The organism is Sphingomonas sp. GW821-FHT10C01 (genome assembly GCF_059415525.1).
Genome location: NZ_JBWKNK010000001.1, coordinates 56,484 through 165,592, shown reverse-complemented (window position 1 = coordinate 165,592; position 109,109 = coordinate 56,484). Strand labels below are relative to the sequence as shown.

Annotated in this window: 121 protein-coding genes, 1 tRNA gene, 1 other RNA gene and 2 pseudogenes (2 of these 125 cut by a window edge); 75 read left to right on the top strand and 50 right to left on the bottom strand. The window is 66.7% G+C overall.

Annotated elements, in window-relative coordinates; translation table 11 throughout:
- From AC07M1_RS00880 to AC07M1_RS00830, 11 genes are all read left to right on the top strand, one after another.
- Positions 1-488, top strand: partial view of a pyruvate, water dikinase regulatory protein gene (locus tag AC07M1_RS00880; protein WP_495162786.1) — the 3' portion only. Its footprint begins 343 nt before the window's first position; the window shows 488 of its 831 coding nt (coding positions 344-831); its start codon lies off the left edge, out of view; it ends in the stop codon at positions 486-488.
- Positions 485-1,072, top strand: coding sequence for a Maf family protein (locus AC07M1_RS00875; RefSeq protein ID WP_495160683.1), 588 nt, complete (start codon positions 485-487; stop codon positions 1,070-1,072). The genes AC07M1_RS00880 and AC07M1_RS00875 overlap by 4 nt, the downstream gene beginning before the upstream one ends.
- Positions 1,069-1,884: a shikimate dehydrogenase family protein gene (locus AC07M1_RS00870; protein ID WP_495160682.1), complete on the top strand. Its 816-nt coding sequence runs from the start codon at positions 1,069-1,071 to the stop codon at positions 1,882-1,884. Before AC07M1_RS00875 ends, AC07M1_RS00870 begins: the two co-directional genes overlap by 4 nt.
- Entirely contained in the window at positions 1,884-2,477 is a 594-nt protein-coding gene (gene coaE, locus AC07M1_RS00865) for a dephospho-CoA kinase (RefSeq protein ID WP_495160681.1), read from the top strand. Before AC07M1_RS00870 ends, coaE begins: the two co-directional genes overlap by 1 nt.
- Before the next feature lie 7 nt (positions 2,478-2,484).
- Positions 2,485-3,177, top strand: a complete 693-nt coding sequence (dnaQ, locus tag AC07M1_RS00860) for a DNA polymerase III subunit epsilon (RefSeq protein WP_495160680.1) — start codon at positions 2,485-2,487, stop codon at positions 3,175-3,177.
- Between the two features lie 49 nt (positions 3,178-3,226).
- The gene (gene hpf, locus AC07M1_RS00855; protein ID WP_495160679.1) at positions 3,227-3,805 is read left to right on the top strand and encodes a ribosome hibernation-promoting factor, HPF/YfiA family; all 579 of its coding nucleotides are present in this window, start codon (positions 3,227-3,229) and stop codon (positions 3,803-3,805) included.
- A gap of 10 nt (positions 3,806-3,815) precedes the next feature.
- Positions 3,816-4,286: a PTS sugar transporter subunit IIA gene (locus tag AC07M1_RS00850; RefSeq protein ID WP_495160678.1), complete on the top strand. Its 471-nt coding sequence runs from the start codon at positions 3,816-3,818 to the stop codon at positions 4,284-4,286.
- On the top strand, positions 4,270-4,743 hold the full coding sequence (locus AC07M1_RS00845) for a PaaI family thioesterase (protein ID WP_495160677.1): 474 nt from the start codon (positions 4,270-4,272) through the stop codon (positions 4,741-4,743). The genes AC07M1_RS00850 and AC07M1_RS00845 overlap by 17 nt, the downstream gene beginning before the upstream one ends.
- Positions 4,743-5,081, top strand: coding sequence for a DUF1491 family protein (locus AC07M1_RS00840; RefSeq protein WP_495160676.1), 339 nt, complete (start codon positions 4,743-4,745; stop codon positions 5,079-5,081). Before AC07M1_RS00845 ends, AC07M1_RS00840 begins: the two co-directional genes overlap by 1 nt.
- A gap of 165 nt (positions 5,082-5,246) precedes the next feature.
- Positions 5,247-5,903, top strand: coding sequence for a cell wall hydrolase (locus AC07M1_RS00835; protein ID WP_495160675.1), 657 nt, complete (start codon positions 5,247-5,249; stop codon positions 5,901-5,903).
- 38 nt (positions 5,904-5,941) lie between these two features.
- Positions 5,942-6,457 carry an MmcB family DNA repair protein gene (locus AC07M1_RS00830; protein ID WP_495160674.1) on the top strand — a complete coding sequence of 172 codons (516 nt, stop codon included), beginning with the start codon at positions 5,942-5,944 and terminating at the stop codon, positions 6,455-6,457.
- A gap of 6 nt (positions 6,458-6,463) precedes the next feature.
- On the opposite strand, the gene AC07M1_RS00825 is transcribed toward AC07M1_RS00830, so the two are convergent.
- A complete protein-coding gene (locus AC07M1_RS00825) occupies positions 6,464-7,063 on the bottom strand; it encodes an ankyrin repeat domain-containing protein (protein ID WP_495160673.1) in 600 nt (199 codons plus the stop codon).
- Positions 7,064-7,134: 71 nt separating this feature from the next.
- Between AC07M1_RS00825 and AC07M1_RS00820 the strand changes: the two genes are divergently transcribed.
- The 3 genes from AC07M1_RS00820 to AC07M1_RS00810 are packed head-to-tail and all read left to right on the top strand — an operon-like array spanning position 7,135 to position 8,824.
- Entirely contained in the window at positions 7,135-7,728 is a 594-nt protein-coding gene (locus tag AC07M1_RS00820; RefSeq protein WP_495160672.1) for an SCO family protein, read from the top strand.
- Positions 7,716-8,153: a YcgN family cysteine cluster protein gene (locus AC07M1_RS00815; protein ID WP_495162785.1), complete on the top strand. Its 438-nt coding sequence runs from the start codon at positions 7,716-7,718 to the stop codon at positions 8,151-8,153. The genes AC07M1_RS00820 and AC07M1_RS00815 overlap by 13 nt, the downstream gene beginning before the upstream one ends.
- The gene (locus AC07M1_RS00810) at positions 8,150-8,824 is read left to right on the top strand and encodes a M48 family metallopeptidase (protein ID WP_495160671.1); all 675 of its coding nucleotides are present in this window, start codon (positions 8,150-8,152) and stop codon (positions 8,822-8,824) included. Before AC07M1_RS00815 ends, AC07M1_RS00810 begins: the two co-directional genes overlap by 4 nt.
- Here the strand turns inward: AC07M1_RS00810 and AC07M1_RS00805 are convergent.
- From AC07M1_RS00805 to AC07M1_RS00795, 3 genes are all read right to left on the bottom strand, one after another.
- On the bottom strand, positions 8,800-10,908 hold the full coding sequence (locus AC07M1_RS00805) for a transglycosylase domain-containing protein (protein ID WP_495160670.1): 2,109 nt from the start codon (positions 10,906-10,908) through the stop codon (positions 8,800-8,802). The two genes, AC07M1_RS00810 and AC07M1_RS00805, sit on opposite strands and share 25 nt — an antisense overlap.
- Positions 10,909-10,970: 62 nt before the next feature.
- Positions 10,971-11,381 (bottom strand): peptide-methionine (R)-S-oxide reductase MsrB, encoded by a 411-nt coding sequence (gene msrB, locus AC07M1_RS00800; RefSeq protein ID WP_495160669.1) that lies wholly within the window; start codon positions 11,379-11,381, stop codon positions 10,971-10,973.
- A gap of 31 nt (positions 11,382-11,412) precedes the next feature.
- Positions 11,413-12,036: a class I SAM-dependent methyltransferase gene (locus tag AC07M1_RS00795; RefSeq protein WP_495160668.1), complete on the bottom strand. Its 624-nt coding sequence runs from the start codon at positions 12,034-12,036 to the stop codon at positions 11,413-11,415.
- A gap of 199 nt (positions 12,037-12,235) precedes the next feature.
- Between AC07M1_RS00795 and AC07M1_RS00790 the strand changes: the two genes are divergently transcribed.
- Complete coding sequence (locus AC07M1_RS00790) at positions 12,236-13,576, top strand: MFS transporter (RefSeq protein WP_495160667.1); 1,341 nt, start codon at positions 12,236-12,238, stop codon at positions 13,574-13,576.
- On the opposite strand, the gene AC07M1_RS00785 is transcribed toward AC07M1_RS00790, so the two are convergent.
- Entirely contained in the window at positions 13,530-15,821 is a 2,292-nt protein-coding gene (locus AC07M1_RS00785; protein WP_495160666.1) for a CDC48 family AAA ATPase, read from the bottom strand. The genes AC07M1_RS00790 and AC07M1_RS00785 overlap by 47 nt on opposite strands.
- 331 nt (positions 15,822-16,152) lie before the next feature.
- On the opposite strand from AC07M1_RS00785, the gene AC07M1_RS00780 reads away from it, so the two are divergent.
- Positions 16,153-17,040, top strand: coding sequence for a LysR substrate-binding domain-containing protein (locus AC07M1_RS00780; protein ID WP_495160665.1), 888 nt, complete (start codon positions 16,153-16,155; stop codon positions 17,038-17,040).
- A 165-nt stretch (positions 17,041-17,205) separates the two neighbouring features.
- Here the strand turns inward: AC07M1_RS00780 and AC07M1_RS00775 are convergent, their stop codons facing one another.
- Positions 17,206-19,515: a DNA translocase FtsK gene (locus AC07M1_RS00775; protein WP_495160664.1), complete on the bottom strand. Its 2,310-nt coding sequence runs from the start codon at positions 19,513-19,515 to the stop codon at positions 17,206-17,208.
- Positions 19,516-19,610: 95 nt separating this feature from the next.
- On the opposite strand from AC07M1_RS00775, the gene AC07M1_RS00770 reads away from it, so the two are divergent.
- Positions 19,611-20,828 carry an FAD-dependent monooxygenase gene (locus AC07M1_RS00770; RefSeq protein WP_495160663.1) on the top strand — a complete coding sequence of 406 codons (1,218 nt, stop codon included), beginning with the start codon at positions 19,611-19,613 and terminating at the stop codon, positions 20,826-20,828.
- 3 nt (positions 20,829-20,831) lie between these two features.
- Here the strand turns inward: AC07M1_RS00770 and AC07M1_RS00765 are convergent, their stop codons facing one another.
- Both AC07M1_RS00765 and AC07M1_RS00760 read right to left on the bottom strand, forming a co-directional pair.
- On the bottom strand, positions 20,832-21,455 hold the full coding sequence (locus AC07M1_RS00765; protein WP_495160662.1) for an LON peptidase substrate-binding domain-containing protein: 624 nt from the start codon (positions 21,453-21,455) through the stop codon (positions 20,832-20,834).
- On the bottom strand, positions 21,452-22,363 hold the full coding sequence (locus AC07M1_RS00760) for a tetratricopeptide repeat protein (protein ID WP_495160661.1): 912 nt from the start codon (positions 22,361-22,363) through the stop codon (positions 21,452-21,454). The genes AC07M1_RS00765 and AC07M1_RS00760 overlap by 4 nt, the downstream gene beginning before the upstream one ends.
- 170 nt (positions 22,364-22,533) lie before the next feature.
- Here AC07M1_RS00760 and AC07M1_RS00755 point away from each other — a divergent pair.
- Positions 22,534-22,608: transfer RNA gene (locus AC07M1_RS00755), tRNA-Gly, on the top strand.
- 115 nt (positions 22,609-22,723) lie between these two features.
- Here AC07M1_RS00755 and AC07M1_RS00750 read toward each other — a convergent pair.
- On the bottom strand, positions 22,724-23,272 hold the full coding sequence (locus tag AC07M1_RS00750; RefSeq protein WP_495160660.1) for a Crp/Fnr family transcriptional regulator: 549 nt from the start codon (positions 23,270-23,272) through the stop codon (positions 22,724-22,726).
- 84 nt (positions 23,273-23,356) lie between these two features.
- On the opposite strand from AC07M1_RS00750, the gene AC07M1_RS00745 reads away from it, so the two are divergent.
- From AC07M1_RS00745 to AC07M1_RS00730, 4 genes are all read left to right on the top strand, one after another.
- Positions 23,357-24,088 (top strand): SDR family NAD(P)-dependent oxidoreductase, encoded by a 732-nt coding sequence (locus AC07M1_RS00745; RefSeq protein ID WP_495160659.1) that lies wholly within the window; start codon positions 23,357-23,359, stop codon positions 24,086-24,088.
- Positions 24,085-24,738, top strand: coding sequence for a TVP38/TMEM64 family protein (locus tag AC07M1_RS00740; RefSeq protein WP_495160658.1), 654 nt, complete (start codon positions 24,085-24,087; stop codon positions 24,736-24,738). The genes AC07M1_RS00745 and AC07M1_RS00740 overlap by 4 nt, the downstream gene beginning before the upstream one ends.
- Positions 24,739-24,875: 137 nt before the next feature.
- Positions 24,876-25,319, top strand: a complete 444-nt coding sequence (locus tag AC07M1_RS00735; RefSeq protein ID WP_495160657.1) for a DUF2147 domain-containing protein — start codon at positions 24,876-24,878, stop codon at positions 25,317-25,319.
- A gap of 35 nt (positions 25,320-25,354) precedes the next feature.
- Positions 25,355-26,152 carry a DUF72 domain-containing protein gene (locus tag AC07M1_RS00730; protein ID WP_495160656.1) on the top strand — a complete coding sequence of 266 codons (798 nt, stop codon included), beginning with the start codon at positions 25,355-25,357 and terminating at the stop codon, positions 26,150-26,152.
- A 104-nt stretch (positions 26,153-26,256) separates the two neighbouring features.
- Here AC07M1_RS00730 and AC07M1_RS00725 read toward each other — a convergent pair whose 3' ends face one another.
- The 12 genes from AC07M1_RS00725 to AC07M1_RS00670 all read right to left on the bottom strand — a co-directional run bounded on the left by AC07M1_RS00725 (position 26,257) and on the right by AC07M1_RS00670 (position 36,335).
- Positions 26,257-27,363 carry a CaiB/BaiF CoA transferase family protein gene (locus AC07M1_RS00725; RefSeq protein ID WP_495160655.1) on the bottom strand — a complete coding sequence of 369 codons (1,107 nt, stop codon included), beginning with the start codon at positions 27,361-27,363 and terminating at the stop codon, positions 26,257-26,259.
- A complete protein-coding gene (locus AC07M1_RS00720) occupies positions 27,360-27,884 on the bottom strand; it encodes a GNAT family N-acetyltransferase (RefSeq protein ID WP_495160654.1) in 525 nt (174 codons plus the stop codon). Before AC07M1_RS00720 ends, AC07M1_RS00725 begins: the two co-directional genes overlap by 4 nt.
- Positions 27,884-29,068 (bottom strand): acyl-CoA dehydrogenase, encoded by a 1,185-nt coding sequence (locus AC07M1_RS00715; RefSeq protein WP_495160653.1) that lies wholly within the window; start codon positions 29,066-29,068, stop codon positions 27,884-27,886. Before AC07M1_RS00715 ends, AC07M1_RS00720 begins: the two co-directional genes overlap by 1 nt.
- Before the next feature lie 21 nt (positions 29,069-29,089).
- Positions 29,090-29,947, bottom strand: coding sequence for a hypothetical protein (locus tag AC07M1_RS00710; protein ID WP_495160652.1), 858 nt, complete (start codon positions 29,945-29,947; stop codon positions 29,090-29,092).
- Between the two features lie 25 nt (positions 29,948-29,972).
- A complete protein-coding gene (locus tag AC07M1_RS00705) occupies positions 29,973-30,647 on the bottom strand; it encodes a uroporphyrinogen-III synthase (RefSeq protein ID WP_495160651.1) in 675 nt (224 codons plus the stop codon).
- Between the two features lie 10 nt (positions 30,648-30,657).
- The gene (gene hemC / locus AC07M1_RS00700; RefSeq protein ID WP_495160650.1) at positions 30,658-31,566 is read right to left on the bottom strand and encodes a hydroxymethylbilane synthase; all 909 of its coding nucleotides are present in this window, start codon (positions 31,564-31,566) and stop codon (positions 30,658-30,660) included.
- Positions 31,567-31,614: 48 nt separating this feature from the next.
- Positions 31,615-32,811: an acetyl-CoA C-acyltransferase gene (locus AC07M1_RS00695; RefSeq protein WP_495160649.1), complete on the bottom strand. Its 1,197-nt coding sequence runs from the start codon at positions 32,809-32,811 to the stop codon at positions 31,615-31,617.
- A 67-nt stretch (positions 32,812-32,878) separates the two neighbouring features.
- The gene (locus tag AC07M1_RS00690) at positions 32,879-33,664 is read right to left on the bottom strand and encodes a crotonase/enoyl-CoA hydratase family protein (protein WP_495160648.1); all 786 of its coding nucleotides are present in this window, start codon (positions 33,662-33,664) and stop codon (positions 32,879-32,881) included.
- 29 nt (positions 33,665-33,693) lie between these two features.
- Positions 33,694-34,299, bottom strand: coding sequence for a winged helix-turn-helix domain-containing protein (locus AC07M1_RS00685; protein WP_495160647.1), 606 nt, complete (start codon positions 34,297-34,299; stop codon positions 33,694-33,696).
- 25 nt (positions 34,300-34,324) lie between these two features.
- Positions 34,325-35,248, bottom strand: coding sequence for a transposase (locus AC07M1_RS00680; protein WP_495160646.1), 924 nt, complete (start codon positions 35,246-35,248; stop codon positions 34,325-34,327).
- Complete coding sequence (locus tag AC07M1_RS00675) at positions 35,236-36,186, bottom strand: hypothetical protein (protein WP_495160645.1); 951 nt, start codon at positions 36,184-36,186, stop codon at positions 35,236-35,238. The genes AC07M1_RS00680 and AC07M1_RS00675 overlap by 13 nt, the downstream gene beginning before the upstream one ends.
- Positions 36,186-36,335, bottom strand: coding sequence for a hypothetical protein (locus tag AC07M1_RS00670; protein WP_495160644.1), 150 nt, complete (start codon positions 36,333-36,335; stop codon positions 36,186-36,188). Before AC07M1_RS00670 ends, AC07M1_RS00675 begins: the two co-directional genes overlap by 1 nt.
- Positions 36,336-36,467: 132 nt before the next feature.
- Between AC07M1_RS00670 and AC07M1_RS00665 the strand changes: the two genes are divergently transcribed.
- Positions 36,468-36,905, top strand: a complete 438-nt coding sequence (locus tag AC07M1_RS00665; RefSeq protein WP_495160643.1) for a PaaI family thioesterase — start codon at positions 36,468-36,470, stop codon at positions 36,903-36,905.
- Positions 36,902-37,288 (top strand): PaaI family thioesterase, encoded by a 387-nt coding sequence (locus AC07M1_RS00660; protein ID WP_495160642.1) that lies wholly within the window; start codon positions 36,902-36,904, stop codon positions 37,286-37,288. The genes AC07M1_RS00665 and AC07M1_RS00660 overlap by 4 nt, the downstream gene beginning before the upstream one ends.
- A gap of 66 nt (positions 37,289-37,354) precedes the next feature.
- Here the strand turns inward: AC07M1_RS00660 and AC07M1_RS00655 are convergent, their stop codons facing one another.
- The gene (locus AC07M1_RS00655; protein WP_495160641.1) at positions 37,355-38,506 is read right to left on the bottom strand and encodes a PQQ-dependent sugar dehydrogenase; all 1,152 of its coding nucleotides are present in this window, start codon (positions 38,504-38,506) and stop codon (positions 37,355-37,357) included.
- A gap of 116 nt (positions 38,507-38,622) precedes the next feature.
- Here AC07M1_RS00655 and AC07M1_RS00650 point away from each other — a divergent pair, with 116 nt between their 5' ends.
- From AC07M1_RS00650 to pnp, 12 genes are all read left to right on the top strand, one after another.
- On the top strand, positions 38,623-40,326 hold the full coding sequence (locus tag AC07M1_RS00650; protein ID WP_495160640.1) for a sulfatase-like hydrolase/transferase: 1,704 nt from the start codon (positions 38,623-38,625) through the stop codon (positions 40,324-40,326).
- A 131-nt stretch (positions 40,327-40,457) separates the two neighbouring features.
- Complete coding sequence (gene rimP / locus AC07M1_RS00645) at positions 40,458-41,003, top strand: ribosome maturation protein RimP (protein ID WP_495160639.1); 546 nt, start codon at positions 40,458-40,460, stop codon at positions 41,001-41,003.
- A complete protein-coding gene (nusA, locus tag AC07M1_RS00640; RefSeq protein ID WP_495160638.1) occupies positions 41,003-42,643 on the top strand; it encodes a transcription termination factor NusA in 1,641 nt (546 codons plus the stop codon). Before rimP ends, nusA begins: the two co-directional genes overlap by 1 nt.
- Before the next feature lie 13 nt (positions 42,644-42,656).
- The gene (locus tag AC07M1_RS00635; protein WP_495162784.1) at positions 42,657-43,367 is read left to right on the top strand and encodes a DUF448 domain-containing protein; all 711 of its coding nucleotides are present in this window, start codon (positions 42,657-42,659) and stop codon (positions 43,365-43,367) included.
- A 1-nt stretch (position 43,368) separates the two neighbouring features.
- Entirely contained in the window at positions 43,369-46,029 is a 2,661-nt protein-coding gene (gene infB / locus AC07M1_RS00630) for a translation initiation factor IF-2 (RefSeq protein WP_495160637.1), read from the top strand.
- Positions 46,030-46,044: 15 nt separating this feature from the next.
- Positions 46,045-46,425, top strand: a complete 381-nt coding sequence (locus AC07M1_RS00625) for a glyoxalase superfamily protein (RefSeq protein WP_495160636.1) — start codon at positions 46,045-46,047, stop codon at positions 46,423-46,425.
- Positions 46,412-46,813 carry a 30S ribosome-binding factor RbfA gene (gene rbfA / locus AC07M1_RS00620; protein ID WP_495160635.1) on the top strand — a complete coding sequence of 134 codons (402 nt, stop codon included), beginning with the start codon at positions 46,412-46,414 and terminating at the stop codon, positions 46,811-46,813. Before AC07M1_RS00625 ends, rbfA begins: the two co-directional genes overlap by 14 nt.
- A gap of 85 nt (positions 46,814-46,898) precedes the next feature.
- Positions 46,899-47,483: a thymidine kinase gene (locus tag AC07M1_RS00615; RefSeq protein WP_495160634.1), complete on the top strand. Its 585-nt coding sequence runs from the start codon at positions 46,899-46,901 to the stop codon at positions 47,481-47,483.
- 42 nt (positions 47,484-47,525) lie between these two features.
- Complete coding sequence (locus AC07M1_RS00610; RefSeq protein WP_495160633.1) at positions 47,526-48,218, top strand: site-2 protease family protein; 693 nt, start codon at positions 47,526-47,528, stop codon at positions 48,216-48,218.
- On the top strand, positions 48,218-49,114 hold the full coding sequence (gene truB / locus AC07M1_RS00605; RefSeq protein WP_495160632.1) for a tRNA pseudouridine(55) synthase TruB: 897 nt from the start codon (positions 48,218-48,220) through the stop codon (positions 49,112-49,114). Before AC07M1_RS00610 ends, truB begins: the two co-directional genes overlap by 1 nt.
- A gap of 21 nt (positions 49,115-49,135) precedes the next feature.
- A complete protein-coding gene (rpsO, locus tag AC07M1_RS00600) occupies positions 49,136-49,405 on the top strand; it encodes a 30S ribosomal protein S15 (RefSeq protein WP_447727662.1) in 270 nt (89 codons plus the stop codon).
- 180 nt (positions 49,406-49,585) lie between these two features.
- Complete coding sequence (gene pnp, locus AC07M1_RS00595) at positions 49,586-51,961, top strand: polyribonucleotide nucleotidyltransferase (protein ID WP_495160631.1); 2,376 nt, start codon at positions 49,586-49,588, stop codon at positions 51,959-51,961.
- A gap of 79 nt (positions 51,962-52,040) precedes the next feature.
- Here pnp and AC07M1_RS00590 read toward each other — a convergent pair whose 3' ends face one another.
- A complete protein-coding gene (locus tag AC07M1_RS00590) occupies positions 52,041-53,834 on the bottom strand; it encodes an ABC transporter ATP-binding protein (protein ID WP_495160630.1) in 1,794 nt (597 codons plus the stop codon).
- Between the two features lie 271 nt (positions 53,835-54,105).
- Between AC07M1_RS00590 and AC07M1_RS00585 the strand changes: the two genes are divergently transcribed.
- Positions 54,106-55,269 carry a serine hydrolase domain-containing protein gene (locus AC07M1_RS00585; protein WP_495160629.1) on the top strand — a complete coding sequence of 388 codons (1,164 nt, stop codon included), beginning with the start codon at positions 54,106-54,108 and terminating at the stop codon, positions 55,267-55,269.
- Between the two features lie 39 nt (positions 55,270-55,308).
- Here the strand turns inward: AC07M1_RS00585 and ssrA are convergent.
- Positions 55,309-55,655, bottom strand: a transfer-messenger RNA (tmRNA) gene (gene ssrA, locus AC07M1_RS00580).
- Positions 55,656-55,703: 48 nt separating this feature from the next.
- On the opposite strand from ssrA, the gene AC07M1_RS00575 reads away from it, so the two are divergent.
- Positions 55,704-56,135: an RrF2 family transcriptional regulator gene (locus AC07M1_RS00575; RefSeq protein ID WP_495160628.1), complete on the top strand. Its 432-nt coding sequence runs from the start codon at positions 55,704-55,706 to the stop codon at positions 56,133-56,135.
- A 185-nt stretch (positions 56,136-56,320) separates the two neighbouring features.
- Here the strand turns inward: AC07M1_RS00575 and mscL are convergent, their stop codons facing one another.
- A complete protein-coding gene (gene mscL / locus AC07M1_RS00570) occupies positions 56,321-56,749 on the bottom strand; it encodes a large conductance mechanosensitive channel protein MscL (RefSeq protein ID WP_495160627.1) in 429 nt (142 codons plus the stop codon).
- A gap of 156 nt (positions 56,750-56,905) precedes the next feature.
- Here mscL and AC07M1_RS00565 point away from each other — a divergent pair, with 156 nt between their 5' ends.
- The 4 genes from AC07M1_RS00565 to AC07M1_RS00550 are packed head-to-tail and all read left to right on the top strand — an operon-like array spanning position 56,906 to position 59,584.
- On the top strand, positions 56,906-57,490 hold the full coding sequence (locus AC07M1_RS00565; RefSeq protein WP_495160626.1) for a LemA family protein: 585 nt from the start codon (positions 56,906-56,908) through the stop codon (positions 57,488-57,490).
- Positions 57,491-57,522: 32 nt separating this feature from the next.
- Positions 57,523-58,377, top strand: a complete 855-nt coding sequence (locus tag AC07M1_RS00560) for a TPM domain-containing protein (RefSeq protein WP_495160625.1) — start codon at positions 57,523-57,525, stop codon at positions 58,375-58,377.
- On the top strand, positions 58,377-59,054 hold the full coding sequence (locus AC07M1_RS00555) for a TPM domain-containing protein (protein ID WP_495160624.1): 678 nt from the start codon (positions 58,377-58,379) through the stop codon (positions 59,052-59,054). The genes AC07M1_RS00560 and AC07M1_RS00555 overlap by 1 nt, the downstream gene beginning before the upstream one ends.
- Positions 59,051-59,584 (top strand): NUDIX hydrolase, encoded by a 534-nt coding sequence (locus AC07M1_RS00550; RefSeq protein WP_495160623.1) that lies wholly within the window; start codon positions 59,051-59,053, stop codon positions 59,582-59,584. The genes AC07M1_RS00555 and AC07M1_RS00550 overlap by 4 nt, the downstream gene beginning before the upstream one ends.
- Positions 59,585-59,590: 6 nt before the next feature.
- On the opposite strand, the gene AC07M1_RS00545 is transcribed toward AC07M1_RS00550, so the two are convergent.
- A complete protein-coding gene (locus AC07M1_RS00545) occupies positions 59,591-59,872 on the bottom strand; it encodes an ETC complex I subunit (protein ID WP_495160622.1) in 282 nt (93 codons plus the stop codon).
- An 11-nt stretch (positions 59,873-59,883) separates the two neighbouring features.
- Positions 59,884-62,340 (bottom strand): ATP-dependent helicase HrpB, encoded by a 2,457-nt coding sequence (gene hrpB, locus AC07M1_RS00540; RefSeq protein WP_495160621.1) that lies wholly within the window; start codon positions 62,338-62,340, stop codon positions 59,884-59,886.
- A gap of 90 nt (positions 62,341-62,430) precedes the next feature.
- On the opposite strand from hrpB, the gene AC07M1_RS00535 reads away from it, so the two are divergent.
- On the top strand, positions 62,431-62,643 hold the full coding sequence (locus AC07M1_RS00535; protein ID WP_495160620.1) for a hypothetical protein: 213 nt from the start codon (positions 62,431-62,433) through the stop codon (positions 62,641-62,643).
- A gap of 16 nt (positions 62,644-62,659) precedes the next feature.
- Here AC07M1_RS00535 and AC07M1_RS00530 read toward each other — a convergent pair whose 3' ends face one another.
- Positions 62,660-63,685: a polyprenyl synthetase family protein gene (locus AC07M1_RS00530; protein ID WP_495160619.1), complete on the bottom strand. Its 1,026-nt coding sequence runs from the start codon at positions 63,683-63,685 to the stop codon at positions 62,660-62,662.
- A gap of 111 nt (positions 63,686-63,796) precedes the next feature.
- Between AC07M1_RS00530 and AC07M1_RS00525 the strand changes: the two genes are divergently transcribed.
- Together AC07M1_RS00525 and AC07M1_RS00520 are read left to right on the top strand one after the other, a co-directional pair.
- Entirely contained in the window at positions 63,797-64,090 is a 294-nt protein-coding gene (locus tag AC07M1_RS00525) for a chorismate mutase (RefSeq protein ID WP_495160618.1), read from the top strand.
- A gap of 97 nt (positions 64,091-64,187) precedes the next feature.
- Complete coding sequence (locus AC07M1_RS00520) at positions 64,188-66,677, top strand: TonB-dependent receptor (protein ID WP_495160617.1); 2,490 nt, start codon at positions 64,188-64,190, stop codon at positions 66,675-66,677.
- Between the two features lie 46 nt (positions 66,678-66,723).
- Here the strand turns inward: AC07M1_RS00520 and AC07M1_RS00515 are convergent, their stop codons facing one another.
- From AC07M1_RS00515 to AC07M1_RS00450, 14 genes are all read right to left on the bottom strand, one after another.
- Positions 66,724-67,629, bottom strand: a complete 906-nt coding sequence (locus AC07M1_RS00515; protein WP_495160616.1) for a flagellar motor protein MotB — start codon at positions 67,627-67,629, stop codon at positions 66,724-66,726.
- 124 nt (positions 67,630-67,753) lie between these two features.
- Positions 67,754-68,617, bottom strand: coding sequence for a flagellar motor stator protein MotA (gene motA, locus AC07M1_RS00510; protein ID WP_495160615.1), 864 nt, complete (start codon positions 68,615-68,617; stop codon positions 67,754-67,756).
- Positions 68,618-68,851: 234 nt separating this feature from the next.
- Positions 68,852-69,763 carry a flagellar hook-associated protein FlgL gene (gene flgL / locus AC07M1_RS00505; protein WP_495162783.1) on the bottom strand — a complete coding sequence of 304 codons (912 nt, stop codon included), beginning with the start codon at positions 69,761-69,763 and terminating at the stop codon, positions 68,852-68,854.
- 5 nt (positions 69,764-69,768) lie between these two features.
- Entirely contained in the window at positions 69,769-71,103 is a 1,335-nt protein-coding gene (flgK, locus tag AC07M1_RS00500; RefSeq protein ID WP_495160614.1) for a flagellar hook-associated protein FlgK, read from the bottom strand.
- Positions 71,100-71,444 carry a rod-binding protein gene (locus AC07M1_RS00495; RefSeq protein ID WP_495160613.1) on the bottom strand — a complete coding sequence of 115 codons (345 nt, stop codon included), beginning with the start codon at positions 71,442-71,444 and terminating at the stop codon, positions 71,100-71,102. Before AC07M1_RS00495 ends, flgK begins: the two co-directional genes overlap by 4 nt.
- A complete protein-coding gene (locus AC07M1_RS00490) occupies positions 71,441-72,535 on the bottom strand; it encodes a flagellar basal body P-ring protein FlgI (RefSeq protein ID WP_495160612.1) in 1,095 nt (364 codons plus the stop codon). The genes AC07M1_RS00495 and AC07M1_RS00490 overlap by 4 nt, the downstream gene beginning before the upstream one ends.
- A gap of 11 nt (positions 72,536-72,546) precedes the next feature.
- Complete coding sequence (locus tag AC07M1_RS00485) at positions 72,547-73,233, bottom strand: flagellar basal body L-ring protein FlgH (RefSeq protein ID WP_495160611.1); 687 nt, start codon at positions 73,231-73,233, stop codon at positions 72,547-72,549.
- 10 nt (positions 73,234-73,243) lie between these two features.
- Positions 73,244-74,032, bottom strand: coding sequence for a flagellar basal-body rod protein FlgG (gene flgG, locus AC07M1_RS00480; protein ID WP_495160610.1), 789 nt, complete (start codon positions 74,030-74,032; stop codon positions 73,244-73,246).
- A gap of 24 nt (positions 74,033-74,056) precedes the next feature.
- Positions 74,057-74,800, bottom strand: coding sequence for a flagellar basal-body rod protein FlgF (flgF, locus tag AC07M1_RS00475; RefSeq protein WP_495160609.1), 744 nt, complete (start codon positions 74,798-74,800; stop codon positions 74,057-74,059).
- Between the two features lie 23 nt (positions 74,801-74,823).
- Positions 74,824-76,113, bottom strand: coding sequence for a flagellar hook protein FlgE (gene flgE, locus AC07M1_RS00470; RefSeq protein WP_495160608.1), 1,290 nt, complete (start codon positions 76,111-76,113; stop codon positions 74,824-74,826).
- Between the two features lie 27 nt (positions 76,114-76,140).
- Positions 76,141-76,827 (bottom strand): flagellar hook assembly protein FlgD, encoded by a 687-nt coding sequence (locus tag AC07M1_RS00465; RefSeq protein ID WP_495160607.1) that lies wholly within the window; start codon positions 76,825-76,827, stop codon positions 76,141-76,143.
- A complete protein-coding gene (flgC, locus tag AC07M1_RS00460; protein WP_447727610.1) occupies positions 76,827-77,240 on the bottom strand; it encodes a flagellar basal body rod protein FlgC in 414 nt (137 codons plus the stop codon). Before flgC ends, AC07M1_RS00465 begins: the two co-directional genes overlap by 1 nt.
- A gap of 2 nt (positions 77,241-77,242) precedes the next feature.
- Positions 77,243-77,596 (bottom strand): flagellar basal body rod protein FlgB, encoded by a 354-nt coding sequence (gene flgB / locus AC07M1_RS00455; protein WP_495160606.1) that lies wholly within the window; start codon positions 77,594-77,596, stop codon positions 77,243-77,245.
- A 35-nt stretch (positions 77,597-77,631) separates the two neighbouring features.
- The gene (locus tag AC07M1_RS00450; protein WP_495160605.1) at positions 77,632-77,838 is read right to left on the bottom strand and encodes a hypothetical protein; all 207 of its coding nucleotides are present in this window, start codon (positions 77,836-77,838) and stop codon (positions 77,632-77,634) included.
- On the opposite strand from AC07M1_RS00450, the gene AC07M1_RS00445 reads away from it, so the two are divergent.
- From AC07M1_RS00445 to AC07M1_RS00400, 10 genes are all read left to right on the top strand, one after another.
- Positions 77,831-78,520, top strand: a complete 690-nt coding sequence (locus AC07M1_RS00445; RefSeq protein ID WP_495160604.1) for a motility protein A — start codon at positions 77,831-77,833, stop codon at positions 78,518-78,520. The genes AC07M1_RS00450 and AC07M1_RS00445 overlap by 8 nt on opposite strands.
- Positions 78,517-79,035 carry a flagellar motor protein MotB gene (locus tag AC07M1_RS00440; protein WP_495160603.1) on the top strand — a complete coding sequence of 173 codons (519 nt, stop codon included), beginning with the start codon at positions 78,517-78,519 and terminating at the stop codon, positions 79,033-79,035. Before AC07M1_RS00445 ends, AC07M1_RS00440 begins: the two co-directional genes overlap by 4 nt.
- 13 nt (positions 79,036-79,048) lie before the next feature.
- On the top strand, positions 79,049-79,570 hold the full coding sequence (locus AC07M1_RS00435) for a flagella basal body P-ring formation protein FlgA (RefSeq protein WP_495160602.1): 522 nt from the start codon (positions 79,049-79,051) through the stop codon (positions 79,568-79,570).
- Positions 79,571-79,638: 68 nt separating this feature from the next.
- Positions 79,639-79,926 (top strand): flagellar biosynthesis anti-sigma factor FlgM, encoded by a 288-nt coding sequence (gene flgM, locus AC07M1_RS00430; RefSeq protein ID WP_495160601.1) that lies wholly within the window; start codon positions 79,639-79,641, stop codon positions 79,924-79,926.
- Positions 79,913-80,233: a flagellar protein FlgN gene (locus AC07M1_RS00425; RefSeq protein WP_495160600.1), complete on the top strand. Its 321-nt coding sequence runs from the start codon at positions 79,913-79,915 to the stop codon at positions 80,231-80,233. Before flgM ends, AC07M1_RS00425 begins: the two co-directional genes overlap by 14 nt.
- Positions 80,234-80,324: 91 nt before the next feature.
- Positions 80,325-81,209 (top strand): lytic transglycosylase domain-containing protein, encoded by an 885-nt coding sequence (locus AC07M1_RS00420; RefSeq protein ID WP_495160599.1) that lies wholly within the window; start codon positions 80,325-80,327, stop codon positions 81,207-81,209.
- Between the two features lie 5 nt (positions 81,210-81,214).
- A complete protein-coding gene (gene flhA / locus AC07M1_RS00415; protein ID WP_495160598.1) occupies positions 81,215-83,311 on the top strand; it encodes a flagellar biosynthesis protein FlhA in 2,097 nt (698 codons plus the stop codon).
- Positions 83,308-84,051 carry a sigma-70 family RNA polymerase sigma factor gene (locus AC07M1_RS00410; protein ID WP_495160597.1) on the top strand — a complete coding sequence of 248 codons (744 nt, stop codon included), beginning with the start codon at positions 83,308-83,310 and terminating at the stop codon, positions 84,049-84,051. The genes flhA and AC07M1_RS00410 overlap by 4 nt, the downstream gene beginning before the upstream one ends.
- 127 nt (positions 84,052-84,178) lie before the next feature.
- Positions 84,179-84,532: a YbaN family protein gene (locus tag AC07M1_RS00405; protein ID WP_495160596.1), complete on the top strand. Its 354-nt coding sequence runs from the start codon at positions 84,179-84,181 to the stop codon at positions 84,530-84,532.
- Between the two features lie 100 nt (positions 84,533-84,632).
- A complete protein-coding gene (locus tag AC07M1_RS00400) occupies positions 84,633-86,057 on the top strand; it encodes an alpha/beta hydrolase (RefSeq protein ID WP_495160595.1) in 1,425 nt (474 codons plus the stop codon).
- A gap of 158 nt (positions 86,058-86,215) precedes the next feature.
- On the opposite strand, the pseudogene AC07M1_RS00395 reads toward AC07M1_RS00400, so the two are convergent.
- Together AC07M1_RS00395 and AC07M1_RS00390 are read right to left on the bottom strand one after the other, a co-directional pair.
- Positions 86,216-86,542 (bottom strand): annotated as a pseudogene (locus AC07M1_RS00395) (flagellin); the annotation flags it as partial.
- A 627-nt stretch (positions 86,543-87,169) separates the two neighbouring features.
- Positions 87,170-87,577 (bottom strand): annotated as a pseudogene (locus AC07M1_RS00390) (flagellin N-terminal helical domain-containing protein); the annotation flags it as partial.
- Between the two features lie 249 nt (positions 87,578-87,826).
- Between AC07M1_RS00390 and AC07M1_RS00385 the strand changes: the two are divergent.
- The 18 genes from AC07M1_RS00385 (at position 87,827) to fliS (ending at position 103,098) form a co-directional block, all read left to right on the top strand.
- Complete coding sequence (locus AC07M1_RS00385; protein WP_495160594.1) at positions 87,827-89,074, top strand: sigma-54 interaction domain-containing protein; 1,248 nt, start codon at positions 87,827-87,829, stop codon at positions 89,072-89,074.
- Positions 89,071-89,439 carry a flagellar hook-basal body complex protein FliE gene (gene fliE / locus AC07M1_RS00380; protein WP_495160593.1) on the top strand — a complete coding sequence of 123 codons (369 nt, stop codon included), beginning with the start codon at positions 89,071-89,073 and terminating at the stop codon, positions 89,437-89,439. The genes AC07M1_RS00385 and fliE overlap by 4 nt, the downstream gene beginning before the upstream one ends.
- A 1-nt stretch (position 89,440) precedes the next feature.
- Entirely contained in the window at positions 89,441-91,126 is a 1,686-nt protein-coding gene (gene fliF / locus AC07M1_RS00375) for a flagellar basal-body MS-ring/collar protein FliF (RefSeq protein WP_495160592.1), read from the top strand.
- Position 91,127: 1 nt separating this feature from the next.
- On the top strand, positions 91,128-92,138 hold the full coding sequence (gene fliG, locus AC07M1_RS00370; protein ID WP_495160591.1) for a flagellar motor switch protein FliG: 1,011 nt from the start codon (positions 91,128-91,130) through the stop codon (positions 92,136-92,138).
- Positions 92,131-92,850 (top strand): FliH/SctL family protein, encoded by a 720-nt coding sequence (locus tag AC07M1_RS00365; protein WP_495160590.1) that lies wholly within the window; start codon positions 92,131-92,133, stop codon positions 92,848-92,850. Before fliG ends, AC07M1_RS00365 begins: the two co-directional genes overlap by 8 nt.
- Positions 92,851-92,858: 8 nt before the next feature.
- Positions 92,859-94,187 carry a FliI/YscN family ATPase gene (locus AC07M1_RS00360; RefSeq protein ID WP_495160589.1) on the top strand — a complete coding sequence of 443 codons (1,329 nt, stop codon included), beginning with the start codon at positions 92,859-92,861 and terminating at the stop codon, positions 94,185-94,187.
- A gap of 101 nt (positions 94,188-94,288) precedes the next feature.
- Positions 94,289-94,720, top strand: coding sequence for a hypothetical protein (locus tag AC07M1_RS00355; RefSeq protein ID WP_495160588.1), 432 nt, complete (start codon positions 94,289-94,291; stop codon positions 94,718-94,720).
- Between the two features lie 50 nt (positions 94,721-94,770).
- Positions 94,771-95,964 carry a flagellar hook-length control protein FliK gene (locus AC07M1_RS00350; RefSeq protein ID WP_495160587.1) on the top strand — a complete coding sequence of 398 codons (1,194 nt, stop codon included), beginning with the start codon at positions 94,771-94,773 and terminating at the stop codon, positions 95,962-95,964.
- Positions 95,965-95,990: 26 nt separating this feature from the next.
- Positions 95,991-96,596: a flagellar basal body-associated FliL family protein gene (locus AC07M1_RS00345; protein WP_495160586.1), complete on the top strand. Its 606-nt coding sequence runs from the start codon at positions 95,991-95,993 to the stop codon at positions 96,594-96,596.
- Positions 96,597-96,692: 96 nt separating this feature from the next.
- On the top strand, positions 96,693-97,565 hold the full coding sequence (locus tag AC07M1_RS00340; protein ID WP_495160585.1) for a FliM/FliN family flagellar motor switch protein: 873 nt from the start codon (positions 96,693-96,695) through the stop codon (positions 97,563-97,565).
- Positions 97,562-97,852, top strand: coding sequence for a flagellar motor switch protein FliN (fliN, locus tag AC07M1_RS00335; RefSeq protein WP_447727574.1), 291 nt, complete (start codon positions 97,562-97,564; stop codon positions 97,850-97,852). Before AC07M1_RS00340 ends, fliN begins: the two co-directional genes overlap by 4 nt.
- 6 nt (positions 97,853-97,858) lie before the next feature.
- Positions 97,859-98,113 carry a flagellar biosynthetic protein FliO gene (locus AC07M1_RS00330; protein ID WP_495160584.1) on the top strand — a complete coding sequence of 85 codons (255 nt, stop codon included), beginning with the start codon at positions 97,859-97,861 and terminating at the stop codon, positions 98,111-98,113.
- Positions 98,110-98,922 (top strand): flagellar type III secretion system pore protein FliP, encoded by an 813-nt coding sequence (gene fliP / locus AC07M1_RS00325; RefSeq protein ID WP_495160583.1) that lies wholly within the window; start codon positions 98,110-98,112, stop codon positions 98,920-98,922. Before AC07M1_RS00330 ends, fliP begins: the two co-directional genes overlap by 4 nt.
- 8 nt (positions 98,923-98,930) lie before the next feature.
- Positions 98,931-99,200, top strand: a complete 270-nt coding sequence (fliQ, locus tag AC07M1_RS00320) for a flagellar biosynthesis protein FliQ (protein ID WP_495160582.1) — start codon at positions 98,931-98,933, stop codon at positions 99,198-99,200.
- Between the two features lies 1 nt (position 99,201).
- The gene (gene fliR / locus AC07M1_RS00315; RefSeq protein ID WP_495160581.1) at positions 99,202-99,975 is read left to right on the top strand and encodes a flagellar biosynthetic protein FliR; all 774 of its coding nucleotides are present in this window, start codon (positions 99,202-99,204) and stop codon (positions 99,973-99,975) included.
- Positions 99,975-101,105 carry a flagellar type III secretion system protein FlhB gene (flhB, locus tag AC07M1_RS00310; RefSeq protein ID WP_495160580.1) on the top strand — a complete coding sequence of 377 codons (1,131 nt, stop codon included), beginning with the start codon at positions 99,975-99,977 and terminating at the stop codon, positions 101,103-101,105. The genes fliR and flhB overlap by 1 nt, the downstream gene beginning before the upstream one ends.
- Positions 101,106-101,267: 162 nt before the next feature.
- Positions 101,268-102,695 carry a flagellar filament capping protein FliD gene (gene fliD / locus AC07M1_RS00305; protein WP_495160579.1) on the top strand — a complete coding sequence of 476 codons (1,428 nt, stop codon included), beginning with the start codon at positions 101,268-101,270 and terminating at the stop codon, positions 102,693-102,695.
- 4 nt (positions 102,696-102,699) lie between these two features.
- Positions 102,700-103,098, top strand: a complete 399-nt coding sequence (fliS, locus tag AC07M1_RS00300; RefSeq protein ID WP_495160578.1) for a flagellar export chaperone FliS — start codon at positions 102,700-102,702, stop codon at positions 103,096-103,098.
- Here the strand turns inward: fliS and AC07M1_RS00295 are convergent.
- Positions 103,095-104,159, bottom strand: a complete 1,065-nt coding sequence (locus AC07M1_RS00295; protein WP_495160577.1) for a CaiB/BaiF CoA transferase family protein — start codon at positions 104,157-104,159, stop codon at positions 103,095-103,097. The two genes, fliS and AC07M1_RS00295, sit on opposite strands and share 4 nt — an antisense overlap.
- 67 nt (positions 104,160-104,226) lie before the next feature.
- Here AC07M1_RS00295 and AC07M1_RS00290 point away from each other — a divergent pair, with 67 nt between their 5' ends.
- Both AC07M1_RS00290 and AC07M1_RS00285 read left to right on the top strand, forming a co-directional pair.
- Positions 104,227-104,766 carry an NADPH-dependent FMN reductase gene (locus tag AC07M1_RS00290; protein ID WP_495160576.1) on the top strand — a complete coding sequence of 180 codons (540 nt, stop codon included), beginning with the start codon at positions 104,227-104,229 and terminating at the stop codon, positions 104,764-104,766.
- Positions 104,767-104,829: 63 nt separating this feature from the next.
- Entirely contained in the window at positions 104,830-105,420 is a 591-nt protein-coding gene (locus AC07M1_RS00285; RefSeq protein ID WP_495160575.1) for a response regulator, read from the top strand.
- On the opposite strand, the gene AC07M1_RS00280 is transcribed toward AC07M1_RS00285, so the two are convergent.
- The 5 genes in view from AC07M1_RS00280 to argH are tightly spaced (at most 19 nt apart) and all read right to left on the bottom strand, a layout consistent with a single transcriptional unit that may run on beyond the window.
- Positions 105,398-106,348 (bottom strand): zinc transporter ZntB, encoded by a 951-nt coding sequence (locus AC07M1_RS00280; protein WP_495160574.1) that lies wholly within the window; start codon positions 106,346-106,348, stop codon positions 105,398-105,400. The two genes, AC07M1_RS00285 and AC07M1_RS00280, sit on opposite strands and share 23 nt — an antisense overlap.
- Positions 106,345-107,100 (bottom strand): precorrin-2 dehydrogenase/sirohydrochlorin ferrochelatase family protein, encoded by a 756-nt coding sequence (locus tag AC07M1_RS00275; protein WP_495160573.1) that lies wholly within the window; start codon positions 107,098-107,100, stop codon positions 106,345-106,347. The genes AC07M1_RS00280 and AC07M1_RS00275 overlap by 4 nt, the downstream gene beginning before the upstream one ends.
- Positions 107,097-108,356, bottom strand: a complete 1,260-nt coding sequence (gene lysA / locus AC07M1_RS00270) for a diaminopimelate decarboxylase (RefSeq protein WP_495160572.1) — start codon at positions 108,354-108,356, stop codon at positions 107,097-107,099. The genes AC07M1_RS00275 and lysA overlap by 4 nt, the downstream gene beginning before the upstream one ends.
- Positions 108,357-108,375: 19 nt before the next feature.
- The gene (locus AC07M1_RS00265; RefSeq protein WP_495160571.1) at positions 108,376-108,609 is read right to left on the bottom strand and encodes a hypothetical protein; all 234 of its coding nucleotides are present in this window, start codon (positions 108,607-108,609) and stop codon (positions 108,376-108,378) included.
- 4 nt (positions 108,610-108,613) lie between these two features.
- Positions 108,614-109,109 carry the end of an argininosuccinate lyase gene (gene argH, locus AC07M1_RS00260; protein WP_495160570.1) on the bottom strand. Its footprint extends 902 nt past the window's final position, so 496 of the gene's 1,398 nt are visible here — the last part of the coding sequence; the start codon falls outside the window, past its right edge; it ends in the stop codon at positions 108,614-108,616.

Below are 109,109 nucleotides of genomic sequence, written 5' to 3'. Positions count from 1 at the left end.
ACGCCGCCTATTTCGCGCGCGTCGACGCGATCCAGTTCACCATCGCCCATGACGATGGCGTCAATTGGGAGAATTGGGAGGAGGCCGATATCGTCCTCGCCGGCGTGTCGCGCACATCGAAGACGCCGACGTCGATCTATCTCGCCAATCGCGGGTTCAAGGTGGCGAACATTCCGATCGTTCCCGAATCCCCGCCGCCGCCGACCCTGTTCGCGCTGCGTCACCCGATGGTCGTCGGTCTTACCACCAGTCCCGAACGGCTGATCCAGGTCCGCCGCAACCGGCTGCTCTCGCTCAACCAGCAGAACGAGACCTCCTATGTCGAGCATGAGGCGGTGCAGCGCGAGGTTGCCTATGCCCGGCGCATGTTCGCCGACAATGGCTGGCCGGTGATCGACGTCACCCGTCGCTCGATCGAGGAAACCGCCGCGGCGATCATCACCTTGTGCAATGAACGCGAAGCCGGGTCCGGGGTTCGCGCCGAATGATCGTGCTCGCTTCCACCAGCGCGTCGCGCCGCGCGATGCTCACCGCCGCCGGTGTCCCGCATGAAGCGCTCGCCGCGCATGTCGATGAGGACGCGGCCAAGGCGGCGATGCGCGAAGTTGCGCCGCGCGACTTGGCCGATGCGCTCGCCGAGCTGAAGGCGCTCAAGGTCAGCCAGCGTGTTCCCGGGACCCTGGTGCTCGGCTGCGATTCCGTGGTGGCGATCGAGGATGGCACCCTGCTCGACAAGCCGGTCGACCGTGCCGATGCCGAACGGCATCTCAAATTGCTTTCGGGCAAGCGCCACGATCTCTACAGCGCCGCGGTGATCGCCGAAAATGGCCGCCCGGTCTGGCGCCATGTCGATCGCGCGCGGCTGCTGGTGCGGCCGCTCTCCGACGCGTTCATCGCCGAATATCTCGATGCCGAATGGCCCGCGATCTCGGGCTGCGTCGGCTGCTACCGGGTCGAGGGCGCGGGGGTTCAGCTCTTCTCCCGGATGGAGGGGAGCCACTACACGATCCTGGGCATGCCCTTGCTCAATATCCTCGATTATCTACGCACGAGAGGCGTGTTGACGTCATGACCACCACTCCCTTCGCCGAAGTGATCGGCGACCCGATCGCCCAGTCCAAATCGCCGCTGATCCATGGCTTCTGGCTCGACAAGCTCGGCCTCGCCGCCGCCTACGGCAAGACGCATGTCACCGCCGAGGGGCTGGCGGACTTCTTCGCCTCGCGCCGCGACGATCCGAACTGGCGCGGCTGCAACATCACCGCCCCGCACAAGATCGCCGCGCTCGATCACGTCCCCGATCCCGGCGGCGTGCGCGACACGATCGGCGCGATCAACACCGTCTTCCGCAGCGCCGACGGATCGCTCATCGGTACCAATACCGATGCCGCCGGCTTCTACGCCCCGCTCGCCGAGTTCGACTTGGAGGGCGCGCCGGTCGCCGTGGTCGGCGCCGGCGGCGCGGCGCGAGCGATCCTGTTCGCGCTGGCACGCGCTGGGGTCGGGCATGTGACGATCCTCAACCGCTCGCCCCTCAAGGCGATGGGATTGCTTGCGACCTTCGGGCTGAAGGGCGATGTGGTCGCGCTGAACGCGCCGATCCCGCCGGTGGCGCTGCTGGTCAATGCCAGCTCGCTGGGAATGACCGGCCAGCCCCCGCTCGATCTCGATCTCGACAATCTCCCCGACGACGCGGTGGTCTATGATGCGGTCTACGCCCCGCTCGAGACCGGGCTGCTCGCCGCCGCGCGTGCGCGCGATCTGGAGACGGTCGACGGGCTGGAAATGCTGATCGGTCAGGCCGCGCTCGCCTTCGAACTGTTCTTCGGCAAGGCACCCCCGCGTGAGCATGACGCGCAATTGCGGGCATTGTTGACCGCCTGATGCTGATCCTCGGCCTCACCGGATCGATCGGCATGGGCAAGTCCACCGTCGCGGCGATGTTCGCGGACGCGGGCGTGCCGGTGTTCGATGCCGATGCGCAGGTCCATCGACTACAGGGGCCGGGCGGGCGACTGGTCGCCGCGATCGAGGCGGCCTTTCCAGGCACGACCGGGGAAAGCGGAGTCGATCGCCCGCTGCTGGGCAAGGCCGTGTTCGGCGATCCCGATGCGCTCAAGCGGCTCGAGGCGATCGTCCACCCCGCTATCGCCCATGAACGGGCGCAGTTTCTCGAATCGAATCGCGATCGGCGGCTGGTGGTGCTCGACATCCCGCTGCTATTCGAGGCGGGCGGTTGGCAGCAGGTGGACCGGATCGCCGTGGTCTCGGCGCCCGCCGAGGTGCAGCGCGCGCGCGTCCTCGCCCGGCCGGGCATGACGATCGAGCGCTTCGAGTCGATCCTCGCCAAGCAGATGCCCGATGCGCAAAAGCGCGAACGCGCCGATTTCGTGATTCCGACCGGCGGTTCGCTGGAGGAGACGCGCGGCGCGGTTCGTGCGGTGATCGCTTGCTTAGCGGGCGCGGAAGGCCGATAATCGACTCATGCGGGAAATCGTGTTCGATACCGAAACCACCGGCCTCAGCTTCAACGCAGGGCACCGGTTGGTGGAGATCGGCTGTGTCGAGCTGGTCAACCGCGTCCCGACCGGCCGTAGCTTCCACCGTTACCTCAACCCCGATCGCGACATGCCGGTCGAGGCGTTCGCGGTGCATGGCCTGTCCGAAGCGTTCCTGGCCGACAAGCCGCGCTTCCCCGAGATTTGCGACGAGCTGATCGAGTTTCTGGGCGATTGTCCGCTTATCGCGCACAACGCGATGTTCGATTTCGGCTTCATCAATGGCGAGCTGAAGGGCTGCGGTCGCCCGCTGCTACCGGTCGAGCGCATCGTCGATACGCTCACCATGGCGCGTGCCAAGCATCCCGGCGCCAAGCACACGCTGGATGCGCTGTGCGTCCGCTACGGCATCGACCTTTCGGCGCGCGAACTGCACGGCGCGCTGCTCGACGCGCAGCTGCTGGCACAGGTGTTCATCGAGCTGACCGGCGGACGGCAGATCGCGCTGGGCCTCGCGGTCGAGGCCGCGGCGGCGAGCGAGCGGGTGGAGGCCGCCGCGGTCAAGAGTAATGCACGCCCGGCGCGCGTTTTTGCGCCGAGCGACGAAGAACTGGCCCGCCATTCGGCGTTCATGGCCGGGTTCGAGGAGCCGCTATGGGGCAAGCCTGCGTCCGGTTGACGGGCGTCGGGTGCGTTCCTAGTTGCACCTCATATTGACGGAGGAAGATATGGATATCCGGGTTTCGGGTCATCGGGTCGATACGGGCAAGGCCATCCGGCAGCACGTGGAAGACCGGCTCCAGGGTATCGCCGACAAATATTTCTCCCGCGCAATTTCAGCTCAGGTGACGTTCGGCAAGGGGCCGCATGATTACGGCTTCACCTGTGACATCGTGGCGCATGTGATGCAGGGGCTGGTGCTCAAGGGATCGCACGCCGCGCCGGAGGCGCATCTCGCGTTCGACGGCGCCGCCGACAAGATCGAGAAGCAGCTGCGCCGCTACACGCGTCGGCTCAAGGATCGCAATAACGGCCACGCTCAGGCGGCGCTCGATGCGGCCTTCGACGCGGGCTACACCGTCTTCCAGATCGACCAGGAAGAGGACGATGTCGTCGACGCGCCTCCGGTCATCGCCGAGACTCGGGTGGATGTGCCCGATGCCAGCGTCTCGGACGCGGTGATGATGCTCGATCTGCGCAACACCAACGCGCTGCTGTTCAAGAACAGCGGCACCGGCAATTACAACATGGTCTATCGCCGCGCGGACGGAACGATCGGCTGGGTCGAACCCAACCGGGCTGCCTGATCACCGCACGATGAACGATCTTGGCGATCTTTTGAAACCCGAAGCCGTGCGCTCGGGAACCCCGGCGGGCAGCAAGAAGAAACTCTTCGCGCTGCTCGGCGAGGCTGCGGCAACGGCTTATGGTCTCGAAGCGGCGGAGGCGAGCGAGCGGCTCGCTGCGCGCGAAAAGCTCGGTTCGACCGGCTTTGGCGGCGGCATCGCGATTCCGCATGGCAAGATCGCCGGGCTGACGCATGTGCGCGGCCTGTTCGTTCGGCTCGACAAGCCGCTCGACTTCGCCTCGGTCGATGATCTGCCGGTGGATCTGGTGTTTGCGCTGCTTTCGCCCCCCGATGCCGGGGCCGAGCATCTCAAGGCGTTGGCGCGCGTCTCGCGTCGCCTGCGCGACCGTGTCTTCACCGCGAAATTACGCGGCGCGGGTTCGGCCGACGCGCTCTATGCGCTACTCGCGGGGACGGAGTCGCGTGACGCCGCCGCCTGAACCGGCCCAATCGGCGGTTGGTGCGGAAGCGCATTATCGCGCGCTCGAATCGCTCTACGCCGCCGCCCCGATCAACCGATTCTTCGACTCGCGGCTCGAAATTCCCGCGAGCGGCCAAGCGCGGATCCACTTCACGATCGATGAGCGTCATTTCCATGCGGGCGGCGCGGCGCATGGCACCAGCTATTTCAAGATGCTGGACGATGCGGCCTTCTATGCGTGCAACAGCCTGGTCACCGACCGCTTCCTGCTCACCACCGCGTTCAACCTGCTCTTCACCCGTCCGTTGGGGCCGGGGCCGGTGATCGCGGAGGGGCGTTGGGTCAGCGGACAACGCCGCGTGTTCGTGGCCGAAGCGCGGCTGATCGATGCCGAAGGGGAGGAGGCGGCGCGCGGCACCGGCACCTTCATGAAATCGCGGATCCCGCTCGCGGGTCTGCCCGGCTACCGTCCCTGATGGCGCGGCTCGCCGCCGGACTCCTCGTCAATGCGCTGGTCCGGCGGGTCAATGCCGCTGGCGGAAGCGCGATGGTGCTGGCCCGGGGCGATGCGGAAGCGGGGGCGATCCTGGTGCTGACGCTGGAGCGTGGCGGCCAGCCGGGCTTCTACGAACGCGGAATCGGCCCGGACGGCGAGCCCGCGCTGGTCCATTCCGGACCCGCCGAATTCAGCGATGATGGCGCCGTTACGGACTATTGGCAGCGCCGTCGCAGCCGCGATTCCGATCTATGGGTGGTTGAACTGGATATCGCGGGGGCGGAACGGTTCGCCGCTGAAACGCTCACATTTAGTTGACACCCCGTAACCATCCGGTCAAAGGCCGCGCACGTTTAAGTAGCGTTGTGCCGTCGGGGTGTGAGACCGCCGGTTACGCAGTCGGGGGGAAAGCCCGACCGGTCCTTTGTTGAAGAACAAAGATACGGACCGGATCGCGCGCCAACCGCATAGTATCGAAGTTGAATGTCCTTTTCCGCTCGCGCCGCGATTATCGCGGCTGTGACAATTGCCTTTGCCGCAGGCATTGGCGCGACCGCTCCGGGTGTGGCCCGGCAAGCCGAAACCGCGTCGCCCGCCAGCAATAACACCCCGGAACCGCAACAGGTTCCGACGATGGCCGAAGCGCTCGCCGATCTCGAGGCGCCGGCCGTTTCCACCCAGGCGGTGGTTCAGACTCCCGTGAGTTCCGATGACGGTGACGACAGCGATTATGCGTCGCTCGCCGCCGCGGTTGCCGCGCAGCCGCTCGCCGTCGATGACGAAGAGCTCAACTGCCTCGCCATCGGCGTCTATTATGAATCGAAGGGCGAACCGCTCGAAGGTCAGCTCGCAGTCGCCGAAGTGATCCTCAACCGCAGTGAATCGGGCCGCTTCCCGCGCACCGTGTGCGGCGTGCTCAAGCAGCGCGGTCAGTTCTCCTTCGTCCGCGGCGGTCAGCTGCCGCAGCCGTCGGAAGGCTCGCGCGCCTGGAAGACCGCGCTTGCGGTCGCCAAGGTCGCACGGGACGATATGTGGGACAGCCGCGTGTCCGACGCGCTCTATTTCCATGCCCGCTACGTTTCGCCCGGCTGGCGCCGCGCGCGCGTGGGCAGCGTCGGCAACCACGTCTTCTACCGTTGAACCTTTTGTTTGTTCGGTAAATGTTCTACGGGGCGGGGATGGCTTCCACCATCCCCGCTTCCGAATCCAATCCCGAATCAACGACCCCGGCCGCTGCCCAGCTCACCGCTGAGGTAACCCGCGGCGTATGCCGGATGTTGCTGCGCCACGATTGCGTGGCGATGGCCGAGGTGCCGCTGGGCGACGGGCGTCGCGCCGATCTGATGGCGCTCACCGCGCGGGGCGAAGTGGTGATCGTCGAGGTGAAGGTGTCGCGTGCCGATCTGGTCGGGGACGGCAAGTGGAGCGACTATCTCGCCCATTGCGACCGCTTCTTCTGGGCGGTGCCCGCCGGGTTCGACCTCACGCCGCTCGAAACGCCCGGATTCCTGCCCGAACGCTGCGGGGTGATCGTCGCAGATCGCTATGATGCGGCGATCGTGCGGGAGGCAAGGACGGTGCCGCTCGCCAGCGCGACGCGGCGCAAATGCACGCTCGCCTTTGCCCGCCGCGCCGCGCGCCGGGTGATCGCCCTGACCGATCCCGATGCCGAGGGAATCGGCCGGAACGGCTGAAGGGGATTAGAAGCTTGGCCCCGAAACCGCGCGCTTCTGGATGCTGGGTGCATCCTTGAGCAGCTGCGCGATCACCGGTGAACGCGTATCGCGCGCTGCATAATCGCGCGCATTCAGACCCGCCAGCCGATCGCGCTGGTCGGGATCGGCCTTGGCGTTCAGCAGGGTGCGGACCATCTCGATATCGCGGCGCTGCACCGCGCGGATCAGCGGGGTCTCGCCGCCATTATTGCCCATATTGACGGCGGCACGCTTCGACAGCAGCAGCGCGACGCCCTCGGGCCAGGCCACGTCCACCGCCATCATCAGCGGGGTATTGCCGGCGCCGTCCTGCAGATTGGCATTGCCGCCGCGCGCCAGGATGAAGTTCAAATAGACCTGGTCGCGCCGTTTGGTGACGATATGGATCGCCGCTTCGCCCTTGGCATCGCGGGTGTTGACGATGGTCTGGCCCGGCTGGTTCAGCATGTCCGTCACCTTGTTGCCGTCCTGGTCGCGGACGGCCTTCAGGAAATTATAGCTGTCGGAGAACTGCTGGGCGGCCACGGGAAGCGCCAGCGCGAGCAGCGCCGCGGCGAAAACCGGCCTGGACAGGCGGAAAGTCATGATCGAACGACGCCCCTGATGACTGGGAAACCTTGCAACTCGCCCCGTATCAGATCATTGCGGGCGGCGCCATGAACAGGTTGCTCATCCCCGCCTTCGCATTCGCTCTTGTCCTTGCCGGTTGCGGCGCGGGCACACCGGGCAGCAAGTCCCTCGCCGATGCGCCGCTGGCCGGCGCCTCGATCGGGGGGCCGTTCACGCTGGTGAATGGCGATGGCAAGACGGTGAAGGACACCGACTTCGCCGGCAAATACCGGATCATGTATTTCGGCTACACCTTCTGCCCCGATGTCTGCCCGGTCGATGTGCAGAATATCGGCGGCGCGATGAAGCTGCTCGACAAGAGCAATCCCAAGCTTTCGGAACGGATCGTGCCGATTTTCGTCACGATCGACCCGGCGCGCGACACGCCCAAGGTGGTCAAGGAGTTCACCGCCGCCTTCTACCCGCGCATGGTCGGTTTGACGGGCACGCCGGCGCAGGTCGATGCGGCGGCGAAGGTCTATCGCGTCCCCTATGCCAAGCGCGAGACGCCGAGCGGCTATCTGATGGATCATGGCCGCCAGGCCTATCTGATCGGCCCCAAGGGCGAACCGATCGCGCTGTTGCCGCAGGACCAGAATCCACAGGCGATCGTCGCGGAGATCGAGCGCTGGATCGGGTAACGCCCTTCTGGGAGCAGCCGCTCTCGACCCTCGACCGCGCGCAGTGGGAAGCATTGTGCGACGGCTGCGGCAAATGCTGCCTGCACAAGATCGAGGATGAGGATACCGGCGATCTCTACGCGACCAATGTTGCCTGTCGCCTACTCGATCGCCAAACCGGCTTCTGCAGCGATTACAAGCATCGCCGCGTCTATGTCGCCGAATGCGTGCGGCTCACCGCGAACAATGTCGAGGATATCGCCTGGCTCCCGCGCACCTGCGCCTATCGCCTGCGCGCGAATGACGAACCGCTGCCCGACTGGCATTATCTGGTGAGCGGGGATCGCGAGGCGGTGCACGCCGCCGGTGAATCGGTACGCGGCTGGACGATCTCCGAGGATGTCGCCGGCGATCTCGAGCATCATATGGTCGACAGGCTGTTGTGAACCATCCGATCGAGGTCGTCCGCCATCCGCGTGCGCGGCGGATGAAGCTCTCGGTCGATAATGCCACCGGCCAAATCCGCCTCACGCTCCCGCCGCGCGCGCCCTTGGGCGAAGCGATGCGATGGGCGCAGCAGCAGCATGAATGGATTGCGCGCGCGCTGGAACGCCGCACGGCGCCGGCGCCGTTCGAACCGGGCGCGACGATCCTCTTCCTGGGCGAGGAGATCGGTCTTGGTTGGGACAGCGGCTTTCCGCGTACCCCGGTGCTCGACGACGGCCAACTGATCGTCGGCGGTCCGCGCGAAGGCTATGAGCGCCGCATCGAACGCTGGCTTCGCAAGACCGCGCTCGACACGCTGAGCGCCGAAACCGCCGAATATGCTGCGCTCGCCGACGTCACCGTCGCTCGAGTCGGGATCGGCGATCCTGCGGGACGATGGGGCAGTTGCGCCTCATCCGGCGTGATTCGCTACAGCTGGCGACTGATCCTCGCTCCACCCGCTGTCCGCCGCGCTACCGTCGCGCATGAGGTCGCGCATCGCGTTCATATGAACCACAGCGCGGCTTTCCACGCGGTCGTCCGGCAACTTTACGGCAAGGACCCCGTCCGCGAGCGCGCCTGGCTGCGCGCAAACGCGATGCGGCTTCACTCGTTCGGTCGCGATTCCTGAAGCGGACGCGGACTGTCGCGTCCTGAATCGCGCGGCGGTGGGCGATCCGCGGGTTCGCGGCGCGGCGGTGGGGCATCGCGCTGGCCGCGTCCCGTCATCCGGTCGAGCCAGTCCTGATCGATCGCGCCGTCTTCCGAAGGCTGCTGAGCACCACCCTGTGCCGCGTCGGGATTGGCCTCGTCGCGCGGGATCGGGTTGCCATCCTGGTCGACATAGATGCCGTTGTCGGGAGAGCCATAGACTTCCTCGTCCGGCTCGATCTGCCATTCGGGCAAGGTCACCTCGGTTTCGAACGCTTCGACCGGGCGGCCTGCGACGGCCGGGCGCATGAATGCGGCAAAGGCGCGCGCGGGCGCTGCGCCGCCCTGAAGTCCGCCAACGCGCTTGGCGTCGTCGCGGCCCATCCACACGCCGGTGGTGAGGCCTGATGAGAAGCCGAGGAACCAGCCATCCTTGTTCGACGTCGTCGTCCCGGTCTTGCCCGCGACCGGACGATCGATCTGCGCGGCGCGCCCGCTGCCGGTGGCGACCGCGGTCTGCATCAGATCGGTCATCTGCGCCGCGACATAGGGGGCGACCAGCACGCGCGAGGTATCGACCTCATGCTGGTAGATCACCGCCCCGTTCGCGGTGACGCGGGTAATCGCATAGGGGGTGACGCCGACGCCCTTGTTCGCGACCGATGCGAAGGCACGGGTCATGTCGATCAGCCGCACATCGCTGCTGCCCAGCACCATCGCGGGCTGGGTATTGATCGGGGTGGTGATGCCGAAGCGGCGTGCCATGTCGGCGACCGTGCCGAAGCCGACTTCCTGGCCCAGTTTCGCGGCGACGGTGTTGATCGAATAGGCGAAGGCCGACCGCAGCGACATCTCGCCCGAAAAGCGGCCGGAGTTGTTACGCGGGCTCCAGCCGCCGATCGTGACGGCTTCGTCGACCACCTGGTCGTCGGGTTTGTGCCCGGCTTCCAGCGCGGCAAGATAGACGAACAGCTTGAACGCCGATCCCGGCTGGCGTGTCGCCTGCGTCGCGCGGTTATAGTTTGACGTCACATAGTCGCGCCCACCCACCATCGCGCGCACCGCGCCATCGCGGTCGAGGCTGACAAGCGCGCCTTGTGCCCCGGCCGGCGTGTTCGCCTGGATCGATTGGGTCGCGGCATTCTGCATGCGAAGGTCGATCGTGGTCCACACGTCGAGCGGCGCTTCGGTCTCGTCGATCAGCACTTCGAGCTGGGGTAGCGCCCAGTCGGTGAAATAGCGGACGCTGTTCTGCTTCGGCGCGGCGGCGAGCTTGACCTCGGTCGGTCGCGCGGCGTCGGCCTGGGCGCGGGTGAGCGCGCCGGTCTCGACCATCACGTCGAGAACCACGCTCGCGCGGCCGATCGCGGCTTCGGCGTCGGCAGTCGGCGAATAACGCGACGGCGCCTTGACCAGCCCCGCGACCACCGCAGCTTCGGACAAGGTCAGATTGGTCGCCGGATGGCCGAAGAAGGTGCGCGACGCGGCATCGATGCCGTATGCGCCACCGCCGAAATAGACCTTGTTGAGGTACAGCTCGAGGATCTGGTCCTTGGTGAACTTCCGCTCCAGCGCCAGCGCCAGCACCATTTCGCGCAGCTTGCGGCTGACGTCATATTTGTTCGACAGAAAGATGGTGCGCGCGACCTGCTGGGTGATGGTCGACGCACCCTGGAGGCGGCGATCGGTGCCGCGATGGTCGAACGCGAACTTGGTGATGCGTGCCAGCGCGACGGGATCGACGCCCCAGTGCGAGTGGAAGCGGCGATCCTCGATCGAGACCATCGCGTCGCGCATCGGCGCGGGAATCTTCGAATATTCGATCCACTCGCCATAGCTAGGCCCCAGTGAGACGATCACGGTGCCGTCGGCGGCATGGACACGGATCATCTGTCCGTTGGGAGAGGATTTCAGCTCCTCGAAGCTCGGCAAATTGGCGCGTGCGGTATAGACCGCGATCGTCAGCGCGATGAGGCCGGCGATCGCGAGCGCGATACCGCCGATCAGCACCCATTTCAGGATGCGGCGAAACTTGCCGGGGCGGGCGGTGGATTTCTTGGGCATCGGAAGTGGCGCGAACCTACCGGCGAACCGTGCGGCTCACAAGCCGATCAATCGCATGCGATTCAGGCGTCGTCGCCGTCGCCGCGCGGACGAAATTCCAGCGCGACCGAGTTGATGCAGTAGCGCAGTCCCGTCGGCGGTGGCCCATCCGGGAAGACATGGCCCTGATGTCCGTCGCAACGCGCACAGCGCACCTCGGTGCGGACCATGCCGTGGCTCGAATCGCCATGCTCGTTGACATGATCGGGCGCCACAGACCGGGTGAAGCTCGGCCAACCCGATCCCGAATCATATTTGTCGTCGCTGTCGAACAGCTCGAGCTGGCAGCCCGAGCAACGATAGACGCCGTCGGCCTTGTTGTCGGTGTAATGGCCCGAAAAGGCGCGCTCGGTCCCGGCTTCGCGCAGCACGTGATATTGCGCCGGAGTGAGCCGCTGGCGCCACTCCGATTCGGAAAGATTGAGCTGTTCCATGTCCCCGATGTGATGTGCCGGGGGGCCGCCGTCAATCGGCGGCTTCATCCTTCCACGCCCACCAGAGCTGTGCGGGCGGCACGTTCCACCATTCCATATCGGCATCGATGCGGGGGAAGTGCGGGGTCAGGAAATTGCGGACATTGGGATTGAACTGATAGACCAGAAACGCGCCGCCCGGGCGCAGCACGCGCTGCGTCGCTTCCGCGATCGTGTCGCCCACGCCCGCCGGCAGGGTCGAGAAGGGCAGGCCGGACAGCACATAATCGGCATGGTCCGCGCCATGATCGGCGACGATCTCGTTCACGTCCGCCGCCGAACCGTGGATCGCCGAAAAGCGCGGATCAACGATGGTCTGGCGCAGATAGGCGATGAAGTCGGGGTTGGTGTCGATCACGATATATTTCGCGTCTGGCGCCAGTCGGTCGAGGACGTGGCGGCAGAAGGTGCCGACGCCCGGGCCGTATTCGACGAACACCTTTGTGCTCTCCCAATCGACGCGCGACAGCATCTTGCGGATCAGCTTGCGCGAGGACGGGATGATCGATCCGACCATCACCGGATGCTTGAAAAATCCCTGGAGAAACAGCGCCTGCGGCGAGAGGGGGCGCGAAGCCTTGCGCTTCGCGCGGGCAATCGTGGTCGAACCGTTCATCAACTTCCCTCTGTCGGTGTCACGTTGCTGTAGGATAGTTGCCACGCCTCTGTCATCAGCTTCGTGCGCATCTTAACGCTCTTCGCGCCGCGGCGGTTGCGCACGCCGCCGAAACGTTTCATCGGGAAACCCATGAAGTGTCCGCGCAACGGTTCGGTCGCCGTGATCTTTGTCTCGCAACGTGCGGGCGGCGACCGTGATGCACACCGAGCGCGCCAATGAAGCGGGGGCCAGCCTGACGCGGGACCGCACCTTCGGGCTCTTGTTCCTGGTGATGTTCACCATCGCCGCGGGCAACACGGCATTGCAATCGGTGCTGCCCGCGCTTGGCCGGTCGCTCGGTGTTCCCGACAGCGCGGTCGCGGCCGCTTTCTCGGTGTCGGCGATCCTGTGGACCCTGGTCGCGCCCTTCTGGGCGAACCGCTCGGACCGCCACGGACGGCGCAACATGGTGCTGCTGGGGCAGATGGGGCTGACCGCCTCCTTGTTCTTCTGCGGACTGTTCCTGGCGGCGGGGATCAACGGTTGGATCGCGCCCACTACCGCCTTCATCTTCTTCGTGGGCGCGCGGATGCTCTATGGTGGGTTCGGCTCGGCCGCGCCGCCGGCGGTGCAGGCGATCGTCGCCGCACGTACCAGCCGTGAAGATCGGACGAAGGCGCTTACCCTGCTCGGCTCGGCGTTCGGTCTCGGCACCATCCTTGGCCCGGCGATCGCGCCCTATCTGGTGGTGGGTGACCTGTGGCGCGGCGGTCCGACGATCGGGCTGGCTGGGCCAGCGCTGATCTTCAGCGGGGCATCGCTGCTGATGGTGTTCACCGTCGCGCGTTTCCTTCCGCGCGACGTGGACGCGCCGCTCAGCCATGGCGCGGTGACCAGCTATCCCTCGATCGGCGGGCAGGCGAGCGGGGCGAGTGTCACCGCCGCCACCGAACCCAAGATCGAGCCGATCGGCTATTTCGACCCGCGTGTTCGCGCCTGGATGATCTGCGGACTGGTCCTTGGACATGCGCAGGCGATGGCGGGGCAGGTGATCGGCTTCCTGGTCATCGACCGGCTCGGCGTCCCTCCGATCGAGGCGATTCAGGCGACCGGCCTCGTCCTGATGATGGGTGCGGGGTCAGCGCTGCTCGCGCAATGGGGAATCATCCCGCTGCTCAACCTCAAGCCGCGTCAGCTCATGCTGATCGGCCTGTCGCTCAGCGCATTGGGCGCGTTCGCCACCGGGAACGCGAGTTCGCTCTACGGAATCGCCACCGGCTATGCCCTCGCGACATTGGGCTTCGGCTTCTCGCGGCCGGGCTTCACCGCGGGTTCCTCCCTTGCGGTGGGGCAGGCCGCGCAGGGATCGGTGGCGGGCAAGGTCACCTCGGTCAACGGCGCGGCCTTCATCCTCGGCCCGTCGATCGGCGTCGCGCTCTATGGCGTGTGGCGGCCGCTGCCCTATTTCACCGCGGCCGCCGCACTCGTGCTGCTGATCCTCTACGGCTGGTTCAGCCTGCGTCCTTCTTCCGGCCCTGAAGCATCCCGGGGGCAATGAACCCGATCGGGTTCAACGCCACCGCGTCTTGCTTCATTCGCGCGACCAGCTGAGCATATTCCGCCTCCATCTCCGGCGTGACGGTGGCGCGCGAATCGGCAAGCGCCGCTTCGAAATGCGCCATCGTGACCTGCCGGTTATCGAGCGATTCGCGTAGTGCCGCCAGGCCCGCGCGGCGTACCACATCCTCCAGGTCCGCACCGGTGAACCGTTCGGTCCGCTCGGCGATCGAGCCCAGGTCGACATCATCGGCCAGCGGCATCTTCCCGGTCTGGATCTTGAGGATACGCTCACGCCCCGGCGCATCGGGCACACCGACATAGATCAGCTCGTCGAGCCGCCCCGGCCGCATCAGCGCCGGGTCGATCAGGTTCGGCCGGTTGGTCGCGCCGATCACGACGACCGACTGCAGCTCCTCCAGACCGTCCATCTCGGCCAGGATGGTGTTGACCACGCGCTCGGTCACCTGCGGCTCGCCCATGCCGGACCCGCGCGCGGGCACCAGTGAATCGAGCTCGTCGATGAAGATCACGCACGGCGCCACCTGGCGCGCACGCGCGAACAGCCGCGCGATCTGCTGCTCGCTCTCGCCATACCATTTGGACAGCAGGTCGCTCGATTTGGTGGCGATGAAGTTCGCCTCGGCCTCGCGCGCCACCGCCTTGGCCAGCAATGTCTTGCCGGTGCCGGGCGGCCCATAGAGCAGGAAGCCCTTCGCCGGCCGGATGCCCAGCCGTCGGAAGGCGTCGGGGTCCTTCATCGGCAGCTCGACGCCTTCCTTGAGGCGCATCTGTGCGTCGTCGAGGCCGCCGACATCCTCCCAATGGACGTTGGGCTTCTGCACCATCACCTCGCGCATTGCGCTCGGCTGGACGCGTTTCAATGCCTCGACGAAATCCTCGCGGGTAACGGCGAGTGTCTCCAGCACCTCGGCGGGGACTGTCTTCTCCTCGAGATTGAGCTTCGGCATGATCCGCCGCACCGCCTCGATCGCGGCCTCGCGCGCCAGCGCGGCGATGTCCGCGCCGACAAAGCCGAAGGTGGTGCGCGCCAGCTCGGTCAGATCGACCTTCTCGCCCAGCGGCATGCCGCGGGTGTGGATACCCAGGATCTCGCGCCGTCCGCGCTCGTCGGGTACGCCGATCACGATCTCGCGGTCGAAGCGGCCCGGCCGTCGCAACGCCTCGTCGAGCGCCTCGGGGCGGTTGGTCGCGGCAATGATCACGACATTGGCGCGCGCCTCCAACCCGTCCATCAGCGTCAACAGCTGCGCGACAAGACGCTTCTCCGCCTCGCCCGTCACCTGTCCCCGCTTGGGCGCGATCGAATCGAGTTCGTCGATGAAGATGATCGCGGGCGCATTGGCATTCGCCTCCTCGAACACCTCGCGCAGGCGCTTCTCGGATTCGCCATAGGCGGACCCCATGATCTCGGGTCCGTTGATCAGGAAGAAGCTGGCGTCGCTTTCGTTGGCGACGGCACGGGCAAGGCGCGTCTTGCCGGTGCCGGGCGGCCCATGAAGCAGCACCCCCTTGGGCGGATCGACGCCCAGCCGCTGGAACAGTTCGGGATAGCGCAACGGCAGCTCGACCATCTCGCGCAGCTGGTCGATCGTGCCCGCCATGCCGCCGATATCGTCATAGGTGACGTCGGCACGGCGGAATTCCTTGGCTTCCTCATAATCGGCACGCAGCTCGACTTCGGTATTCTCGTCGATATGGACGATGCCGCGCGGCGTCGCCGACACCACGGTCAGGCGAATCTCCTGAAGCGCATAGGCCGGGGCGCGCAAATGCTGGAGCACATTGGGCGGCATGTCCGACACGCGCTGCTGGCCGACGGTCGAAACGGTATCGCCCTGGGCGAGCGGACGCCCGATAAAGGTGCGCTTGAGTGCATTGGCCGACCCTTCGAGGCGCAGATCCTTGCGTGCGGGAGCGAACACCACACGGGTTGCCGGACGCGATTCGCCGCGGCGGATCTCGACGAAATCGCCCGACCCGACTCCGGCATTGGCGCGCTGAAGCCCGTCGATGCGCAGCAGTTCGAGTCCTTCATCCTCGGGATAGGGGAAGACGGCGCGGGCGGGCGTGGTACGCTTGCCAACGATCTCGATCACATCGCCCTGCTGCAGGCCCAGCTCGGCCATCAGTGTACGCGGAAGATGGGCAAGGCCGCGTCCGCTGTCCTCGGGACGTGAATTGGCGACCTGGAGTTTGCGTGTCGGGGCGTCGGTATCGGCCATCGGCTCTCCTTCCTCGCGGTTCTGCGGGGTGAGTGCGCCAGATAGGCACGCACGCCCGGATCGCCTAGATAAGCTACCGTTTCGCCACTGATTCGGGCAAAAAAAAGGGCCGGCCCAAGGGGACCGACCCATGAAAGGTTTAGGAGAGGATGCCTGAAAGGCACGCCCTATGTGCAGTGCAGCGTAAAATTGTGCAAGTGCGAAAAGATCGTATCGTGATTGCAGTTTCTGCAATCTGTAACAATCGCGGTTTATAGCCATTGTAACCGCTGTCAGGAGGACTTGCCTGATAATCGGTTGCAAACGGAAACGCTGCACCACACAAAAAGCTATGCGAAGACTGCCTCCCCTCACCGCCATCGAGGCGTTCGTTCAGGTCGCGCGGCTTGGCTCGGTCAAGGCTGCCGCGGAGGAGCTCGCGCTCTCATCGCCCGCGCTAAGCCGTCGCGTCCAGGCGCTGGAACGCTTTATCGGCAAGCAATTGTTCGAGCGTCGGCACCAGGCGATGAAGCTGAATGCCGAAGGCGAACGGCTTTTGGGCCTGATCGCTCCGGCGCTCGATTCGATGAGCGACGCGATCGAAGGGATGACCAGCGGGGTCGAATTGCTCCGCCTGCGCCTTGGCACGCCAGCGTTGTTCGCGACGCAACGGCTGCTCCCGCATCTGGGTGCATTGCGTGCCATGCATCCGCAACTTCATCTCGATATCGATACCGGCGGCCATGGTATGTCGCGTCTGGGCGACGGACTCGACGCGGCGATCGTGCTCGCGCGCGATATCGACACCTTGCTCTACGGTCGTCGTCTCGACCGCAATCGTATCCGCCTCGTCGCGGCGCGGCACCTGGTCCATGGGCCGAACGCAATTGCCCGGCCTGAGCAGCTCGACGGCATGACCGTGATGGTCCATCGCGACATGGCCGACAGTTTCGAGATCTGGCGTGACGCGATCGGGGTACCGGATATCGAGCCGGTCGCGGTCGACCTGTTCGATTCGGGCTCGCTGTTGCTCGAGGCGGCGGCGCAGGGCGTCGGCATCGCCTTCATGCTCGATTCGCACGTGGTGCCGGAAGACGACCCACGCATCGCCACCTTGTTCGATCCGGTGGTGAAGAGCCCCTATTCCTACTGGTTCGTGTGCCGCCCCCGCGCGCTCGAACAACGCCCGGTCAAGCTGTTCCACGACTGGATGATCGGCACGATCGAGCTGGAGAGCTGAGGCGCGCCGAATCGCGCACCTGAACCGTTCACCGCACCCAAACCGTCATCCCGGCCTTGTGCCGGGATCCACGGTGCCGCGGGCGGTGGGCTTGAGGCTCCAGCTCAGCACTCGCGGCACCGTGGATCCTGGCGCAAGGCCGGGATGACGCCGGTGGGAACGCCGCTACAGCGGCCGCCCGTCCTGGTCCATCAGCACCTCGCGCCGCCCGACATGGTCGGGGCGCGAGACGAGGCCGTCCTTCTCCATCCGCTCGATCAGCCGCGCGGCCGAGTTGTAGCCGACGCGCAGCTGGCGCTGGAGCCAGCTGGTCGACGCCTTCTGGCTTTCCGCGACCAGCTGAACCGCGCGGCGATACAGCTGTTCCTCGGGGCTGTCCTCGCCATCGGGTGCGCCGTCGAGCGCGAACTCCTCGCCCTCCGGCTCTTCCGTAACCGCCTGAATATAGTCGGGCGCACCTTGCGCGCGCCAGTGATCGGCCACCGCCATCACTTCCTCGTCGCTGACAAACGGCCCGTGGACGCGCGCGATCTGCTTGCCGCCGGGCATGTAGAGCATGTCGCCCCGGCCCAGCAGCTGCTCGGCGCCCTGTTCACCCAGGATGGTGCGCGAATCGATCTTCGACGTGACGTGGAAGCTGATTCGGGTCGGCAGGTTCGCCTTGATCACGCCGGTGATGACGTCGACCGACGGGCGCTGGGTCGCCATGATCAAATGAATACCCGCCGCACGCGCCTTCTGCGCGAGTCGCTGGATCAGGAACTCGACTTCCTTGCCCGCGGTCATCATCAGGTCGGCAAGCTCGTCGACGATGATCACGATCTGCGGCAGCGGGTTGAGCTCGAGCGTCTCCTCTTCGTACATCGGCTGGCGGGTTTCGGGATCGTAGCCGACCTGGACCTTGCGGCCGAGTTTCTGTCCCTTGGCCAGCGCCTGGCGCACCTTGTCGTTGAAGCTGCCGAGCGAGCGGACGTTGACCGAGGCCATCATCCGGTAACGCTCCTCCATCTGCTCGACCGCCCATTTTAGCGCGCGCACCGCCTTGGGCGGATCGGTCACGACATCGGCGAGCAGATGCGGGATGTCCTTGTACATGCTGAGTTCCAGCATCTTCGGATCGATCATGATCATCCGGCACTGGTCCGGGGTCAGCCGGTAGAGCAGCGACAGGATCATGCAGTTGAGGCCGACCGACTTGCCCGATCCGGTGGTACCCGCGACCAGCAGATGCGGCATCGGCGCCAGATCCGCGATTACCGGATCGCCGGCGATGTTCTTGCCCAGCACGATCGGAAGCTGCGCGCCCATGTCCTCGAAACTGTCGCTGCCGACCAGCTCGTGCAGGCTCACCATCTCGCGCTTGGCGTTGGGCAGCTCGATCCCGATGACGCTGCGCCCGGGAATCGTCGCGACGCGTGCCGACACCGCCGACATGTTGCGTGCGATATCGTCGGCCAGCTGGATCACGCGGCTCGCCTTGATCCCGCTCGCGGGCTCCAGCTCGTACATCGTCACGACCGGCCCTGGCCGCACCTCGACGATCTGCCCCTTCACATGGAAGTCGTCGAGCACGCTTTCGAGCAGTCGGGCGTTGCGCTCCAGCCCGGCCTTGTCGATCGCCGCGCTGCCGCTCTTGGGCGGGGGCTTGAGCAGCTCGAGCGGAGGCAATGTGTAGCTGCCCTTGAAGTCGAGGCTGGTCTGCACCGGCTTGGCCTTGGGCGGGCTGGGCGGCGGCGCGGGGTCGGCGATGACCGGGCCGGGCCTGGTATCGGGCAGCGCCATCTTGCGTGGTTTCGGTGCGGTGGCGGGGGTGAACAGGTCGGCGGCGTCGTCGATATCCTCGTCGATCTCGCCCGCTTCCGCCCCGGCGCGTTCGCGGCGCGGCAGGCGCAGCTGCGATACTTCGAGCTGAACGCTGCGCGCCCACACCACCACGCCCGTGATTCCCGCGATCAGGCCGAGGACGCGCCCGCCCCACAGGGTCACCATCGGCTCGCCCGCCAGGTTGAGGCCCCAGCGCAGCAGGTTCGCGACCGACAGCCCGACAACGCCGCCCCAGCTGCCGGGCAGTTCCCATTCGAGCGCGGGGCGGCTGGAGACAAACGCCAGCGCCGTGCTCATCAGCACGACGCCCAGCGCCGCTCCGCCCAGCATCCGTCCCCAGGCGCCGACCGGGTTGCCCTTCCACAGCCGCGTCGCGACGATCAGGCCAACCGGGACGAGTAGCACCACCGCCGGTCCACCGGTCGCCAACAGCAGGTCGGCAAGCCACGCGCCTGGCCTACCCAGCAGATTCTTGACCGGCCCGCCCGCCGCCGTGTTCAGCGACGGATCGGTTCCCGTATAGGTGCCGATCGCCAGCACGGTGGCGAAGGTAAGGACATAGAGCGCGATCGCACCGATCAGCGCGCCGCTGCGTTTCGCCCCCGCCTTCATCGTGTCACGCCACAGCATCGGCTGCACCCGGCTCGCCATCAATTGTCCCTGAATGTCTCGAAAGTCCCGCTTTGCCGGATTCATCCACCCTGCGGACTCTGGCGTCAAGGCAGCCGCTGGCGTAATGCGGCGGCATGAGCCAGGCAGACCTCCTTATCCTCGGTGGCGGGTTGGTGGGGAGCGCGCTCGCGGTCGCGCTCGACCGCCACGGCATTTCCAGCATCGTCATCGATCCGGCCGACCCGGCGGTGATCCTCGCGGCGGCGCATGACGGTCGCGCTTCGGCCATCGCCGCAGCGCCGATGCGCATGCTCGAGGCGATCGGTGTCGCCGATCGGCTCGCTGGCAAGGGTTGCCCGATTCAGAGCATCCGCGTCAGCGACGGGCTGGAGCCCGGCAAGCTCGATTTCGATCCGCTCGACGGCGAAGGCGCGCTCGGCACGATGTTCGAGAACCGCCATCTGCGCGCCGCGCTGATGGCCGCGGCGAACGCGGCGCCGCTCGCCGACATCCGGATGCAGACCCGCGCAGTGCACGTCGAGCGCGGTCCCCACGGCGTCACCGCCACGCTCAGCACCGGTGAGACGGTTCGTGCCCAGCTGCTGATCGGCGCCGAGGGCCGCAACTCGCCGACTCGCGATACCGCGCACCTCAATGTCGCGCGCTGGACCTATGATCATTCGGCGATCGTGACCTCGCTCCACCACGAGCATAGCCACGAGAACACCGCGTTCGAGATTTTCTACCCGCAGGGTCCCTTCGCGATCCTGCCCTTGGTCGACGACGAACAGGGCCATCGCTCGGCGATCGTCTGGTCGGTCAAGCGGCACGAGGAAGCGGGGATGATGAAGCTTTCCGAACGCGGCTTCCTGGCCGAGGCGGAAAAGAAGATGGGCGGGTTCCTCGGGCGTCTCGGTCCGCTTGGGCCCCGCTTCAGCCATCCGCTCGGTTTCCACCACGCCGCGACGATCACCGCCGATCGCCTCGCTTTGGTCGGCGACGCCGCGCACGGTATCCACCCGATCGCCGGGCAGGGCGTCAATGTCGGCTTCCGCGATGTCGCGGCGCTGGTCGAGGTGCTGGTCGAGGGCAAGCGGCTTGGCCTCGACATGGGCGATCCCCAGCTGCTCGCGCGCTATCAGCGCTGGCGCAGCCTCGACACCTTCATGGTCAGCGTCGCCACCGACGCGCTGACGCATTTGTTCGGGATTCCCGGCAAGACCGCCCACGCCGCCCGCCGCTTCGGCCTCTCGGCGGTGGACAAGGTCCCCGCGCTCAAGAACTGGTTCATGGCCGAGGCACGCGGCGAATCGGGCGCGACGCCGAAATTGCTGCACGGCGAAATGGCGTAGCGCCTATTGCAGCGTGCCCTCGTCGCTGTCGTGACGGCCAAAGAACTGCATCAGCTGTACGGTCAGCTCGGCGCGATCGCTCAGCGTATCCGCTTCCAGCAGCGCCTGTTTCGCCGCCGGGTCGAACGGCGCGATCTGGGCGATGCCGTTGACCAGCGCCTCATCGTCGAGCCGCGACACCGCGCTCCAGTCGACCGCATAGCCCTGCCGTTCGGCAAAGCGCCGCGATTCGAGCTCGAGCGATGCCCGCTCGCCCATCGTCAGCACCTCGTCCTCCGGGTCGGCGATCAGCTCGGCCTCGACCTGACGGAACAGCGTCGCCACCTCCAGCTCGCGCAGCACGCGAAAGCGCGACAGCCCCTCCAGCACGATATCGAACTTGCCGTCGTCCAGCGCCTCGACCTCGGCGATCCGGCCAACGCAACCGATGTCGAACAGCGGCACCGGCTCACGCGGGTCTTCGCGAAGGGCCGGGTGCGGCTGAATCATCCCGATCCGCCGGTCGCGCGCCAGCGAATCGGTCACCATCGCGCGATAGCGCGGTTCGAAGATGTGCAGCGGCAACTGCATCCGCGGGAACAGCAGCGCCCCCGGCAGCGGAAAGATCGAGAGCCGAGTCGTCGTCATCCGAACAGGATGGCGGAAAGCTTGCGGCGCTGGCCCGACACCCACGGGTCTTCCAGCCCGACCGCCTCGAACAGCTTGAGCAGGCGCGCACGGGCGGCGCTCTCGTTCCACTCCCTGTCCTCAGCGATCATCGCCAACAGCGTTTCCGCCGCGCCATCGCGGTCGTTCGCCGCCATCTGCGCGCGCGCCAGCTCGTAGCGCGCGTCCATATCGGCGGGGTTCTCCGCCGCCCGCGCGCGAATCGCCGCCAGCTCGTCATCGGCCGGTGCTTCGCGCGCCAGCGTCAGCGCGGCCTGCGTGCGCTCGACCTCGGGGGTCTTGGCGACATCGTCGGGCAGCACGTCGAGCGCGGCCTGCGCCTCGTCGAGCCGGCCCAGCGCGATCAGCGCCTGCGCGCGTCCCGCCGCGACCTGCGGATGCTCGGGCGCCATCTCGCCGATCTGGTCATAGACGACCAGCGCGCGCTCATGGTCGCCGCCCGCCGCGATCTCGGCTGCCATCGCCAGCAGCGGTTCGAGCTCAGCCTCCTGTGCCGCCGCGTCGCTCTCGACCGGGATCTGGCGCAATATCTGGTCGAGATTGGCGCGCAGCTGGGTTTCGGTGCGGGCATTGGTCAGGTCGGCGACCAGCTGGCCCTGGAACATCGCATAGACGGTCGGGATCGAGCGCACCTGGAATTGCGACGCGATGAACTGGTTGGCATCGACATCGATCTTGGCGAGCACCACGCCCTTGTCGGCATAGTCCGCCGCGACCTTCTCCAGCAGCGGGGCCAGCGCCTTGCAGGGCCCGCACCATTCCGCCCAGAAATCGAGGATGATCAGCTTGGTCATCGACGGTTCGACGATGTCCTTACGGAATGCCTCGACGGCGTCCTTGTCGGCGGCGGAAAGTCCCAGCGTGGCCACAGCGAATCCCTTGTACGAAAAACCGGCGCTCTATGTGGGCGTTGCAGGCCTGCTGGCCAACCCTTTTCGCTTCTTTCGATTCGGGGCTTGCGGACCCCGAAACCCGCTGCTAGAGGCCGCCACCTTGCCCCGCCCCCTCGGTCTTCCGAGAGGGCACCAAGCGCCAGAGAGCGGGCGTAGCTCAGGGGTAGAGCACAACCTTGCCAAGGTTGGGGTCGAGGGTTCGAATCCCTTCGCCCGCTCCAGGACGCCACCGCGATTACGCGGTGGCAAGATCCCGAAATCGCACTATCCTCTACCCGCGTCGCGGACGACGCGCCGGTGCGACCGGCTATTTCGGCAACGCCGGTTCGAAGCCCTTCACCCGCCCCGCATCCGCCGCTTGATCCGGCTGAACGCCACGGGCGTGATTCGCAGGAAGCGGGCGATATCCGCCTGAGGCAGCCGCGCGATCAGATCGGCGTCGCTGGCCAGCAGGTCGCGATAGCGTTCCTCCGCGCTCTGACACAGCAACGCCTGTTCGCGCGCTTCCTTGCGCAGCCGCACCCAGTCGATGAAGCGGGCATGGGCAGCGGCAAGCGCGGGCGATCCGGCGATCTCGTGCGACAGCCAGCCGATTGGGAACACGATCAACGCTGACCGTTCGACCGCCACTGCCGAAAAGGCGATCGAGTCGGACGGGCCCTGCCCGGATGGGCCGAACAGACCTTGATCGACGATCAGGCTCTTGACCCATTCCTCGCCGCTCGCGGTGGCATAGACGAGCTTGACCAGCCCGGAGCGCAGGATGAACGCCCGGTCCAGCGGGGTGCCCTGTTCGAAGATCGCGTCGCCCCGGGCAACGTCGCGCGACGTTCCGATCCGCTGCGCTTCCGCCCGTTCGACAATCGCCATAGCCAGCGCCGTCATCGGGTTGGATGGCTCCATTGAACCCAGGTTCATCGGTTTCGGGGCGACATCCATTACCGGCGGGATAACGCAACGGAAGAAGCCGTGACAACGCCCCTTTCCAGACCCTCGACCGTCGTCCTAACCGGTGCCACATCCGGCATCGGATCGCATCTGATGGCGCATCTCCTCGCCGGCGGCCATCGCGTCGTCGCGGTATCGCGTCGCGCCTGGGGGCTGGATCCGCATCCCGCGCTCGAACGGATCGATTGCGATCTCGCCGACGTGCAGTCGGTTCGCGCGCTGGTGGCGGAGCTCAAGCAGCGCCATCCCCGGATCGATCTGCTGATCAACAACGCGGCGCTGCAATATGGCCTGCCGCTCACCGCACCCGGCTTCGATCCCGATACGATGATCGCCGAAGCGACGATCAACCTCGTCGCCCCCGCGCTCCTCGTACACGGCCTGATCGGGGCGCTCGAAGCGCCGGGGCCGGGGTCGGCGATCGTCAACCTCTCCTCGGGTCTCGCTTACTATCCCAAGCGCGACACCGCGCTCTACTGCGCGACCAAGGCGGGGTTGCACAGCTTCTCGCAAAGCCTGCGCTATCAGCTCGAACCCCGCGGAATCCGCGTGATGGAGGTGATCCTGCCGCTGGTCGCCACGCCGATGACGCAGGGGCGCGGCAGCGGCAAGATGGATGCCGACGCGGCCGCGCGCGCCATCCTCGCCGGCATCGCCAGGGGCCGGAACGAAATCCATGTCGGCAAGGCGCGGCTTCTGCCCCTGCTCCTCCGTATTGCCCCCTCAATCGTGCGAAGGATGCTCAAGGGATGAAGGATCTGCTCAAGACGGCGCTGGTGCTCGCGCTTGCCTTCGCCTCGACCTTTCTGGTGATGCGCGCGACGGGAATCCTGACCGAGGATCAGGTCCGCGGGTTTCTCGCCAATGCGCATCGGATCGATCCGGTCTGGCTCGTCGCGCTGGTGATCGGGCTGTTGTGGATCGATCTGCTGATCGCGATCCCGACCATGACCACGATCCTGCTGGCCGGCTATTTCCTGGGGCCGGTGCTGGGCGCGACGGCCGCGATCGCGGGATTGTTCGCGATGGGCGTGACCAGTCACATCCTGGGTCGCGTGATCGGCCGCCCCGTGCTCGCCCGGCTGTTTCGCGACGATGCGCGGCTCGACGCGATCGAGGCGAGTTTCGCGCGCAACGACGCGTTGGCGTTGTTCGTGTGCCAGGCGCTGCCGATCCTCCCCGAACTGTCCTGTTGCCTGTCGGGGATCGCGCGGATGCACCCGATTCGCTTTCTGTCGGCCTATGCGGTGGGCGTTGTCCCCTTCGCGGTGATCGTCGCCTATGCCGGTTCGATTAGCACGATCGAGGATCCCGGCCCGGCGATCTATGCCGCGATCGGTGTCTCCGCGGCGCTGCTGCTCGCCTGGCGACTGCTGCAGCGGCGCGCGCGTCAGCCAGCATAGCGCGCGTGCTGCCTTATTTCTGAACCGACCGTTTCGGAAATTGCCCCCTTCCCGCCCTTTTCCGGCCCTGCCCTCTACCTATCTGATCCCGCACGGGAATGTCCCCGTTCGGAATGCAGCTACACGGAGGTTCAACCATGCAGAGCAAGGAACAGGTGCGGCGCACTTCGCGTCCGCTTCGCTGGGTGGCCGCCGCATTGGCCGGCATGATGATGCTGTCGACGCCCGCGCAGGCCGGCGGCACGCTCTCTGCCGCAAGCGAGTGGCGCAATCCCAAGGACAGCGTCCGCATCCGTTTCAGCCCCTGCGGGCAGGATCGGGTGTGCGGGGTCGTCACCTGGGCGAGCGACAAGGCCAAGGAGGACGCCCGCCGTGGCGGCACCCAGCAGCTCGTCGGCACCAATTTGTTCCGCAATTTCGAACGGGTCGCACCCGGCCAGTATAAGGGCCATGTGTTCGTCCCCGACATGAACCGCACCTTTTCCGGTCATATGGAGATCAAGGGCGATTCGATGATCGGCAAGGGCTGCGTGCTCGCGGGCCTCATCTGCAAGCAACAGGTTTGGACGCGCATTTCGTGATGTGACGCCGCCGCCACCCGGTTAGGATGGCGGCCATGGCACATGCACCCATTCGAATCGGCATCGGCGGCTGGACCTTCGAACCCTGGCGCGGGACCTTCTATCCCGAAGGCCTCAGCCAGAAGAAGGAGCTGGAGTACGCCAGCCGCCAGCTGACGGCGATCGAGATCAACGGCACCTATTATTCGGGCTTCAAGCCGGTGACCTTTGCCGGCTGGGCCGCCACCGTGCCCGACGGCTTCGTCTTCGCGGTCAAGGCATCGCGCTTCTGCACCAACCGCAAAGTGCTGGCGGAGGCGGGCGAATCGGTCGCCAAGTTCGTCGGACAGGGCATCGTCGAGCTGGGCGACAAGCTCGGCCCGATCCTGTGGCAGTTCATGGCCACCAAGAAGTTCGACGCGGACGATTTCGGCGCATTCCTCAAGCTGCTCCCCACGTCGCATGAAGGCGTGAAGCTGCGCCACGCGATCCAGGTGCGGCACGACAGCTTCCATGTCCCCGAATTCGTCGCGATGTGCCGTGACGCCGGCGCGGGAATCGTCTTCGCCGATTCGCCCGAATACCCCGCCATCGCCGATATCACCGGCGACTTCGTCTATGCCCGGCTGGAAAAGGGCGAGGACGATAATCCGCTCTGCTATCCGGACGGGGATATCGACCGCTGGGCCGATACGGCGCGGCTATGGGCGTCGGGCGGAAAGCCCGAAGGCCTGCCCTATGTCGAAGCGGGCACCCCGCCCAAGACGCCGCGCGAGACCTTCGTCTTCTTCATCCATGGCGGCAAGATACGGGCGCCCGCCGCGGCGAAAGCGCTGATCGAACGCACCGCTTGAAATGTTGGATTCGGGCGGGCAGCCTCAGCTCGGCTCTTTGAAACGGTGATTAGGTTCGGACTCGCGCGCGCGTAGGACCGTGACTTTTGGGACTTTTGGCGGGGTCAGGGCCGCGCCGGGCTGGGCAGGTCCGATACCATGCGTTCGCCATCGATCACGATCGGGCTGGCGACACCGGGAAGCCCGCCGGCGGCGGTGCGCATGCCCCGTGCCACCACCTGCGGGTCGGCGAACACCTCGCCGACATTGTTGATCGGTCCGGCCGGCACGCCCTGTGCCTCGAGCGCGTCCGACAATGCCTGTTTGGTCCAGCCCGCCACCGCCGCCTGGATCGGCGCGATCAGCCGGGCGCGGTTGCGCACCCGTGCCGGATTGGTCGCGAAATCGGGGTCATTGTGCAGGTCGAGGCCGAGCACGGTGCACAGCTTGGCGAACTGCCCGTCATTGCCCACCGCGATGATCAGGTCGCCGTCGCTGGCGGTGAAGGCCTGATAGGGGGCCAGGTTGGCGTGGCCGTTGCCCATCCGGTGCGGAATTTTGCCCGACGCCATCCAGTTCAGAGCCTGGTTGGCCAGCACGGCGACCTGGGTGTCGAGCAGCGCCATATCGATATGCGCGCCTTCTCCGCTCTGGTCGCGCCGCCGCAGCGCCGCCAGGATCGCCACCGCCGAATAGACGCCGGTGAAGATGTCGGCATAGGCGATCCCCGCCTTTTGCGGCGCGCCGTCCGGCTCGCCGGTCAGCGACATGATCCCGCCCATCCCCTGGATGATGAAGTCATATCCGGCGCGATGGGCATAGGGTCCGGTCTGGCCGAAGCCGGTGATCGAACAGGTGATCAGCCGCGGATTGATCGCCGCCAGGCTGGCATGGTCGAGGCCGTATTTCACCAGCCCGCCGACCTTGTAATTCTCGATCACCACATCGGCCTCGGCGACCAGCGCCCGCACCTCGGCCTGTCCCTCGGGCGTCGCGATATCGATGAACCGCGCGGTCTTCCCCCGGTTCGCCGCGTGGTAATAAGCGGCGTCGCGGTCGTCGCCGTCCGCGTCGTGCAGGAAGGGTGGCCCCCAATGCCGCGTGTCGTCCCCGGCGCCAGGCCGCTCGACCTTCACGACTTCGGCGCCAAGGTCGGCGAGCAATTGCCCGCACCATGGTCCCGCCAGGATCCGCGCCAGCTCGACGACCTTGATACCCGCCAGCGGCTTCACCCGCGAAACTCCCCGCGGCGAATGACATAATAGCAATAGCCGGGCAGCATATGGCCGTTGCCGCGCTCGACCCGGCCCTCCTGCAGCACGCCGCCGATCTTCTCCATCGCCCGGCGCGATCGCATGTTGTTCTCGCCCACCACGAACACCGCGCCGTTCACATATTGGTGGATATGGTCAAGCATCATCCGCTTGATCTCGCGGTTCCAGGTCCCGCCCCAATAGGTGCGGGCGATGAAGGTCCAGCCGATCTCCGCCTCGTCACGCACCGCATCGTGAAAATCGTATCGGCTCGCTCCGATGATCGCACCGCTGGCCTTGTCGAGGATGGTAAGCCCGCCGCCGCTCTTCAGCGCATCCTCGAAATAGGCGCGGAACATCGGTTCCTGCCAGCGATTGTGGAAGGGGTGCTGTTCCCAGATCAGCGGATCCGACGCGACCGCGAACATGCCTTCCCAGTCTTCCGGCACGGTCGGCCGGAGGACAGCAAGCTCGCCGGTCAGCGTCGGCTGGAAGTCCATCAGAACGCCGCGATGCCGGTGATCGCCCGGCCGAGGATCAGGCCATGGACGTCGTGCGTACCCTCGTAGGTGTTGACCGTCTCGAGGTTGATGGCGTGGCGCATGACATGGAATTCGGCGGAGATGCCGTTACCGCCGTGCATGTCGCGGGCGACGCGGGCGATATCCAGCGCCTTGCCGCAATTGTTGCGCTTGATGATGCTGATCGCCTCGGGCGCCAGTTCGCCCTCGTCGAACATCCGTCCCGCGCGCAACGCCGCTTGCAGGCCGAGCGCGATCTCGGTCTCCATATTGGCGAGCTTGAGCTGCACCAGCTGGGTCGCAGCGAGCGGCCGGCCGAACTGCTGGCGGTCGAGCGTATATTGCCGCGCGGCATGGAAACAAGCTTCCGCCGCGCCCATGCTGCCCCAGGCGATGCCGTAGCGCGCGCGGTTGAGGCAGCCGAACGGCCCCTTCAGCCCCTGCACCTCGGGGAGCAGCGCGTCCTCGCCCACCTCGACGCCGTCCATCACGATTTCGCCGGTGATCGATGCGCGCAGTGAGAGTTTGCCCTCGATCTTGGGCGCGGACAGGCCCTTCATGCCCTTTTCGAGCACGAAGCCCTTGATCCCGCCGCCATGTGCGTCGCTCTTGGCCCAGACGACAAAGACGTCGGCGATCGGCGAGTTGGTGATCCACATCTTGGCGCCGGTGATCCGGTAGCCGCCGTCGATCTTCTCGGCGCGGGTGCGCATCGAACCGGGATCACTGCCCGCATCGGGCTCGGTCAGACCGAAACAGCCGACCCATTCGCCGCTGAGCAGCTTGGGAAGGTACTTCCGCTTCTGCTCCTCGGTGCCATAGGCGTTGATCGGGTGCATCACGAGCGAGCTCTGCACGCTCATCGCCGAGCGATAGCCCGAATCGACCGCCTCGACCTCACGCGCGACCAGGCCATAGGCGACATAGCCCAGCCCCGCGCCGCCATAGGTTTCGGGGATGGTCGGACCGAGCAGGCCGAGCTGACCCATTTCGGACATGATCTGACGGTCGAAATCCTCGTCCAGGAAGGCGCGGGTGACGCGGGGCAGCAGTCGTTCCTGCGCATAGGCGCGGGCAGCATCGCGGACCATCCGCTCTTCATCGGTCAGCTGCGCATCGAGCGCGAACGGATCAGCCCAGTCGAAACGGCCCATCGCGGCCATGACATCTCTCCTTGATTGAACTTACTGTACGGGGGGCGAGGGCTGCTGCGCACCGGCGGCGGGTTTCACCGGCCCGCGGATCGCCGCGGCCTCAAGCGCGTCGAGCGCATTGCGCGTTTCGACATAGCGGTTCGCCGCGGCCATCCAGCTTTCCGCGCCCTGGGCGCCGGGAAGGCGCGAGACCTCGGCACGCGCGGCCTCCACATGGCCCTGACCCAACAGGCGGCGCGCGCGCGCCAGCCGCGCGCGGGGGTGCGGACTCGCTGCATTTTCCTTGCGCACGATCACCAGGCTCGAGGCTTCGCGACGCAGCCCGTCCCACCAGCTTTCGCCGGGCACGCCGGTCGAGAGCCGTGGCGCGATCTGGTCAAAGGCGACACGTAGATCCTCGAGCGTAACGGGTTCTTCGGCACCACGGATGACGGTGGCGACGGCGCGCCCGTCCACTTCCCCGAACCGGGTGCGCAGCTCCGCGGCGACGGGGCCAAGCTGCTGGCCGCGTTCGATCGCGCGCCGTGCGCCGAAGATCAGCATCATCGCCTCGGCGCGTCCGGCATAGCTGGCCGCAGTGCGCGCGTCGGCGTCGCTCGCCTGGATGCGGCTGTCGATCACGTCCAGCTTGGCCGCCAGCGCCTGCTCGCGTGCGGCGAGCGTCGCGACGTCAGTGGCCGTTGCGGCGGTCGGGGGTGCGGTCAGGGCGGGTTGGACGGGATCGGGCGCAGCCACAGGCTCGCCATTCCAGCCGCCGAAGCGGAACACCGCCGCCATCACCGCGAGTCCGGCAAGAAAGGCGATCAGTCCGGCGATCAGCGCCACGGTCAGCGTATTGCCGCGGGGGGGCGCCGGAGCCGGCGTCTCGATCGGCGTTTCGGAAATCATGGGACCGCTTATTCTCCCGATGCGGTCAGGGGTCAATCACGAGTGCGCGCGCGGCGGTGATCAGTGCATCGTCATCGGGACTCGCGGCAATGGCGATCGAGTCCCAGCCCGGCCCTGCGGCGATCGCCGCCTTGCGGCTGATCGCGGCGATCCGGATCGTGGCAGGCGGGACCCGGTGGCGTGTGAGTTCGGCGGCAAGGTGCATGCCGGCACGCGCAGAATGGACCAGCGCGACGCTATTTGTCAGGTGCCCCGCCTCCTCGGACGCCAATGCGATCGTCTCGCTGGCATAGACGGCGATGATCGCGGCGAGCGCCGGGTGCTCGATCGCGGTGCGATCCCTTCCCGATAGCCATAGCAGTTGCTTGAAGCCGGGCGCGTCGCGCAGCAGCGTGGCGACATCGGTTGATCCGGTATGCGCGACCGTGAACCCGGCCGCGTGGGCCGCGTCCGCGGTCGCCTGTCCGACCGCGAGGACGGGCAGGCCGAGCAGCGATCCGAGGCCCGCTCCGCCATGGCGCAGGGCGTTGGCACTGGTGAGTAGCAGCCCGTCAAAGCTGGCGGGTTCGGGGGGCGTCCAGTTAAGCGCACTCACGGCGAACAGGGGTAGTGAAAGGGGATCCAACCCGGCTTCGCGCAGTCGCGCGGTGGTGGCGGCATTGCCCGGTTCGGGCCGCAGGATCGCGACACGGCGGTTCAATGCCCGGCCCTCAATGTCCGAACAAGGCGCGCAGGCGGGGGCTGGCCGCGGCGAGCAGATCATGGGCCACCGTCGCCGCCTCATGCGCCGTGCCCTCCAGGCCGGGCCGGTCGAGGCGGACATGCTCGCTCCCGTCCTCGCTCAGGATTTCGGCGCGCAGCCGCAGCGCGCCATTCTCGATCGTCGCGAGCGCGGCGACGGGCGAATGACAATCGGCCGACAGCGCGGCAAGCATCGCGCGTTCGGCGAGGACGCAGCGTTCGGTCACCGGATCGCCGATCGCCGAAACCAGCATCCGGGTCGTGATATCATCGGCGCGCACTTCGATCCCCACGGCGCCCTGTGACGGTGCGGGCAGAAGCTGATCGAGCGGGATCGGCGCGCCCACATCGGGCCGCTCCAGCCGCTCCAGACCCGCCGCGGCAAGCAGGGTGGCATCGGCCTCGCCATCACGCACCTTGGCGAGGCGCGTATCGACATTGCCGCGCAGCGGGACGATCGACAGATCGGGGCGGATACGGCGCATCTGCGCGGCGCGGCGCGGCGAGCTGGTGCCGATCCGCGCGCCGTGCGGCAGCGCCTCGATCGCTTCAGCGCCGATCAGCCGGTCGCGGACATCCTCGCGCACCAGCATCGCGGCGATGGCGATGCTCTCGGGGCGGATCGTCTCGACATCCTTCATCGAATGGACGGCCAGGTCGATCTCGCCCTCCAGCAGCGCGCGATCCAGCTCCTTGGTCCACAGCGCCTTGCCGCCGATCTCGGCGAGCGGGCGGTCCTGCACCTTGTCGCCGGTGGTGCGGATCGGGACGATCTCGACCATCTCCGGACCCCAGCCATGCGCGGCGAGCAGCGCGTCGCGCACCAGATTGGCCTGAACGAGCGCGAGCGGCGATCCGCGGGTGCCGAGACGAAGCATGCGGGGGCCTCTAGCGGTTCGATCTGCGGATGTCGAAGGGGCGAGTGCTCAGGGAATCTCGAACAACCCCGCCGCGCCCATTCCCCCGGCGGTGCACATCGACACGACGACCCAGCGCACCCCGCGCTTGCGGCCCTCGATCAGGGCATGGCCGATCAGCCGCGCCCCCGTCATCCCGAACGGGTGGCCGATCGCGATCGCGCCGCCATTGACGTTGTACTTCTCCGGATCGATGCCCAGCGTGTCGCGGCAATAGAGGCACTGGCTGGCGAAGGCCTCGTTGAGTTCCCACAAGCCGATGTCCGCGATCTTGAGGCCCGCGCGGTCGAGCAATTTCGGAATCGCGAAGACCGGGCCGATGCCCATCTCGTCCGGGCTGCACCCTGCCACCTGGAAGCCGCGATAGAGGCCCAGTATCTCCTTGCCCTCGGCCCTGGCCATGGCGTGGTCCATCACGATCTGGGCGGCGGCGCCGTCGGATAGCTGGCTGGCATTGCCGGCGGTGATGTGGCGGCCGTCCTGGATCACCTGGCCGTCCTTCCACACGGTCTTGAGGCCGCTCAGTGCTTCCACCGTGGTGCCGGGGCGGATGCCCTCGTCCTGAGTCACCGTCACCCGCTCGCCGCCGGTGCGGTTGCCGTCCTTGTCGAAGATCGCCTTCTCGACGGTAATCGGTGCGATCTCCTCGGCATAGGCGCCGGCTGCCAGGCCCGCTTCGGCGCGCTGCTGGCTTGTCGCGGCATAGTCGTCCTGCCGCGCGCGGCTGATGCCATAGCGTTCGGCGACGATCTCGGCGGTCTCGATCATCGGCATGTACGCATGCGGCTGGTTCGCCAGGACCGACTGGTTCTGGAAGCGCGGCGCGTCCCTGGTGACGGTCAGGCTGATCGATTCCATGCCCCCGGACAACGCGATGTCGATATCGCCCGCGATGATCGACCGCGCCGCCAGCGCCAGCGCGGTCAGGCCCGATCCGCATTTCCGGTCGAGCGTGAAGGCGGGTACGCTTTGCGGCAGCCCCGCGGCGAACAGCGCCATCCGCCCGGCATTTCCGCCCTGCGTCCCCCACTGGTTTCCGACGCCCCAGAACACATCGTCGATGCGCGCGGGATCGATTCGGGCCCGTTCGACCGCCGCGTTCATCACATGCCCGGCCAGCACCGGCGCCTCGGTCGCGTTGAATGCGCCGCGATACGCCTTGCCGATGCCGGTCCGGGCGGTGGAGACGATCGCGGCTTCGCGCATGGGCATCCTCTCATTCGTGTTTTGGGTATGGAACTCCTTTAACGGGAATGCGACCCTGTTGGAAGCTTCAGTCGGTAAAGTTCGGCGCGCGCTTCTGCATGTTCGCCATCACCGCCTCGATCTGGTTGGGCGAGCGCATCAGCTTTGCCTGTTCGGCGCTTTCCGTCGCCAGGATGGCCGGCGCGCCCGCCTCCGCGGCAAGGTTGGCCAGGCGTTTGGCGGCGCGGATCGCGTGTGGGTTGCGCCCGGCGATCTCGCGCGCCAGCGTCATCGCATCGCCATGGGCGCCCTCCGACAGCCGCGTCGCAAAGCCGAATGCCAATGCCTCCTCCGCGCTGAATTCGCGTGCGGTGTAGGTCAGTTCGCGCAGCACATCGTCGCGGACGGTCGTACGCCACAATGCGAAGCCCGCCATATCGGGGACGATCCCCCACTTCATTTCCATGATCGAACAGCGCGTGCCGGGCGCCAGGATACGGATGTCGGCGCCCGACAGGATCTGGAAGCCGCCGCCGAACGCGATGCCATGTACCGCCGCGATCACCGGCACCGGCAGCGTCCGCCATCCCCAGGCGACCTGCTGGAACAGATTGGCGTCGCCATGGCTGCGCCCGTCCAGGTCGAGACCCGATCCGCTTCCCGCCATGCTCGCCATGTCGAGTCCCGCGCAAAAGGCCCGCCCCTCGCCCGACAGCACCACCGCGCGCAGACCGGACATGCCGCCCAGCCGCTCGATCGCATCGGCGATGCCGGCGAACATCGCGGGATCGAGCGCATTCATCTTGTCGGGCCGGGTCAGCCGGACATCGGCAACGCCGTCGTGGAACTCGATCGAAACGCGCTGCTCGCTCATGGCCATTCTCTCCCGGTCTTTCCGCAACGCTAGACCGCATCGAGGCGATAGCCGAGTCCCTTCACGCCGCGGATCATCGGACTGGGGAAGCCGCGGTCGAGCTTCGCGCGCAGCTTGGAGACATGGACCGCGACGACATTGGTTCCCGGGTCGAAGCGCAGCCCCCAGACCTGCTCCAGCAATTCGCGGCGCGAGACATATTCGCCGCGCCGCTCGGCCAGATAGAGCAGCAACGCGAATTCGCGCGGGACGAGCGGGACCGGAAGTCCCGCGCGCGCCACCGCGCGACGCACCCGGTCGATACGCAGATCGCCGATCCGGGTGTCGCCGGGTATGTGGCTACGGACGCGTACATCGACGCGCGCGGCAAGCTCGAACGGATTGACGGGGTGTGAGACCGCGTCGGCGGCGCCCGCGTCCAGTGCCGCGGTAAGCCAGGCGGGGCAGTCCGCCACCGCGATTTCCGGTACCCGGCTATTCCGGATTCGGATGCCTGGTCCCCATGCCCGCAAGACCGCGGCGACATCGCGATCCGGCGCACCGGAAGGGTTGCCAAGCACCAGAGCGTAGCCACGCTGCGCGACCGCGTGATCGAGCAGCGGTATATCGATTTCGGAGAGAATTTTTTGCTCCACCGCTCGGCAATCTAGGCGTGGCGCATCACGAGTCTGCCGGAAACCGATCCGTATCGGATGCAATGTCGAGCGCGTCACGCGCCTGTCTCCTAACTCCGGGATCCCGGTCGCCGGCAGCCCGTTCCAGCGACGCCTGCCCGTCGCCGGCCGCACCCGTTGCGGATGCGAGCGCCGCAACCGCCGTCCGGCGCATCCGTGGATGCGGGTGGTGCCGGATGAGATGGTCGACCAGGTCGAGGCCGTTGCCGCCTCCGAGATGGACGGCGAGCATTGCCAGCCCTTCGGACGGCGCGACGGTCAGCCCTTCGGCGATCATGTTGCGCGCGATGTCGAAGCGGTACTGGTCGATCCAGGGATGGCTGGGGTGCTGACCGAGGATGTTGAGCGAGACCGAGAAGCTGTCCGGCGGCAACTGGACATGCACGTCGCGGCGCATGCGATAGAGCATCAGCTTGCCGGGATCGAGCCGGCTGCGTTCGATGAAGCGCAGCCCGGCGGCGTCGCCGACCTCGCCCGACACCGCCGAGCCATCATATTCGAAATAGTCGCTCCAATAGCCCGGACCGAGATAACCATAGGTCAGGAAAGGGAAATTGTGATCGTGCGGCAAGCCGTAGAAGAAGGGCGCGGTCCCGCTCGCCTGCACCACGGAATCGTCCGCCGCCGGCCAGAAATTGGCGCGGATCACATAGCGGCCATTGGGCGGACGGAGCAGGAAGACCTGCGGGCCATAGCCATTGCTCGCGCTTTGCCGCGCGCAGCGCAGCTTGAGCTCCTCGATCGCGAGGTCGGCGAGGAAGGATCGGTTGCGGCCCAAGCGTGCGAGCAGCGGGCCGAGCGCGGCGAAACTCTCCTCGTCATGCGGATCGAACGGCGTCGCATCGAGCGCATCTGTGAGTTCGTCGAGCGTGATCGCCGCGCCCGCGCCCGGGTCGATCAGGCGGGGCATCGTTGTTCCAGCCGCTGGTCGAGCAGGGGCAGGGTGGCCGCCGCTGCGGCGCGGACCTCCGCATTGGGGTCGTGCGTCCACATTTCGGCGAGTCGATCGCGTGCGGCGGACGCGTCGAGCATCAGCCATTCGCGCATTGCTGCCCAGCGCAGGTGGAACGCGGGGTGGCGTGAGGCGCCGTCGAACACCGCCGCCGCATCGGCCCGCTCGCTGACACGTAGGAACGTCAGCAGCATCTCGATCCGCGATGCCGCGTCGTCGGCGCATGCCGCGCGGACAAGCGCACCGTCGGCGATCGCATATTCGCGCATCAATGGACTTGCGCCCGGCTTGATCGTCGCCGTGACCGCGACGACGTCGCTCTCCGCCCGCACAAAGACATGTCCGCATGTCCGCCCGTCCTGCCGGATCAGGGCGCCGTCCCGCAGTTCGATCGGCGACCGCTCAAGCGCGGGCGCGGAAGCGGCGGCACGGAAATCCGGTCCCGCCGCTTCCGCGGACCAACGCCGAACTCGCCCGGCGCCGCCCCGGACATATCGGGTGAGGGTCACCCGTCCGGGCAGCACGACCGTGGCGGGGGGCGGCAGTCGGTTCAGCTCCGCCGCGCCGGTGATGGTGACCGAAAGCGTGATGGCCGGGCAATCGAGCAGGACGATTCCCGTGCGAAGCCGGTCACGGCTCACCTTGAATGCGGGTTCGAACCAGGGATCGTCCGCAAGCGCGCCGATCAATGGCGACACCAAGGTTTCCAGCTGGTGCGACTCGGCAAGATAAGCGCCGGCATTCGCCTCGACGTCCTCGGCGGTCTCGATACCGGCGAACCTGGCCGCAACCGTTGCGAACGGGCCGGCGAGCCAGTCCGCATTTACCGGTGCCGAGCGTGCCCGTGCCTGGGAAATGGCGGGATATAATGCCGGCGCAAATGGCGGCGCGCGCACTAGCCGGGATAGGTTTCGTAGACGAGAACCGCGATGGCGATCAGCATTTCGAAGATGCCGTCTCCCGCGACCTCGTTGGCACGGATGGCACCGTGGGTGGCGATCTGGGTCCCGAGCGATGCGATCTCGGCGCTGGGCAAGGTGATCATGAGCGTTCCCCTCTCTTGGTCCGCCAGAGGCTAGGCGCACCGCATCGGGCGGAAGAGTTAATTCGAATTTACGATGTGCGTTCGCTGCCACGGCATTGCCGCGCCCTGTCGTGCCCGCTAGTTCCCGCGGCAATGGAGCCAGCACCATTCCCGTTCGATCCTGCGATGTTCTTCTCCGCGCGCGCGGCGGGGCACGGGCATCGGCTCGGCATCCGCTATGGCGCACATGGGCCCGATTGGTGCGAACTGGTGCTGCCTTGGCGTGAGGATCTGGTGGGCGATCCAGCGCGCGGCGTGATCGCATCGGGGCCGATCGTCGCGCTACTCGACATGGCGACCAGCGTCGGCGTGTGGATGAAGCGCGGTGGGTTTCTGCCCCATGCGACGCTGGACCTGCGCGTCGATTATCTGCGGCCCGCAACGCCACGGCGCGAGGTGATCGGGCGCGGCGAATGCTATCGCGTGACGCGTTCGGTCGCGTTCGTGCGTGGGATCGCGCACGACGGCGACCCCGACGACCCGGTCGCGCATGTCGCGGGCACGTTCATGTTCACGGGCGGTCAGGCATGACCTTGCCGCCCTATGCCGATCTGCTTGGGATTACGCTTGAGTCTGGAGACGGCACGCCGGTGCTGGCGATGCCGTTCGGCACCGATGTGATCGGTCGGCCCGGCTTCGTCCATGGCGGCGCACTTGCCGGGTTGCTCGAAATGGCGGCGATCGTCGCGCTCAAGCACGTGCTGGAGGCCGAAGGCCGCGCCGATACGCGGATCAAGCCGATCAACGTAACCGTCGATTTCATGCGCGGCGGACGCGAGAAGATTACCCGGGCACAGGGCCATGTGTCGCGGCTCGGCACGCGCATCGCCAATGTCGAAACCATCGCCTGGCAGGACGACCGGGATCGCCCGGTCGCCGCTGCTCGGTTGAACTTCCTGCTGGCTGATAGCTGAGTCGGATTCAGCTTCGCTGAATCACGGCACCAGCCCGCTACCGGTTCAGCATTGCTGAGCCGAATCCTAGCGTTTCGGCGTCAGTTTGAGCAGCCGGCCCTGCGACCCCTCGCGGCCGTCCTCGAGCAGCCAGATCGCCCCGTCCGGGCCTTCCTCGACTTCGCGGATGCGCGCGCCCATCGGCCATTGGTCGCCCTTGGCCGCGTTGGTCCCATCGACGTCGACGCGGACCAGCGCCTGGCTCGACAGACCGCCGATGAACAGATCGCCCTTCCATTGCGGGAACAGCTTGCCTGAATAGACGATCATCCCGCCTGGCGAGATCGCCGGGTTCCACGATACCTTGGGGGCTTCGAATTCCGGCCGCGTCTTGTGGTCGGGAATGTCCTTGCCATCATAATGATCGCCGTCCGACACGATCGGATAGCCATAGTTGCGGCCCGGCAGGACCAGATTGACCTCGTCACCGCCCTTGGGACCCATTTCCTCTTCCCAGAGGTTGCCGGCCTTGTCGAAGGCCAGGCCGTGCAGGTTGCGATGGCCATAGGACCAGATGGCGGGATGGAAGCCCTTCGCCGTCAGCCCGGGATCACCCGCCGGTTTCCCGTCCAGGGTCAGGCGCAGCACCTTGCCCAGCGTCGATTTGGGATCCTGCGCGGGATCGAATTTCTGCCGTTCGCCATTGGCGAAGAACAGATGCTTTCCGTCCGGCGCAAAGGCGATGCGGCCTGAATAATGGCCGTTGCCGGTGACATAGGGGCTCGCCTTGAACAGCGTCTGGACGTTTCTCAGTGCGGGCGCCGCGCCGTCCACGAACGTGCCGCGTGCCAGCACCACGCCCTTGGTGCCGTCCGCCGCCGCCTCCGAATAGCTGAAATAGACCAGTTTGCTCTTCGCGAAGTCCGGCGCGAGCAGCACCTCCTTGAGCGCGCCCTGCCCCGCGCTGTCGACCTTGGGGATGCCTGAAACCGACGTCTTGGTCTTGCCGTCGGCGCTGACCAGCAGCAGCGCCCCGACCTTCTCGGTCACCAGCATTCGGCCGCCGGGCAGGAAGGTCATCGACCAGGGTGCGTCGAAATCGGCGACCGGGGTGACCGTGAAGGGAAGCCCGCCATTTTCCGCCGATGTCCGCGCGGCCGTTTCCTGGCTGTTGCCCGGTTGTGCGCCGGTGCAGGCGATCAGGGTGAGTGAAGCGGCGGCGATCGGCAACAGGCGCATCGGGGTCTCCGGGGAAGCAGCGGCCCCGGCGGAATTCCGGGGCGAAGCGGATGTCGCATGGCATTTACGCCGTGGCAACGCGGGTTCGCTAGCCTGCGCGCGTAAGGGGGAAGATGATGCACCGGCTCCAGCGCGCGCCGATCAAGGAAGCGCTGCTCCTTCTGTATCTGATGACCGACGGCGGCACTCTCGCCGATCGGGTGACGTCGCTTGGCCTGTCGCCGTCGCTCGGCCTGTTTGCGGCGTTCTACGCCGCGATGGTGGGCGCGCTATGGGTCGCCTCGCGGCTGGCCTCGAACGTATTGCGCTGGGGACTTGCCGTCCTGCTGTTCGTTGCCACCGCGTTCATCGGCGCGAGCGAGCGGATCCTGGGCGATCACCTCACTTATGACGGGTTTCTCAACCTGATCGGTTCGGCCGGATTCGCGGGCGATGCCATGGCCCAGCATGGCCTTCGAATCGTTGGGGAAATTCTCGCCGCCTTGTCACTCCTCTTCGCGATCGGCCTAGCACCCCGCCACATCCGCCACTTCGGCTTGCGTTGGGCGGCGATCCCATTCGGCGCGCTGGTGCTGTTGACGGGCATGTTGTTCGCGCGCGGGGGCGATGGTGCTCGCGGTCTGCCTGGCGCGTTTACCTCGATCGCTTATCTGACCCTGGCGACGGGTGAGGAGTTGGCGGGCGATGGCGCGCGGCGACCCGTGGTCATGCGGCCACAGCCAGCGCAGGGTACGGCTGATATCGTGCTGATCGTCGATGAGAGCGTTGCCGCGCGCTATGTCGATATCGGCGATCCGGCGGGCGTGCGTACCGGACTTCTGGCCCCGCCCAACGGTATCGCCGTGCATAATTTCGGCGTTGCTGCGTCGGTGACCAATTGTTCGCTCGGTACCAATCTGACGCTGCGCCATGGCGGAACGCGCAAGCGCTATATGGCGCTCAACGCAAGTGGTCCGGCGATCTGGGACTATGCGCGCAGGGCGGGGTTCGTCCCAGTCTATATCGACGCTCAGCGTACCGGAGGCGGGCTTCAAAACGGCATGGATTTCGCCGAGCGGGCGCGGATCGATACCTTTATTCAATTCGACGACGTTGCGGTCGAGGAACGCGACCAGGCCGCCGCCGATCGCATCGTGAGTCTTATGGCCAACGATCGGCGCGAGTTCATCCTGGTCAACAAGGTCGGCGCGCATTTTCCGGTGCACGACAAATATCCCGACAGCCATGCCGTCTATCGTCCGGCCCTGCCGCGAGGCCGCTTTCTTGGCGTATCCGACACCGGCAATCGCGACGGGTTCGACGGCAGTGCGGAGCAATGGCGTCGCTATCGCAATGCCTATCGTAACGCGTTGCTGTGGAAGGTCGGCGGATTCTTCGAACGGCTGATGGCGCCCGGTACGCTCCACGGCGCGACAGTGATCTATACTGCGGATCACGGACAGGATCTGCGCGAACGCGGCGGCACAGGTGTGCATACTCATTGCAGCCCGAACCCGGTGCCCGAAGAGGGCGCAGTGCCGCTCGCCGTATTGACGGATGCAGATGCGGCGGGCGGCTGGGCAAAGGCGGCGCAACAGAATCGCGATCGAGCAAGCCACTATCAACTTTTCCCCACCATCCTGGGGATGATGGGCTATCCGGAAAACGCGATTCGCAGCGAATATGGCGTGTCGCTGCACGCGCCGCTGACCGATGAGATGCGCTTCAACACCCGGTTCAACGCGCGGCTGGGGCGCAAGCCCGAATGGAAGCGGATCGATCCCGCAGCGCTCGCCCGGCCGCCGCGCGGCGACGGCGGCCCGGCGGTGGCGGCGCGCTGACTCGAACGGCTTGCCGTCGCCGCGCCTTGTGCTTATAGAGGCGCTGTTCTCGACATTGGAAACCTTGCCGAGGTCGGCCCCACGGGGTTCGGCGGCGATAAGGCGTATCCGGTGTCCATTGGAGTTTTTACGTGGCGGACATCGCTGCCCTGACCAGTCTGATCGAGCCTGAAGCGCGTGCTTTGGGCTTCGACCTGGTGCGTGTGAAGATGTTCGGTGGCGAAGGCGACCGGACGCTGCAGGTGATGGCGGAGCGCCCGGAGACGCGCCAGCTGAACATCGACGATTGCGCCGACCTGTCGCGCCGCATCTCGGATCGGCTGGACGAGCTCGAGGCCGCCGGCCGCGACCCGCTGCCCGAGGCCTATCGGCTCGAGGTCAGCTCGCCCGGCATCGACCGGCCGCTTACCCGGCTCAAGGATTTCGGGGACTGGCAGGGCCACGAGGCCCGCATCACGCTCGCCGAGAAGATCGACGGGCGCAAGCAGTTCAAGGGCGATCTTGCCGGGGTCGACGGCGAGACGATCGCGATCACCGACGGACAAGGCGTGACCCACAGCATCGCCTTCGCATCCGTCGAGGATGCGAAGCTCGTCATCACCAACCGGCTCATCGCCGCAACCCGCCCCCTCTCCACCGAGGGCGCAGACGAATTCGAAGCAGAGGAACAGGACTGATGGCCACCGCCATTTCCGCCAACAAGGCCGAGCTGATCGCCATCGCCAATTCGGTGGCGAGCGAGAAGATGATCGACAAGTCCATCGTCATCGAGGCGATGGAAGAGGCGATCGAGCGCGCCGCCAAGAACCGCTACGGCGTCGAGAACGACATCCGCGCCAAGCTTGACCCGCAGACCGGCGACCTGCGCCTGTGGCGCGTGGTCGAGGTGGTCGAGGCGGTCGACGACTATTTCAAGCAGGTCGACCTCAAGGGCGCGCAGAAGCTGCAGAAGGACGCCAAGGTTGGCGACTTCATCGTCGATCCGCTGCCCCCGATCGAATTCGGCCGCATCCAGGCGCAGGCATCGAAGCAGATCATCTTCCAGAAGGTCCGCGACGCCGAGCGCGAGCGCCAGTATGAAGAGTTCAAGGACCGCCAGGGCGAAATCATCACCGGCGTCGTCAAGCGCGTCGAGTTCGGCCATGTCGTCGTCGACCTGGGCCGCGCCGAGGGCGTGATCCGCCGCGACGCGCAGATCCCGCGCGAAGTCGTCCGCGTCGGCGACCGCGTCCGCAGCCTGATCCTGAAGGTGGTGCGCGAGACCCGCGGCCCGCAGATTTTCCTGAGCCGCGCGCATCCCGACTTCATGAAGAAGCTGTTCGCGCAGGAAGTGCCCGAAATCTACGACGGCATCATCGAGATCAAGGCCGCCGCCCGCGACCCGGGTTCGCGCGCCAAGATCGGCGTGATCAGCCACGACAGCTCGATCGACCCGGTCGGCGCCTGCGTCGGCATGAAGGGTTCGCGCGTCCAGGCCGTCGTGCAGGAGATGCAGGGCGAGAAGATCGACATCATCCCCTGGTCGCCCGACACCGCGACCTTCGTCGTCAACGCGCTGCAGCCGGCCAATGTCGCGCGCGTCGTCATCGACGAAGAGGATGACCGTATCGAAGTCGTCGTCCCTGACGATCAGCTGAGCCTCGCCATCGGCCGTCGCGGCCAGAATGTCCGTCTCGCCAGCCAGCTGACCGGCAAGGCGATCGACATCCTGACCGAGACCGATTCGAGCGAGAAGCGCCAGGCCGAGTTCGTCGCGAACAGCGAGATGTTCCAGAACGAGCTCGACGTCGACGAGACGCTGGCGCAGCTGCTGGTCGCCGAGGGCTTCAGCACGCTCGAAGAGGTCGCCTATGTCGAGCTCGACGAGATCGCGGGCATCGAAGGCTTTGACGAGGATCTGGGCCAGGAGCTTCAGAACCGCGCGACCGAGGCGCTCGAGCGCCGCGAGGAAGCCAATCGCGAAGCCCGCCGAGCGCTGGGCGTCGAGGACGAGCTGGCGACCATGCCGTATCTGACCGAAGCGATGCTGGTCACGCTCGGCAAGGCGAAGATCCTGACGCTCGACGACCTGGCCGACCTCGCCACCGACGAGCTGGTCGCCAAGAAGCGCCCGGAGCCGCGCCGTCGTGGCGACGGTCCGGCGGCCCCGGTTCGCGAGAGCGACAAGGGCGGCGTGCTTGGCGAGTACAATCTGAGCGACGAGCAGGGCAACGAGATCATCATGGCCGCCCGCGCGCACTGGTTCGAGGACGAGGACATTGCGAGCGAGCCGGCTTCGACCGGTGGGGAGGACGCTGTTGCGGACTCCGAGCAATGAGACCCGGCCTGAACTGACGGGTGGCAAGCGTGCGGATGGAGATGCCATCCGCACCTGCATTCTCTCGCGTGCGGAATCCCCGCGCGACGGGCTGATCCGGCTTGCGTTGTCGCCCGATGGCGAAGTGCTGCCCGATGTCCGCGCCAAGGCCCCGGGCCGCGGTGCGTGGATCGGCGTCGGCCGCGACGAACTGGCCGCCAGCGGCAAGAAGCTGCATGCGGCGTTGGCGCGCGCGTTCAAGACGAGCGCGCTGCGCATCCCCGCGGATCTGGGCGACCGTATCGCCGTGCAGCTCGAGCGCGCGCTGCTCGACCGGCTGGGGCTGGAAGCCAAGGCCGGCTATGTCGTGATCGGCGGCGAGCGGATCGAGAAGGCCGGCCGGATGGGCAGGCTGCATCTGCTGCTCCATGCATCGGATGCGGGTGCGGACGGGTCGCGCAAGCTCGATCAGGCGATGCGGGTCGGCACCGACCGCGAGGGTTCGGGCGACACGGGCTTCACATTGCCGCTGCCGCGCACCATATTGTCCTTGGCCCTTGGCCGCGAAAATGTGGTACATGTCGGCCTGACAGACCCCAAGGCAGCCGCGCGGGTGAGCGAAGCGCTCTCCCGCTGGTTGCATTTTATCGGTCCCGATCCAGACCCCAAACCTTGCGAAATGGCTTCGCAAGGCGCATCGGGCGCTGGCGGCGACGAGACGAACGACGAACAGACGGGAATTTGAGTTGAGCGATACCGAAAACGACAAGCCGAAACTGGGCATGCGCCAGCCGCTGGGGCTGAAGCGCACGGTCGAGACCGGCAAGGTGAAGCAGAGCTTCAGCCACGGACGCTCGAACACCGTCGTGGTCGAAGTGAAGCGTCGTCGCGTGCTGGGTCCGCAGTCGGGTCAGCCCGAGGCCGCACCCGAGCCGGTGGTCGAGGCCGCCCCGCCGCCTCCGCCCGCCCCGGCCCCCGCGCCGCGCCCGTCCGCGCCTGCAGGCGAAACCGCGCAGGAGCGTCAGTCCCGCATGCTGCGCGAGGCTGAAGAGCAGCGCATGCAGACCAACGAGGACGCGCGCCGCCGTGAGGAGCGTGAGCGCGTCGAGGCGGCCGAAGCCGAAGCGCGCCGCGCCGAGGAAAAGGCGCGCGCCGAAGCCGAGGCCGCGAAGGCGCCCAAGGAAGAGCCCAAGCCCGAACCGGCCCCCACGCCGGTGGTCGAGGCTGCGCCGCCGCCGCCGCCCGCCCCCGTTGCCGCGCCGGTGCCGCCGAAGCCGGTCGCGGTTCAGCTCGATCCGAGCCGCCCCGCGCCGCGCCAGTTCACCCCGGTGCAGCGTCCCGAGATTCCGCGTCCGGCGCCCGCAAAGCCCGAGCCGGCGGTAGCCGCCGCTCCGGCCAGCACCGGCGGTGGCGCGGCGGCTCCGCGCACGCCCAATCTTGGCCCCAATCGCGCCCCGGCGCGTGCGCCCGAGCCGCAGCGGCCGCAGCAGCGCGACCGCAAGGGCGACGAGCGTCGCGGCGGCAAGCTGACCGTCAACCGTGCCCTTGGCGGCGACGATGGCGCGCGTGCGCGCAGCCTCGCCGCGCTCAAGCGGGCCCGCGAGAAGGAGCATCGCCGTCATTCGGGTCCGCGCGAGCCGCAGGCCAAGCAGGTCCGTGACGTCCAGGTTCCGGACGCGATCACCGTCTCCGAGCTGGCGAACCGCATGGCCGAGAAGGGCGCCGACCTGGTCAAGGCGCTGTTCAAGATGGGCATGCCCGTCACGCTGACCCAGACGATCGATCAGGACACCGCCGAACTGCTGGTGACCGAGTTCGGCCACAACATCGTCCGCGTTTCGGATTCGGACATCGATCTGGCGACCGACACGGTCGAGGATGCGGCCGAGACGCTGCAGCCGCGCCCGCCGGTGGTGACGATCATGGGCCATGTCGATCACGGCAAGACGTCGCTGCTCGACGCGCTGCGCGGCACCGATGTGGTGCGCGGCGAGGCCGGCGGCATCACCCAGCATATCGGCGCCTATCAGGTCACGCTGAAGGACAAGTCGAAGGTCACCTTCCTCGACACCCCGGGCCATGAGGCGTTTTCGGAGATGCGCGCGCGCGGCGCGAACGTCACCGACATCGTCGTGCTGGTGGTCGCCGCGGACGACGGGCTGATGCCGCAGACGATCGAGGCGATCAACCACACCAAGGCGGCCGGCGTTCCGATGATCGTCGCGATCAACAAGATCGACAAGCCCGAGGCCAATGCCCAGAAGGTGCGTGAGCGCCTGCTGGAACATGACATCCAGGTCGAGGAAATGGGCGGCGAGACCCAGGACGTCGAGGTGTCGGCGCTCAAGAAGACCGGGCTCGATCAGCTGATCGAGAAGATCCAGCTTCAGGCCGAGCTGATGGAATTGAAGGCCAACCCCGATCGCGAAGCCGAGGGCAATGTGGTCGAGGCGAAGCTCGACAAGGGCCGCGGTCCGGTCGCCACCGTGCTGGTCACGCGCGGCACGCTCAAGGTCGGCGACGTGTTCGTCGTCGGCGCCGAGAGCGGCAAGGTTCGCGCACTGGTCGACGACAAGGGCCGTCAGATCAAGGAAGCGGGTCCGTCGATGCCGGTCGAGGTGCTCGGCCTGTCGGGCGTGCCGATGGCCGGCGATCTGCTCCAGGTCGTCGAGAACGAGGCGCGCGCCCGCGAGGTCGCCGCTTATCGCGCCAGCGTTATCCAGAACAAGCGCACCACCAACACCCCCGCCAGCCTCGAGAGCATGTTCAGCGCGCTCAAGGAAAAGCAGGCAATGGAATATCCGCTGGTCGTCAAGGCGGATACCCAGGGCACGGTCGAGGCGATCGTCGCGGCGATCAACAAGATCAGCACCGACGACATCAAGGCGCGCGTGCTGCACGCCGGCGTGGGCGGTATCACCGAGAGCGACGTGAACGCGGCCGCGGCCTCGGGCGCGCCGATCATCGGCTTCAACGTCCGTCCGAACGCCAAGGCGCGCGAGATCGCCGATCGCCACAAGGTCGCGTTCAAATATTATGACGTGATCTATGAGCTCACCGACGAGATCCGCGCCGGCATGGCCGGCCAGCTCGGTCCGGAAGCGTTCGAAACCGTCGTCGGCCGCGCCGAAATCCGCGAGGTCTTCTCGGCGGGCAAGCACGGCAGGGCGGCGGGCCTGCTGGTCACCGACGGTGCGATCCGCAAGGCGCTCAAGGCACGCATCACGCGCGACGACGTCATCATCTACCAGGGCGAGATCGCGTCGCTGCGCCGCTTCAAGGACGATGTCGCCGAAGTGCGCGCGGGTCTGGAGTGCGGTGTGACGTTCAGCCAGAACTTCACCGACATCAAGCCGGGCGACTATCTCGAAACCTTCGAGGTCGAGCTGCGCGAGCGGACGCTCTAAGGAGCGCCGTTCGCGATGTTCGGCGCCCCGACCCCGGTCCTTCGCAGCTTCGACGAGAAGCGGATGAAGGACTTCTACCTGGACTTCCTCGGGTTCGAGCTGGAGTTCGAGCATCGGTTCGATGACGGGGCGCCGCTCTATATGGGCGTGCGTCGCGGGGGCTGTGCGCTGCACCTCTCGGAGCATTATGGCGATGCGACGCCGGGCGGCGCGGTGCGCATCCCGGTCGATGATGTCTCGGCATATATGGCCGATCTGCGCGCCAAGCAGCATGGCAATGCGCGTCCCGGCGAGCCCGAGCTGACGCCATGGGGTTCGCGCGAGATCACCATCCAGGATCCGTCGAGCAACCGGCTGACCTTCTACACGGAGGGTCCCGCCGATGGTGAAGGTTAACAGCTCGCCCGAGGAGCGCTCCGTCCGCCTGCTGCGCGTGGGCGAACAGGTGCGTCATATCCTCTCGGACATTCTCGCGCGCGGCGAGGTGCATGACGAGGTGCTCGCCAGCCATATGGTGAGCGTTACCGAAGTGCGGATGTCGCCCGATTTGCGCCACGCGACGGTGTTCGTGAAGCCGCTGCTGGGCAAGGACGAGGACGTGGTGCTCAAGGCGCTGCGCACCAACACCGCCTATTTCCAGCGCGAGGTCGCGAGCCGCGTGAAGATGAAGTACGCGGCCAAGATCAAGTTCCTGGCGGACGAGAGCTTCGACGAGGGCAGCCATATCGACAAGCTGCTGCGCGATCCCAAGGTGGCGCGCGATCTGGATCAGCCGGAAGACTGATCCACAGGCTTTTCCACAGCCTTGTCCACGGCTTTGCCGCCGGGGCAGATGAAAGGCGCGGGATCATCGGCCAAGGTCGCCGGTGATGGCCAAGCTCTATTTCTACTATGCCTCGATGAACGCGGGTAAATCGACCAACCTGCTTCAGGCGGACTTCAACTATCGCGAGCGCGGGATGCGCACGATCCTGTTCACCGCGGCGGTCGATGACCGCGCGGGCGAGGGGCGGATCGCGTCGCGGATCGGGCTGGCGGCGGAGGCGATCGGTTTCGACGCGGATATGGATTTGCGGCTGCGTGTCGAGCGCGATGCCGATGCCGGGCCGGTGCATTGCGTGCTGGTCGACGAGGCGCAGTTCCTGACCGCGGCGCAGGTCGAGCAGCTTGCCGCCGTCGCCGACGTGCTGGGCGTGCCGGTGCTGGCCTATGGTCTGCGCACCGACTTCACCGGCGCGCTGTTCGAGGGATCGGCGCGGCTGCTCGCGCTGTCCGACGCGCTGATCGAGATCAAGTCGGTGTGCCGCTGCGGGCGCAAGGCGACGATGAACCTGCGCGTCGACGAGGAAGGGCGCGCGGTGGCGCAGGGCGCGCAGACCGAAATCGGCGGCAACGACCGCTATGTCGCGCTGTGCCGTCGCCATTTCACCGAGGCGATCACGGCAGCGGGCTGAGCCGCGCTGGTGAAACCGGGCGGTCGCGCCTAGATGACGGCAATGAATCCTGATTCCATGATCTACGGCGCCGCCATCTGGATAATTCCGCTGGTGATCGCGATCGTCTTCCATGAAGTCGCGCACGGCCTTGCCGCGCGTGCGCTGGGCGATCCCACCGCGGCCGAGCGCAAGCGCCTGTCGTTGAACCCGATCCGCCATGTCGATCCGATCGGGACGGTGGTGCTTCCGCTGATCCTTGCGCTCACCAAGATGCCGGTGTTCGGCTGGGCCAAGCCGGTGCCGGTCAATTTCGCCCGGCTGCGCAACCCGCGGCGCGACATGGTGCTGGTGGCGCTAGCCGGTCCGGGCATGAACTTCGCGCTCGCATTTGCGGGCGCGGTGCTGCTCGGTCTGCTGCTGTTGGGGGCGGGCGACACGCAGCTGAACGGGATCGGCGAGTTCTTGGCGTACAATCTGCTCAACTTCGTCCAGGTGAATATCTTCCTTGCGCTGTTCAACCTGATCCCGCTCCCGCCGTTTGACGGCGGGCATGTGGTGCAGGGGCTGCTGCCGCCCGCGGCGGCCGAGCGCTGGGCGGTATTCGGCCGGTTCGGGTTGCCGCTGCTGTTCATCCTGCTGCTCGTGATCCCGGCGATCTGGCCCAACGCCAATATCGTGGCCCAGCTGGTTGCACCGCCCGCGCAGGCGCTCACCCAATGGTATCTGGCGATCACCGCCGCGATCGTCGGCTGATGCATGGCTGGATCATTCTCGACAAACCGCTGGGACTCGGTTCGACCCAGGGGGTGAGCGCGGTCAAGCGCGCGCTGCGCGAGGGCGGCTATGGCCCAACGAAGAGAGATCTGCCCAAGGTTGGCCATGGCGGCACGCTCGATCCGCTGGCGACCGGGGTGCTGCCGATCGCGATCGGGGAGGCGACCAAGCTCGCCGGGCGCATGCTCGACAGCGACAAGGTCTATGACTTCACGGTGAAGTTCGGCGCCGAAACCGACACGCTCGACCTGGAAGGGCAGGTCATCGCCGAATCGGACGCGCGCCCGTCGCGGGCGGAGGTCGAGACGATTCTCCCGCGCTTCACCGGCCCGATCGATCAGGTGCCGCCCGTCTATTCGGCGCTCAAGGTCGATGGCGAGCGCGCCTATGACCTCGCCCGCAAGGGAGAGGAAGTGACACTGGCGAGCCGCGCGGTGACGATTCGGTCGCTCACGCTGCGCGAGGCGACGCCCGAGAGCGCCACGCTTACGGCGCATGTCTCCAAGGGCACCTATATCCGCAGCCTCGCACGCGACATCGCCCAAGCGCTCGGCACGGTCGGGCATGTGACGATGCTGCGCCGGGTCAAGGCGGGTCCGTTCACCCTCGAATCCGCGATTTCGCTGGACAAACTGGCGGATGCCGCTAAGGGCCGCACGCTTGAACATTGCCTCCTGCCGCTGAGGGCGGGGCTGGACGACATCCCGGCTCTATTCCTCGAACCCGGTCAGGCAGGGGCTCTCCGCCAGGGGAAAGTGTTGACCGGGATCGCCGCTGACGATGGCCAACACTTCGCGCTGGAGGGCGATACGCCCATCGCGCTGGTCGAGGCTTCGGATGGAAACGTCCGGGTCGTGCGCGGCTTCAACCTGTAAGATGATGTCGTAGGAAAACACATGACGATCACGACCGAGCGCAAGGCTGAACTGACCAAGGAACATGGCCGCGCCGAAGGCGACACCGGCAGCCCTGAAGTCCAGATTGCGATCCTTACCGAGCGCATCGTGAACCTGACCGGCCACTTCAAGGGCCACGCCAAGGACAATCACTCGCGTCGCGGCCTGCTGATGATGGTCAACAAGCGCCGCTCGCTGCTCGATTACCTCCGCAAGACGGACGGTGATCGCTACACCGCACTCATCGCGAAGCTCGGCCTTCGCAAGTAACCGGAAAGGCGGCCTTCGGGTCGCCTTTTTGCAATACCGGGCAGATAGTGCCCGGACCCTTGGGGCCGTGGCAATTCGGCCGAAGCCCTGAACAGGGGTGAAATCACCCCGCACCGCGCGAGCCGGACAGTTCGCACACAGGCCCCGGGCGCATTGGGCGTCCGGTCCAAAGGAAATCAAATGTTCGACAAGAAAACCGTATCGATCGAGTGGGGCGGACAGACCCTGACACTCGAAACCGGCAAGGTTGCCCGTCAGGCCGATGGCGCCATCATGGCGACGCTCGGCGAAACCGTGGTGCTGTGCGCCGTCACCGCCGCCAAGTCGGTGAAGGACGGGCAGGATTTCTTCCCGCTCACCGTCCACTATCAGGAAAAGTACAGCGCGGCCGGCCGTATTCCCGGCGGCTTCTTCAAGCGTGAGCGCGGCGCGACCGAGAAGGAGACCCTGGTCTCGCGTCTCATCGACCGTCCGATCCGCCCGCTGTTCCCCGAGGGCTTCTACAACGAGATCAACGCCATCGCTCAGGTGCTGAGCTATGACGGCGAGAACGAGCCGGACATCCTCGCGATGGTCGCGGCATCGGCCGCGCTCACCATCTCGGGCGTGCCCTTCATGGGCCCGATCGGCGCCGCGCGCGTCGGCTATGTCGATGGCGAGTATATCCTCAACCCGACCGATGAGCAGGTTGCCGCCGGCGACCTCGACCTCGTCGTCGCCGCGACCTGGGACGCGGTGATGATGGTCGAATCCGAAGCCAATGAGCTGTCGGAAGAGATCATGCTCGGCGCCGTCCTGTTCGCGCACGACGCGTGCAAGGAAGTGATCAAGGCGATCGTCAAGCTCGCCGAGCAGGCCGCCAAGGAGCCTTGGGAAATCGCGTCGTCGGACGACAACGCCAAGTTCAAGGACAAGCTCAAGAAGCTGGTCGGCAAGGACATCGCCGCCGCCTACAAGCTGACCGACAAGTCGGCCCGTTCGAACGCGCTGAACGAAGCGCGCGCGAAGGCGAAGGCACAGTTCGCCGAAGACGGCCTGTCGCCGCAGGAAGTCATGGCCGGCATCAAGCTGACCAAGAAGCTGGAAGCCGAGATCGTCCGCACCGCCATCCTCAAGGACGGCAAGCGCATCGACGGCCGCACCACCACGCAGATCCGCCCGATCGTGGCGGAAACGCATTTCCTTCCGCGCGCGCACGGCTCGGCGCTGTTCACCCGTGGCGAGACCCAGACGATCGCCACGGCGACCCTGGGCACCAAGGATGCGGAGCAGATGATCGACGGCCTGAACGGCCTGTCGTACCAGCACTTCATGCTGCACTATAACTTCCCGCCCTATTCGGTCGGTGAAGTCGGCCGCTTCGGCGCGCCGGGCCGTCGCGAAGTCGGTCATGGCAAGCTGGCATGGCGCGCGCTGCACCCGGTGCTGCCGACCAAGGACGAATTCCCCTACACGATCCGCCTGACCAGCGACATCACCGAGTCGAACGGCTCGTCGTCGATGGCGTCGGTGTGCGGCGGTTCGCTCGCGATGATGGACGCCGGCGTGCCGATCAAGCGTCCGGTCTCGGGCATCGCCATGGGCCTGATCCTTGAAGGCAAGGATTATGCGATCCTGTCCGACATCCTGGGTGACGAAGATCACCTCGGCGACATGGACTTCAAGGTCGCGGGCACGTCCGAAGGTATCACCACGATGCAGATGGACATCAAGATCGCCGGCATCACGCGCGATATCTTCGAGGCCGCGCTGAACCAGGCCAAGGAAGGCCGTGCGCACATCCTGGGCGAGATGGCGAAGGCACTGGGCGAGACCCGTTCGGAGCTGTCGGCGCATGCCCCGCGCATCGAAACGATGCAGATCGACAAGTCGAAGATCCGCGACGTCATCGGCACCGGCGGCAAGGTGATCCGCGAGATCGTCGCCACCACCGGCGCGAAGGTCGACATCGACGACGAGGGTCTGATCAAGGTCAGCTCGTCCGACCTGTCGCAGATCGAAGCCGCGATGAACTGGATCAAGGGCATCGTCGAAGAGGCCGAGGTCGGCAAGGTCTACAACGGCAAGGTCGTCAACCTCGTCGATTTCGGCGCGTTCGTGAACTTCATGGGCGGCAAGGACGGCCTGGTTCACGTCTCCGAGATCAAGAATGAGCGCGTCGAGAAGGTCAGCGACGTCCTGAGCGAAGGCCAGGAGGTCAAGGTCAAGGTTCTCGAGATCGACCAGCGCGGCAAGGTTCGCCTGTCGATGCGCGTCGTCGATCAGGAAACCGGCGCCGAGCTCGAGGATACGCGTCCGGCCCGCGAACCGCGCGAGGACCGTGGTCCGCGTGGCGATCGCGGCCCGCGCCGCGACGGTGGCGATCGTGGTGATCGCGGCCCGCGTCGCGATGGCGACCGTGGTCCGCGTCGCGACGGCGGTGATCGTGGTCCGCGCGGCGAAGGTCGTGGTGACCGGGGCGATCGCGGCCCGCGCCGCGAGCGTTCGGAGAGCAAGGACGAAGGCGGCGAGGACATTGGCCTCCCCGCGTTCCTGACCGGCGGCAACGACGACTAAGCATCAGGCCAAAAGGCTGAAACGAAAAAGGGCTCCGGGAAACCGGAGCCCTTTCTTGTTGGCGCTATCGCAGCCGGTGCTACGCCGCCTCGAACTCAGGCGCGTCGTCGACGATATTGCCCGACTGGCGGTCGAACAGCCGGCGATACTGGCCGTCGGCATTGGCGAGCAGCGTATCGTGGTCGCCATCCTCGATCACCCGACCTTGGTCGAACACCAGGATGCGGTCGAGCGTGCGGACCGTCGACAGCCGGTGCGCGATGACGATCGCGGTGCGGCCCTTCATCAACCGGTCCATCGCTTGCTGGATCAGCGCCTCGCTCTCCGAATCGAGGCTGGAGGTCGCCTCGTCGAGGATCAGGATCGGCGCATCGGCCAGGAAGGCGCGGGCAAGCGCCACGCGCTGACGCTCTCCGCCCGACAGCTTGACCCCGCGCTCGCCGACCGGCGTCGCATAGCCCCGCGGTAGCCGGGTGATGAAGTCGTGCGCATTGGCCAGCCGTGCCGCCGTCTCGACCTCCGCCTGGCTCGCCCCAGGGCGGGCATAGGCGATGTTGTCGGCCAGGCTGCGGTGGAACAGGATCGGCTCCTGCTGCACGATCGCGATCTGTGCGCGCAACGACTGCTGGGTCGCGTGCGACACGTCCTGTCCGTCGATCGTCACCCGGCCCTCGTTCACGTCGTAGAGGCGCTGGATCAGCTTGACGAAGGTCGTCTTGCCCGATCCCGAATGGCCGACCAGCCCGATGCGCTCGCCGCCGCGAATGGTGAGGTCGAGATGCTCGTAAAGCGGCGTCTCATGCCCGCCATAGCGGAAGGTGATGTCGTCGAAGCGCACTTCGCCAGCGCCGATGTCGATCGGCTTCGCGTCGGAACGGTCTTCGATGCCGAGCGGCTGGTCGTGCAGGTCGACCAGTTCCTCCATCTCGTTCACCGCACGCTGCATCTGATGGATGTGGAAGCCGACATCGATCAGATAGCCGTGAACGACGAAATAGCTCGTGAGCACGAAAGTAACGTCGCCCGGGGTCGCTGCGCCCGTCCACCACAGCCATAGGGCCGTGCCGGTGATCGCGCTGCGAATGATCCACAGAATCGCGATCTGCGCGCTGCCCGACCAAGTGTAACGCGACCAGGTGCGTCGCGTGCGCTTCGCCCATTTGGCGAGAAGCGTGTCGACACGCTTCTCCTCGCGCAGCTCGGCGCCGAAGGCCTTGACCACGGCGTTCGAACCGATCGCATCGGAGAGTTGGCCACCCAGCCTTGTGTCCCAGGCGTTGGACAGGGTCGCGGCGGGCGAGGCCCAGCGTGTCGCCAGCAGCACGGTCATCGCCACATAGACGATGGCGCCGATCGCCATCACCACGCCCAGCACCGGCCAGTACCAGCCGAGCAGCAGCATCGTGCCGGTCAGGACGGCGATCGACGGCAGCATCTGATGCAGCAGCACGTCGTTCAGCGTGTCGAACGCCCACATGCCGCGCGTGATCTTGCGCACGGTGGAGCCGGCGAAGCTGTTGGCGTGCCAGTCGGTCGAGAAGCGCTGGACGCGATGGAATCCGTCCTGCGTCACGTCGCGCATCATGCGCAGCGTGAATGGAATGATTCCCGCCCAGGCGAAGTGCCGAAGCACCAGCATGGCCAGGCCGAGCGCCGCCATCGCGCCGAACAGCGCCAGCGCCTCGCTGCGTAGATTGGCGGCGAGCGCGTCGATCAGTTTGCCCGCGAACAGGGGCACGAAGATCTCGGTCACCGTGGCGGCGGTGATGAAGATGGCGATAAAGGCCGCGCGTCCGCGTTGCCGCGCCCAATGGCGAAAGGCGAAACGCAGGACGCGACGGATCGAATCCGTGCGTTCAATGTCTTGAGTCATGTCGTGAACCGGCGCCGGGGCGCCGTCTCCAATGCAATGTCAGATTGAGGTGATGCGGGCGGAAACCCGGATCAGGGAGGCTTCAGGACCTAGTGGCGGAAGCGTCCGATGGTGGGAAACTCACCGGAAGGGCGTGCGATGGTATCTGACATATACGCCCTCCTTTCCTTGCGTTGGACGGAATGGATGTAACAACGCCCCATCCGCCTGACAACCCGCGGCTTCGATTTCGCCGCATTGTATTTCGCCGCCGTGCGGTCAGGATGGCACGATGCGCCTGACCCTGCCCTTGCTCTGCCTTGCGACCTTCACGGCCAATGCCGCCTTGGCGCAATCGGCCCCACCACCCGCGGAGGTGCGTCTGGGGTTCGATACGCGCGGCGTCACGGCGGTGCGGGTGGACGGTCTGGCGGATCGCGCGACGGGGCGGGCGGTCACGGCGGACGATCCGGTGCGGGTGGCGAGCATCACCAAGCTGGTCGTGGCGCTCGGCGTGATGCGGATGGTCGAGGCGGGGCAGCTCGATCTCGACCGCGATGTGAACGAGGTGCTGGGCTGGCGCGTGCGTAACCCGGCCTTTCCCAAGGTGCCGGTGACGCTGCGCCAGCTGCTGACCCACCAGTCCGGGCTGATCGATCCCGACGACTATCGTGTGCCGCTGGGCGAGCGGCTGGCCGACCGGATCGCGCAACCGGCATTATGGGACCGCGAGCATCGTCCGGGCGCGTGGTTTCGCTACGCCAATATCGGGTTTCCGGTGATCGCGAGCGTGATGGAGAAGGCGAGTGGAGAGCGGTTCGACCGCCTGATGCACCGGCTGGTGCTGGCGCCGCTCAAACTGGATGCGTGCTTCAACTGGTCGACCTGCAGCGACGCGAAGATCGCGCGCGCGGTGGTGCTGTACCGCACCGACGGATCGGTGGCGCTCGACGATCTGGGCGGCAAGCGGCCGGAGTGTCCGGTGATCGCGAAATCGGGGTGCGATCTGGGCGGTTATCGACCGGGTGACAATGGCGCGCTGTTTTCGCCCCAGGGGGGCCTGCGGGCGTCGATGCGTGACCTCGCGACAATCGGCCGGATGCTGCTGAAGAATGACGGCAGCTTCCTCAAGCGCGAGTCGATTGCGCAGATCGAGCGGGTGGCGTGGCGCTATGACGGGTCCAATGGGGACACGTCGAACGGCTTTTACTGCCAGTACGGCCTCGCGATGACGATGCTGCCGACCGCGCACGATATCTGCGCCGACGATCTGTTCGGCGACGGACGCCCGCGTATCGGCCATGCCGGGGACGCCTATGGGCTGCGTTCGGGGCTGTGGATCGATCGCGCCAAGGGCACGGGCGTCGCCTTCTTCGCCACCGCGACGTCGCCGGACAGCAAAGGGTTCACGGCGTTCACCGTGGAAGAGGAGCGGCTCGCGCGCGAGAAGGAATGAAGTGGGGAGCTTCTGTTGCTCGGTGCTCCCCGTACCGCCGGAATCCGCTTCTGTTGCCCGGTGCGGTCCAACCGCGCATTTTAGAATAACCTTAAGCCGTTAGGCCTTGGGGTTACGCCGCAATAGCGAGTGCTTCGTTATCGTTGGCACTTGTGTGTATGGGCCGTCGCGGTGGTCCCATTCCGAACGAAAACAACGCCTTTCAATACACGTCGATCCTGGTTCGGCCCCGTCAGAAACGGTGTCCAGATACACCACCGGTTATGGTGGAGCCGCCGGGTACTGCCCCCGGGTCCGCTGCATCTATTCTACGTCACAGTTTATCGTCATAGCCGGGCGAACCCGGCACGTTCCAATATAGGGAACGGAATCCGAATGAAAAGAGTAGGTTTTGGCCTTCACAAGGCCGCAAAGCGGGTGCAAGGGACAATGTCATGCTGACCCAGCGTTCCCGTTATGCCCTGCGCGCCATGCTGTTCCTGGCGAAGCAGCCGCGGGAGGGCGCGCCGACGCCGATGACGCGGATCGCCGCCGAGGCGAATGTTCCGCGCAAGTTCCTGGAGCTGATCCTAGCCGATCTGCGTGAGGCGGGGTTCCTCGATTCCACCCGCGGCAAGATGGGCGGCTATCGGCTCGCCCGGCCCAACCACCTGATTTCGCTGGGTGAGATCATTCGCGTGATCGAAGGGCCGCTGGCATTGGTGCCGTGCGTCAGCCGCACCGCCTATCGCCCGTGCCTGGATTGCAAGGACGAAGCGACATGCGCGATCCGCCATGCCATGGCGCGGGTGCGCGACGAGACCGCACGTATCCTCGACGGCACCAGCCTGGCGGATGCCACCGCCGAGAAGCTCGCCGCAGCCTGAGGATCGGCCGCTGTTCCGCTCATGCGGGCCTGCAACGCGCGATTTTTTTTCCGCTCCGGTGTTCACGTACCTGAAGTACGCTGCGCTCCGGTACTCGCAAATCACCCGTTTCGGCTGCGCCTGAACGATACATCGACCAATCCTTCCCCGCCACAGGGAAGGATTGATGGCGATGAGCCTCAGGTTCAGCCGTTGCGCTTCTTCAGCTCGTCGCGGATCTCGCGCAGCAGCACGACATCGGCGGCTTCCTCGGCCGCGGCTTCCGCTGCCTTGGGGACAACGCGGTTCACCGCGCGCACCAGCAGGAAGATGATGAAGGCGATGATCAGGAAGTTGACCGCCTGGGTCACGAACTCGCCATAGCCGAGCAGCGGCACGCCGGCCTTCTTGAGCGCGGCATAGTCGGTCGAACCCTGAAGGTTCGCCGGTACTTCGCCCAGCACCAGGAAATAGCTCGAAAAATCGAGCCCGCCGAAAATCTTGCCGATCACCGGCATGATAATGTCTTCGGTCAGCGAGGTGACGATCTTGCCGAACGCCGCGCCGATGATGACCGCGACGGCAAGGTCGAGCACATTGCCGCGCGCGATGAAGGCCTTGAATTCACTCAGCATGGACGCACCCCTGAACTGTCTCTGCGGCGGGCAGGGTAAACCCGGGAAACGGTGGCCGCAATCCGTACCCGGACCGGTTATCATTGCGCGCGGACGATCGGTCTCCTATTTTCGCGGTGTCGTATCGATGCGACACACTTGAAGGGATTCTTCGACATGAAGCTTCGTCTCGTTGCCGCGATGGCTGCGGCGGCCCTGCTTTCGGCCTGTGGCCTCAACAGTGTTCCGACCGCCGAGGAAGCCGCGAAGGCGCAATGGGCGGAGGTGCAGAACCAGTATCAGCGCCGCGCCGATCTAATTCCTAATCTGGTTTCGACGGTTCGTGCCGCCGGTGCGCAGGAAAAGGCGATCCTGGTCGAAGTGACCCAGGCGCGCGCCGCCGCGACCCAGGTGCGCGTGAGCGACGCCGACCTGACCGATCCGGCGAAGGTCCAGGCATTCGACCGCGCGCAGAATGCGGTGACGCTGTCGCTGCAGCGGCTGCAGGAGGCCTATCCCGAGCTCAAGAGCCAGGCGAACTACGCCACGCTGATGACCCAGCTCGAGGGGACCGAGAACCGTATCGGCATCGCGCGTCGCGACTATAACAAGGCGGTGCAGAGCTATAACACCACCATCCGCACCTTCCCCGACGCGATCGGCGCCAAGATCTTCTACGGTGCCAAGCCGATGACCCCGTTCCAGGCGACGACGCCGGGCGCGGAAGTCGCGCCGACGGTCAATTTCGGGAACGGCAGCTGAAACCACACTGACCCCAGGGCGAAGGCGGTGCCATGCCTAGGCTGATCCTGATGCTCGCGCTGCTGCTCTTCGGAGCGGCAGCGCCGGCAAGCGCGCAGAGCTTCCCCAAATTCACCGGCCTGGTGGTGGACGACGCCAATGTCCTGCCGCCTGACGTTGAAGCGTCGCTGACGCAGAAGCTCGACGCGCTGCAACGCGATACCAAGCGGCAGCTCGTCGTCGTGACGATCGCGGATGGCCAGGGCTATCCGCTGTCCGACTATGGCTATCAGCTGGGCCGTGCCTGGGGCGTCGGGCTGAAGAATGCCGATAATGGCGCGATCCTGCTGATCGCGCCCAACAACCCCAAGGGTCAGCGCGGACCGCGCATCGAGGTCGGGCGCGGGCTCGAGCCGATCATCACCGACGCGCTCGCCGGGACCATCATTCGCGGCCAGATGATGCCGTTGTTGAACGAGGGCAATGTGCCCCAGGCGATGGTGGCCGGTGCCGATGCGCTGATCGCGCAACTGCGCGCCGCGCCCGAGGAAGCGCAGGCCAAGGTCGATGCGGCGGTGCAGGAGTTCAACCGCACGCACCAGCGGAAGTCCGGCGGTAGTGGGATCGGTATCGGCGGGATCCTGTTTTGGCTGTTCGTCTTCTTCATCGTCATCATCCCGCTGATCCGGCGCGTGCGCGGGCGGCGCTATCGTGGCGGCGACAGCGACCTGCCGATCGTGCTGTGGACGATCGGGAGCGAGATCGCGCGCCATAGCGGCGGCTGGTCGTCCGGGGGCGGGGGATGGTCGTCGGGCGATAGCGGCGGCGGCGGTGGCTGGGGCGATGGCGGCTTTTCCGGCGGCGGCGGCGGCGATTTCGGTGGCGGTGGCGCCTCGGGGGATTGGTGATGGGCATGCGATTGAGCGAAGCGGATCATCGCCGCGTCACCGCCGCGGTCACTGCGGCTGAGACGCAGACCGATGGCGAGATCGTGACGATCGTCGCGCGCCGATCGGACGAGTATCACGACGTCGCCCTGCTGTGGGCGATGCTCGCGGCGTTGCTGGTGCTGGCGCTGCTCGCGGCCTTTCCGCAGGGAATCGACCATGTCCACAGCTGGTTCGGCGATCCCTGGGGCGAGGCGACGCCGGCCGGCCATGTGCTGTTGATCGCGATGGTCGCAATGACCGTGAGCTTCCTGGCGGCGCGTCTGGCGCTGGCGTGGATACCGTTGCGCCTGGCGCTGACCCCGCGATCGGCCAAGGCCCGCCGGGTGCGGCGGAAAGCGCTAACGCTCTTCCGTACAGGGGCCGAGGCGCGCACGATCGCGTCGACGGGTGTGCTGCTCTACCTCAGCATCGACGAGCATCGCGCCGAGATCATCGCCGATTCGGCGATCCATTCGCGGGTCGACCAGGAGGTTTGGGGGGACGCGATGGCGGCGCTGATCGCGGCGGTGCGCGACGGGCGCCCGGCCGATGGCATGGCCGATGCCGTTACGGCGATCGGCGTGGTGCTGGCCGAACATTTCCCGCGCAGCGCGGGCGACACCAATGAGCTGCCCGACCGGCTGATCGAACTGTGACCGTGGATTCCGATGCGCCGGTCGAAACCGTCTGGCAGGGCAGGTTCATCACCGCGAAGAAGCAGGGGCGCTGGGAATATGTCTCGCGTGCCCGGGGTATTCGCGCGGCGGTGATCGTCGCGATCGATGACGAGGATCATCTCCTGCTGGTCGAACAATATCGCGTGCCGCTGGGCCGTGCCTGTCTCGAACTGCCCGCGGGGCTGGTCGGCGACGAGACTGACGGCGAAGCGGTGGAGATCGCGGCGTCGCGCGAACTGGAGGAAGAGACCGGCTACCGGCCCGGTCGCGTCGAATCGCTTGGCGAGTATTTCTCGTCGCCCGGCATGGTCAGCGAGAGCTTCACATTGGTTCGCGCCCGCGATCTGGTCCGTGTCGGCGAAGGCGGCGGTGTTGAGGGCGAGGGCATCACCGTCCATCGCGTGAAGATGGACGCGGTGCCGGCCTTCGTCGCCGACTGCCGCGCACGCGGCATGGCGATCGACGTCAAACTGCTGTTGGTGCTGGGTCAGTCGCTGCTGGCGGCCTGACCAAGCTTACCGGAAATTGTCGGCGTAGGCCTGAAGCTTGAGCGTGCGCGCGGGCGCCGCGACGACATGGAAGGCGATGCCTTCGCGTGCGGCATAATCCTGCGCCGCCTCAAGCGTCGGGAAATTGAGGCGCAGCTGATTGCGCGTGTCGCCGGAACCGGCCCATCCCGTGAGCGGATCGGGCTTCTGCTGCTCGCCGGGGTCGAATTCGAGAACCCAGCGATCGGTGCGGAAACGGCCCGACTGCATGGCGTTCTTCGGGCGCTGATAGATGCGTGCGGTGGACATGGTTCCGTCCCTTATCGCGAACCGCCGCGCCGTGCATCCGCATTTTTCGTTCGCAGCGTCGCGGACGCCGCAGCGGGATCGTCGGGCCAAGGGTGGCGGGGATAGCGGCCGCGCATTTCCTTGGCGACATCGGCCCAGCTGCCCTTCCAGAAACCGGGGAGGTCACGCGTCGTCTGGATCGGGCGGGCTGCGGGTGAGGTGAGCGAAAGGACCAACGGCGTGCCGTCGCCCAGCACGGGGTGGGCGGCGAGTCCGAACAGCGCCTGAACGCGGACTTCGACCGTTGGTCCGCCTTCCGCCGCATAGTCGATTTCGTGGCTCGATCCAGCGGGTGTTTCGAGCCGCGCGGGGGCGAGGCGGTCGAGCTGCTTCTGCCCGTCCCAGCCGAGCCGATTCTGCAGCGCCTGGGTCAAGGCTTCGGGCGCTACCGCATCGAGGCGCCGCTTGCCGGCAAGGGCTGGCGTGAGCCAGTCGTCGAGGTCGGCGAGCAGGGCCGCGTCCGACAGGGCGTCGAGTCCGGCATAGGCGGCGCGGAGGCGCAGCGCCCGAGCGTTGGCGGACCAGGGTAGCGGGTCGAGGCCATGTCGGCGCACGCCCTCGAGCAGTGCGGCCGTGATCTCCTCCGGGTCGGCGGCGCTGTCCGGGCCGGATGACAGGCGAATCGCGCCAAGGCGGCGTTCGCGCGTCGCTTCGACACGGCCGCTTGCGGGATCGAAGCGGACGGTGCGGCGCGTCTCGATGCGGTGGCCGAACAGCGCTTCGACATCGGCGGCGTCGATCGGCACGGCGGAGAGGATGCGGGCGCCGGCGGCCATGCCCTGGGTCTCGGCGACGGCCAGCCATTCGTGGCGAGCGAGCGACGAGGTGGGGTCGAGCTTGAAACCGCGCCCGCCGGCCGAAGCCCAGGTTTCGCCCGACGCGTCGCGGCGCTTGGCGATGCGGTCCGGAAAGGCGAGCGCGACACAGGTGGCGACCGCTTCGGGTGAGCCGGGCGCGATCGCCGCTTCGGATGCGCCGGCAACGAGCTTCGACCAGCGTTCCGCCAGTTTTCGGCCGTTCTCCGCGCGCGGGCCGCGTTCTGTGCGCCAGCGGCGCAGGCGATGCTCGAGATCGGCGTCGGGGCCGCCAAGCCCGCGCTCGCCAAGCAGGACCGCGACCTGCGCGGCGGTCCGTTCCAGCCCGATCCCGCCCGCGCGTGCGAGCATATGGCCAAGGCGTGGCGGCAGCGGGAGGCGCGCGATCGCCTTGCCATGCGCGGTCGGGCGGCCGTCGGCATCGATCGCTTCGAGCGTGGCGAGCCGCGCGCGCGCTTCCTGTACGGCGGCCTCGGGCGGTGGATCGAGCCAGTTCAGCTCGCGCGGATCGGCGACGCCCCAGAGCGCGCAGTCGAGCGTGAGCGCCGACAGATCGGCCTCGAGGATTTCGGGCGGATCGAAGCGCGGCAGACCTGCAGTGGCGGCAGCCTCCCACAGGCGATAGGCGATGCCCGGTCCTTGCCGCGCGGCACGGCCGGCGCGTTGGGTAACGGCGGCCTGGCTCGCCCGTTCGGTCACGAGCCGCGTCATCCCCGCGGCGCGATCGTAGCGCGGGCGCCGGGCAAGGCCCGAATCGATCACAACGCGGATGCCGTCGAGCGTCAGCGAGGTCTCGGCGATCGAGGTCGCGAGCACGATCTTGCGACGCCCCTCCCGGTCCGGTGCGATCGCGGCGCGCTGGGCGGCGGGATCGAGGCTGCCGTGAAGCTTGTGGAGGATTGCGCCCGGTACATCGGCAATGCGCTCCGCCGTGCGTTCGATCTCGGCGACACCGGGGAGAAAGGCGAGGATGCCGCCCTCGCTCTCGCGCAGCGCCTGGCGGATCGCGGCGGCGACCGACTCCTCGATCCGCGCTTCCGCCGCGCGGCCGAGGTGGCGCAAGTCGAGCGGATAGCTTCGGCCTTCACTCTCGACCATGAGGGCGTCCCCCATCAAGGTGGAGAAGCGCGCGCCGTCGAGCGTCGCCGACATCGCGACGAGCCGGATATCGGGCCGCAATGCAGCTTGGGCATCGAGCGCCAGCGCGAGGCCGAAATCGCTGTCGAGGCTGCGTTCATGGACCTCGTCGAACAGCACGGCCGACACGCCCGCCAGTTCCGGATCGGCCTGGATGCGGTTGACGAAAATGCCTTCGGTCACGACCGTCACGCGCGTCTGTGCCGAGCGCTTGCTGTCCATGCGGGTGGCATAGCCAAAGGTCTTGCCCACCGGCTCATCGGCCAGCGCGGCCATCCGTTCCGCGGCGGCGCGGGCGGCGAGGCGGCGGGGGGAAAGCAGCAGGATCTCGCCCGCGCACCAGTCCTCGCTCAGCAGCGCCGGGGCGACGGCAGTCGTCTTGCCCGCACCCGGCGGCGCGACGAGTACGGCGTTGCTCGCACCGCGCAGCGCGGCGAGCAGATCGGGCAGGACGGCGTGGATGGGAAGGTCGCTCACGGTTCGGCTCTACGCAATTCACCGCATCGCTTGAAGCGCCATGGCACCCAATCGCACGACGCGCGTTGCGCGCCTTGAAGGAGACGGGTCATGGCACGCACGCTTTCGAGCTTCAGCATCGCCGCCGATGGCAGTGGCGACTATCTGCTGAGCATCGAGGATGAGGATGGCGAGACGATCGAGCTGACCGCGACCTATGAGCAGCTCGACATGCTGGGCGAGGCGATCGAGGACGCGTTGGACGAGGAAGAAGACGACTCGCTCGACGCCGATGAAGATGCGGACGAGGAAAGCGAAGTATGAGCCGCCCGGCGGGCGCTCAATAGGCGCGGGCGACCGCGAACTCGACGGCTTCGATCATCGAATCCTTGGCGGCGCTGCCCGGGAAAATCCCCAGGGCGTCGATCGCGCGCTGGCCATAATGGCGAGCGCGGGCGAGCGTATCGTCCACCGCGCGGCTCGACCGGACGAGGCCCACCGCATGCGCGAAGTCCTCGTCGCTGATTCGGCGGCCGAGCACGGCTTCCTTCCAGAAGGCGCGATCGTCCTCGCTGCCACGGGCATAGGCGAGGATGACGGGCAGCGTCATCTTGCCTTCGCGGAAATCGTCGCCGGCATCCTTGCCCATCGTCCCGGCGTCCGAGACATAGTCGATCGCGTCGTCGACCAGCTGGAAGGCGATGCCGAGGTTGCGGCCATAGGCGTCGAGCGCCGCTTCCTCCGCCTCGGGCCGTTCGGCGACCACGGCCGCGATGCGGCAGGCGGCGGCGAACAGCGCGGCGGTCTTGGCGCCGATGATCTCAAGATAGCGTTCTTCGGCGAGGTCGATGCGTCGAGCGGCGGTGAGCTGGTTGACCTCACCCTCGGCGATCACCGCGGAGGCGTTGGAGAGGATCTTGAGCACCTTGAGGCTGCCATCCTCGACCATCAGTTCGAAGCTGCGGCTGAACAGGAAGTCGCCGACCAGCACGCTTGCCGGATTGCCCCAGATGAGGTTGGCGGCGCGCTTGCCGCGGCGCATGTCGGACCCGTCGACGACGTCGTCATGCAGCAGGGTCGCGGTGTGGATGAACTCGACCGCGGCGGCGAGCCGGTGATGGCGCGTGCCCGAATAGTCGAGCAGGCGCGCGCTCGCGATCGTCAGCATCGGCCGCATCCGCTTGCCGCCGCCCGCGATCAGATGACCGGCGAGTTCGGGGATCAACGGAATCTGTGACTGCATCCGATCGAGGATCACGGCGTTGACGAGGTTCATGTCCGCCGCGACCAGCGCGATCATCGGATCGAGCGAAGGTTCCGCTCCGCGGCCGGTACGGGGACCAATAGTGTGAACCGTCGCGCTCATGTCGGGCGCGATGTGGCTGCAAGTGTGCCGAAAGGCAAGTGCGTGGGGGTTGCTTACGGATGAAAGCGGCGCAACAAGGCGCGCGGCCATCAACCGGGACCTTCACAATCCATGAGCGACGAGACGCTGCAACGCTATCGCCAGAGCATCGACCGGATCGATGCCGCGCTCGTCTTTCTGCTCGCCGAGCGTTTCCAGATCACCCAGGCGGTTGGCCGTCACAAGGCGGAAACCGGCCTTCCCCCGGCCGATCCGGGACGTGAGGAGCGCCAGATCGAGCGGCTGCGCGATCTGGCCGCTCAGGCCGACCTCGACCCCGAATTTTCCGAGAAATTCCTGCGCTTCATCATCGACGAGGTGATTCGTCACCACGCACAGATGCAGGAGCAGGGCGCCGCGGACTGAGCATCCGCCGTTCATCTTCACCCGGGCATAGTTCTGCGACAAATCGCCTTTAGGGGCGGCGGGCCGGCCATGTGCCGGGTGTATCCGGGAGTGACGAATGCGGCGTGCGGCTTGGTTGATGGCGGGATGGATGGCGACGGCGGCACCGGTGGCGATGGCCTCCGGTCAGAATGCGCCGCAACCGTCGGCGGAGCCCGTGGCGCAGGAACCTGGCGGGGATGCGCCCGCTAGTGGTGCGGAAGAGCCCGAAGAGGTGGTCGTCACCGGTCAGCTACGTGGCGCGGTGCAGGGCGACGTCAAGCCCGAGCTTGTGCTCAACCCTGCCGACATCCGCGCCTATGGTGTCAGCTCGCTTGCCGAGCTGCTGACCGAGCTTGAGCCGCAGACACGCAGCGGACGCGGTCGCGGCGGTGGCGCGCCGGTGCTGTTGCTGAGCGGGCGCCGCATCTCGAGCTTCGCCGAGATCCGCGACATCCCGCCCGAGGCGATCGAGCGGATGGATATCCTGCCCGAAGAGGCTGCACTCAAGCTGGGCTATCGGGCTGACCAGCGCGTGGTGAACATCGTGCTGCGCCGCCGCTTTCGGTCGATCACCGGAGAGCTTGACGGAACCTTCGCGACAGCGGGCGGGCGGGCGGGGCAGGATGCCGAGCTCAGCATGCTGCGCATCAACCGCGACGGCCGCATCAACCTCGACGTCGAATATGAACGCGATTCGGCGCTGCTGGAGAGCGAGCGCGACGTTCAGCGCGACCCGAACGTGCCGAGTTCGGACCCGCGCTATCGCACCTTGCTGCCCAAGACCGAGAATGTCGCGCTCAACGGCGTGTTCAGCCGCAACATCGGCAAGGTTGCCGCGACGGCGAATGTGCGGCTCGAGCAGAATGCCAGCGAATCACTGCTGGGGTTGCCCGCTGCGGGCGGGACCACGCCGCTACAACGGACCAACGACACTGGTACGCTGCACGGCGGCTTCTCGCTCAACGGCGATCTCTCGCCCAAATGGCGCTGGTCGGTGACCGGCAATTGGGACCGGGTCGAGAGCCGGACGCTGACCGATACCGCGACCAGCAGAACCGACCGGGCACGGTCGGTATCGAATGTCGGATCGATCGATGCGCTCGTGAACGGCGCCCTGGCGAAGCTACCCGCCGGCGATATCTCGACCAGTATCCGCGCGACAGGCCGTACCAGCTCCCTGCGCAGCGATTCGCTGCGCGGTGCTATCTTCTCCGAAGCGGATATCGGCCGCGAGACGGGGAGCATTCAGGCCAATATCGACCTGCCGATCGCCAGCCGCAGCCGCGCCGTGCTCAAGGGCCTCGGTAACCTCTCGCTCAACGGCAATATCGAGGTTGAAGAGCTGTCGGACTTCGGCACGCTCGTCGCCTATGGCTATGGCGTCAATTGGTCGCCGATCGACCAGGTCCGCTTCATCGCCTCATTCACCAAGGAGGAGGGGGCGCCTTCGGCGCAGCAGCTCGGCAACCCGATGGTGGCGACGCCGAATGTCCGCGTGTTCGATTTCGTGCGCGGCGAGACGGTGGACATCACGCGCGTGGACGGCGGCAACCGCAACCTAATCGCCGACAATCGCAATGTGATGAAGCTCGGTCTCAATTTGCGGCCGATCAAGGAAACCGACCTCACGCTCAACATCGATTACAATAAGAGCACGATTGACAATCCGATCGCTTCCTTCCCCACCGCAACGGCCGAGATCGAGGCGGCATTCCCGGACCGCTTCACCCGCGATCCGGTTACCGATCAGCTCCTGCGGATCGACAATCGCCCGGTCAATTTCCTGCGCAGCGAGCGCGAGCAGATCCGTTGGGGCCTCAACTTCTCCAAGGCGATCAGCTCGCCACTGGCGCGCAAGGCGATGGAGGAATTCCAGGCGCAGCGTGCCGCCCGCGAGGCGGCGCGCGAAGCGGCGATCGCGCGTGGTGAGACGCCCCCGCCGGAGGCACGCGGTCCTGGCGGGCGCGGCCCGGGTGGCGAAGGGCCGCGCCGGTTCGGCGAAGGCGGTCGCCCCGGCGGCGGCTTTGGCGGCGGTGGCGGTTTCCGTGGCGGACCGGGCGGTGGAGGCGGCCCGGGCGGCGGCGGCCGGTTCCAGTTCGGGATCTTCCACACCGTCGCGCTCGCCGACAAGGTCACGATCCGCGACGGCCTACCCGAACTGGATTTGCTCAATGGCTCGGCGACCGGCAGTCGCGGCGGATCCCCGCGCCACCAGATCGAGCTGCGCACGGGTGTGGTGCGCGATGGCATCGGCATCCGCCTTAACGCCGATTGGCAGAGCGCGACGCGGGTGCGGGGTGGGGCGACGAGCGCCGACGAGCTACGCTTCGACGATTTCGCGACGGTCAATCTGCGACTGTTCGCGACGCTGGGGCCGCAGTTCAAGTTCGTGCGCGAGAACCGCTGGCTGACCGGCATGCGCGTGACACTGTCGGTCGACAATCTCTTCGACAGTCGCCTCAAGGTGACCGACGCGGCCGGCGGGACTCCGATCAGCTATCAGCCGGCACTGCTCGATCCGCTTGGCCGGACGGTGCGGATCAGCGTGCGGAAACTGTTTTTCTGAGATTGCTTGCTCCGCTCACGCGGGCCGGTGCCGCAACTCTAAGGGCTCAGCGGTCGAGCTTGCTCTTGCGATAGAGCAGGGTGATCGCGACGCGGCGGTTACGCGGATCGGCGGGGTTGGCCTTGATCAGCGGTTCGCGGTCGGCGACGCCCTCGATCCGCTCGAACCGCACCTCGCCCACGCCGCCCGCAGTCAGGCGGCGGCGGGTTTCTTCGGAACGCGCGCTGGAGAGCATCCAGTTGTTCATGTTCATCGGGTCGCCATAGCGCAGGCTGTCGGTGTGTCCGCGGATCATGATCGGGTTCTCCGATTCCGCGATCGACTGCGCCACCATCGCCACCAGCTTGGCCGCTTCGGGGACGAAGTTGGTCGTGCCCAGGGCGAACATCGAATAATCGGCGTCGTCCATCAGATCGATTCGCATTCCTTCACGCGTGGGCACGAAGCGAACCTGTTTACCCAAGCGGGTGAGGCCGGGGTTCGACTTGATCTTGCGCTCGATATCCGCCTTCATCTTGGCGAAGCCCTGACGGTCCTCGGCGTCCATCGCTTCCTTGTTCTTGAGGCTGCCCTGCGCGCCGGTGCCGACAAAATCGCCGCCCTGCGCACCGGCCGGGATCGTCATCGATCGCGTGCCGGTCTGCTTGGCCATGGTCGGGTAATTGTCCTTGCCCTGCATCGCATCGCCACCGAGCAGGCCGTTGGAACCGGCACTGTTCTGCTTGAACTCGATCAGGGTGGGCGCGAAATAATCGGCGAGCGCCTTGCGCTGTTTCTCGTTGGTCGCGCCGAGCAGCCACATCAGCAGGAAGAACGCCATCATCGCGGTCACGAAGTCCGCGTAGGCGACCTTCCATGCGCCGCCGTGATGACCACCGCCGCCCTCGACGTAGATCTTCTTGACGATGATCTTGGGCGGCAGCTTCGCCGCATGGGGTGCCCTTGCGCTCATCTATGCGGCTCCCGCCGCATGGCTGCACCAGCCCGCTCCCCCACCCGGCCACCCATCGAGAGTACCGTGTGGGTGGCCGGGTGGGTGGCCGGGTGGGGGAGCGGGCCGGTGCCGTGCCTCATGATCAGCGGCCGCGCAGGCCATCGAACACTTCGGCGAAGCCGGGCTGGTTGTGATGGGCGATGCCCGAGCGGGCCGCTTCGATCACCAGCGGCTGCGGATGGCCGTGGAGCGAGGCGATGATGATCTGCTTGACCGTGTGATAGATCGCGGCGTCGGCATCGATGATCTGCTTGAGGCGGCCCGCCAGCGGACCGACCAGGCCGTAGGCCAACAGCACGCCGAGGAAGGTGCCGACCAGCGCCGAGCCGATCATCGCGCCCAGAATCGCGGGTGGCTGGTCGATCGAGCCCATCGTCTTCACCACGCCGAGCACCGCGGCGACGATGCCGAGCGCGGGGAGCGCGTCGGCGAGACCCTGCAGCGCGTGCTGCGGCTCCTCGACATGGTGGTGGTGGGTCTTGATGGCGTTGTCCATCACGTCCTCAACCGCGTGCACGTCGAGCGTGCCCGACGAGACGACGACCAGACGCAGCGTATCGGAGATCAGGTCGACCAGCGTGTGATCGGCGAGCAGCCGGGGATATTCCGCGAAGATGGCGGAGGACTTCGGGTCCTCGACATGCGGTTCGAGCGCGATCGGGCCGTCGACGCGCAGCATCTTCATCAGCTTGCTGACCAGGAAGATGACGTCGAGATAGTCCTGCTTCTTGTACTTCGGCCCCTTGAGCACCTTCATGAAGCCGCCGCCCAGCGCCTTCAGCTCGCGGCCGCTGTTGCCGATGATCAGCGCGCCCAATGCGGCGCCGCCGATGATGAGCATTTCGTGCGGGAGCGCGTGCAGCACAGGCTCAAGCGCGCCGCCGGTGATGGCGAAACCGCCGAACACCATGGCGATGAGGACGACGAAACCGATGACTGGAAACATGACTTCGCGTGGCTCCCCGGGCGCAGGCTTGGTTACTGGTACAAACGACCGCGCGCGGCCGACCTTGAGGGGAAAAGCGCTAGGATATGGTTAACGATCTGCGCCTTGGCCGTCATTCCGCACGTGCGAGGATCGATTGCCGTTGACGGCGTGGCGCTTGACGATCAGGCAGCCGGATCGGCTTCCCGCCTGGGCGGGAATGGCGGAAGTCGCCAAAGGTCAGGGGTTCTCAGCTCAGCGGAGATAGTCGAACAGCGACAGGCTGGTGAGCTTGCTGAAGCTCGCCTGGGTCGCCTGCAGGATCGTCAGCGTCTTCTGCAATTCGGCGATCGCGGTCGCCGGATTAACGTCCTCGATGCCCGAACGGGTCGCTTCGCGCGTGTCGTCCACCTCGGCCAGCCGTTCGGCCTCAAGGTCCATGCGGAAGGCGCGCGCGCCGACCGATGTGCGCGTCGAGCCGACCTGGTCGAGCGCGGCGTCGAGATCCTTCATCGCGGTATCGATTCCGCCGGCCCCCTCGGCACCGGGCTGAAGCGCCGCGGCGAAGGCCGAAAGGATGGCGAACATGTCGGTTTGGCCATTGGTCCCGGCGATCCCGCCAAAGGCGCGGTCGCCGGTCTCGGTTGCGGCGATGTCGACCCCGTCGCCGACCGGGATCGGCGCGGGCGTGCCGCTGCCGACATAGGCGATCGACCCGTTGGGCTGGCGCGCAAAGGCGGCGTCTCCCGCCGCGCCGCCGAACAGCGGCTGGCCCCGACTGTCCTTGGTATTCACCGTGCCGAGCAGGTCGGTGATGATCGCCTCGACCTCTTTCAGGATCGCGGCGCGACCCTGGGGTGTCATCGTCTGGCTGTTGGCCTGGACCGCGAACGCCTTGGCACGCTGAAGCTGGGTCTCGATCGAGTCGAGTGCGGTATCGGACGATTTCAGCAGCGACTGCGCCATCTTGATGTTCGACGCATAGGCATCGTCGTTCGCGGTGGCGCGCTTGAGGCCCGAAAGCTGCTGCCAGCCCGACGCGCTGTCGGACGGGGCGAGAATCTTCTTGCCCGTCGCGATCTGGGTCTGCAGCCGATCGGCCTGACTGTTCAGGCTCGCCATCAGCAGCGAGGGGCGGTCGAAGCGCTGGTTGGTCGGCACGCGCATGAGGGTCACCGGATGTTGAAGATGGCGTCGAGCGTCTCGCGCGCGACCTGGATGACGCGGCTAGACGCCTGATAGGCCTGCTGGAAGCGGATCAGGTCAACCGCTTCCTCGTCCACATTGACGCCCGTGATCGAATCGCGGGCGGCGGCGGCGTTGGAGCGGATCGTCGATTGCACTTCGGCGATCGAGCGGCGCGCGGCAAGCGCGCTGGCATTATCGGTGGTCAGCGTGGTCAGACTGCCCTCGAACTTGCCGTCCTTGCGCAGCGTCGCCAGCGCGGCGAGATTGCCGTTGTTCCGCTCGCCTCCGCCCGGCGATGCCGCGGCGATGCCGCGCGGGTCATCGAGCACGAGCTTGAAGTCGGATGCGCCGGTGGCGCTGAACATCGCCGCGCCGGCATTGCCGTCGAGGTCGTGGCCGCCGGCCTGGACGGTGTTGACGCCGTTGGCGACACCGACCGCGATCTGGTTGAGCGCGGCGCGCGCGTCGGCGATCCGTGCCGCGCCTTCGGCGATTCCAGCCATCGTGCCGCCGCCCGGGCTGAGTGCGTGGGAACCGTCGATGCCATAGACGGCGAAGGAGACTGATCCGTTCGGCCCGCGCGCATAAGTTGCGACCGCGGCCTGATCGCCCTGGACGAGCAGCGGCCCGCCGCCGCCCGCCTTGACGGTGGCGCGGCCGGAGGTGTCGAAGCTGGCGCTGACATCGGTGAGCGCGCTCATCGATTCGAGCAGCCGGTCGCGCTCGTCGAGCAATGCCGCTTGCGAACTGGTGCCCGGCGATACGCGGCCGAGCGCCGAATTGACCTTGGAAAGACTGGTGGTCAGCGTGTTGAGCTGATCCGCCATCGCATCGGCCGACTGGTCGAGGTCCGCGAGCGCGCCGTCGAGCGCCGCGCCGGTCGCGGAGAAGCTGCTGGCAAGGCTCGCGGCCGCCTGAAGCATCGTCGCGCGCGGCGCGCTGGCCGAGGGATTGGCGGCGAGCGCGGTCGCCGAGTTGAAGAAGGCGGTCAGGCGCTCGTCGAGCTTGTTGCCGGTCAGCGCGCCTTCGATCCGGTTGAGCCACACCGCGCCCGCCTCGCTGCGTGCGAGATCGGAGCCGGCGCTGCGCACCTCGGCGGCGCGCAGGTCGCTGGCCGAACGGGTGATGCCCGAAACGGTGACGCCAAGGCCGTTGAGGACGCGGTTCGATCCGTCGCTGGGCGCGGCGACCTCACGCGTGCCGGTGACGCGGCGCGAATAGCCCGCGGTGCCGGCATTGGCGACATTCTCCGACGTCGTGGTCAGCGCGGTCTGATACGCGCGGATACCGCTGGCGCCGATCGAGAGCATGTCGGTCATTTGGGTTCACCTTCCGCCGTCGGCGCGGCTTCGGTGACGCTTCCGGCCTTGGCGAGGAACGCGGTCATCGCCTTGCCGATTCCCATCGGCGTGTGCGTGGCCATGTTCTCGGCCAGCTTCTGATCCTGCATGTCGCGGAACTGGTCGAGCGCCTGGCTTTCGAACAGGCTGTCGGCCAGCTTCGCCTTGCGCATCGAGGACAGCATCATCTTGGTGAAGATCGCCTCGAACTGCTCGCCCGCCTTGTCCAGATTGTCGCGCGTGCCGAGGCGCGCGGTATCGGTCGAAACCGTACCAGCCAGCTTGAGCGTTGCGGGAGAAGGCGCGCGGAGATCGGTCACAGGACGATCAATTCGGCTTTGAGCGCGCCGGCCTGCTTCAGGGCTTCGAGGATCGCGACAAGGTCAGCCGGGGACGCGCCGATCGCGTTCACCGCCTTGACCACATCGGCAAGCTTCGGACCCGGTTCCAGCAGGAACATCGGACGCTTCTCCTCCTCTACGCCAACACCGCTACGCTGTTCGACCGCGGTTTCCCCCTGGCTGAACGGCGCCGGCTGGCTGACGCGCTGGGCTTCATCAATACGAACAGTGAGTTTACCATGTGTTACCGCCGCCGGGCTGACCCGGACCGCGGAATTGATAACGACCGTTCCGGTGCGCGCATTAACAATTACTTTCGCCGCCGCCTCGGCTGCATCGACGGTGAGATTCTCGATCTCGCTCATCAGCTGCGCGCGCACATCAGCACCGGGCTTGGCCATCACCGCGACCGACACGCCGTCGACCGCGCGGGCGGTGCCGAAGCCGAAGCGGCCGTTGATCGCATCCGCGACGCGCTGCGCCGTGGTGAAGTCCGCGCGGGCGAGGTTGTAGGTGAGGTTGGGCGTATCGGCGAAACCGGTCTCGACCGCGCGCTCGACCGTCGCACCCTCGGGGATACGGCCTGACGAGGGCGTGTTGACGACGATCTGCGACCCGTCCTTGCCCTCCGCGCCGAGGCCGCCGACGGCGAGATTGCCCTGCGCCATCGCATAAATCTGACTGTCGGCACCGATCAGCGGGGTCAGCACCAACGTACCGCCGCGCAGCGACTTGGCCTTGCCCATCGACGAGACGGTGATGTCGAGTTTCTGCCCCGGCTTGGCGAAGGGCGGCAGTTCGGCGGTGATCATCACCACCGCGGCGTTCTTGAGCGCCGGATTGACGCCCGGCGGCAGCGCCAGGCCGAAGCGGGCGGTGACGCCCTTCATCGACTGGACGGTATATTCGAGGTTGTCGTCACCCGTGCCGGGCAGACCGACGACGATGCCGTAGCCGGTGAGCTGGTTCGAACGAATGCCCTGGAACCCGCCCAGATCCTTGATCCGCTCCGCCGCGACGGGCTGAGCGAAGAAGAGGGCGGCGAGCAGAGCGATGAGGAAGCGGGTCATGCGTGATTTCCTCAGAACGGACTGATGACCGAGAAGAAGCGGCTGAGCCACCCCTGACGGCTGGCACGGGCGACATCGCCCTTGCCGGTGTAAGCGATGCGGGCATCGGCGACACGCGTGGAGGCGATGCGGTTGTTGGCATCGATATCGGTCGCGCGGACCACGCCCTTGATCTGGACGAACTCGTCGCCGCGGTTGAGCGTCACGCGCTTCTGCCCCTGCACCAGCATCGTGCCGTTGGGATAGACCGCGGCGACAGTGACTGTGACCTCACCCGACAGCGCGTTCGACTGGTCGGCGCTGCCTGCACCCTTGAAGTTGCGCTTACCGCTGATGCTGGCGTCGCTCTGGTTGAACAGGTTGAGCGCGCCGGTGGTCGGCGGGGTCAGCCCGAAGCCGCCGCCGCTGTCGAGCTGCGATCCGGCGGACTTGGACGCGCTGGTGCGCTCGACCAGCACGATCGTCAGCGGGTCGCCGACGCGACGCGCGCGGGTGCCTTCGTGGAGCGCGGCATAGCCGTCGCTCGCCTGGAAGATCGAGCCGTTGGCCGCCGGCGCCACGACGGGCGCGACGGGGAGCGAGGCGCTGAAGTCTTCCTTCGGCGCTTTCTTCCCGAACAGCTTCGCGTGGGCGGGCTGGGCGAGGGCGATCGCCGCGACGATCGCGGCGCCGGTGAGCAGGCCTGCGGCGAACTTCATCAGCTGGCCCTCAGAGGTTCTGGTTGACATATTTGAGCATCTCGTCGGACGCCGAGATCATCTTCGAATTGACCTCGTACGCGCGTTGGGTCTCGATCATGTCGACCAGTTCCTCGACGACGTTGACGTTCGACCCCTCGAGCATGCCCTGGCGAATCTTGCCGCGGCCGTCCTGCCCGGCGATGCCGAGATTGACCGCGCCGCTGGCCGAGGTCTCGACCAGGAAATTGTCGCCGATCGCCTGAAGACCCGCCGAATTGGGGAAGGCCGCGATCTGGATCTGACCGATCTGGCTGGATTCGGTCTGGCCTGGGACGGAGGCGGAAACGGTGCCATCGGTGCCGACGGTGATCGCGGTCGCGCCTTCCGGGATCGTGATGCCGGGCATCACCTGATAGCCCTCGGCCGTCACCAGCAGCCCTTCGGGGCTGCGCGTGAAATTGCCGGCGCGGGTGTAACCGAGCTGGCCGCCGGGCATCTGCACCTGGAAGAAGCCGTTGCCGTCGAGTGCCATGTCGAGCGCACCGCCGGTGGTCTGGAACGACCCCTGGGTGTCGATGCGCGCGGTGCCCTGGACGCGGACGCCGGTACCGAGGTTGAGGCCGGTGGCGTATTGCGTTTCCGACGTGCTGGCCGAGCCGGGCGCGGTGACGACCTGATAGGCCAGCGCCTCGAAGCTGGCGCGGTCGCGCTTGAAGCCCGTGGTGTTGACGTTGGCGAGGTTGTTCGAGATCACCCGCATGCGCATGTCCTGGGCATCAAGCCCGGTGCGCGCGATGTGCATTGCTGCGGAACCCATGGGTCTAATCCTTCCCTTAAATTCTTAGCTGACGCGCATCAGTGATGCGGCGCTCTCGTCCATCGACTTGGCTTCGCGGAGCAGGTTGGCCTGCACCTCGTAGCTGCGCTGGTTCTCGATCATGTCGACCAGCGACTGGGTAAGGTTGACGTTCGACTGTTCGAGCGAACCGGTCTGGACGCGTGCCTCGAGATCGGCTGGCAGTACGCCGCCGCCGCGGACGTGGAGCAGATTGTCCAGCCCCTTGACGGTTTTGCTGCCCTGGTCGCTGACCAGCTTCAGTTGATCGATCACCTGCGGCGGCGCGGCCGGATCTGCGCCGGGCGGCACGATCGAAATGGTGCCGTCCTCGGCGATCATGATCTTGTCGTAGGGCGGCACGGTGATGGGGCCCCCCGACCCCATCACCGGGAAACCGTCGCCGGTTTCCAAGACGCCACTCGGCGCGATACGGAGATCACCGCGCCGTGTGTATGCTTCGCTGCCATCGGCAGCCTGAATGCCAAGCCAGTTGTTGCCGGTGATGGCGATATCGAGATCGCGGCCGGTCTGGACGACGGTGCCTGCGCGCCGGTCCATATCGACGACGGTTTCGGCGCTGGGCAAGCGGCTGTTGTGTCCGTCGCCCTTGATCATCAGCCGTTCGAAATTGACCCGGTCGGCGCGGAAGCCGATCGTGGAGGCGTTCGCGATGTTGTTCGCGATCGTCGCCTGCGCATCCATCTGGCCCTTGAGCCCCGACAGCGCGGTGTAGACGAGTCTGTCCATCGCTTAGCCTCCAAGTCCCTGAATTAGCTGCGGATGTTGAAGATGGTCTGCGAGATCTGGCTCGCGGTATCGAGCGCCTTGGCGTTCGCCTGGAAGTTGCGCTGCGCCGCGATCAGCCCGACCAGCTCCTCGGTGATGTCGACGTTCGACCGTTCGATCGCGCCCGACATCAGGCCGCCAAAGCCGTTCGAGCCCGGCTCGCCGAGGCGAGGCTCGCCCGACAGGCCGGTGGCGGCCCAGGTCGAATTGCCGAGCTGGCGCAGGCCTGATGGGTTGGAGAAGTTGGCGAGCGCGATCTTGCCCAGCGCCTGGCTGTCGCCGTTCGAGAAGCTGGCGCGGACGGTACCGTCCTCACCCACCGTCACGCCGTCGAGCTGGCCGACGGCCTTGCCGTCCTGCGAGCGGTTGTTGACGCTGAAGGGCTGGCCGAGCTGCGTGGTCGCGCTGCCGAAGTCGAGCGAGATCGACTGCTCGGTCGTGCTGGTGCCGACGGTGAACGGCGCGAACTGGGTCGGCGTGGTCGGCGAGGTGATCGCGCCACTCGAATCGAAGGTCAGCGTGACCGGTGCCGGGTTCGACGCGTTGGTGCCGAGCTGCTTGTCGCCGACGAACGAATAGACCGACCAGGTGCTTGGCGTGGTCGAGGTTTCACGCACGAAATAGTTGGTCATCGTCAGCGGGTTGCCGCTGGCGTCGTAGATCGTCGTCTGGGTCGAGTTGTTGTAGGTGCCCGGATCGAAGCGGTCGAACGCATAGGGCGTGTCGGGCGTGAAGCGCGACGCGTTCTTCGGGATCGACGCGTGCGCCGACAGGTTGAGCGCGAGCTTCACATTCTTGGTCGCCTCGGGCACGCCGCTGGTCTGCGGCAGGCGCAAATTGACGGTCGAACCCATGCCGGTCGCGATCACCGCGCCCGAGCCGTCGACCGGATAGACCTGAAGATACGAACCCTGCGAGTCGGTGACATAGCGTTCACTGTCGACCAGGAAGCTGCCGTTGCGGGTGAAGTTGACGCCGGCCGCATCGAGGCTCGGCTTGACCGCGAAGAAGCCGTCGCCCGAGATCGCGATGTCGAGGCTGGACGAGGACTGCTGCGTGCCACCCTGGCCGAACTGCTGACGGATCGCCTTCACCGTGGTGCCCGAGCCGATCATCTGGTTGGGGTTGAGCGACACGCTCGACGCGATGACGTCGGCGAACTCGGTACGGCTCTTCTTGAAGCCGTTGGTCGAGACGTTCGACAGATTGTGGCTGATGGTCGACATATCGGTCTGCGCCGCCTGAAGACCCGAGAGCGAGGTGTAGAAGGACATTGCTTATGCTCCTTGGAAAGCGAGTGTTCAGCCGATCTTGCGGACGGCGGTGGCGGAAACCTGGCCGATGCCGGGCAGGGTAAGGACGGGGTTGCCGTCGCTGCCCATCGCCACCGCGGTGACAGGGGCCCAGACGAGCGGCTTGGCGGTGACCGCGCCGCCATCGGCGTTCTGCGCGGCGACACGGATCTTGAACGGGCCGTTGCCGGCTTTCTCGCCAGTGTCCGTCTTGCCGTCCCATTCGAATTCGAGCGGGCCCTTATTAGCCTTGCCGAGCGCGACATTCTTGAGAATCTCGCCGTTCGGCCCTTCGATGACGACGTTGACCTCCTTGGCGTCGGCGCCAAGTTCGATCACGCCGCCAAGCGTGCCGTCGGTGCGCGGATAGGCGGTGCTGCCCTCGGTGAGCACGGTGCGGCCGACCCACGATACCAGGTCCGTGGTCGAGGTCGCGCCGAGCTTGCCGGCGATCGCCTGCAGCGTCGTGTTCATCTCGCTGATGCCGGCGAGCGACGAGAATTGCGCCATCTGGGCGACCATCTGCGTGTTGTCGACCGGATCGAACGGATCCTGGTTCTTCATCTGCGCGGTCATCAGCGTCAGGAAATCGGCCTGGCCCAAAGTGGACTTGCCACCCTTTGCCGGCGCGTTCTTGTCGGTGCCACCGGTGCGGCCGATGCCGAGCTTCGACATCACATCATCAAAACCGGCCATCAGCTGCGTCCCAGGTTGAGCGTCTGGGTGATCAGCGTCTTCGCCGTCTGCATCACCTCGACATTGTTCTGATAGGTGCGGGCGGTCTCCATCATGTCGACCAGCTCGCGGGTCTCGTCGACCGCGCTTTCCCAGATGTTGCCGTCCTTGTCGGCCATCGGGTTGCCGGGGTCGTAGCGCTTGGTCGGCGCTTCGCCCGCGGTGACCACGCTTTCGACATCGACCGTGGCGAGGTTGTTCGCGGCGTCGAAGGCGGTGCGGAACACCGGCTTCTGCGTGCGATAGGCCTCAGCCGCCGACGATGCGACCTGGCCGACATTGGCGAGGTTCGATGCGGTGGTGTTCATCCGCACGAGCTGCGCCGACATGGCGCGGCCCGCGACCTGGAAAATGCTGAGCGGCTGATCCGGCATGGTTATTCTCCCTTCAGCGCGCGGGTGATGGTGGAGATGCGCCCGTTCAGGAACGCGAGCGTCGTCTGATAGGCGACGGCGTTCTCGGCAAAGGCGGTCTGCTCGGTCGCGAGCTCGACGGTGTTGCCGTCGAGGCTGGGCTGGAGCGGGATGCGGAACTTGGTCGCGCCCTCGATCGGATCGGTGCCCGCCATGCCGGGGGTTTCGATCGCGCTCAGCGCTTCCTTGAAATCGATGTCCTTGGCCTTGTAGCCGGGCGTCGAGGCGTTCGCGATGTTCGACGCGAGCACGCCCATGCGCTGCGAGCGCACCGCGAGCGCCGCACCGTGCACCCCGAAAAGACTGTTCTGACCCATGCTATGCGTCCTCCGCACATTTGTTCGCGGCCTTCCTAGCAATGGGCGTGCCAGTTTCCGGGTTTACGGTTGAAATGGCCCCGATTGCCGGGAAATGCCCAGCGAGCGGCAAGATGTTGCCGGTGGCGGCAATCGATCTTGCCGGTTTTGCCGGTCGCTGCCGCCGCGTTGCCGGTCCCGACCTCGCCCGGTGGCGCGAAAGGCAATTGGCCCGGTGCTTGCAAAGAATCGCGCATGAACATTGCCGCGCTTTCCCAACCCGCCACCGCCGCGAGCGCGCTGGTGCCCGGTACCTTCCTCGATCCGCTCGCGATCGGGATCGTGCTCGGCGGCACCGCGCTCTCCATGGTGCTGCGCAATCGGCTCGCCGATGTCGGCCGGGCGCTAGCGGCGCTGACGGTGCTGTGGCGCAGGCCGTTCAGCGCCGACGCGCTGCTCGTCCAGATCGCGGCGCAGGAGCGCATCGCGCATCGCCACGGGTTGTTCTCGCTCGATCGCGCGGTGATCGGGGATCCCGACCTGGCGGCGGCGATCGAGGTGGCGGTGGACGGCGCTTCGCCGGAGCAGGTCGAACGGCTGGTCTGCGATCGCGTGACTGCGCGCGCCGAGCGGCATCGTGCCGCGATCGAGGTGTGGACCGGCGCGGCCGAGGCGGCGCCGGCGATGGGGTTGATCGGAACGATCCTGGGCCTGGTCCAGATGTTCGCGTCGATGCAGGATCCCGAGACGATCGGCGCGGCCATGGCCGTTGCGCTGCTCGCGACGCTCTATGGCGCGCTGGTGGCCAACCTGATCGCGATGCCGATCGCCTCGCGGCTCAAGCGGCTCGCCCGGGCCGAGGCGACCGAGCGGCTGCGGCTTGCCGCACCGCTCGCGCATCTCGCGACGCTCGAACGCGCGCGCAAGCGGGAGATTGCGGCGTGAGTGCCCGCCTTCCCACCGACATGTGGGATGAGATCGTACCCGCGCGATCGGTGTGGCTGATCACGCTCGCCGATCTCGCGCTGTTGCTGGTTGGCTTCTTCGTACTGCTCCAGGCCAATCGCGAGTTGGATCGCGAGACGCTGCTCGCCGGGCTGCGCGCCGGTTTCGGGATCGAGGACTCCGCGCCCGCGCCGATGGCGGTCGCGATGGCGCGGGTGGAAGGCTTTGCCGAAGGTTCGGCGGACGCCGACCCGCGCGGCGCGATTCTTTGGGCCCGCGACGCGGCGCGCGATTCACGCACGCGCATCACCATTACCGGATCGACCGACGGCGCGCGCGATGTCGATGCCGCGACCGGTAGCGCTGCGATCCTTGCCGCCGACCGCGCACGCGCCGTCGCCGCCGCGCTGGTGCGTAGCGGCGCGGCTGATCCGGCGCGCATCGCCATTCTCACCGACCCCGGCAAGCGCCGGGCCGTTACCCTTTCCGTCGGTTTCGCCGGCGGCACGAATTGAAGTGGAGGCAAACATGATCGCCATTCTCCTGACCGTCGCGGCCGCAAGCGCCAGCCCGGCCACTTTCCAGTCGACCGATATGCTCGACCGGCTGGTCGAACAGTTCGCGGGGGCGCCGATCGGCATGGAAGGCGGCGCGCGTGCGCCGGTGGACAAGCGCCTGAAGCTTGCCGCATGCGATGCGCCCCAGCTGAGCTGGCGCTCGGCGGCGGAGGACGCGGTGGTGATCCGCTGTCAGGGGCCGCAGCAATGGCGCGTATTCGTGCCGGTCAACGCACTGCCCAAACCGGTTGTGCCCGCGGTGACGGCGATGCCTGTGCCGGCGGTGGTCAAGCCGGTGACGGTGATCAAGCGCGGCGATCCGGTGCTGATCGAAGCCGGTGCTGCCGGCTTCTCGATCACCCGCGAAGGGCTGGCGGTGGCGGATGCCGCCGCAGGCGCGCGCGTCATGATCAAGGTGGACGACAAGCGCCCGCCGGTCGCCGCGATCGCGCTCGAACCGGGCCGTGCGCGGCTGCCCGGATTCGGCGAGTAACTTTTTTCCTAAAGCTTGCCGCCGCGCGGTCGTTTTTGCGTATGTCCGCAGAATAAAGGGTCGCAGACATGGTTGATCCAGTCGGCTTCAAGCCTGCATCCATTGCCGACCGGCGCCTGACGCCGGTAGCCCCGGCCGTGCCTGTAAAGGCGACGGACGGCGTGACGCAGGCTGCCCAGACCAGCACCGCCGCTTCGATCACCCAGGCTGCCGCCGCGAGCGCGCCGGTGGATGCCGAGCGTGTTGCGCGGATCAAGAAGGCGATTGCGGACGGCAAGTTCCCGCTGGTCCCTTCGACCGTTGCGGACCGGTTGCTCGCACTCAAGCTTCAATGGAACCCGCATGACCCGGCGTGACGCCCTTGTTCGCGTGATCGACGCGCTCCACGCCGAGATCGATGCGCTGAAAGCGAACGACGTCGCCGCGCTCGAGCGTGCCACGCGTGAGAAATTGATCGGAATCGACGCGGTGGGGGCCGCGAACGACGACGAACCCGAACTGTCGCCCGAACTCAAGGCGCTGGCGGACGAGGCGCATCGCCTCAACGAGACCGCCCGCATCTATGTCAACCTGATGGCCGCCAATGTGCGGCGGCGGTTGCAGGTGCTGACCGGCAATAGTTTGCCGTCCTACCGGCCCGGGATTGCCGGAACGCTTGCCTGACGGGCAACATCACCCGCTGAACGGGTAAAATCCGACAACTGGCACGCCTCTTGCTGAACACCTCCTACCCAGGGGGAAGAGCAAGAGTCCGATGACTATACCTTCGATCGGAGCCAGGACGAACGTCACCACGGCGATCGCGGCTGCCAGCCAGAAGACCGGTGTCGACTTCAACTATCTGCTCGGCCAGGCACAGGTCGAAAGCGGGATGCGCAGCAATGCCCGCGCTCGCACCTCGAGCGCCACCGGCCTCTATCAGTTCATCGAGCAAAGCTGGCTCGGCGTGGTCAAGGAACATGGCGACAAACACGGCATGGGCTGGGCGTCGGACAGCATCCGCCGCACCTCCAGCGGCCGCTTCGTCGTCGGCGACCCGGCAACGCGCCAGGCGATCCTGTCGATGCGCAACGATCCTGAAATGGCGTCGCTGATGGCCGCCGAACATGCCAGCGACAATAAGGACAGCCTTGAGAGTTCGCTGGGCCGCGAAGCCAATGGCACCGACCTCTATATGGCGCATTTCCTGGGCATCGGCGGCGCGCGGAAATTCCTGCGTGCGATGGAGGCGAACCCGGGCCAGTCGGGCGCGAACCTGTTTCCCGCCGCCGCGCGCGCCAATCGCGGGGTCTTCTATACCTCGGACGGCTCGCCGCGATCGCTTGGCCAGATCTATGAGCGGTTCGCCGGCAAGCTCGACAAGGGCGCCGCTTCGGCTGGCGCAACCGGTCTTGCGTCGGGAAACTTCGCCTCGGGCCAGCTCGATGCGAAGTTCCAGCAGCTCGTCCAGTCGCTTGGCCCCGATGCCGAAGTCGTGCTGGGCAATGGCGCTGTCGGACAGGACCGCAAATGGCTGGCGACGCTCGACCAGCTGCAAACCGCCGGACGAGGGACGGCCGAGCGCGCGATCAATCCGCTGCGCCCGACGCCTGAGACGGCCAAGCTTGCCTATATGATGCTCGCGAGACTGGGAGCGTAACCCGCGTGAACGCACTTGCACTCAAGGGGGGTGTTGCCCCCGCGCTGAAGAGCTTCGCCCTGCCCGTCGCCATTCTCGTGCTCGTCGCGATGATGGTCGTGCCGGTGCCGACCTTCCTGCTCGACACCTTCTTCATCATGAACATCGTCATCAGCCTTGCGGTGCTGATGGTCGCGCTGAACGCGCAGAAGCCGCTCGACTTCTCCGCCTTCCCGACCGTGCTGTTGTTCGCGACCCTGTTCCGCCTCGGCCTCAACGTCGCCTCGACGCGCGTGGTGCTGGGTCACGGACATGAGGGCGAGGCGGCGGCCGGCCATGTGATCGAGGCGTTCGGCACCTTCATGATCGGCGGCGACTATGTCGTCGGCCTGTTCGTGTTCGCGATCCTGATCATCATCAACATGATCGTGGTGACCAAGGGCGCGGGCCGCGTGTCCGAAGTGTCGGCGCGCTTCACCCTCGACGCCCTGCCCGGCAAGCAGATGGCGATCGACGCCGATCTGAACGCCGGGCTGATCACCCCGGACGAAGCCAAGGCGCGCCGCGTCGAGGTATCGACCGAAGCTGATTTCTACGGCGCGATGGACGGTTCGTCCAAGTTCGTGAAGGGCGACGCGATCGCCGGCCTGCTGATCCTGTTCATCAACATCATCGGCGGCCTGATCCTCGGCCCGCTCAGCCATGGCCTGTCGATCGGCGAGGCGGCGCAGACCTATGTGCTGCTGGCGATCGGCGACGCGTTGGTCGCGCAGATCCCGGCGTTGTTGTTGTCGATCGCCGCCGCCGCCATCGTCACTCGCGTCAGCGCGAACAAGGACCAGGATCTGGCCAGCCAGATCGGCAGCCAGTTCGCCAGCCACAAGACCTGGACCCCGGTCGCGGTGATCATCGCCTTGCTGGGCGTGATGCCGGGCATGCCCGCCTTCATCATCCTGCCTGCGGCGGTCGGCTCGGGCTTCATGGCGTGGAAGATGTATCAGGCGAGCAAGCGCCCGGCCGCGCCGGTCGAGCTAGAGTCCGCCGAACCCGAAGACCCTTCGAAGATCGGCTGGGACGAAGTCACCGACAACATGCAGGTGATGATCGACATCGGCTATGGCCTGGTGCCGCTGATCGACGAACGTCGCGGTGGCGCGCTGATGGGCCGCATCACCGGCGTTCGCCGCCAGCTGTCCAAGGAGCTTGGCTTCGTGGTGCCGCAGGTGCGGGTGCGCGACGACATCAACCTCAACCCCTTCACCTATCGCATCGTCGTGGGCGGCGTGGTGATCGGCGAGGACAGCGTTTCGCCCGATGAGGTGCTGGCGCTCGACACCGGCCAGGCCGTGGGCACCCTCAACGGCAAGCCCGGCAAGGATCCGACCTTCGGGCTCGACGCGATGTGGATTTCGCCCGCCGATGCCGACGCGGCGACCGGCCAGGGCTGGCTGGTGGTCGATCCGGGCACCGTGATGGCGACCCATCTCAACCAGGCGCTGATCTCGAACGCGCCGGATCTGCTGGGGCCGGACGAGGTGCAGGCGCTGCTCGACGGACTGCGCGAACGCGCCGCCCAGCTGGTCTCGGCGCTGTCGCCCAACCCGCTGCCGATCACGACGCTCACTCAGGTGCTGCGCGGGCTGCTGGCGGAGAACATCCCGCTCAAGGAATTCCGCCGCATCGCCGCCGCCATCGCCATGGCCGCGCAGAAGACCCACGACGCCGACGAGATCATCGAACTGATCCGCCCGGAGCTTGGCCAGCTGATCATCCAGCGGCTGTGCGGGGTGCGCGAGCCGCTGCGCGTGATGACGCTCGAAGGTCAGCTCGAGGCGTTGCTGGGCCAGGCGGTCCGTTCGGACCCGGCCAAGCGCAACACCATCGAGCCCGATCTCGGCCGTCGTATCGTCGATGCGCTCCAGCAGGCCGCCCAGCCTTTGGTCGCCGAGGCCAAGCCCTTCGCCCTGGTCGTCCAGCCCTCGATCCGCATCGCGATCCGCAAGCTGGTCAAGACCTGTCTGCCGGATACCCCCGTGATGAGCTTCTTCGAAGTGCCTGAGGACAAGTCGGTCGAAGTGGTCGCCGTGATCGGCGCGCCGGAAACCGCGCTGGTGCCGGCATGAACTTCCAGCCCTCCCCCAATGAGTTCGCGCTCACCTATGGCCGCACCGGCGAGACCAAGCGCGACATGGACGGCCTGGTGCGCAAGCACATGCCCTTGGTCCGGCGGCTCGCCTGGCATGTCCATGGATCGATGAGCAGCCTGATCGATATCGAGGATCTGGTCCAGATCGGCCTGGTCGCATTGGTCGAGGCGGCGGCGAGCTTCGAGGATCGCGGCCTCGTCAGCTTCGACCAGTATCTGCAGACGCGGGTGCGCGGCGCGATGATCGACGAGTTGCGGCGGCAGGCGACGATCACCCGCGGCGCGATGAAGCGCCGGCGCGTCTATAACGATGCCGTCACGGCACTGACCGACGAGCATGGCAGGCGGCCCGACGAGGCGGCGGTCGCGTCGAAGCTCGGCGTCACGGTAGAGAAACTGCGCAGCGACTATGCCAGCGCGGAGGCGGTGCGGTTCGATTCGATCGACGAAGTCTATTCGGACGAGGGGCCCTGGTTCATGTCCGACGAGCCGTCGGCCTTCGACCAGCTCGCCGATGCCGACCAGCGCGAGGCGCTGATCGCGGCGGTCGCCGAACTGCCCGAAAAGGAGCAGCTGGTGATCCAGCTCTATTATGTCGAGGAACTCAACCTCGAGGAGATCGGGCAAGTGCTCGGCGTCGGCGCCGCGCGCGTGTGTCAGATCAAGAAGAGCGCGCATGACCGGCTCAAGAAGGGGCTGATGCGACGCATGGGATAAAGACGGGTCCGGTGCCGGGGGGCGCCGGTTCCATAGGGGGCAGGGGCGGAAGCGTGCCGGGGGGCTCGCTTCCGCCCCTTCTTTCTTTTTGCGACACATTCGCAGCGGTGCGTGCTAGCAGCATGACGTGCGTCGCCATCTCTATCTCGCCGCCGGGTTTTTCTCGCTGGGCCTCGCGGTGATCGGCGCGATCCTGCCGGTGATGCCGACCACGGTGTTCGTCATCCTCGCCGCCTGGTGCTTCGCGCGCAGCTCGCCCCGGCTCGAGCGCAAGCTGCTGGAGCATCCGAAATTCGGTCCGCACATCGTGCGCTGGCGGGAAAGGGGTGCGATCAGCCGCGGCGGCAAGAAGGCCGCGACCGTGGCGTTCGCGGTGAGCATCGCCGTCACGCTGATCTTCTCGCCCATGCCCTGGCCGCTGGTGACGATCGCCGCGGCCGGCATCGTCGGCGGCTGGATCTGGACCCGGCCCGAGGGTTGAGAGGCGAGGCGGACCGACCGCTCCCGGGAAACCTCTCTTGGCGCTTGCCTTTGTGTATTATTAAAACAATACACTTGCGTTCCAGTATCGAGGAACCGCCTTGCCCGACATCCGCCATTCCGTTCTCACTATTTTGTGCGTGGCAACCGCATTGCCGGCGGCTGCGGCCGCGCCGGATGAGAAGCCGGTAAAGTCAGGGTACGAAACGTCGGCGTGCGTGGTGAAGGTGGCGCCCGACGAGCGGATCGAATGCGGCGTGCTCACCGTTCCGGAGAATCGCAAAAAGGTTCGCAGCCGGGCCATCAGGTTGCCGGTGATGATCTTTCGCAGCACGGCGACCGCTCCTGCATCGGATCCGGTCGTCTACCTCCCGGGCGGTCCGGGACTCAGCAGCATCGAGGGGCGCACGACGGGAAAGGGCAATCCGTTCCTTCTTGAGCGCGACCATATTCTTCTCGAAGGCCGGGGCAATGTGTTCGCTCAGCCCTCGCTCGCATGTCCCGACCTGAATGCCCTGCGCGCCGCGAACGCGCCGTCGGCCGAGCAAACGACCGCCGTCGTCCGCTGCCGGGCCAAGCTGATCGCCTCGGGTGTCGATCTCGACGGCTATACCTCGGAAGAAGCGGCGGATGATCTCGACGATCTGCGGCGGTTGCTCGGCATCCGGGAGTGGAATCTGATCGGCTTTTCCTACGGTACGCGGCTTGCTCAGACGGTGCTTCAACGTCATCCCGCAGGGGTGCGCAGCGTCGTGCTCGACTCGGTCCTCCCGATCGACATCAATTATGATGAAATGGCGGCCGCGCCACTCCGGCGCGCGATCGACCTCCTGCTGGACAGCTGCGCCGGCGACTCTGCCTGCGGCACGCGCTACCCGAACCTTCGCGGCCGCTTTGCCGCTCTTGTCGACCGTGCGGATCGCGAGGGCATTCCGGTGCGCGATCGGGTTCTGCGCGGTCGCGATATCGCCGATGCCGTCGGCGCGGGCCTCCAGCAGCCACAGGTCATCCCGACCCTGCCGCGTATCATCGCCGATGCGTCGGACGGGCGGCTGGACGGATTGCTGTCGCTGGTCCAGCGAACGCCATCGCGGTTCAACTGGGGGCTGCGCCTTTCCATCTGGTGCGGCGAGGAGATGCCATTTGAAAGGCCGGACCGCATGGCCTCGCAACTATCGCCGGCATTGGGTCTTGGTGGCTCGGACAGCCGTACGGCGACCCCGGAGATGTGCGCAGCCTGGCGGGTCTCCGCCGCCGACGCGCGGGCCAACGAGCCTGTTAAAAGCGACGTGCCGATCCTGATCCTCGCGGGCGAGTTCGACCCGGTGACGCCGCCGGCCTGGGGGCAGCGTCTGCTCCGTACGATGCCGAATGCCCGGTTCGTGCAGCTTCCCGGGCAGGCACATGGCGCTATGTTCAACCGTTGCGGCGGGCGATTGACGTTGGCGTTCCTTCACGACCCCCGCGCCCCATTGGACGGCGATTGCATTGCGAAGATGCCGGGGTTCGCGCTCCCGTCCGAATAGCCGCTTGTCGACGCTCGCCGTCGCGGATTTCTTCTGGCGCAAAGAAAAACCCCGGTGGTCTTTCGACCACCGGGGTTTCCTTGCATGCCCCTCCTCCGAAGAGGAGGGAGACCGGCCGTGATGCCTGTCAGGGGGGTGACACCCCGACCGGCACACGCTTAGCGAAGCAGCGACAGAACGCCCTGCTGCGACTGGTTGGCCTGCGCCAGCATCGCGGTCGATGCCTGGCTCAGGATCTGCGCCTTGGCGAGCGCGGTCGTTTCGGCCGAGAAGTCGGCGTCTTCGATGCGGCTGCGCGCTTCGGCGAGGTTGCTGGTCGTGGTCGTCAGGTTCGCGACGGTCGATTCGAGGCGGTTCTGAACCGCACCAAGGTCGCCACGGCCTGCCGAGATCTTGTCCAGCGCCGCGTCGATCACTGCCATCGCCGCCGAAGCACCGCCCTGGGTCGCGATCGAGATGCCCGAGGTCGTGGCTTCGCTGAAGCCGGCATCGGCTTCGCCGGCACCGGTGATCGCGATGTTCTTGCCCGGCTCGGCGGTCAGCGTGACCTTGCCTTCCAGAACGCTGGCGGTGCTGCTCAGCGTCACCGCTGCGCCGCCGGCATCCTTGACGTTGCTGAGCACGCCGTCGCCGTCGGTCAGGCTGATGTTCGAGCCGTCCTTGCTGGTCAGCTTGATCTTGCCGTCGTCGGTCAGGCTCGCCTGGATGTTGCTGCCCGAACCCAGCACCTGGTTGATGCGGTTCGCGACTTCGCTGGCCGTATCTTCGTTGGTGAAGGTCACGGCGGTGCTGCCGATGGTGAGCGTGTCACCCGACGCGATCGAGCCGACATCGGCGGTCACTTCGTTTTCGGCAGTGGCCTTGACGCCGGTCGTCCCGGTCTTGGCGTTGACCGCATCGGCCACCGCCTTGGCGTCGACGCTGGCAACCGCGCCGATGTCTTCGCCGTTGATCACCAGATCGCCGGCCGCGAGTGCGGCGTTGACGACGCCACCCTTGACCTGTGCCTGAAGGCCCAGTTCCGAGGTGCTGGTCTTGACCATCTTCATCGAGATCGTCTCGCCGGCGTTGATGCCGGTCTGCAGCTTGACCTCGCCGAAGCTGCCGTCGAGCAGCTTGACGCCGTTGAAGTTGGTGGTCTCCGAAACGCGGCCGATTTCGGCGACGAGCTGGGAAACTTCGGCCTGCAGGGTGGTGCGGTCGCTATCGCGCAGCGTGCCGCTCGACGACTGGGTCGCCAGTTCCTTCATGCGCTGAAGCATGTTGGTGACTTCGCTCAGCGCGCCTTCGGCGGTCTGGGCGAGGCTGATGCCGTCATTGGCGTTGCGGATCGCAACGGCCATGCTCTTGACCTGCGAGGTCATGCGGCTCGCGATGGCGAGGCCCGCTGCGTCGTCCTTGGCGCTGTTGATGCGCTTGCCGGTCGACAGACGCTCCATGGCGGTCTGCAGGCTCGACGAAGCGACCTTGGACGCGTTCGCGGCGCGAAGGCTCGCGATGTTCGTTCCGATAACAGTCATGTCTTGTCTCCGTTCAGTCCGGCGTCCTTGCCTACCCCCCTGAATGCGAAGGAGCTCGGGTCGCCACAGGGGGGAACGACGGGCTGAGACGGGGATTAAGCAATTTTCTGAACCACGCCTCGCGCGCGCTCTCGCGTATGTGTGTGAGGGCGTGCGCGGCAATCTAGAGCCGGTTTGGCCGATTTTTGCCGGTTGGTTTACCACTCGTTTACCATCAATCCTGCATCACGCTCCCAACAGGGGGAATGAATGCAGACGATCTTTCCGTCAGCCGCGGTACTTCGGCAGCACTATGCGCTGGTCTCTTCGCTTCGGGCGCAGGGATTCACCATCGGGGCGGCCGACAAGGTCAAGCCGATGTCGGGCGATCTGTTCATGATCGTCGATGGCGAGGCGCCGCCGGTTTCGGCCCGCACCTTGGTGCTGGCCGAGGGGCCGATCGCCGCGATCCCCTTCCATGACGGCAATCCCGCCCGGCTGAGCTTCGGTCCGGAGGACGCGGCCATCGCCAGCGGTTTCGCCAGCGCGATGCTGCGCGGCGGGCACGCCCCGGTCGCCGCCGACCCCGAGAGTCTCGCCCTTTACGCGCTGGCTGAACGCGTCGCCGCCGCCGACATCACCGTGCTGATCAACGGCCCCACCGGCACCGGCAAGGAAGTGCTGGCCAAGGCGATCCACATGGGCAGCACCCGCCGCGACGGTCCGTTCATCGCCGTCAATTGCGCCGCGCTTCCCGAAACCATGCTCGAGGCGCTGCTGTTCGGCCATCAGAAGGGTTCGTTCACCGGCGCCAACGCGGCGGGTGAGGGCTTCTTCCGCGCCGCCAACGGCGGCACGTTGCTGCTCGACGAAGTCGCGGAGATGCCGCTCGCGCTCCAGGCCAAGCTTCTGCGCGCGCTGCAGGAGCGTGAAGTGGTGCCGATCGGCGCGACCAGCCCCGAGAAGATCGACGTTCGCGTCATCGCCTGCGCCAACCGCGACCTTCAGGGCGAAGTCGCCGAAGGCCGGTTCCGCGCCGATCTTTACTACCGCCTGTCGGTCTTCCCGCTGTCGACGCGTCAGCTGGCCGATCGCCCGGGCGACGTCGCCGCGCTCGCTTCGGCGATGGTGCTGCGCCACGCCGGCAATCGCGCGCGCCTCCCCTGGGTAACGCGCGATGCGCTTGCGGTGCTCCAGTCGCACGACTGGCCGGGCAATGTCCGTGAGCTGGAGAATGTGATCCAGCGCGCGCTGCTGCTCTGTCCGGGTGATGCGATCACCGCCGATCATCTGATCTTCGACCGTGCCCCCGCCGCCGCCCCGGTGCAGGCGGAAGGCACGCTCAGCAACATCGTCCAGCTCAGCGAATTCGCGGCGATCCGCGAGACGCTGGCGCAGTGCGGCGGCAGCCGTACCGAAACCGCCAAGCGCCTCGGCATTTCGGAGCGCACCTTGCGCTACCGCCTCGCCAAGGCGCGCGAGCAGGGTGAGGACATCGTCCGGAGGGCCACGGCATGAGCATTGGCGGCGTAGGCGGGGCAGGCGGCATCGACCGCGTCATGCAGCTCCGCGCCCAGATCCTCGAGCGCAACGAAGCGCTCCAGCGTGCGACCAGCGGCGCGGCGGCTCCGGCCACGGCGCCGATCGGCCAGCCCGCGGGACCGGCAAGCTTTGCCGACACGCTGGAAAACGCGCTGCAGCAGGTTAACGGCGCGCAGAGCCGCGCCAGCGATCTCTCCGCCTCGTACGAGCGCGGCGAGACGGTCGACATCGCCAAGGTGATGCTCGCCCGCCAGGAAGCGTCGGTCGGTTTCGAAGCGACGCTTCAGGTCAGGAACAAGCTCCTGACCGCCTATCGTGACATCATGAGCATGCCGGTCTGATATGAGCAACGCAGTCTCCGTCTCCGACGCGCCCGCCGTTCCCGCCAACGCCAATGGCTTTGGAGGGGGAGGCGGTTTCGCCAATCCGCTGAGCCAGATGCGCTCGGTCTTCTCGCAGCCTGCGGTCAAGCGCAGCCTGCCGCTGATCTTCATGGTCGGCCTGATCGGTGCCGCCGCCCTCGCCTGGATGGCGCTCTCGACCCCGCCGCAGCGGGTGTTGTTCGCCAGCCTGCCCGAAAGCGACAAGGCCGCCGTGGCCGAGGCGCTGAGCGCGGCAAGCATCCCGAACGGGATCGACAGCGCGGGCTCGCTCACCGTGTCGGAGGATAATTACCATAAGGCGCGGATGCTGCTCGCGGGGCAAGGTCTGCCCAAGGCGGCGCCGGGCGGCTACGCGCTGCTCGACCAGCTGCCGATGGGCGTTTCGCGCGCCGTCGAGGGTGAACGTCTCCGCCAGGCGCGCGAGACCGAACTTGCCCGTTCGATTGCCGAAATCGACACCGTGGCCGAAGCGCGCGTCCATCTCGCGACGCCCGAAGCCACCGTGTTCGTGCGCGACAAGGCGGAGCCTTCGGCCTCGGTCATCGTCAAGCTCCAGCCGGGCCGTACGCTATCCGACGCGCAGGTCCGCTCGATCGTCAACCTCGTCGCCTCGTCGGTGCCGGGGATGAAGGCCGAAGCGGTGACCATCGTCGATCAGGCCGGCGCGCTGCTCAGCAAGTCGGGCCAGGAAGGCAGCGCGGGCGACGCGCGCATCGATTTCCAGCGCCGCGTCGAGGACAAATACCGCCAGCAGCTCGTACAGCTACTCACTCCACTACTCGGTGCCGGCAACTTCACCGCCGAAGTCCAGGCCGATGTCGATCTCGACGAGAGCCAGGCGACGCGTGAGACGTTCGACAAGGCGAATGCCGTGTTGCGTGCCGAGCAGGGCAACTGGACCGGCGCGCCGCGCGATGGTGCCGCCGCGCCCGGCGGCATTCCCGGTGCGCTCTCCAACGTCGCGCCGGCGCCAGCAACGGTCGCCACGCCAACCCCTGCCGCAACGCCCGCACCGGGTGAGCCGGCGACGCCGACTGCCGCTGCCGCGACTGCCGCGGGCCTGAAGCAGAGCGACAGCTTTGCGCGCAGCTATGACAACGCCAAGGAAATCTCGGTCACCCGCGCCGCGCCGGGCAATATCCGCCGCCTGTCGGTCGCGGTGTTGCTCAAGGAAGAGCCAGGCAAGCCGCGCGGCCAGGTCGAGATCAAGCAGATCGACGATCTGGTGAAGGCGGCGGTCGGCTTCAACGCCGCGCGCCAGGACCAGGTGACCGTCGTCAGCCGCAAGTTCAGCACGAACGCCGACGCCGCCAGCGAGGCACCCGCCTTCTACGAAAGCGGCTGGTTCGCGATGGTCGCGCGCAACGTGACCGCGGTGATTATCGCGCTGCTGGTGCTGCTGCTCGGTGTGCGTCCGCTCGCCAAGGCGTTGCTCAAGAAGCGCGACGACACCAACCGGGGCGGCGCGCTGCCGATGGGTGGCGCGGATGGCGTGGCGATGCCGGCGCCGGTCAGCGCGGAGATGCTGGGTGCCGGCGGAGTGCCGCTTGGGGAACGAGTTGGGCTGGTGCGCGATTTTACGCGTGACAATCCCGCGCGTGCCGCATTGGCGGTGCGGGACATGATCAAGGCGGAAGGCAATTGAGATGAATGCGCCCCGCAATTTTACCGGTGTTGAGCGTGCCGCGGTGCTGATGATGGTGGTGGGCGACGAAGAGGCCGCCGCGATCCTGCAGAAGCTCGATCCTGAGGAAGTTCGCCAGCTCGGCACCGCGATGATGAACGTCGCCGATGTCAGCGAATGGGAAATGGCCCAGGTCCTCGACGACTTCACCGGCCGCGCGCAAGAGCGCAGCGCGATCCAGTTCGATCCGCGCCCGAAGCTCGAATCGGTGGTGACCAAGGCATTGGGACCCGAGCGTGCGAGCTCGATCCTGGCGCGTATCCTGCCGCCTGAGCCGAACGAATCGATCAGTGCGTTGCAATGGATGGACGCGACCGAGATCGCGGCGATGCTGGAGGAGGAACATCCCCAGATCGCTGCCGTTCTGCTCGCGCATCTCGAACCGGCGACCGCGGGTCAGGTGCTGGAAATGCTGCCTGAAGCGATCCAGCCGCAGGTGCTGCGTCGCGTGGCCAGGCTGGGTCCGGTAACGCCGGAAGCGCTCGCCACGCTGACTGCGCTGCTCGAACGTCATTCAGGTCAGCCGCGCCGCGTTGTGGGCGTCCAGATGGGCGGCACGCGTGAGGCAGCGAAGATCATGTCGAGCGTCCGGAAGGTGACCGAACAGAAGGTGATGCCCAAGCTGGCGAAACTGGATCGTGAGGTCGCGCGGGCGATCGAGGAGGCGATGTTCGTCTTCGACAACCTGCTCGAGCTCGACGACAAGAATATGGGCACCCTGCTCCGCAACATCGAGAGCGATGTGCTGGTCCGCAGCCTCAAGGGCGCGGACGAGGCGGCGCGCAACCGTTTCCTCTCGTGCATGTCGAGCCGCGCGGCCGACACGATCCGCGACGAGATGGAAGCACGCGGCCCGATGAAGCTGGCCGAGGTGCTGGAGGCGCAGAAGGTGATGATCGCCATCGCGCGCCAGCTCGTGAAGGACGGTACGATCACCATGCCGGGCAGCGGCGGAGACGACGACTATGTCTGAGCCGCAAGGCTTCGTCCCCGGGCTTGCCGCACGCAGCGCGGGGATCGCCGAGGCGCTTCAGCGCGCCTTCGCTCCGCCCGAGGAATTCGCCCCGCGCGCGGTGCGTCCGCGCGATGCGGCCCCGGTCGAGCCCAAGCATTTCAGCCCGGCCGATCCGGGGAATAAACCAACAGAGGGATGGGATCCGTTTGATCCCGAACCCGCGCCGGAGCCCAAGGAATTCGTGGACCCGATCACCGCCGCGCGCGCCGCCGGCTATGCCGAGGGGCTGGCAGCAGGCCGTGCTGAGGCGGATGCAGCCGCCGCGCAACAGGCTGCTTTGCTCGAGCAAGTCAGTGAGGCGCTGGCCCAGGGCGCGCATTTCGACCGTGAACGCATGGCCGGGCATCTGCGCCAGACCGTGCTTCACCTCGTCGCCAAGATGATCGGGGAGACCGGCGTCGCACCCGACGTTCTGGCTGGCCGGATCGAGGCGGCGACCGACATGCTTGCCGACAGCGCCGAATCGGCAATCCTGCGGCTGCATCCCGACGATGTCGTATCGGTTCAGGGGCATTTGCCGAAGACCGTGTTCCCGGTCGCCGATCCCGGTGTCGCGCGTGGCGGTTTCATCATCGAAAGCGCCTCGACCATCGTCGAGGACGGCCCCGACATGTGGCTCGAGCAGCTGGCACAGGCCATCGACCGCGTTCCGATTCCGCCTGTCGTCTGAGGGGCACGATGTTGAACCGCTTCACCGCCGACTATCTCGACGGCCTTTCCTGCCGCGACTTTCGTCCGCAGCCCAAAGTGTCGGGGCGGCTGTCATCCTATGACGGATTGCTGATGGAAGCGGTCGGCCTCTCGCTTCCCGTGGGCACGGTCTGCGCCATCGGTACCGGTGCGAGCCGGGTCGAGGCTGAAGTGATCGGCTTTCGCGGTGGCAAGACCTTGATGATGAATCTGGGCGGCCCCGCCGCGCTGCTGCCCAACGCGCCCGTGCGCCCCGTCGGCCCTCCGGGTGAGGCGGAGGTCGGTGCGGCAATGCTTGGCCGCGTGGTCGACGGCGCAGGCAAGCCCATCGACGGGCTCGGCCCGATTCGCGGCGCGGGGAAATGGCCGCTCGCGGGGAAGATCCAGTCGCCGCTCGACCGTGGCCGTGTGCTTCAGCCGATGGATGTCGGCGTGCGCGCGATCAACGGCCTGCTTACGATCGGTCAGGGTCAGCGCGTCGGCATCATGGCTGGCTCGGGCGTCGGCAAGTCGGTGCTGCTCGGCATGATGGTTCGCGCCGCCAAGGCTGACGTGATCGTCATTGGCCTGATCGGCGAACGTTCGCGCGAGGTCTCCGACTTTCTCGAGACCAAGGTCGCGGGCGAGGCGCGTGCGCGCTCGGTCGTGGTTGCGGTACCCGCCAACCATTCACCGGTATTGCGCATCCGCGGTGCGCTGCGCGCCACCGCCATCGCGGAAGCCTTTCGCAACGAGGGCAAGAAGGTCCTGCTGATCATGGATTCGCTGACCCGCGTCGCGCATGCGGGTCGCGAGATCGGCCTCGCGCTGGGTGAGCCCGCCTCGGCGCGCGGCTATCCGCCCAGCGCGATCGCGATGCTGCCGAGCCTGATCGAACGGGCGGGCACCGACGTCCACACCGGCGGGTCGATCACCGCGATCTACACCGTGTTGGCCGATGGCGACGACGGCAACGACCCTGTGGTCGATTCGGCGCGCTCGATTCTCGACGGGCATATCGTGCTGAGCCGCGCGCTTGCCGAACGCGGCGTCTATCCCGCGATCGACCTGGGGCCATCGGTCAGCCGTGTGATGACCGACATCGCCGACAAGGAGCATGTCGCTGCCGCGCGCGTGCTGCGCCGCCACCTCGCGACGTATGAAGAGAATCGCGATCTGGTGCTGATGGGGGCTTATCGCGCCGGCGCCGATCCGGCGATCGACGCGGCCATCGCCTGTCATGATTCGGTGCTCGACTATATCCGCCAGGCCTATGACGAGACCGTCAGCCTTGAAGAGGCGGTAGCGGAGCTGGTCGGCGTCTTCGGCGATGCGTAGTTTGATGGCGGCACCAGCCCGCTCCCCCGCCCGGCCACCCACACGGTACTCTGAAGGGGTGGCCGGGCGGGGCGGCGGGCTGGTGCCGGATCCCACCGACAATGCCTGACAAACATCAGAAGAAACTGGGTCGCCTTCTCCGCGTCCGAACCCTCCAGCTCGACATGATTCGGGCGAGCGAAGTCGCGGCGCAGACCAAGGTGAGCAACGAGGAAGCTCTGCGCGCCCGCATCGCGCAACTGGCGCAGGGCGTCGCGCCGACGCCCGCGCCGAAACCGGGCAGCGCCACCACCCTGATCGCCGCGGCCTATTATCGCGATCGCCTCCACCAGTCGGCCTTCGCCGCCGAACGCCGTGTCGCGGAGGCGCAGCGCGGGCTCGATACCGCGCGCGCCGCCACGCGTGAGGCCAAGCGTGACCAGACGGCGATCGAGAAGCTGATCGAGCGCGCCGAGGCCAATGCCGCTCGTCGCGCGATGCGTGCGCTGGAAGATATGCCGGCGATTCCCAAAAAACGGCACGATCCTTGCTGAGTGGGCGGAGCCCCGTCTGAACGCATGGGGCGAAGGAGTTATCGCCCGCAATGCCAGACTTGCTCGCCTCCACCTCGCTGCTCCCGCTGACACCCGCGATTCCCGGACGCGCGGCTCTGATTGCCGTGCCGGCCGTGGCCGATTTCATGGCGATGCTGGGCGAGCTTGTGCTCCCGCCCGGCGCAAAGCCGCAGGGCGGCAAGGGGCAGGCGCTTGCCGGGGCCGGCAAGGATTTGCCGGTCGAGGGCGCGGTTGCCAATGGCGAGGAGGAGGAGGGCGATCCGTTGGTGGCCTGGCTGCCTGCGGGTCTGGTCCCGATCACGCCACCCGAACCCGTGCCGCTGCCCGACGTCGCGCTCGTCGCTACACCATCACCGGCTGGGGGTGGGGCCATCGGGGGAGCTGGACCGGTCGCCGAGGCGGCTCTGTCGACCGCGCTTAGTGGAGTCGAAATACCTGCTCCGGCGGTTGAGGCGGCGACGCCCGCTTCCGGCGCCGAAGCCGCGTCGGTTGACGTGCCGGCGGTGGAGATCGCCCCTGCCGAGGGTGAGGCCGTTCTCCGGCAAGCATCTGTCGAGCCGGAGGCGGCTCTGCGCGGTAAGGTCGAGGCGCAGCTACGGGAGGCACCGGTTCGCCCGGCGTCGACGCATGCTGTCGTTCCGCAACCGGTTGTGCCTGGTGCTCCGGCGACTCAGACGGCGGCACAGGCCTTTGCAGCCGCGATCTCCGCCTCGTTCGATTCTCCCGCCGCGTCCGCGATGCGCTCGACCGATCCGGTCGCGGTGCAGATCCAGGCCAGTGCCGCGACCGAGCAGCTGCGCACGACTGTGCAGGCAATGTCGGGCGCTGATCAGCCTCCGCTTGACCTCAGCCGCGATGACTGGGCGGGCAAGATGATCGACCGCATCGCCATGCTTCGCGATGCCGCCGAAGCCGCCGACACGCGTATTCGCCTCGCGCCCGAGAATCTCGGCAATGTCGATGTCTCGATCCGCCGGGACGGCGATCGCCTGCATGTGCATTTCGCCGCCGAGAATCCGACGACTCGCCAGCTGCTCGCCGATGCCGCGCCGCGGTTGGCCGAACTGGCCGACGCGCGCGGGGTGAAGCTGGGCCAGACCAGCGTCGATGCCGGCGCCGGCGGTCAGCATCAGGGCGCCCAGTCTCAACCAAATCAACCCGCCCGCCCGGCCTCCGCCATGGCGAGCGACACGCAATCTGACCGCGACGACCGCGTCGCCTGAACCGAATCCAGGGGGAAAACTGAGCCATGAGTGACGAGAAAGACGCCGCACCGGCCAAGAAGAAGGGCGGGGCCAAGAAGTGGATCCTGATCGGCACCGGCCTGATTGTGCTGGTCGGCGGCGGTGTCGGTGGCGGGCTCTATGCGTCCAACGCCGGTCTGTTCGGCGGCGCCAAGGCCGAGGGTGAGGCCGAGAGCGGCAAGCCGCGCCTGGTCCCCAAGGAAGAGGAGGTCCGCGCCAAGGGCGAGGGCAAGGAAGGCGAGGGTGGCGAGGGCGGCGGGAAGAAGCCGCCCGCGGGTGAGGGCGGGGACAAATATGCCTCGACCTACTACCAGATGGAGAAGGAGTTCACCTCCAACCTGCGCGACAGCGTTCACTTCATCCAGGTCGGGATCGCGGTCTCGACCCCCTATGACAACAGCGTCATCGAGGGGTTGAAGACGCATGAGATGGCGGTGCGATCGGCCGTGCTGCTCTCTCTCGGTGAGACCAGCGAGGACGAGGTGTTCACGGCCGAGGGCAAGAAGAAGCTGCAGAAGCGCCTGACCGATGCGATCAACGCGGTATTGAAGGAAAAAGAAGGATTCGGTGGGGTTGGTAACGTCTACTTTACCAATTTCATTGTTCAGTGAACGGGCATGGTTAACAGCCCTTCAGATCTGACCCAGGAAAAAGGGGCGCCCGAGAGGCGCGAACGTCCCCGGGCCGGCGCAGAGCACGCGCCGGCATTGGGGACGACGAACCTCAACCCGTTCGGGGATCTGCATTCGGTGCAGCATCTCTCGACGCGGCTTGCCAAGTCACTGAAGGGAAACTTCGAACCACTGGTCGGTGAGGGCGTGCGCTGCTGGGCCGAGCCGCTCAGCGTTCAGCGTTTCGGCGATTATCGCGCCGAACGCCCGCAGACGTTGACCGCGTGGCTGCCGCTGGCGATGGCGCCGGGGCGCGGCCGCGCGCTGATCGTGATCGACGGCCATTTCGCCTTCGAGATGCTCGACCGCTTCTTCGGTGGCGAGGGTGAGGCGCCGGAGCCGCTGCCCGCCGAGTTCACCGGTTCGGCCGAAACACTGCTGACCCGTATGTCCGCCATGATCGCATCGCAGCTTGCGCCCGCGTGGGAATTGCTCGCGAAGATCGATTTCGTGCCGGCTCAGCTCTTCTCGTCGCTTTCGGCGGTGCCGGAACTGGATGCGGGCGATGCGATGGTCGTGACCCGCCTGGGTATCGCCGCCGGCGAGGCCAAGCCGCAATGGATCGACATTCTCTATCCCGTCACGGCGCTCAAGCCCTACACGCCCAGCCTCACCGCCAAGGTGATCGGCGGTGAACCCGAGCCGGAACCCGAATGGCGCAACGGACTGACGCGCGCCGCGATGGCGCTGCGCCTGCCGGTTCGATCGGTTCTCGCCGAGCCGGTCGTGCCGCTCTCCACGCTGATGGCATTGAAGCCCGGCGACGTGATCCCGATCAGCTTCGGCCCCGATGTGCCGGTGATGGTCGCCCGCCAGCAGATCGGCTGCGGCACCGTTGGCACCGCCAATGGCCAGGCCGCGATCCGCCTTACCCGTTTCGAATCCTTCAAGATCGAGGACGCACGATGAACGACATGACCGGGGGCATGGCCACCGACTCCGCCGCGGCGGCCAATTTCCACCTGCTGCAGGACGTGGACGTCAAGCTGACAGTCGAGATCGGATCGACCACGCTGACACTGCGCGAACTGCTTGCGCTCAGCGAATCGAGCGTGATCGAGCTCGACCGCGAGGCCGACGAATTGCTCGACGTGTTCGTCAACGGCACGCTGATCGGTCGCGGCGAAGTCGTCACCGTCGGTGACAAGTTCGGTATCCGCATGACCGAACTGGTCGCGCCCGAGAAGCGGGGCTGATCCACCATGATGTGGTCCTACATCCTCAAGCTGGTCGTGCTGCTGCCGCTGGTCTGCGGCCTGCTGATCGGCTGCCTCTATTTGTGGCGCAAGCTTGAGGCGCGGCTGCCCGGCAACCAGGGCGACCGGATGCTCAAGGTCAGGGAGACGATGATGATCTCCACCGGCACGCGCATCGCGGTGCTTGAGGTGGAGGGCAAGCGCATCCTGGTCTCGGTGAGCCGCAACGGCGTCAGCCTGATCGACCGGATCGACCCGTGACCGTCGCTTTCCGCCACCTGGCGCTCGTGCTGGGCGCCTTTGCGCTCGCGCTGTTCCTTGTCGCGCCGGCTTTTGCGCAGGGCGCTCCGGCTCCAGTCGCGGCACCGGTTGCCGCGCCGGCTCCGGGTGTCGGCGATGCGGTTGACCGTGCGCTGGGCGATCTTGGCGGCGGCGATGCGCCGCTCAGTCTGTCGCTTCAAGTCCTCATCATCATGGGGCTGCTCACGGTTCTGCCGGGCATCCTGCTGATGATGACCAGCTTTACGCGGATCATCATCGTGCTGGCGATCTTGCGTCAGGCGCTGGGACTTCAGCAGACGCCGCCAAACCAGGTGCTGGTCGGCCTGTCGCTGTTCCTGTCCTTCTTCATCATGGCGCCGACGATCAGCCAGATGAACACCGCCGCGATCCAGCCCTATGCCCAGGGCCAGATCGGCGCGACCGAGATGATCGCAAAGGCGGGCGAACCGCTCCACGCCTTCATGCTCAAGCAGACGCGCGTGAAGGACATCACCATGTTCGCGCAGATGGCCAAGGTCGGCCCGATCGCGAACCCCAAGGATACGCCCTTTTCGATCCTGCTCCCGGCCTTTGTGACCAGCGAGCTCAAGACCGCGTTCCAGATCGGCTTCCTGATCTTCCTGCCCTTCATCGTCATCGATCTGATCGTCGCCACCGTGCTGATGAGCCTGGGCATGATGATGATGTCGCCGACGATCATCTCGATGCCGTTCAAATTGCTGCTGTTCGTGCTGGTCGATGGCTGGGCGCTGACCATGGGCAGCCTCGCTTCCAGCTTCGTGACCTAGGATTTCCGATGGACGCAGAATATTTCCTGACGGTCGCGCGCGAGGCGATGTGGGTGCTCGCGCTCGCATCGGCGCCGATCCTGATCCCTGCCCTGTTGTCGGGCCTGATCCTCGGCATGGTGCAGGCCGCGACCTCGATCCAGGAGCAGACGCTGACTTTCGTCCCCAAGCTCGCGGTTGTGGGGATCTCCCTGGTGATCTTCGGCGGTATGATCATGACGCTGCTCGGCGACTTCACCACGGGCATCTTCGAACGCATCCCCGAGCTCGTCAGGTAACATGCTCGGCTTCGGCCTCGCGATCGAGCCGCAGCTCTGGGCGCTGCTGTTCACGATGGTGCGTGTCGGCGCGGCGTTTATCGCGGCGCCGGTGTTCGGCGCGGTGTCGGTGCCGATGAACGTCCGCATTCTGCTCACCGCCGCGGTCGGCATCCTGACGATGAATGCGGTGCCGATCGAGGCGCCGGGCGAGGTGTTCGCGCTCGCCACTTTCCTTGCCGTCGCGGCGGAAGTGATGGTCGGCCTCGCGCTCGGCTTTGTTCTCCAGATCGCCTTTGCCGCGCCCTTGGTGGCGAGCGAGGTGATCGGCGTGTCGATGGGCCTTTCCTTCGCGACCGCGATCAACCCGCAGACCGGCCAGTCGACCCCGGCGCTCGGCCAGTTCCTGACGGTTCTGCTGACGCTGCTGTTCCTCGCGGTCGACGGGCATCTCGTGCTCGTCGAACTGGTCATCCGCTCCTATGAGCTGCTCCCGCCCGGCCAGGCCTGGCTGACGCCGGACAAGCTTCTGAACATCGCATTGTTCGGCGGATACGCCTTCCTTGCGGGCCTGTTGCTGGCTCTGCCGGTCGGCTTCCTGCTGCTCTGCCTCAACATCGTCGTCGGCATGCTCTCGCGCTCGGCGCCCGCGCTCAACCTGTTTGCGATCGGTATCCCCGCCAGCCTTGCCATGGGCGTGCTCGCGCTGGTCGTCGGCATGCCCGCGATGGGCGACTATATGCTGGTGATCGTGCGTGAAGCGCTCGACGCGGCCCAGACGTTGGTGCTCGGCTGATGTCGGAGAGCGCTGGCGAAAAGACACAAGCACCAACACCCAAGCGCAAGGAAAAGGCGCTTGAACAAGGCGACCTGCTCAAGTCGCGCGATTTCGGGGCGGCGCTGATCATCCTGCTCGGTTGCGGCTGGATGGTGCTGATGGGTCCGCAGCTGCTCGGCGCGATCAAGGAAGTGATGAGCGCCAGCTTCCAGTTCGGGCGCGCGGATATCGAGAGCTTCCAGCCTTGGAAGCCGCTGGCGACCGCCGGGTGGAAGCTCGCCCCGTCGCTCGGCGCGCTGCTCGCGATCAGCTTTGTCGGCGCGATCGCCAGCCAGGCCGCGCTCGGTGCGCTGCACTGGAACGGCAAATTGCTTGCGCCCAAGGGCAATCGCATCAATCCCGGCTCCGGCCTCAAGCGCATCTTCGGCCCGACCGGTTGGATCGAACTGTTCAAGTCGCTGCTCAAGGTGATCCTGCTCGGCGGGATCGGCGGATGGATGCTGTGGGGATCGGCGGCGCCGACCATGGGACTGGTCTCGTCCGACCTCGGCACCGCGGTGAAATCGCTCGGCGATACCTTTGCGACGCTGGTTTTCGTGATGGCTGGCGGGCTGCTGCTGATCGCGGGTATCGACCTGCCGATCCAGATCTTCCGCCATATGCAGCGCCTCAAGATGAGCCTTCAGGAAGTGAAGGACGAGCATAAGGAGAGCGAAGGCTCGCCCGAGGCCAAGGCCGCGCAGCGCCAGCGTCAGCGCGAAATGGCCAAGGGCGGCCTGCGCGGCAAGCTGCAGGACGCCCATGTCGTGCTGACCAACCCGACGCACTTCTCGGTCGCGTTGCGCTACACCAACGGCAAGGATCAAGTGCCGGTTGTGGTCGCCAAGGGCCGCGGCGAGATCGCGCTGGCGATCCGCGAGCTGGCCGACGAATTCGATGTGCCAAGGATCGAGCTGCCGCCGCTGGCGCGCGCCATCTACTTCACCAGCCGCGAGAATCAGGAAATTCGCGACGACCTTTACATGGCGGTCGCGACCGTGCTCGCCTTCGTCTTCGGGCTCGACAAGCGGGCGGGCGGGCGCATGCCGGCGGTCAAGGTGCCGGACACCGCGCTGTTCGACGAAAACGGCGTCCAGGTGCGGTCATGATTGGATTCAGCTGCGCTGAATCGCGGTGCCAGCCCGCTCCCCCACCCGGCCACCCATCAGGATACTTTCGTGGGTGGCCGGGTGGGGGAGCGGGCTGGCACCGTAAACCTACTAAAATCCAAGCGATGATGGCCGTTAATCAAGTCAAAGGGGGACGCGCACGTGGCGATTGAATCGATTCCAAAAACGCTCGGCGGCGCGTCCGGCATCGATACCGCGGCGCTGGTCAAGGAACTGGTCGAAAAGCAGTTCGAATATCGCAACGCCCGGCTGAAGAAGCGTGAGGACACGCTGACCGCGCAGATCAGCGCGGCTAGCGCCCATAAGGGCAATATCACCAACTTCGCCACCGCGGTGGCCAACCTCGCGCGCGGCGGCACGCTCGCCACCCAGCCGACCAGCTCGAACACCGCGATCCTCAACGTCTCGCGCCTGAGCGGCGCCAATCTCACCACGCTCAACGCGCGGATCGAGGTGCGTCAGCTCGCCGCCAGCCAGACCGCGCATGCCGCGCCTGTGGCCAACAAGGCCGCTCCGGTCGGGCAGGGCAAGCTCACGCTTACGCTTGGCACCGGGACGGTGACGAACGGGGCGATGACGGCCTTTACCCCCGGCAGCACCGCGCCCGTCGACATCACCATCGACGCGACCAATTCGAGCCTTGAGGGCATCGCGGCGGCGATCAACGCCGCCAATGCCGGGGTCAGCGCTTCGATCCTCACCGATGCGGCCGGCTCGCGGCTGGTGGTCAAGGGCGCGACCGGCGCCGACCGCGCCTTCACGCTGACCGCGACCGAGACTCCGGGGCAGGAAGGACTCGCCGCGCTCAACATCGGCATCGGCGCGACCGGCACCACGATTGGCAGCGCCGCGGCCGATGCGCTGGTCGCGATCGACGGCGTTCAGCTCAAGCGCGAATCCAACACGATCAACGACCTGATCCCGGGTGTGAAGATCGATCTCAACAGCGCCCAGCCGGGCACGATCGTTACCATCGGCAAGTCACTGCCCACCACCGCGCTGACCAATGCGGTGCAGGATTTCGTCGCCACCTACAACGAGCTCTTCACCGCGCTGCGCGCCGATCTCCATCCGGAAACCGGCTCGCTGCGTACCGATCTCGCCGCGCGTGAACTCAGGCGACAGCTTCAGCAGCTGACCATGGCGCCGATCGGCGATGGGGCGCTGACGAAGCTGGCGGAGATCGGGGTCAAGACGAACCGCGACGGCACGTTGATGCTCGACAACGCACTGCTCACCAAGGCGCTGGTCAACAACCCCGAGGCGGTCGAGAAGATGTTCGCCGAGCCGCAGGGCAACGCGGCCACCGGAAACGGCCTCGCCACCGCCCTCAACGCGATCGCATCCGCGGCGACGAACACGCAGCGCGGCCTGGGCGCGAGCGAGGTCAGCTACAACAAGGCGAAGGGCGAGCTCGCCAAGGACAAGGCCGACGTGCTCGCCAAGACCGAGGATGTGCGCCTCCGCATGACACGCCAGTTCGCGAGCATGGACGCCAAGGTCGCCGTGTACAAGAAGACTCAGGACTTCCTGAAGAATCAGATCGACGCCTGGAACAACCAGGGCTGATGCGATGAAATCCCCGATCCGGATCAACGCCAACGCCGCCCAGACCTATCGCTCGATCGATGCGGTCGGCCGCACCGCCGCGGCCGATCCCTACGAACTGGTCGAGATCATGTACAAGGAGTGCATCGCCGCGCTCCGTGCCGCCGCCTTCGCGACGGAAAAGGGGCAGCCGACGATCAAGAGCGAGCGGATCGCGCGCGCCACCACGATCCTGTTCGCGCTCGAATCCAATCTGGATTTCGAACGCGGGGGCGAGGTGTCGCGGACGCTCGGCACGCTCTATCATGGGCTGCGCGCTCAGATCCTCAACGCCAGCATCGGCGGCGATCCCGCGCCGTTCCGCGCGGTCGCCGATGATCTCGAGGATATCGCAGGCGCCTGGAGCCAGGCACGCGCTGCTTAGCGCGACCAGCGCTCTATTACGTCATCCATCGATACAGGCCGCGCCGGCGGTGCCACGCCCGCACGCGGTTGGAATTGCGGCGCGGTGGCTGCGCCTTCCGGCCCCGCCGCGATCGGTCGCCGCGCCAGCGCATGCGGGTGCCGCGCGGCCTCGGCCAGCGACAGCACCGGGGTGACGCCCGCCTCGCTCTGGGCGAAGCCGCGGACCCATTCGTCGCGGGTCCGTGCCGCAAAGCGTTCGGCGAAGCGCGCCGCCATCGCGGGCCAGCCCGTGCGGTCGAGCTGTGCGAAGCTGCCAGCGGCGAAGCCCAGCCCTGCGCACAGGGCTTCGAACTGCGCCGGATCGATCGCGCCGACCGCGACATGCTGTCCGTCTGCGCAAGGGTAGCTGCGGTAGAAGGGTGCACCGCCATCGATCAGATTGGCCTCGCGCCGGTCGACCCAGCGGCCGCTGGCGAACAGGCTCTGGGTCAGCGCCATCAGGGTCGCGACGCCGTCGATCGCAGCGGCATCGACCACGCGCCCCTCACCGTTCATCTGTGCGCCAAGCATCGCCGAAACCATGCCGAGCGCGAGGAACAGGCCGCAACCGGCGTGGTCGCCAAGTAAATTGAGTGGCACCGCCGGTGCGTCGGCCGCGCCGATGGCATGCAGTGCGCCGGTCAGTGCGAGCACGTTGATGTCGCTTCCAGGGCGCCCCGCGAGCGGCCCGGTCTGTCCCCAGATGCTCGCGCGGCCATAGACGAGGCGCGGATTGCGCGCGCCGCACCGCTCTGGTCCCAGCCCCAGTGCCTCCATCGACCCTGGCGGCATCCCCTCGACCAGCGCGTCGGCATGTTCGGCCAGGGCAAGCACCTCGGCGATCGCGGCGGGTTCGCGGAAGTCGAGCGTCACATCCTGTCGCCCGCGATACATGGCCGGGACGATCGCGCTGGTGCCGCTGCCCGGCTGGGCCACGCGCACCACCTCGCACCCGAGGTCCGCGAGCAGCATCGACGCGAACGGGACCGCGCCGATCGCATCGATCTCGATCACCCGCATCCCCGCCAATGGTGCCCGCATATTCTCTTTATCCCCGCGTTCGTATCAGTGGGTGGCCCGGGGCATCTGTTTCGGCTAGCGCGAGCGCATGAGCAAGCCGCACATCGTCGCCCTGGGCGGCACATCGCGTCCCGAATCGGCGACCGGCCGCGCGCTCGCGCATTGCCTGGCGCTGGCGGAGGCAAAGGGTGCGCGCGTCACGCTGCTGACCGGGGAGGCGATCAACTTCCCGCACTATGAACTGGGCTGCAACACCGACGATCCCCGGGTCGCGCATTTCGTGTCGGTGTTGCGTGAGGCCGATGGTTTGATCGTCGGATCGCCGGGCTATCACGGCTCGCTCTCCGGCATGGTCAAGAACGCGCTCGATTATGCCGAGCAGCTGCGCAGCGACGACCGCCCTTATTTCGACGGGATACCGGTGGGCCTGGTCGCGACGGCGGGCGGCTGGCAGGCGGCGGTCTCGACGCTGGTGGCGCTGCGAACCGTGATTCACGCGCTGCGGGGATGGCCGACCCCGCTGGGGGTGGCGATCAACACCGGTCCCGGCACCGGGGATGCGGTTGGAGAGGCATCACCCCAGCTCGGCATCATGGTCGACCAGATCCTGGGCTTTCTACGCCGCTGACCCGATACGTGGTTGTCGGCCCCTTAACGGGATCGTGACGCTTTCGATCCTACGCTCGCGCGCATGAGCCAAAGTCTCCTTCCGAGCGAGTCGCGCCGAAGCGCCGCCACGGTGCTGATCGTCGACGATAGCCGCACCAATCTCAACGTGATGGGCGCGCGGCTGGGGCAGGCGGGCTATATGGTCGTGCTCAGCGACAATGGGCGCGAGGCGATCGACCTGATTTCCGGGCGTGGTTTCGACCTGATCCTGCTCGACATGATGATGCCCGGCATGTCCGGCGTCGAAGTTCTGGCGGATCTGCGCGCGACCCCGCGCACCGCCGACCTCCCCGTCATCATGATCACCGCGCGCAGTGACAGCGGCGCCGTGGTCGAGGCACTGGCCGCGGGCGCGGATGACTATGTCGCCAAGCCGTTCGACTTCGACATCCTGCTCGCGCGGATCGACCGGACGCTTGGGCGCGCCAGCCGGATCGCCGAACTGAAGCGTGCGGTCGCGTCGCTCGACGCGCGCATCGCCGCTCGTGCGATCGAGCTGGGCGAGGCACGGACCGAACTCGCCGTCACGCGCGCCGATCGGGCGCGGCTGGTCAGCTCGATCAGCACGTTGAATGCCGAGGTCGAACGTCTCAGCGGAACCAGTGCCGCCTGACGAAATAGAAGGTCACGGCCGCCGCCACGCCCACGCTGAAGGCGGTGATCACCCAGAATGATCCGGGATGGTCGTTATAGGGAATGCCCTGAACGTTCATCCCGAACAGGCCGGTGATGAAGGTGAGCGGCAGGAACACCATCGCCGCGATGGCGATCACCAGCGACCGTTGATCGATCACTTCGGCGCGCAGGTCGGTCAGCGTTTCGTGGATCAGCGCGGCGCGCTCGCGAATGCTCTCCAGCTCCTCGGCCATGCGCGCGGCGCGATCGGCGGCGCCACCGATATGCAGCCGATCATCGTCGCCCAGCCAGCGCACGGACAGGGTCGACAGCTTCTCCAGCGCCACGCGCTGCGGATAGAGGAAGCGGCGATAGCCGATCGCCTGACGTCGCACGACATTGACCTTCTTGCGCAGCTCGAACGCCTGACGCGCGTCGAGCTGTTCCTCGCAGCTGTCGAGCGAGTCACCAAGATCGGCGACTTGCGGGTCGAGTTGTTCGGTGATCGCTTCGGCCAGCGTCGCGATCAGGTCACCCGCGTCGCGCACATCGCCCGCCTCGGTCGCCGCGCGCGCGACATCGACCGCGTCGAGCGGCAGCCGCGTGACCGAGATGACGCGATCCCCCTCGGCATAGAGGCGGATCGAGGCGAGCGGGTCGGAGCTGCGCATCGCCGCATGCGTCAGTCCGCGCAGGTTGAGCACCGCGCCGCCATTGATCTGGTCGCAGCGCGGCCGGGTTTCGAGCGCGGTCAGCGCCTCGACGGTGAAGCGGTCGAGCTTGGCCACGTCGCGCAGCCAGGCCTGCACCTCCTCGTCTCGCGAGGTGAGGTGGATCCATACGAAGCCGCGTCGCAACCCGATCGCGTCATGGGCATCGAGCGTGCGGACGCCGCTGCGGGTGATGACATAGGCAAAGCCGCTCAAATGGCCATCTCCAGGTCCACGGTCAGGCCGGGCAAATTAGCGGGCGGCGCATCACATTCAATCCGTTCGGCATCGGCGCGTGCGCGGGTGAGAATCTCGGCGGGCACATCGGCGCGGTGCGCGATGCGATCCGCCTGGGCGATCAGCCGCGCCTCACGCAGCGTGAGATCATCGGGGTCGGTAGAGCGCAGCGTGATGCGGACGATCCCCGATTGTCCGGATTCCGGTGCCGCGAGCCAGCGCTCGACGGCCTCCGCGGACTGATCGGCGAGCGGATCGATCGGCCCGGCCAGCGCGGCGCCGATCGCGCGGCGCCGGTCGGCCGCCTCCGGCCAGCGCGCGTGGACCGCATCGCGGCTGGCCTTGAGCGCATCCGCCAGCCCGCCCAGCGATTGCGGAAGCATCGTCTCGAACCGCTGGCGCAGCGCAGCGGCGAGTCCCGCCGACGTACCGCCGGTACCGATCGCGATCGTCACCGGATCGCGTTCGACGATCGCGGGCAGGGTGAAGTCGCACAGGTCGGGACGGTCGGCGACATTGACCAGAATCGCGCGCGCTTTCAGTCGCGCTGTCACGGCTTCGGGTTCGTCGCAGGCGACGATGGCGAGACGGGCATCACCCTCCTCGCCGACGATCACTGCACCGGCGCGTTCGAGCAGGCGGCGCTTGGCATCCGCCGTCGCACCGCTGCCGATCAGGATCACGGGCCGCCCGTCCAGCTGGACGAAGACGGGCAGCCCCGATCGTTTCACCGAACCCACTCGGGCACGCGTTCGGCACCCATGATGGTTTCGGGCTGGATGCGATCGGCGACGACCGCATACTTGTCGCCCGACACCAGGACTTCCGGCACCAGCGCACGGCTGTTGTAGGTCGAGGCCATGGTCGCGCCATAGGCGCCAGCCGTACGGAACACCGCGAGATCGCCCGACTTCACGACGTCGATCTCACGTCCCATCGCAAAGGTGTCGCCGGTCTCGCACACCGGGCCCGCGATATTGGCGACGAACTTCTCGCCGGTCGGCTCGACCGCCTCGAACTCGTGATAGGCGTCGTACAGCGCCGGGCGGGCCAGGTCGTTCATCGCCGCGTCGACGATGACATAGGGATTGCCCGCCGCCGGCTTGACCCAGATCACCTCGGTCACCAGCACGCCGGCATTGCCGCAGATGAAGCGGCCCGGCTCGAACATCAGCGTCGCGTCCCAGCCTTGCGTGACGCGCGTGACCATCGCGCCGAATTCCTCGGCGGTCGAGACGGTCTGGCCAGTGTGATAGGGAACGCCAAGGCCGCCGCCGAGGTCGACATGAGTGATGGTGTGGCCCGCCGCGCGCAGCTGCGCGACCAGTTCGCCGACACGCTTGTACGCGGCCTCGAGCGGGGCGAGCTCGGTCAGCTGGCTACCGATATGAATCGCGACGCCGCGCAGGTCGAGGCCGGGGCGCTTGGCCAGGCGATCGAAAATCTCCAGCGCGCGATCGATCGCGACGCCGAACTTGTTCTCGGCCTTGCCGGTCGAGATCTTGGCATGGGTGCCCGCGTCGACATCGGGGTTCACGCGCAGCACGGCGGGCGCGGTCTTGCCCTGGGCATGGGCCAGGTCGGCAAGGACCTCGCCTTCTTCTTCCAGCTCGAGGTTGAACTGGCCGATGCCCTCGTCGAGGCCCAGCTGAAGCTCGGCGCGGGTCTTGCCGACGCCTGAGAAGACGATGTCCTCGGCCGGCATGCCCGCCGCCAGCGCGCGCTTCAGCTCGCCGCCCGAGACGACGTCGGCGCCATAGCCCTGCTTTGCGAGCACGCCGAGCACGGCGAGGTTGGGGTTGGCCTTGATCGCAAAGGCGAGATGGACGCTGGGCAGACCGGCCAGCGCGTTCTTGAGTGCGGAGGCGTGGCGTTCGAGCGTCGCGGTCGAATAGACATAGACCGGCGTGCCGACGTCGGCGGCGATCGCGGGGATGGAGACGTCCTCGGCGTGGAGGACGCCGTTCTTGCGGTTGAAATGATCCATGGGAATAGGGTCTTCTTGATTACTGCGGCGGCAGTTCGAACTCGTCACCGCGGCGTTCCTGGGAGCTGCTCAGCACTTCGTCGCTGCGCGTCGGTCGGGTCTGGGGCGGCGCCTTCACCAAATCAGCCGGTGTCGGTGTGGCCACCGCCCCATAGGGTTTGGTCGGCAGCGATCCCCCGGCGGCCGGTTTCAAGCCGCCCTTGTTGCCGCAAGCAGCCAACAAAAGCGCCGTGAAGACCACCAGGGTACGCATGTCGTTATACTCCTCCAGCGGCGGATGCCGCCTTCACTTCAAGCGCGGCGCGCGCCGCCGCAATTGCTTCCCGTACCCGCGCCGGGGCCGTGCCGCCGAAGCTCGTCCGGCTCGCGACCGATGCATCGACGGTCAGCACGCCGAATGCGCGTTCGTCGATACGCTGGTCGATCGCCTGCAGATCCGCAAGCTCAAGCTGGTCGAGCCGAACATTCTTCGCCTCGGCCACCGCGACCGCGCGACCGGTGATGTGGTGCGCCTCGCGGAACGGGATGCCGCCCTCGCGCACCAGCCAGTCGGCGAGATCGGTCGCGGTCGAAAAGCCGCTTTCGGCCAGGCCGCGCATGCGATCGGTACGGAACTGCGCGCTCTCGACCATCCCGGTCATCGCGGCGATCGACAAAGCGAGCAGGTCGTGCGCCTCGAACACGGGCGGCTTGTCGTCCTGCATGTCCTTCGAATAGGCCAGCGGCAGCCCCTTCATCGTGATCATCAGCGAT

Bases quoted from the DNA above. Each gene is read 5' to 3' on its own strand.
- rbfA (WP_495160635.1), top strand. From the start codon at position 46,412: ATGGTGAAGGTTAACAGCTCGCCCGAGGAGCGCTCCGTCCGCCTGCTG.
- AC07M1_RS00425 (WP_495160600.1), top strand. From the start codon at position 79,913: ATGACCCGGCGTGACGCCCTTGTTCGCGTGATCGACGCGCTCCACGCC.
- AC07M1_RS00750 (WP_495160660.1), bottom strand. From the start codon at position 23,272: ATGACGGCGCTGGCTATGGCGATTGTCGAACGGGCGGAAGCGCAGCGG.
- AC07M1_RS00350 (WP_495160587.1), top strand. From the start codon at position 94,771: ATGCCAGACTTGCTCGCCTCCACCTCGCTGCTCCCGCTGACACCCGCG.
- flgF (WP_495160609.1), bottom strand. From the start codon at position 74,800: ATGGACAGACTCGTCTACACCGCGCTGTCGGGGCTCAAGGGCCAGATG.
- AC07M1_RS00330 (WP_495160584.1), top strand. From the start codon at position 97,859: ATGATGTGGTCCTACATCCTCAAGCTGGTCGTGCTGCTGCCGCTGGTC.
- fliN (WP_447727574.1), top strand. From the start codon at position 97,562: ATGAACGACATGACCGGGGGCATGGCCACCGACTCCGCCGCGGCGGCC.
- AC07M1_RS00290 (WP_495160576.1), top strand. From the start codon at position 104,227: ATGAGCAAGCCGCACATCGTCGCCCTGGGCGGCACATCGCGTCCCGAA.
- fliF (WP_495160592.1), top strand. From the start codon at position 89,441: ATGAGCAACGCAGTCTCCGTCTCCGACGCGCCCGCCGTTCCCGCCAAC.
- coaE (WP_495160681.1), top strand. From the start codon at position 1,884: ATGCTGATCCTCGGCCTCACCGGATCGATCGGCATGGGCAAGTCCACC.
- AC07M1_RS00695 (WP_495160649.1), bottom strand. From the start codon at position 32,811: ATGCGCGAAGCCGCGATCGTCTCCACCGCCCGGACCGGCATCGGCAAG.
- AC07M1_RS00740 (WP_495160658.1), top strand. From the start codon at position 24,085: ATGAAGGATCTGCTCAAGACGGCGCTGGTGCTCGCGCTTGCCTTCGCC.
- flgK (WP_495160614.1), bottom strand. From the start codon at position 71,103: ATGACCGACATGCTCTCGATCGGCGCCAGCGGTATCCGCGCGTATCAG.
- AC07M1_RS00825 (WP_495160673.1), bottom strand. From the start codon at position 7,063: ATGACTTTCCGCCTGTCCAGGCCGGTTTTCGCCGCGGCGCTGCTCGCG.
- AC07M1_RS00515 (WP_495160616.1), bottom strand. From the start codon at position 67,629: ATGAGCGCAAGGGCACCCCATGCGGCGAAGCTGCCGCCCAAGATCATC.
- AC07M1_RS00870 (WP_495160682.1), top strand. From the start codon at position 1,069: ATGACCACCACTCCCTTCGCCGAAGTGATCGGCGACCCGATCGCCCAG.
- AC07M1_RS00445 (WP_495160604.1), top strand. From the start codon at position 77,831: ATGAACATTGCCGCGCTTTCCCAACCCGCCACCGCCGCGAGCGCGCTG.
- mscL (WP_495160627.1), bottom strand. From the start codon at position 56,749: ATGCTGAGTGAATTCAAGGCCTTCATCGCGCGCGGCAATGTGCTCGAC.
- AC07M1_RS00805 (WP_495160670.1), bottom strand. From the start codon at position 10,908: ATGCCCAAGAAATCCACCGCCCGCCCCGGCAAGTTTCGCCGCATCCTG.
- AC07M1_RS00485 (WP_495160611.1), bottom strand. From the start codon at position 73,233: ATGAAGTTCGCCGCAGGCCTGCTCACCGGCGCCGCGATCGTCGCGGCG.
- nusA (WP_495160638.1), top strand. From the start codon at position 41,003: ATGGCCACCGCCATTTCCGCCAACAAGGCCGAGCTGATCGCCATCGCC.
- AC07M1_RS00420 (WP_495160599.1), top strand. From the start codon at position 80,325: ATGACTATACCTTCGATCGGAGCCAGGACGAACGTCACCACGGCGATC.
- fliS (WP_495160578.1), top strand. From the start codon at position 102,700: ATGAAATCCCCGATCCGGATCAACGCCAACGCCGCCCAGACCTATCGC.
- AC07M1_RS00795 (WP_495160668.1), bottom strand. From the start codon at position 12,036: ATGAACGGTTCGACCACGATTGCCCGCGCGAAGCGCAAGGCTTCGCGC.
- AC07M1_RS00365 (WP_495160590.1), top strand. From the start codon at position 92,131: ATGTCTGAGCCGCAAGGCTTCGTCCCCGGGCTTGCCGCACGCAGCGCG.
- lysA (WP_495160572.1), bottom strand. From the start codon at position 108,356: ATGGATCATTTCAACCGCAAGAACGGCGTCCTCCACGCCGAGGACGTC.
- AC07M1_RS00355 (WP_495160588.1), top strand. From the start codon at position 94,289: ATGCCTGACAAACATCAGAAGAAACTGGGTCGCCTTCTCCGCGTCCGA.
- AC07M1_RS00555 (WP_495160624.1), top strand. From the start codon at position 58,377: ATGGGCATGCGATTGAGCGAAGCGGATCATCGCCGCGTCACCGCCGCG.
- AC07M1_RS00820 (WP_495160672.1), top strand. From the start codon at position 7,135: ATGAACAGGTTGCTCATCCCCGCCTTCGCATTCGCTCTTGTCCTTGCC.
- AC07M1_RS00785 (WP_495160666.1), bottom strand. From the start codon at position 15,821: ATGGCCGATACCGACGCCCCGACACGCAAACTCCAGGTCGCCAATTCA.
- AC07M1_RS00730 (WP_495160656.1), top strand. From the start codon at position 25,355: ATGGCACATGCACCCATTCGAATCGGCATCGGCGGCTGGACCTTCGAA.
- fliG (WP_495160591.1), top strand. From the start codon at position 91,128: ATGAATGCGCCCCGCAATTTTACCGGTGTTGAGCGTGCCGCGGTGCTG.
- AC07M1_RS00265 (WP_495160571.1), bottom strand. From the start codon at position 108,609: ATGCGTACCCTGGTGGTCTTCACGGCGCTTTTGTTGGCTGCTTGCGGC.
- AC07M1_RS00575 (WP_495160628.1), top strand. From the start codon at position 55,704: ATGCTGACCCAGCGTTCCCGTTATGCCCTGCGCGCCATGCTGTTCCTG.
- AC07M1_RS00655 (WP_495160641.1), bottom strand. From the start codon at position 38,506: ATGCGCCTGTTGCCGATCGCCGCCGCTTCACTCACCCTGATCGCCTGC.
- fliQ (WP_495160582.1), top strand. From the start codon at position 98,931: ATGGACGCAGAATATTTCCTGACGGTCGCGCGCGAGGCGATGTGGGTG.
- AC07M1_RS00780 (WP_495160665.1), top strand. From the start codon at position 16,153: ATGCGAAGACTGCCTCCCCTCACCGCCATCGAGGCGTTCGTTCAGGTC.
- flgC (WP_447727610.1), bottom strand. From the start codon at position 77,240: ATGCCGGATCAGCCGCTCAGCATTTTCCAGGTCGCGGGCCGCGCCATG.
- AC07M1_RS00410 (WP_495160597.1), top strand. From the start codon at position 83,308: ATGAACTTCCAGCCCTCCCCCAATGAGTTCGCGCTCACCTATGGCCGC.
- truB (WP_495160632.1), top strand. From the start codon at position 48,218: ATGCATGGCTGGATCATTCTCGACAAACCGCTGGGACTCGGTTCGACC.
- AC07M1_RS00670 (WP_495160644.1), bottom strand. From the start codon at position 36,335: ATGATCACCTTGCCCAGCGCCGAGATCGCATCGCTCGGGACCCAGATC.
- dnaQ (WP_495160680.1), top strand. From the start codon at position 2,485: ATGCGGGAAATCGTGTTCGATACCGAAACCACCGGCCTCAGCTTCAAC.
- AC07M1_RS00875 (WP_495160683.1), top strand. From the start codon at position 485: ATGATCGTGCTCGCTTCCACCAGCGCGTCGCGCCGCGCGATGCTCACC.
- flgL (WP_495162783.1), bottom strand. From the start codon at position 69,763: ATGCGCGTGCCGACCAACCAGCGCTTCGACCGCCCCTCGCTGCTGATG.
- AC07M1_RS00840 (WP_495160676.1), top strand. From the start codon at position 4,743: ATGGCGCGGCTCGCCGCCGGACTCCTCGTCAATGCGCTGGTCCGGCGG.
- msrB (WP_495160669.1), bottom strand. From the start codon at position 11,381: ATGGAACAGCTCAATCTTTCCGAATCGGAGTGGCGCCAGCGGCTCACT.
- AC07M1_RS00530 (WP_495160619.1), bottom strand. From the start codon at position 63,685: ATGAGCGCGACGGTTCACACTATTGGTCCCCGTACCGGCCGCGGAGCG.
- AC07M1_RS00435 (WP_495160602.1), top strand. From the start codon at position 79,049: ATGATCGCCATTCTCCTGACCGTCGCGGCCGCAAGCGCCAGCCCGGCC.
- AC07M1_RS00285 (WP_495160575.1), top strand. From the start codon at position 104,830: ATGAGCCAAAGTCTCCTTCCGAGCGAGTCGCGCCGAAGCGCCGCCACG.
- flgB (WP_495160606.1), bottom strand. From the start codon at position 77,596: ATGGGTCAGAACAGTCTTTTCGGGGTGCACGGTGCGGCGCTCGCGGTG.
- hpf (WP_495160679.1), top strand. From the start codon at position 3,227: ATGGATATCCGGGTTTCGGGTCATCGGGTCGATACGGGCAAGGCCATC.
- flgM (WP_495160601.1), top strand. From the start codon at position 79,639: ATGGTTGATCCAGTCGGCTTCAAGCCTGCATCCATTGCCGACCGGCGC.
- fliE (WP_495160593.1), top strand. From the start codon at position 89,071: ATGAGCATTGGCGGCGTAGGCGGGGCAGGCGGCATCGACCGCGTCATG.
- AC07M1_RS00565 (WP_495160626.1), top strand. From the start codon at position 56,906: ATGAAGCTTCGTCTCGTTGCCGCGATGGCTGCGGCGGCCCTGCTTTCG.
- AC07M1_RS00770 (WP_495160663.1), top strand. From the start codon at position 19,611: ATGAGCCAGGCAGACCTCCTTATCCTCGGTGGCGGGTTGGTGGGGAGC.
- AC07M1_RS00665 (WP_495160643.1), top strand. From the start codon at position 36,468: ATGGAGCCAGCACCATTCCCGTTCGATCCTGCGATGTTCTTCTCCGCG.
- flhB (WP_495160580.1), top strand. From the start codon at position 99,975: ATGTCGGAGAGCGCTGGCGAAAAGACACAAGCACCAACACCCAAGCGC.
- AC07M1_RS00735 (WP_495160657.1), top strand. From the start codon at position 24,876: ATGCAGAGCAAGGAACAGGTGCGGCGCACTTCGCGTCCGCTTCGCTGG.
- AC07M1_RS00385 (WP_495160594.1), top strand. From the start codon at position 87,827: ATGCAGACGATCTTTCCGTCAGCCGCGGTACTTCGGCAGCACTATGCG.
- AC07M1_RS00790 (WP_495160667.1), top strand. From the start codon at position 12,236: ATGCACACCGAGCGCGCCAATGAAGCGGGGGCCAGCCTGACGCGGGAC.
- flgG (WP_495160610.1), bottom strand. From the start codon at position 74,032: ATGGGTTCCGCAGCAATGCACATCGCGCGCACCGGGCTTGATGCCCAG.
- AC07M1_RS00360 (WP_495160589.1), top strand. From the start codon at position 92,859: ATGTTGAACCGCTTCACCGCCGACTATCTCGACGGCCTTTCCTGCCGC.
- AC07M1_RS00345 (WP_495160586.1), top strand. From the start codon at position 95,991: ATGAGTGACGAGAAAGACGCCGCACCGGCCAAGAAGAAGGGCGGGGCC.
- AC07M1_RS00295 (WP_495160577.1), bottom strand. From the start codon at position 104,159: ATGCGGGCACCATTGGCGGGGATGCGGGTGATCGAGATCGATGCGATC.
- AC07M1_RS00680 (WP_495160646.1), bottom strand. From the start codon at position 35,248: ATGCCCCGCCTGATCGACCCGGGCGCGGGCGCGGCGATCACGCTCGAC.
- AC07M1_RS00610 (WP_495160633.1), top strand. From the start codon at position 47,526: ATGAATCCTGATTCCATGATCTACGGCGCCGCCATCTGGATAATTCCG.
- AC07M1_RS00585 (WP_495160629.1), top strand. From the start codon at position 54,106: ATGCGCCTGACCCTGCCCTTGCTCTGCCTTGCGACCTTCACGGCCAAT.
- AC07M1_RS00535 (WP_495160620.1), top strand. From the start codon at position 62,431: ATGGCACGCACGCTTTCGAGCTTCAGCATCGCCGCCGATGGCAGTGGC.
- AC07M1_RS00850 (WP_495160678.1), top strand. From the start codon at position 3,816: ATGAACGATCTTGGCGATCTTTTGAAACCCGAAGCCGTGCGCTCGGGA.
- AC07M1_RS00650 (WP_495160640.1), top strand. From the start codon at position 38,623: ATGCACCGGCTCCAGCGCGCGCCGATCAAGGAAGCGCTGCTCCTTCTG.
- AC07M1_RS00775 (WP_495160664.1), bottom strand. From the start codon at position 19,515: ATGGCGAGCCGGGTGCAGCCGATGCTGTGGCGTGACACGATGAAGGCG.
- AC07M1_RS00625 (WP_495160636.1), top strand. From the start codon at position 46,045: ATGTTCGGCGCCCCGACCCCGGTCCTTCGCAGCTTCGACGAGAAGCGG.
- AC07M1_RS00450 (WP_495160605.1), bottom strand. From the start codon at position 77,838: ATGTTCATGCGCGATTCTTTGCAAGCACCGGGCCAATTGCCTTTCGCG.
- AC07M1_RS00560 (WP_495160625.1), top strand. From the start codon at position 57,523: ATGCCTAGGCTGATCCTGATGCTCGCGCTGCTGCTCTTCGGAGCGGCA.
- AC07M1_RS00520 (WP_495160617.1), top strand. From the start codon at position 64,188: ATGCGGCGTGCGGCTTGGTTGATGGCGGGATGGATGGCGACGGCGGCA.
- AC07M1_RS00590 (WP_495160630.1), bottom strand. From the start codon at position 53,834: ATGACTCAAGACATTGAACGCACGGATTCGATCCGTCGCGTCCTGCGT.
- flgE (WP_495160608.1), bottom strand. From the start codon at position 76,113: ATGTCCTTCTACACCTCGCTCTCGGGTCTTCAGGCGGCGCAGACCGAT.
- AC07M1_RS00525 (WP_495160618.1), top strand. From the start codon at position 63,797: ATGAGCGACGAGACGCTGCAACGCTATCGCCAGAGCATCGACCGGATC.
- AC07M1_RS00720 (WP_495160654.1), bottom strand. From the start codon at position 27,884: ATGGACTTCCAGCCGACGCTGACCGGCGAGCTTGCTGTCCTCCGGCCG.
- motA (WP_495160615.1), bottom strand. From the start codon at position 68,617: ATGTTTCCAGTCATCGGTTTCGTCGTCCTCATCGCCATGGTGTTCGGC.
- fliR (WP_495160581.1), top strand. From the start codon at position 99,202: ATGCTCGGCTTCGGCCTCGCGATCGAGCCGCAGCTCTGGGCGCTGCTG.
- AC07M1_RS00690 (WP_495160648.1), bottom strand. From the start codon at position 33,664: ATGAGCGAGCAGCGCGTTTCGATCGAGTTCCACGACGGCGTTGCCGAT.
- AC07M1_RS00715 (WP_495160653.1), bottom strand. From the start codon at position 29,068: ATGGCCGCGATGGGCCGTTTCGACTGGGCTGATCCGTTCGCGCTCGAT.
- AC07M1_RS00465 (WP_495160607.1), bottom strand. From the start codon at position 76,827: ATGGCCGGTTTTGATGATGTGATGTCGAAGCTCGGCATCGGCCGCACC.
- AC07M1_RS00830 (WP_495160674.1), top strand. From the start codon at position 5,942: ATGGCTTCCACCATCCCCGCTTCCGAATCCAATCCCGAATCAACGACC.
- AC07M1_RS00765 (WP_495160662.1), bottom strand. From the start codon at position 21,455: ATGACGACGACTCGGCTCTCGATCTTTCCGCTGCCGGGGGCGCTGCTG.
- AC07M1_RS00660 (WP_495160642.1), top strand. From the start codon at position 36,902: ATGACCTTGCCGCCCTATGCCGATCTGCTTGGGATTACGCTTGAGTCT.
- AC07M1_RS00545 (WP_495160622.1), bottom strand. From the start codon at position 59,872: ATGTCCACCGCACGCATCTATCAGCGCCCGAAGAACGCCATGCAGTCG.
- AC07M1_RS00835 (WP_495160675.1), top strand. From the start codon at position 5,247: ATGTCCTTTTCCGCTCGCGCCGCGATTATCGCGGCTGTGACAATTGCC.
- hemC (WP_495160650.1), bottom strand. From the start codon at position 31,566: ATGCTTCGTCTCGGCACCCGCGGATCGCCGCTCGCGCTCGTTCAGGCC.
- AC07M1_RS00710 (WP_495160652.1), bottom strand. From the start codon at position 29,947: ATGATTTCCGAAACGCCGATCGAGACGCCGGCTCCGGCGCCCCCCCGC.
- AC07M1_RS00490 (WP_495160612.1), bottom strand. From the start codon at position 72,535: ATGACCCGCTTCCTCATCGCTCTGCTCGCCGCCCTCTTCTTCGCTCAG.
- AC07M1_RS00615 (WP_495160634.1), top strand. From the start codon at position 46,899: ATGGCCAAGCTCTATTTCTACTATGCCTCGATGAACGCGGGTAAATCG.
- rpsO (WP_447727662.1), top strand. From the start codon at position 49,136: ATGACGATCACGACCGAGCGCAAGGCTGAACTGACCAAGGAACATGGC.
- pnp (WP_495160631.1), top strand. From the start codon at position 49,586: ATGTTCGACAAGAAAACCGTATCGATCGAGTGGGGCGGACAGACCCTG.